75 protein-coding genes and 2 pseudogenes are annotated in these 88363 nt (G+C 71.0%); 52 read left to right on the top strand and 25 right to left on the bottom strand.

Features of this window, described 5'->3' with window-relative positions; genetic code table 11:
* The first annotated feature begins 49 nt into the window (after positions 1 to 49).
* Both B1729_RS05945 and B1729_RS05940 read left to right on the top strand, forming a co-directional pair.
* The gene (locus tag B1729_RS05945) at positions 50 to 1504 is read left to right on the top strand and encodes a DUF3100 domain-containing protein (protein ID WP_239526032.1); all 1455 of its coding nucleotides are present in this window, start codon (positions 50 to 52) and stop codon (positions 1502 to 1504) included.
* Positions 1504 to 2883, top strand: a complete 1380-nt coding sequence (locus B1729_RS05940; protein WP_163618732.1) for an L-serine ammonia-lyase — start codon at positions 1504 to 1506, stop codon at positions 2881 to 2883. Before B1729_RS05945 ends, B1729_RS05940 begins: the two co-directional genes overlap by 1 nt.
* Before the next feature lie 27 nt (positions 2884 to 2910).
* Here the strand turns inward: B1729_RS05940 and helR are convergent, their stop codons facing one another.
* Positions 2911 to 5049 carry an RNA polymerase recycling motor ATPase HelR gene (gene helR / locus B1729_RS05935; RefSeq protein ID WP_163631277.1) on the bottom strand — a complete coding sequence of 713 codons (2139 nt, stop codon included), beginning with the start codon at positions 5047 to 5049 and terminating at the stop codon, positions 2911 to 2913.
* Positions 5050 to 5293: 244 nt separating this feature from the next.
* A complete protein-coding gene (locus B1729_RS05930) occupies positions 5294 to 5911 on the bottom strand; it encodes a TetR/AcrR family transcriptional regulator (RefSeq protein WP_204260125.1) in 618 nt (205 codons plus the stop codon).
* Between the two features lie 123 nt (positions 5912 to 6034).
* Here B1729_RS05930 and B1729_RS05925 point away from each other — a divergent pair, with 123 nt between their 5' ends.
* The 4 genes from B1729_RS05925 (at position 6035) to panB (ending at position 10435) form a co-directional block, all read left to right on the top strand.
* Positions 6035 to 7492 carry a cytosine permease gene (locus tag B1729_RS05925; RefSeq protein ID WP_204318873.1) on the top strand — a complete coding sequence of 486 codons (1458 nt, stop codon included), beginning with the start codon at positions 6035 to 6037 and terminating at the stop codon, positions 7490 to 7492.
* 296 nt (positions 7493 to 7788) lie between these two features.
* Positions 7789 to 8727 carry a Rossmann-like and DUF2520 domain-containing protein gene (locus tag B1729_RS05920; RefSeq protein WP_163631275.1) on the top strand — a complete coding sequence of 313 codons (939 nt, stop codon included), beginning with the start codon at positions 7789 to 7791 and terminating at the stop codon, positions 8725 to 8727.
* On the top strand, positions 8724 to 9575 hold the full coding sequence (gene panC, locus B1729_RS05915) for a pantoate--beta-alanine ligase (protein ID WP_163631273.1): 852 nt from the start codon (positions 8724 to 8726) through the stop codon (positions 9573 to 9575). The genes B1729_RS05920 and panC overlap by 4 nt, the downstream gene beginning before the upstream one ends.
* On the top strand, positions 9575 to 10435 hold the full coding sequence (gene panB, locus B1729_RS05910) for a 3-methyl-2-oxobutanoate hydroxymethyltransferase (RefSeq protein ID WP_163631271.1): 861 nt from the start codon (positions 9575 to 9577) through the stop codon (positions 10433 to 10435). The genes panC and panB overlap by 1 nt, the downstream gene beginning before the upstream one ends.
* A 6-nt stretch (positions 10436 to 10441) precedes the next feature.
* Here panB and B1729_RS05905 read toward each other — a convergent pair whose 3' ends face one another.
* Positions 10442 to 11449 carry a LacI family DNA-binding transcriptional regulator gene (locus B1729_RS05905; protein WP_163618738.1) on the bottom strand — a complete coding sequence of 336 codons (1008 nt, stop codon included), beginning with the start codon at positions 11447 to 11449 and terminating at the stop codon, positions 10442 to 10444.
* 134 nt (positions 11450 to 11583) lie between these two features.
* On the opposite strand from B1729_RS05905, the gene B1729_RS05900 reads away from it, so the two are divergent.
* From B1729_RS05900 to B1729_RS05875, 6 genes are all read left to right on the top strand, one after another.
* Positions 11584 to 12897 (top strand): extracellular solute-binding protein, encoded by a 1314-nt coding sequence (locus B1729_RS05900; RefSeq protein ID WP_163618739.1) that lies wholly within the window; start codon positions 11584 to 11586, stop codon positions 12895 to 12897.
* A 190-nt stretch (positions 12898 to 13087) separates the two neighbouring features.
* Entirely contained in the window at positions 13088 to 14197 is a 1110-nt protein-coding gene (locus tag B1729_RS05895) for a Gfo/Idh/MocA family oxidoreductase (protein ID WP_163631269.1), read from the top strand.
* On the top strand, positions 14194 to 15108 hold the full coding sequence (locus tag B1729_RS05890) for a PmoA family protein (protein ID WP_163631267.1): 915 nt from the start codon (positions 14194 to 14196) through the stop codon (positions 15106 to 15108). Before B1729_RS05895 ends, B1729_RS05890 begins: the two co-directional genes overlap by 4 nt.
* An 18-nt stretch (positions 15109 to 15126) precedes the next feature.
* Positions 15127 to 15867 carry a cupin domain-containing protein gene (locus B1729_RS05885; protein ID WP_163631265.1) on the top strand — a complete coding sequence of 247 codons (741 nt, stop codon included), beginning with the start codon at positions 15127 to 15129 and terminating at the stop codon, positions 15865 to 15867.
* 533 nt (positions 15868 to 16400) lie between these two features.
* Positions 16401 to 17285: a cation-transporting ATPase gene (locus B1729_RS05880; protein WP_163631262.1), complete on the top strand. Its 885-nt coding sequence runs from the start codon at positions 16401 to 16403 to the stop codon at positions 17283 to 17285.
* A 109-nt stretch (positions 17286 to 17394) separates the two neighbouring features.
* Positions 17395 to 18939: a M20/M25/M40 family metallo-hydrolase gene (locus B1729_RS05875; RefSeq protein ID WP_239526034.1), complete on the top strand. Its 1545-nt coding sequence runs from the start codon at positions 17395 to 17397 to the stop codon at positions 18937 to 18939.
* Between the two features lie 73 nt (positions 18940 to 19012).
* Here B1729_RS05875 and B1729_RS05870 read toward each other — a convergent pair whose 3' ends face one another.
* Together B1729_RS05870 and B1729_RS05865 are read right to left on the bottom strand one after the other, a co-directional pair.
* Positions 19013 to 20023, bottom strand: a complete 1011-nt coding sequence (locus B1729_RS05870) for a hydroxyacid dehydrogenase (protein WP_239539444.1) — start codon at positions 20021 to 20023, stop codon at positions 19013 to 19015.
* A complete protein-coding gene (locus B1729_RS05865) occupies positions 20020 to 22035 on the bottom strand; it encodes a DUF2264 domain-containing protein (protein WP_163631291.1) in 2016 nt (671 codons plus the stop codon). Before B1729_RS05865 ends, B1729_RS05870 begins: the two co-directional genes overlap by 4 nt.
* A gap of 107 nt (positions 22036 to 22142) precedes the next feature.
* On the opposite strand from B1729_RS05865, the gene B1729_RS05860 reads away from it, so the two are divergent.
* The 10 genes from B1729_RS05860 (at position 22143) to B1729_RS05815 (ending at position 32956) form a co-directional block, all read left to right on the top strand.
* A complete protein-coding gene (locus B1729_RS05860) occupies positions 22143 to 23216 on the top strand; it encodes a substrate-binding domain-containing protein (protein ID WP_163618744.1) in 1074 nt (357 codons plus the stop codon).
* Positions 23217 to 23332: 116 nt separating this feature from the next.
* The gene (locus B1729_RS05855) at positions 23333 to 24664 is read left to right on the top strand and encodes an ABC transporter substrate-binding protein (RefSeq protein ID WP_163631260.1); all 1332 of its coding nucleotides are present in this window, start codon (positions 23333 to 23335) and stop codon (positions 24662 to 24664) included.
* A 61-nt stretch (positions 24665 to 24725) separates the two neighbouring features.
* On the top strand, positions 24726 to 25688 hold the full coding sequence (locus B1729_RS05850; RefSeq protein ID WP_163631257.1) for a sugar ABC transporter permease: 963 nt from the start codon (positions 24726 to 24728) through the stop codon (positions 25686 to 25688).
* Positions 25685 to 26581 carry a carbohydrate ABC transporter permease gene (locus tag B1729_RS05845; RefSeq protein WP_163618747.1) on the top strand — a complete coding sequence of 299 codons (897 nt, stop codon included), beginning with the start codon at positions 25685 to 25687 and terminating at the stop codon, positions 26579 to 26581. The genes B1729_RS05850 and B1729_RS05845 overlap by 4 nt, the downstream gene beginning before the upstream one ends.
* 4 nt (positions 26582 to 26585) lie before the next feature.
* Entirely contained in the window at positions 26586 to 27215 is a 630-nt protein-coding gene (locus tag B1729_RS20710; RefSeq protein ID WP_163631255.1) for a hypothetical protein, read from the top strand.
* A 28-nt stretch (positions 27216 to 27243) separates the two neighbouring features.
* The gene (locus B1729_RS05835) at positions 27244 to 27789 is read left to right on the top strand and encodes a LacI family DNA-binding transcriptional regulator (protein ID WP_163631253.1); all 546 of its coding nucleotides are present in this window, start codon (positions 27244 to 27246) and stop codon (positions 27787 to 27789) included.
* 101 nt (positions 27790 to 27890) lie between these two features.
* Positions 27891 to 30635 carry a Tat pathway signal sequence domain protein gene (locus tag B1729_RS05830; RefSeq protein ID WP_163631251.1) on the top strand — a complete coding sequence of 915 codons (2745 nt, stop codon included), beginning with the start codon at positions 27891 to 27893 and terminating at the stop codon, positions 30633 to 30635.
* A 13-nt stretch (positions 30636 to 30648) separates the two neighbouring features.
* On the top strand, positions 30649 to 30831 hold the full coding sequence (gene tatA / locus B1729_RS05825; protein WP_163631289.1) for a twin-arginine translocase TatA/TatE family subunit: 183 nt from the start codon (positions 30649 to 30651) through the stop codon (positions 30829 to 30831).
* A 176-nt stretch (positions 30832 to 31007) separates the two neighbouring features.
* On the top strand, positions 31008 to 31835 hold the full coding sequence (locus B1729_RS05820; protein ID WP_163618752.1) for a sugar phosphate isomerase/epimerase: 828 nt from the start codon (positions 31008 to 31010) through the stop codon (positions 31833 to 31835).
* The gene (locus B1729_RS05815) at positions 31832 to 32956 is read left to right on the top strand and encodes a Gfo/Idh/MocA family oxidoreductase (protein ID WP_163631249.1); all 1125 of its coding nucleotides are present in this window, start codon (positions 31832 to 31834) and stop codon (positions 32954 to 32956) included. The genes B1729_RS05820 and B1729_RS05815 overlap by 4 nt, the downstream gene beginning before the upstream one ends.
* An 84-nt stretch (positions 32957 to 33040) precedes the next feature.
* Here B1729_RS05815 and B1729_RS05810 read toward each other — a convergent pair whose 3' ends face one another.
* The 4 genes from B1729_RS05810 to B1729_RS05795 all read right to left on the bottom strand — a co-directional run bounded on the left by B1729_RS05810 (position 33041) and on the right by B1729_RS05795 (position 35397).
* Positions 33041 to 33658 carry a TetR/AcrR family transcriptional regulator gene (locus B1729_RS05810; RefSeq protein WP_163618754.1) on the bottom strand — a complete coding sequence of 206 codons (618 nt, stop codon included), beginning with the start codon at positions 33656 to 33658 and terminating at the stop codon, positions 33041 to 33043.
* Between the two features lie 141 nt (positions 33659 to 33799).
* Entirely contained in the window at positions 33800 to 34192 is a 393-nt protein-coding gene (locus B1729_RS05805; RefSeq protein ID WP_163631247.1) for a TIGR03618 family F420-dependent PPOX class oxidoreductase, read from the bottom strand.
* Between the two features lie 37 nt (positions 34193 to 34229).
* Complete coding sequence (gene yidC / locus B1729_RS05800) at positions 34230 to 34982, bottom strand: membrane protein insertase YidC (protein WP_163631287.1); 753 nt, start codon at positions 34980 to 34982, stop codon at positions 34230 to 34232.
* 85 nt (positions 34983 to 35067) lie between these two features.
* Entirely contained in the window at positions 35068 to 35397 is a 330-nt protein-coding gene (locus tag B1729_RS05795) for a DUF6412 domain-containing protein (protein WP_204318871.1), read from the bottom strand.
* 192 nt (positions 35398 to 35589) lie between these two features.
* On the opposite strand from B1729_RS05795, the gene B1729_RS05790 reads away from it, so the two are divergent.
* On the top strand, positions 35590 to 37722 hold the full coding sequence (locus tag B1729_RS05790) for a DEAD/DEAH box helicase (protein ID WP_163631243.1): 2133 nt from the start codon (positions 35590 to 35592) through the stop codon (positions 37720 to 37722).
* A gap of 21 nt (positions 37723 to 37743) precedes the next feature.
* On the opposite strand, the gene B1729_RS05785 is transcribed toward B1729_RS05790, so the two are convergent.
* Positions 37744 to 38334: a hypothetical protein gene (locus B1729_RS05785; RefSeq protein WP_163631241.1), complete on the bottom strand. Its 591-nt coding sequence runs from the start codon at positions 38332 to 38334 to the stop codon at positions 37744 to 37746.
* A gap of 216 nt (positions 38335 to 38550) precedes the next feature.
* Between B1729_RS05785 and B1729_RS05780 the strand changes: the two genes are divergently transcribed.
* The 6 genes and pseudogenes from B1729_RS05780 (at position 38551) to B1729_RS05755 (ending at position 46557) form a co-directional block, all read left to right on the top strand.
* On the top strand, positions 38551 to 39411 hold the full coding sequence (locus B1729_RS05780; protein WP_163618758.1) for a sulfurtransferase: 861 nt from the start codon (positions 38551 to 38553) through the stop codon (positions 39409 to 39411).
* Positions 39408 to 40025 carry an FMN reductase gene (gene msuE / locus B1729_RS05775; RefSeq protein ID WP_239526040.1) on the top strand — a complete coding sequence of 206 codons (618 nt, stop codon included), beginning with the start codon at positions 39408 to 39410 and terminating at the stop codon, positions 40023 to 40025. Before B1729_RS05780 ends, msuE begins: the two co-directional genes overlap by 4 nt.
* Positions 40026 to 40218: 193 nt before the next feature.
* Positions 40219 to 41166: pseudogene (locus tag B1729_RS05770) on the top strand (pyridoxal-phosphate dependent enzyme); the annotation flags it as partial.
* A gap of 263 nt (positions 41167 to 41429) precedes the next feature.
* A complete protein-coding gene (locus B1729_RS05765; RefSeq protein WP_163618759.1) occupies positions 41430 to 42590 on the top strand; it encodes a cystathionine gamma-synthase in 1161 nt (386 codons plus the stop codon).
* Positions 42591 to 42746: 156 nt separating this feature from the next.
* Complete coding sequence (locus tag B1729_RS05760; RefSeq protein WP_163631239.1) at positions 42747 to 44804, top strand: NADH:flavin oxidoreductase; 2058 nt, start codon at positions 42747 to 42749, stop codon at positions 44802 to 44804.
* Between the two features lie 193 nt (positions 44805 to 44997).
* Positions 44998 to 46557 (top strand): SLC13 family permease, encoded by a 1560-nt coding sequence (locus B1729_RS05755; protein WP_163631237.1) that lies wholly within the window; start codon positions 44998 to 45000, stop codon positions 46555 to 46557.
* 61 nt (positions 46558 to 46618) lie between these two features.
* On the opposite strand, the gene B1729_RS05750 is transcribed toward B1729_RS05755, so the two are convergent.
* On the bottom strand, positions 46619 to 47647 hold the full coding sequence (locus tag B1729_RS05750; protein ID WP_163631235.1) for an SDR family NAD(P)-dependent oxidoreductase: 1029 nt from the start codon (positions 47645 to 47647) through the stop codon (positions 46619 to 46621).
* A gap of 111 nt (positions 47648 to 47758) precedes the next feature.
* Between B1729_RS05750 and B1729_RS05745 the strand changes: the two genes are divergently transcribed.
* Together B1729_RS05745 and B1729_RS05740 are read left to right on the top strand one after the other, a co-directional pair.
* A complete protein-coding gene (locus B1729_RS05745; protein WP_163618763.1) occupies positions 47759 to 48334 on the top strand; it encodes a TetR/AcrR family transcriptional regulator in 576 nt (191 codons plus the stop codon).
* Between the two features lie 20 nt (positions 48335 to 48354).
* Positions 48355 to 48681, top strand: a complete 327-nt coding sequence (locus B1729_RS05740; protein WP_163631233.1) for an ATP-dependent DNA ligase — start codon at positions 48355 to 48357, stop codon at positions 48679 to 48681.
* 234 nt (positions 48682 to 48915) lie between these two features.
* Here B1729_RS05740 and B1729_RS05735 read toward each other — a convergent pair.
* The 3 genes and pseudogenes from B1729_RS05735 to B1729_RS05725 all read right to left on the bottom strand — a co-directional run.
* Positions 48916 to 49206: pseudogene (locus B1729_RS05735) on the bottom strand (hypothetical protein); the annotation flags it as partial.
* A gap of 37 nt (positions 49207 to 49243) precedes the next feature.
* On the bottom strand, positions 49244 to 50695 hold the full coding sequence (locus B1729_RS05730) for an aspartate aminotransferase family protein (RefSeq protein WP_163618765.1): 1452 nt from the start codon (positions 50693 to 50695) through the stop codon (positions 49244 to 49246).
* 273 nt (positions 50696 to 50968) lie between these two features.
* Positions 50969 to 51967: a substrate-binding domain-containing protein gene (locus B1729_RS05725; protein ID WP_239539440.1), complete on the bottom strand. Its 999-nt coding sequence runs from the start codon at positions 51965 to 51967 to the stop codon at positions 50969 to 50971.
* Positions 51968 to 52060: 93 nt separating this feature from the next.
* Here B1729_RS05725 and B1729_RS05720 point away from each other — a divergent pair, with 93 nt between their 5' ends.
* The 4 genes from B1729_RS05720 to B1729_RS05705 are packed head-to-tail and all read left to right on the top strand — an operon-like array spanning position 52061 to position 56587.
* Positions 52061 to 53290, top strand: a complete 1230-nt coding sequence (locus B1729_RS05720) for a Gfo/Idh/MocA family oxidoreductase (RefSeq protein ID WP_163631231.1) — start codon at positions 52061 to 52063, stop codon at positions 53288 to 53290.
* The gene (locus B1729_RS05715; RefSeq protein ID WP_163631229.1) at positions 53287 to 53979 is read left to right on the top strand and encodes a ThuA domain-containing protein; all 693 of its coding nucleotides are present in this window, start codon (positions 53287 to 53289) and stop codon (positions 53977 to 53979) included. Before B1729_RS05720 ends, B1729_RS05715 begins: the two co-directional genes overlap by 4 nt.
* Entirely contained in the window at positions 53964 to 55085 is a 1122-nt protein-coding gene (locus B1729_RS05710) for a Gfo/Idh/MocA family oxidoreductase (protein WP_163631227.1), read from the top strand. The genes B1729_RS05715 and B1729_RS05710 overlap by 16 nt, the downstream gene beginning before the upstream one ends.
* Complete coding sequence (locus B1729_RS05705) at positions 55082 to 56587, top strand: alpha-L-arabinofuranosidase C-terminal domain-containing protein (protein ID WP_163631225.1); 1506 nt, start codon at positions 55082 to 55084, stop codon at positions 56585 to 56587. The genes B1729_RS05710 and B1729_RS05705 overlap by 4 nt, the downstream gene beginning before the upstream one ends.
* A 374-nt stretch (positions 56588 to 56961) precedes the next feature.
* On the opposite strand, the gene B1729_RS05700 is transcribed toward B1729_RS05705, so the two are convergent.
* The 4 genes from B1729_RS05700 to B1729_RS05685 are packed head-to-tail and all read right to left on the bottom strand — an operon-like array spanning position 56962 to position 62460.
* On the bottom strand, positions 56962 to 59265 hold the full coding sequence (locus tag B1729_RS05700) for a glycoside hydrolase family 3 N-terminal domain-containing protein (protein ID WP_163631223.1): 2304 nt from the start codon (positions 59263 to 59265) through the stop codon (positions 56962 to 56964).
* Positions 59262 to 60140 carry a carbohydrate ABC transporter permease gene (locus tag B1729_RS05695; protein ID WP_163631282.1) on the bottom strand — a complete coding sequence of 293 codons (879 nt, stop codon included), beginning with the start codon at positions 60138 to 60140 and terminating at the stop codon, positions 59262 to 59264. The genes B1729_RS05700 and B1729_RS05695 overlap by 4 nt, the downstream gene beginning before the upstream one ends.
* Positions 60141 to 60154: 14 nt before the next feature.
* Entirely contained in the window at positions 60155 to 61153 is a 999-nt protein-coding gene (locus B1729_RS05690) for a sugar ABC transporter permease (RefSeq protein ID WP_163631221.1), read from the bottom strand.
* 17 nt (positions 61154 to 61170) lie between these two features.
* On the bottom strand, positions 61171 to 62460 hold the full coding sequence (locus tag B1729_RS05685; protein WP_163618772.1) for an ABC transporter substrate-binding protein: 1290 nt from the start codon (positions 62458 to 62460) through the stop codon (positions 61171 to 61173).
* Between the two features lie 175 nt (positions 62461 to 62635).
* Here B1729_RS05685 and B1729_RS05680 point away from each other — a divergent pair, with 175 nt between their 5' ends.
* Positions 62636 to 63631 carry a LacI family DNA-binding transcriptional regulator gene (locus tag B1729_RS05680; protein ID WP_163631219.1) on the top strand — a complete coding sequence of 332 codons (996 nt, stop codon included), beginning with the start codon at positions 62636 to 62638 and terminating at the stop codon, positions 63629 to 63631.
* Positions 63632 to 63692: 61 nt separating this feature from the next.
* Here the strand turns inward: B1729_RS05680 and B1729_RS05675 are convergent, their stop codons facing one another.
* Positions 63693 to 64856: an ROK family protein gene (locus B1729_RS05675; RefSeq protein ID WP_163631217.1), complete on the bottom strand. Its 1164-nt coding sequence runs from the start codon at positions 64854 to 64856 to the stop codon at positions 63693 to 63695.
* 158 nt (positions 64857 to 65014) lie between these two features.
* Here B1729_RS05675 and xylA point away from each other — a divergent pair, with 158 nt between their 5' ends.
* The 7 genes from xylA (at position 65015) to B1729_RS05640 (ending at position 73293) form a co-directional block, all read left to right on the top strand.
* Entirely contained in the window at positions 65015 to 66223 is a 1209-nt protein-coding gene (xylA, locus tag B1729_RS05670; protein WP_163631215.1) for a xylose isomerase, read from the top strand.
* A 160-nt stretch (positions 66224 to 66383) separates the two neighbouring features.
* Complete coding sequence (locus B1729_RS05665) at positions 66384 to 67730, top strand: FGGY family carbohydrate kinase (RefSeq protein WP_204318869.1); 1347 nt, start codon at positions 66384 to 66386, stop codon at positions 67728 to 67730.
* Positions 67731 to 68074: 344 nt separating this feature from the next.
* Positions 68075 to 68476, top strand: coding sequence for a hypothetical protein (locus B1729_RS20565; protein WP_204318868.1), 402 nt, complete (start codon positions 68075 to 68077; stop codon positions 68474 to 68476).
* Complete coding sequence (locus tag B1729_RS05655) at positions 68421 to 70046, top strand: LuxR C-terminal-related transcriptional regulator (RefSeq protein WP_163631213.1); 1626 nt, start codon at positions 68421 to 68423, stop codon at positions 70044 to 70046. Before B1729_RS20565 ends, B1729_RS05655 begins: the two co-directional genes overlap by 56 nt.
* A 176-nt stretch (positions 70047 to 70222) precedes the next feature.
* Positions 70223 to 71380, top strand: a complete 1158-nt coding sequence (locus tag B1729_RS05650) for a class I SAM-dependent methyltransferase (protein WP_163631211.1) — start codon at positions 70223 to 70225, stop codon at positions 71378 to 71380.
* Positions 71381 to 71504: 124 nt separating this feature from the next.
* Complete coding sequence (locus tag B1729_RS05645; RefSeq protein WP_163631209.1) at positions 71505 to 72350, top strand: transposase; 846 nt, start codon at positions 71505 to 71507, stop codon at positions 72348 to 72350.
* A 121-nt stretch (positions 72351 to 72471) separates the two neighbouring features.
* Complete coding sequence (locus tag B1729_RS05640) at positions 72472 to 73293, top strand: GTP pyrophosphokinase family protein (protein ID WP_163617658.1); 822 nt, start codon at positions 72472 to 72474, stop codon at positions 73291 to 73293.
* A gap of 176 nt (positions 73294 to 73469) precedes the next feature.
* Here the strand turns inward: B1729_RS05640 and B1729_RS05635 are convergent, their stop codons facing one another.
* Complete coding sequence (locus B1729_RS05635) at positions 73470 to 74060, bottom strand: TetR/AcrR family transcriptional regulator (protein ID WP_163631207.1); 591 nt, start codon at positions 74058 to 74060, stop codon at positions 73470 to 73472.
* Positions 74061 to 74140: 80 nt separating this feature from the next.
* On the opposite strand from B1729_RS05635, the gene B1729_RS05630 reads away from it, so the two are divergent.
* The 4 genes from B1729_RS05630 to B1729_RS05615 all read left to right on the top strand — a co-directional run bounded on the left by B1729_RS05630 (position 74141) and on the right by B1729_RS05615 (position 77996).
* Positions 74141 to 75307 (top strand): ABC transporter permease, encoded by a 1167-nt coding sequence (locus tag B1729_RS05630; RefSeq protein WP_163631205.1) that lies wholly within the window; start codon positions 74141 to 74143, stop codon positions 75305 to 75307.
* 118 nt (positions 75308 to 75425) lie between these two features.
* Positions 75426 to 76625: a cation:proton antiporter gene (locus tag B1729_RS05625; RefSeq protein WP_163631203.1), complete on the top strand. Its 1200-nt coding sequence runs from the start codon at positions 75426 to 75428 to the stop codon at positions 76623 to 76625.
* Positions 76622 to 77107, top strand: coding sequence for a glutaminase (locus B1729_RS05620; protein ID WP_163617662.1), 486 nt, complete (start codon positions 76622 to 76624; stop codon positions 77105 to 77107). Before B1729_RS05625 ends, B1729_RS05620 begins: the two co-directional genes overlap by 4 nt.
* Positions 77108 to 77195: 88 nt before the next feature.
* Complete coding sequence (locus B1729_RS05615; protein WP_163631201.1) at positions 77196 to 77996, top strand: TspO/MBR family protein; 801 nt, start codon at positions 77196 to 77198, stop codon at positions 77994 to 77996.
* A gap of 1 nt (position 77997) precedes the next feature.
* Here B1729_RS05615 and B1729_RS05610 read toward each other — a convergent pair whose 3' ends face one another.
* Positions 77998 to 78741, bottom strand: a complete 744-nt coding sequence (locus B1729_RS05610) for a GMP synthase (RefSeq protein ID WP_163631199.1) — start codon at positions 78739 to 78741, stop codon at positions 77998 to 78000.
* Positions 78742 to 78865: 124 nt separating this feature from the next.
* On the opposite strand from B1729_RS05610, the gene B1729_RS05605 reads away from it, so the two are divergent.
* From B1729_RS05605 to B1729_RS05590, 4 genes are all read left to right on the top strand, one after another.
* Entirely contained in the window at positions 78866 to 79483 is a 618-nt protein-coding gene (locus tag B1729_RS05605) for a sigma-70 family RNA polymerase sigma factor (RefSeq protein ID WP_163617665.1), read from the top strand.
* A complete protein-coding gene (locus B1729_RS05600) occupies positions 79473 to 79940 on the top strand; it encodes a hypothetical protein (protein ID WP_204318867.1) in 468 nt (155 codons plus the stop codon). The genes B1729_RS05605 and B1729_RS05600 overlap by 11 nt, the downstream gene beginning before the upstream one ends.
* 73 nt (positions 79941 to 80013) lie before the next feature.
* The gene (locus tag B1729_RS05595; RefSeq protein WP_163631195.1) at positions 80014 to 81672 is read left to right on the top strand and encodes a S8/S53 family peptidase; all 1659 of its coding nucleotides are present in this window, start codon (positions 80014 to 80016) and stop codon (positions 81670 to 81672) included.
* 56 nt (positions 81673 to 81728) lie between these two features.
* Entirely contained in the window at positions 81729 to 84212 is a 2484-nt protein-coding gene (locus B1729_RS05590) for a CHAT domain-containing protein (protein ID WP_163631192.1), read from the top strand.
* Positions 84213 to 84474: 262 nt separating this feature from the next.
* On the opposite strand, the gene B1729_RS05585 is transcribed toward B1729_RS05590, so the two are convergent.
* The gene (locus B1729_RS05585; RefSeq protein WP_163631190.1) at positions 84475 to 85233 is read right to left on the bottom strand and encodes a LysR family substrate-binding domain-containing protein; all 759 of its coding nucleotides are present in this window, start codon (positions 85231 to 85233) and stop codon (positions 84475 to 84477) included.
* A gap of 35 nt (positions 85234 to 85268) precedes the next feature.
* Here B1729_RS05585 and B1729_RS05580 point away from each other — a divergent pair, with 35 nt between their 5' ends.
* Complete coding sequence (locus tag B1729_RS05580) at positions 85269 to 85667, top strand: DUF1304 domain-containing protein (RefSeq protein WP_204318866.1); 399 nt, start codon at positions 85269 to 85271, stop codon at positions 85665 to 85667.
* 4 nt (positions 85668 to 85671) lie between these two features.
* Here B1729_RS05580 and B1729_RS05575 read toward each other — a convergent pair whose 3' ends face one another.
* From B1729_RS05575 to B1729_RS05565, 3 genes are all read right to left on the bottom strand, one after another.
* A complete protein-coding gene (locus tag B1729_RS05575) occupies positions 85672 to 86241 on the bottom strand; it encodes a thermonuclease family protein (RefSeq protein ID WP_163631188.1) in 570 nt (189 codons plus the stop codon).
* 44 nt (positions 86242 to 86285) lie between these two features.
* Positions 86286 to 86693, bottom strand: coding sequence for a transferase (locus B1729_RS05570; RefSeq protein WP_163617671.1), 408 nt, complete (start codon positions 86691 to 86693; stop codon positions 86286 to 86288).
* A gap of 144 nt (positions 86694 to 86837) precedes the next feature.
* Positions 86838 to 88247 carry an aspartate aminotransferase family protein gene (locus B1729_RS05565; RefSeq protein ID WP_163631186.1) on the bottom strand — a complete coding sequence of 470 codons (1410 nt, stop codon included), beginning with the start codon at positions 88245 to 88247 and terminating at the stop codon, positions 86838 to 86840.
* Positions 88248 to 88363 lie beyond the last annotated feature (116 nt).

Raw genomic sequence — 88363 nt, 5'->3', positions numbered from 1 at the left:
ACCGCACCGCCGAGCGCCCCGTCGGGGCGACCCGGAACACGCTCGAGGCATGACCGACCCCGCTTACGCGGACGGCACCGCCTCCCCACCTGGAGAACCCGACATGACCGCTCCCACCCACGAAGGCAACGTCGCCTCGACAGGACCGCAGTCTCCCAGCCCCCTTCAGAAGACGGCATCCGTCATCGCCCTCGGATTCCGCAGCCCGCGGCTGTGGATCCTCATCGCACTGGTCGTGGCCATCTCGGCCGGTGCGCAGGCGATCGGACCGATCGTCATCCCTCTCGGCATCGCGTCGGTGACGCTCCTGCCGATGATCTGGGGCATCACCGCAGGCGCCCTCGTCTCGGGCCAGCGTCTCAAGCCGCTGCCGATCGACCTGCAGCAGGCGGCCACCGTGATCATGGGCGTCGCCGTGCTCTTCCTCTGCGCGCGCCTGTCGTTCACGATCGGCCCGAACATCCCGCTGCTCCTGCAGGCCGGCCCCGCGCTGCTGCTGCAGGAGGTCGGTCACCTGTTCGGCACCATCGCACTGGCGCTCCCGCTCGCGGTGCTGCTGCGCATGGGGCCGGCGACCGTCGGCGCGACCTTCTCGATCGACCGCGAGGGCTCGTTCGCGATGGTGAGCGAGCGCTACGGCTCCGACTCGCCGCAGTACCGCGGAGTGCTGTCGATGTACGTCTTCGGCACCATCTTCGGCGCCGTCATCGTGAGCCTCATCGCCTCGATCGCCGCTTCGCTCGGCATCTTCGACCCGCTCGCCCTCGCCATGGGTGCGGGCGTCGGCTCGGGATCGATGATGGCGGCCGCGGCATCCGTCATCGTGTCGGCCCACCCCGACATGCAGGACCAGGTGCTCGCGCTCGCCGCCACCTCGAACCTGATCACGGGGGTGCTCGGCATCTACATCGGGGTCTGGGTGTCGCTGCCGCTCGCCGACCGCTTCTACAAGCTGCTCACCCGCAACAAGGACGCGGCGCTGCCGGGCCGCCGGTCGAAGGCCAAGGGCGCCATGCCGACCACGGCGGTCAGGACCGTGGCCGAGACGGTGCTCGAGAAGCCGAACGTGCGCGTGCCGCTCTGGGTGTCGCTGCTCATCATCGGGTTCGCCGGACTCGTTGTCGCTGCGATCGCGGCGAAGGGCTTCTCGTGGGACATGGTGATCGCGTACCTCGTGATGGGTGCACTGGTCGCGGGCGGAATCGGGCTTGCCAAGGTGACGCGCGGCAAGGTGCCGGCGATCATCGTCGTGATGACGGTGGGGGCGTTCCTCACATCGCCGATCTCACCCGTCGCCGGGTGGTTCACGACCGTCTCGGACACCATCGACTTCCTCTCGCTCATCACCGTGATGCTGACGATCGCGGGCTTGAGCCTCGGCAAGGACCTGCCGATGCTCAAGAGCATCGGCTGGAAGATCATCCCCGTCGGGACGGTCGCCATCACGGCGTCGTTCATCCTCTCGGCGATCGTCGCCGAGTTCGCGCTGGGACTGTGGGGCTGATGACCGGCACCGCCGTCCAGGTCGAGCGCGGGGTGTACACCTCCGCGCTCGACCTCTTCTCGATCGGCATCGGCCCCTCGAGCTCGCACACCGTCGGCCCGATGCGCGCGGCCGCCGACTTCCGCGACCGTCTCGCCGACGGCGGGATGCTGGCAGCCGTGGTCCGGTTCGGGTGCCGCCTCGACGGCTCCCTCGCCGCGACGGGAGTGGGACACGGCACCCCGGATGCCGTCATCGCGGGCCTCCGCGGACACCGCCCCGAGACCGTCGATCCGGCGGTCGTCCACGGCGCGTGGGCGCTTCTCGACGCCGGCCGTGCGCTCGACATCGGTGGCGTGCGGTTCACACGCGACGACCTGACGTTCGCGCCGCGCGAGCGTCCGCATGGGCACCCGAACTCCCTCACGCTGCGCGCCGAACTCGCCTCGGGCGACGTCGTCGAGGAGACGTACCTGTCGGTCGGCGGGGGCTTCATCCGGCGTCTCGGGGAGCCGGTCGTGGCCGATGCGGCGGGGCCGCGTCCGGTGACGCCGAACGCGCCCACCTTCCGCAGCATGCGGGAGCTGCTCGACCTCTCGCGTGGACGCAGCATCGCCGACGTCGCCTGGGAGGCCGAGGTCTCCGTGCACGGAGCGGTCGCGGCCCGGCGCGGGCTCGATGCGATCTGGACGGCGATGCGGGCGTGCATCGAGCGCGGCCTCCACTCCGACGGCGTACTGCCGGGTGGCCTGCGCGTGCCGCGCCGAGCGGCGGCCGCGTGGAACCGGCTCGCCGAACGCGGTGAGTCGACGGATGCCGCGGAGGCGGTGTCCATCTATGCGCTCGCGGTCAACGAGGAGAACGCGGCGGGGGGACGGGTGGTGACCGCGCCGACGAACGGCGCCGCCGGCGTACTCCCCGCAGTGCTCTACCAGTCGGTCGCGGCCACCGGGTTCGACCTGGAGCTCATCCGGCGGTTCCTGCTGACGTCGACGGCGATCGGATCGATCATCAAGGCAAACGCCTCCATCTCGGGCGCCGAGGCGGGATGCCAGGCGGAGGTGGGAAGCGCCTGCGCGATGGCGGCCGCCGGGCTCACGGCCGTGCGGGGCGGCACGCCCGCGCAGATCGAGAACGCCGCCGAGATCGCGATCGAGCACCATCTCGGCCTCACGTGCGACCCGGTGTCGGGGCTCGTGCAGATCCCGTGCATCGAGCGCAACGCGGTGGCCGCGTCGACGGCGATGACGGCGAGCCGCCTGGCGCTGCTCGGCGACGGCAGCCATATCGTCGACCTCGACACCGCGATCGAGACGATGCGCCAGACCGGCGCCGACATGTCATCCCGGTACAAGGAAACGAGCGCGGCGGGGCTCGCCGTCAACGTCGTCGAGTGCTGAGCGCGACGGCGAGCCTGCGCTCCGCCGCTACCCCTCCAGCACCGCCAGCTGCTGCGTCGCGCGCGTCATCGCGACGTAGCGGTCCACCGCACCCTCGATCGCTTCGCCGAAAGCCGCGGGCTCGACGAGCACGACGAAGTCGAACTCCAGGCCCTTCGCGAGCTCGGGCGTGAGCGACCGCACGCGCTCCTCCGGCACGAACGACGCGTCGCCGATCACGACGGCGGTGCCCTCCGGATGCCCGGCGAGCCAGTCGCCGAGGATCGCGTCGCGCTCCACCACCGCGGCGCGCAGCACGGCGACGCCGCTCGAGCGGATCGACGTGGGCACGTTGGCGTCGGGGATCGCGGCGCGGATCACGGGCTCGGCCTCGGCCATGACCTCGCTCGGCGTGCGGTAGTTGATCGTCAGGGAGGCGATCTCCACGTCCGTGAGGCCTGCCTGCTCGAGTCGTTCCTGCCACGACTCGCGGAACCCGTGCCGGGCCTGGGCCCGGTCGCCGACGACCGTGAAGCTGCGCGACGGGCAGCGGGCCAGCAGCATCCGCCATTCCGCGTCCGTCAGCTCCTGCGCCTCGTCGATGACGATGTGCGCGAACGGCCCCGCGAGCAGGTCGGGGTCGGCCGCGTCGAGCACGGATTCGTCGACGAGGCTGTTGCGCAGATCCTCCCCGTCGAGCCACTGCATCATCTCGTCGCCCGCCTCCTTCAGCCGTTCGACGACCTGCGACATGTACTCGCGTTCGCGCGCGAGCCGCGCGTCGCGCTGCCGCCGACGCAGCGATGCCGCGGGGTCGCCGAGCCGACGCCGGGCGGCATCGAGCAGCGGCAGGTCCGACGTGGTCCAGTCCGTGGCGACGGTGCGCTGCAGCGCGTCCACCTCGTCGGGCGTGAGCCATGGAGCGCATCGGCGCAGGTAGGCCGGGACGCTCCAGAGGTCGGAGACGAGAACGGATGCCTCCACCAGCGGCCAGGCGCGGGCGAAGACGCGTGTCAGCTCCTCGTTGCGGGCGAGCGCTCGGCGCAGCTGATGCAGCGGCACCTCGTCGCCGTCGGCCTGGTCGATGAGGATGTCGAGCACCGTCTCCCACACCTGGTCGCGAGCCTCGTTGTGCGGCGTGCCGGGTTCGGCCGACGCGAAGGCCTCCACCCAGTCCTGCCGGCTCAGCCAGAGCTCTCCCCACGGCGTCTCGATGAGGAGCGGCTCTGCCGGCGGCTCCTCGTACAGGCGGACGGCCGGCTCGATCGCATCGATCATGCGACCGTCTGCCTTGAGACGTGCGACAGCGGAGTCCGACTCGACCGCAGCGGTCGAGCCCTCCGCGACGAGGTCGCGCAGCGTGCAGGTCTGCACGCTGTCTTCTCCGAGGCTCGGGAGCACATCCTCGACGTACGAGAGGTACGCCGGACTCGGACCGACGAACAGCACGCCCCCGCGGCCCTCCCCGAGGTGCGGGTCAGAGTAGACCAGATAGGCGGCGCGGTGCAGCGCGACCACCGTCTTGCCGGTCCCGGGTCCGCCGTCGACGACGAGGGCGCCGCGCGAACCGGCGCGGATGATCGCGTCCTGGTCGGCCTGGATCGTCCCGAGCACGTCCCGCATGCGCGGTGAGCGGCTCGCGCCGAGGCTGGCGATGAACGCTGACTGATCGTCGAGGGCGGCGTTGTGGTCGAGCCCCTCGGCGGTGAACACCTCATCCCAGTAGTCCGTCACCCGGCGTCCGGTCCACCGGTAGCGGCGGCGGCTCACGAGCCCCATGGGCTGGGCATGGGTCGCGGCGAAGAACGGCTCGGCCGCCGGCGTGCGCCAGTCGACGAGCAGTCGCCGGCCCGCGGCATCCGTGATTCCGAAGCGGCCGATGTAGACGGGCTCCGAGCCGTCGGCGGGCACCATGCGGCCCAGGCACGCGTCGACGGTGAAACGGCGCAGCACCCGCAGGCGCGCGGAGAGCCGGTGGATCTCGAGGTCGCGCTCGAGGGCGCCCTGACCGTGTCCGCCGGGCTGTCGGCGCAGCGTATCGAGGCGGTCCTCGATCCCGGCGATGGACTGGGTGAGGCTCTCGGACAGGGCGGCGAAGTGCTGCTCGTCGTCGCCGATGAGGACGGGATCGGACTTGGCGGAGAGACGTTCGGGCAGGCGGAAAGGGCTGGTCTGGATGGGGTTCACGGCATCTGCTCCTGGCGGATTTCGCGACGTGGTGTTCTGTGGGGGAGGGTCGAGGAGGCGTCGCGATCGACAAGTATGCGCCCCCAGGGGGCCCTTGCCGCAAGGCCCCCTCCGGCCGTTATCCTGGTAAGGGCAGGGAGTTGCACGAGGCGGACGGGGAGGTCCGTGACAGCACCCCGTACGAGGCGGATTTCGCCGGCGTTCGTGATGCGCGCGTGCGGTCGTCGTGGGCCGGCGGCGCCCGCTATGCAAGCAACGTGCCCGGGCGGAGCCCCAGCGTCCATTCGGCGACGTCCGAGACGAAGTGCTCATAGGGCGCCTGTGAGGACTCGCCGCTGTTGTTGACCGACGCGCTCTGGCCGTCGACGGCCATCAGGATGCGCGTGCCCGCGACGTGCGGATCGACGTCGGCGAACTCGCGCGCGGCGAGGCCCTGCTCGATGATGTCGACGATGCCGGCCTGGTTGAGCGCCTCCTCCTCGACGAGCGCCTCGTTCAAGGCAGGGCTGAAGCGCGACAGGTGGCGCGCGTTCAGCCAGAGACGCGCGAGATCCCAGGATTCGTGGCTCTCGTACCCGGCGACGAGCCGCGCCAGCCGCTGCGTCGCGGTGCCGTCGAGGTGGAAGAGCTGTGCGCGCTCACCCGAGGCCGCGCGGGTGAATGCGGCGACCACCAGGTCTTCTGCGGCGGGGAAGTAGTGGGTGATCAGGCCGGGGCGCACGCCGAGCCGGTCGGCGACTGCACGCAGCGTGATGCGCTCGAGGCCCTCGGTGAGGGCGATGTCGGCGGCCGCCGCCAGGATCTCCTCCCGGCGCTCCTCGGGACGCTTGCGCACCCGCCGAGCATCGCCGCTTGACACCATGCGGCCCATGCTATTGGATGTGTGACCAATAACCTATTGTTCGAGCGACCAATAGGGGCACCATCCCGAGAGCAACGAAGCCGCGGCCCGACGACCTGGTCAGGTCCGCCCGAGAGGATCACCGTGTCACAGCAGCCGCAGACCGCGCAGGCATCGCCGCCGCAGACGGAGTTCGTGGATGCCGCGAACCAGCCGGAGACGCGGGGCATCGAGCTGATTGGGGCGGGCGAGCGCCACGGCCGCGCTCGCGATCTATTCTTCGTCTGGGCGGCGCCGAGCGTCAGCATCCTGAACTTCACCATCGGCGCGACGCTCGTGCTGCTCGGACTCGAGCTGTGGCAGGCGGTGCTCGTCGTGATCGCCGCCTCGGCGCTGTGGGTGCTGCCGGGCACGATCGCAATCAGCGGGCCGGCGGCCGGCACCTCGGGCTCCGTCATCACGCGCGCCATCTACGGCATCATCGGCAACAAGCCCGTCGTGGCCTTCACCGGGTGGCTCATCGGCGCGGTGTTCCTCGCCCTCAACTGGCTCGCGTCGTCGTTCCTCGGCGCGGGTCTGCTCGCCGGAATGGGGCTCACCGACCCGGTGGTCGTGCCGATCGTCGTGACCCTCGTCATCTCGGCGCTCACCGTGCTCGTCGCCGTGTACGGCCACGCGCTCATCCTGCGCGTGTACTCGTGGCTCGCCGTCGTGCTGGCCGTGATCTTCGTGACCGTCGCGGCGTTCCTCCTGCCGCAGGTCGATCTGGCGTTCCAGCAGCCCGAGCCGCTCTCGGGCGTGCCGCTGTGGTCGGCGATCACGATCGGCTTCACGATCATCGCGTCCGGCCCGATCTCGTACATCAACAGCCCCGACATCGCCCGCTACCTTCCGCGCTCGACCAAGGCGTCGCACATCATCGCCGCGACGGCCCTCGGCGGCGCGCTGCCGGGCATGGTCTTCACCGTGGTGGGCGCGCTTCTCGCGACCGCGGTGACGAGCGAGGCGATGGATGCCGGCATCGAGTCCGCGCTCCTGGGCCTGCTGCCCGGCTGGCTCGGGCCGGTGCTCGTCATCGGCGTGATCGCGAACACGATCGCCCTCAACGGCATGACGACCTACACCTCGAGCATGGCGCTGCAGGCGATCGGCCTGCCGATCCGCCGCATCCCGGCCGCGATCGTCGTCGGCCTGATCGGCACCGCGCTCACCGTCTACCTCGTGCTGTCGACGAGCCTCCTGGATGCCGTCAACCTCATGCTGCAGTTCCTCGTCATCGTCTCGGCACCCACGATGGCCGTGTTCGTCGCCGACGTCGTGCTGCGCCGTGGGCGCTACGACGGCGCCGACCTCTTCGACGAGGAGCGCGGCGGCCGCTTCTGGTACAGCGGCGGCTGGAGCATTCCCGGCGTGGCGGCCGTGCTCATCGGCGGCACGGCGACCGCGCTGTGCCTGTCGACCGAGGTCTGGACCGGACCCATCGCCGAGAGCCTCGGCTATGTCGATCTCTCGGTGCCCGTCGGGATGGCGGTGTCGGTGCTCGTCTACACGGTGCTGCTGCGCACGCCGCTGGGCAAGGCGGGGAGGCCCGCCGCGAGCTGAGGGCTGCCTCCCCCCTCACAGCGCCCTTCCGCCGATGGCGGGAGGGCGCTGCGCCGTTCGTCAGGACGCCGGGCGCTCGCCGGCGAGTGCCTTCCGCAGGAGAAGCACGCTTCCACAGGAGGTTGGAACGATCCAACCTCCTGTAGAAGGCCGGTTGACCTGTTGGAGGACAGGGGAAGCAGGGAGGGGAAAGCCGGGGAACGGATGCCGCCGGATCCGCCCGTGGACGGACCCGGCGAGCCCGCACGGTACTTTTGAACCCTGGTTCACCAGCCGCGGACACGGGAGGGGCGACGATGCCGGACCTCGATCCCTCGTCCGTGCGCGCCCACGGCACGGCGGCGAACGCCGGTCCCACGGCATCCGATGACCCCGTGGTCTCGCAGCGCCCCGCGGTAGCCCTCGGGCGGGTGGCGATCATCGGCGACGGCCGGGTCGGGCGGTCCATGGCGGCGGCGCTCCGGACCGCGGGGCTCGACGTCCAGGGCCCGCTCGGACGGGGCGCGACCGGCGACACGGCCGACATCGTGCTGCTGGCCGTTCCGGATGCCGAGATCGGCGCGGCCGCGCACCTCATCGCACCCGGCCGCCTGGTGGGGCACTTCTCGGGCGCGTCGACACTCGAGCCGCTCGCACTGCATGAGGCGCTCAGCATCCATCCCCTCATGACCGTGGCGGGCGACCGTGCCGCATTCGACGGCGTGCCTGCGGCCGTCGCGGGCTCCACGCCTCGCGCGCTCGCGGCTGCCGCGGCCATCGCGCGGACCCTGGGCATGACGCCGTTCGAGGTCGCCGACGCCGACCGGGCCGCGTATCACGCGGCGGCGTCGATCGCGTCGAACTTCCTCGTGACGCTCGAGGGCTTCGCGGAGGAGCTCGCCGAGACCGCCGGAGTGCCGCGCGATGCCCTCGCTCCGCTCGTGCGCGCGACGGTGGAGAACTGGCGGGTGCAGGGTGCGGCATCCGCCCTCACCGGCCCCATCGCGCGCGGCGATGATGACACGGTCGCCCGCCAGCGCACGGCGGTGGCCGAGCGGATGCCGCGGCGCCTCGCCCTCTTCGACGCCCTCGCCGACGCGACACGCGACCTCGCGGCGACGCGCACACCTGCCGACGCCCGCGACCTCGCGGTGACCCGCGACCCCGTCGTGCCGGACGACCTCGCGGCGACGCGCACACCCGCCGACGCCCGCGACCTCGCGGCCGACGCAGCCCCCGGGGAGGAGTCGTGGTGACCGTCGTCCGCACGATCGCCGACCTGCGCAGCGCGCTGCGCGATCGACGCAGCGGCCGCATCGGCCTGGTGCCGACGATGGGCGCCCTGCACGAGGGGCACCTCACGCTCGTGCGCGCCGCCCGCGCCGACAACGACACCGTCGTGATGTCGATCTTCGTGAACCCCGCGCAGTTCACCGAGCAGGCAGACCTCGCCGCCTACCCGCGCACCGAGGAGCGTGACGTCGTGCTCGCAGACGAAGCGGGTGTCGACGTGGTCTTCGCGCCGGACGCCGCCCAGATGTACCCCCTCGGCTTCTCGACCACCGTGAGCGTGACCGGTCCGGTCGCCGAGACCCTCGAAGGCGCCCAGCGCGGCCGCGCGCACTTCGACGGCGTCGCGACGGTCGTGACGAAGCTGCTGCTCGCCGCGCTGCCGGATGCCGCCTACTTCGGCGCGAAGGACGCGCAGCAGGTCGCCGTGCTCCGGCGCCTGACCGCCGATCTCAACGTGCCGGTCGAGCTCGTCGTGTGCCCGACCTCGCGCGACGACGACGGACTCGCGCGCTCGAGCCGCAATGCGCGGCTGTCGCCCGACGAGCGTGCACGGGCGCTCGCCATTCCGCGCGCGCTGCAGGCGGTGACGGATGCCGCAGGCTCCGGCATCCGTGATTCCCGCGCGCTGCGCGACCGGGCACTGGACGTGCTCGCCGAGGGGATGATCGCGCTCGAGTACGTCGCGTTCGTCGACCCCGAGACCTTCGAGCCGGTTCCCCTCGTGGATGGCCCGACCCTCGTGGCCATCGCCGCGCGCGTCGGCGCCACCCGGCTCATCGACAACACCGTGATCGACGCAGGAGGTTCGTGATGCGCCCGCAGGTGACGCTTCGGCGGCTGGAAGAGATGAAGGCCGGCCATGAGCCCATCGTGATGGTCACGGCCTACGACTACCCGACGGCGCGCGTCGCCGAGCGGGCCGAGGTCGACATGGTGCTCGTCGGCGACTCGGGAGCGCAGGTGGTGCTCGGCTACGAGTCGACGGTGGCGGTCTCGGTCGACGAGATGCTGGTGCTCGCCCGCGCCGTGCGCCGCGGCGTCACGTCGGCGTTCGTGGTGTGCGACCTGCCGTTCGGCTCGACCGAGGTGTCGGACGAGCAGGCCGTCGCGACGGCGGTACGGTTCGTCCGCGAAGCGGGCGCCGACGCCGTCAAACTCGAGGGCGGCGGCGAGGCGCGGCTGAGCCGCATCCGCGCGATCGCCGCGGCCGGCATCGCCGTCGTCGCGCACGTGGGGCTCACCCCGCAGACCGCGGTCGCGCTGGGTGGGATGCGCGCGCAGGGACGCACGGCCGATTCCGCCGCGCGATTCGCGCGCGAGGCGGTCGCCGTGCAGGAGGCCGGCGCGAGCATGCTCGTGGTCGAGGCGGTGCCGGCCGCGGTCGTCGACGTCGTGCTGCCCGCCCTCGACATCCCGGTGATCGGCATCGGCGCCGGCCGCGCCGACGGCCAGGTGCTCGTGATGCACGACCTCCTCGGCATCACCGAGGGCAAGACCGCAGCGTTCGTCAAACGGTTCGCAGCCGTCGGCGACGAGATGGCGGGCGGCGTCGCGGCGTACGCCGCCGAGGTGCGCGGCGGCGTCTTCCCGGGACCCGAGCACGGGTACAGCGCGAACGAGGCCGCGGTCGCCGCGGCGCGCGAGGCGCTTGCCGGGAACTCGACGGACTGACGCCCGTCAGCGGGGCGCAGGGCCCGTCGACTCGCGCCAGATCACGCGGTGAATCTGTTGGGGCTCGGACGGCACGGCCTCGCTGCGCAGCGCCGCGATGAGCCTTGTCATCGCGCGTGAGCCCAAACCCTCGAGGTCGACCTCCACGCTCGTCAGTGCGGGACTCATCAGGCGACCGAGCTGCTGGTCGTCCCATCCGGTGACGCTGAGGTCGTCGGGCACGCGCCACCCGCGATCCATCGCAGCGCGGATCGCACCGGCGGCCACCAGGTCGTTCGCCGCCATCACAGCGGTCGCCCGGTCACGGTCGGGCATGCTGCGCACAGCGGCCATTCCGGATTCCGCCGACCAGTCGCCCTCGATCACGCCGGTCGATTCCAGCCCGAGCGATCCAACCGTCTCGAGATAGGTGTCGCGCCGGGCGCGGGCCGAGGCGAACTGCAGGTCGCCGGTGATGTGGAGGAACCGGCGGTGGCCGCGTTCGGCAAGGCCCCGGATCAAGTCGACCAGGGCTGAGGCATCCGCCAGCTCCCCGATGCCGCGCATCTCATCGTCGAAGTCGGCCGATGCGACGATCGGGGTCCCGCTGGAGGCCTGCAGCTCGAGCGAGGCGAGCACGGGGGCGAACGAGACGATGCCGTCGACCTGACCGGAGTCGGCCAGCTCGGCCACGCGCTCCGTCCGCTCCTCCGCGCCCCCCTCGATGGCCAGCACCTCGACCGCGTAGCCGACCGCGTGGGCGGCCGCGCTCGCGCCGGCGAGCATGCGTGCCGGACTGTAGGCGAGGGTCGGCACGACCACGGCGAGCCGACCGGTCCGGCGCGTCCGCATCGAGCGGGCGACGAGGTTCGGACGATAGTTCAGCTGTTCGACGGCGGCCTGAACGCGCGCTTTGGTGGCGGGCTTGAGCCCATCGGGCGCGCGGAAGTAGCGCGAGACGGTCTGGTGCGAGACATCGGCGAGCCGGGCGACCTCCATGATCGTCGGCCGGCGGGGTGGTGCGGTGTCGGTCACGAGCGCCTCCTTCGACATCCATGTTGACACAGATTGTGAACCTTCACTATTCTTGCTCTCGCCCGAGTGATCGATCACTAAGTGAAGGTTCACTCGACAGTTTCCCTCGCGATCAGCGTTCCGAAAGGACAAAGATGTTCACACGCAGAAAGGCGAGCGCCGTCGGCGCCGTGGCGATCGTCGCCTTCGCCACCGCACTCGCCGGCTGTGCCGGCTCAGCCCCCGCCGGCGAAGCCGCAGCCACCTATGACCCGGACGAGGAGGTCACCCTGGACTTCGCATTCTGGGGAAACGACGTCCGTGCCGAGATGTACAACGAGGCGATCGCCGCGTTCAACGAGGAGTACCCGAACATCACCGTGAACTCGACCTTCCTGGCGTGGGACGAGTACTGGGAGAAGCGCCAGACCGAGGCCGCCGGCAAGAACCTCCCCGACGTGTTCCAGATGGACATGACCTATGTTCGCCAGTACTCCGAGAACGGGCTGCTGCTGGACCTCACGCCCTACGTCGGCGACATCGTCGCCACCGACGGCTACGACGAGAGCGTGCTCAACATCGCATCGATCAACGACACGATCGCCGGCATGCCCGTCTCGACGAACGCGATCGGAATGTTCGAGAACGTGGTCCTCACCGACCAGGTCGGCGTCGCGCCCTTCGCGGGTGGCGACTGGGAGGCGTACGACGAGTGGCTGCACGAGGCCCGGGATGCCGCCGAGGCCGCGGGACTCGAGGTCTGGGGCGGTGCCGACCCCACCAGCTTCATCCAGCCGTTCGAGCTCGTGCTCCGCTCCGAGGGCAAGTCGGTCTTCACCGAGGAGGGTGAGGTCGGCTTCACCGAGGAGGACCTCGCCGACTTCTGGAATCGTGGCGCCGGGTTGCGCGAAGACGGCGTCGTCACCCCGCAGCAGCGGATCCTGGAGGTCTCTCCCAAGGGCGCCTTCGACTCCGCGCAGGCGCTCACCGAGATCGTGTGGGACAACTTCGGCGCTCCCTACAAGGCGAACCTCGGCGAGGCGTATCCCGACCTGAACCTCGTCGCGCCTCCTGTCACGGAGGAAGGAGCCAAGGACCTGTACAAGAAAGCCGGCATGCTGATCTCCGCTGCGGCGAGCACGGAGCACCCCGAGGCCGCCGCCCTGTTCACCGACTTCCTAGTGAACAGCCCCGAGGTGGGCGCCATCTTCGGGACGAACCGAGGGATGCCGGCATCCCAGACTCAGCTCGAAGGCGTTGAGCTCGACGACACCGCCCAGCAGATCATCGACTACGAGGAGTCGATCGCCGACCGCATCGGCGACGCCCCGCCGGTGCCGATCGTCGGCTACGGCTCGGTCGAGGCCAAGTTCAAGGCGCTCGGACAGGAACTCGGGTTCGGCACGATCACGGTGGACGACGCGGTCGACCAGCTCTTCGCCGAGATCGACGTCATCGTCAACCAGTAGCAGACACGTCGGGTGCGTGGCCATCGTGCTCGGCCTCGCACCCGCCGGGAGCGCATCCAGGGCGCGGTGCCCACAAGCGGAGCACGCCCGGTGCCGGGGTGTGGGGGTTGTCTGTCCTCCACACCCCGGGGCACCGACAAGACCTGTCCGCGTGATCGCGGACGACTCGCACGAGTGAACAGGAAGAACAATGCCCTCACCCACCTTCCGTGTCGGGATCATCGGCACCGGCGGCATCGCCCACGCCCACGCCGAGGCGCTCCAGAGCCTGGCTCCGCGCGTCGAGATCGCCGGGGTGGTCGATCTCGACCGCGATCGTGCGCTGGAGTTCGCCGAGAGGTTCGGCGTCGACCGGGTCTACCCGGAGGCCGCCGCGCTCTTCGCGAGCGAGCGGCTCGACCTCGTGCACATCTGCACGCCGCCGCAGACGCACACGCCCCTCGCCGTCCAGGCGATGCGCGCGGGTGTGCCGTCGCTCGTCGAGAAGCCCACCGCGCTCAACCTCGGCGAGGTGGACGAGCTGGCGGTGGTGCAGGCCGAGACGGGCGTGCCGGTGCTGACGGTGTTCCAGCACCGCTTCGGCGCGGCGGCTCGTCACCTCAAGGCGCTCGCCCGGGCGGGCGAGCTGGGCCGTCCGCTCGTGGCCACGTGCGAGACGCTGTGGTACCGCCCCGACGAGTACTTCGACGTACCCTGGCGCGGGCGATGGGATGTCGAGGGGGGCGGTCCGACCATGGGCCACGGCATCCATCAATTCGATCTGCTGTTCGACATCTTCGGCCGTTGGTCTCGAGTGAGCGCGTTCGCGGCGCGGCAGCTGCGGCCGACCGACACCGAGGACGTGTCGATGGCGCTCGTGTGCTTCGAGAACGACGCGCTCGCGACGGTCGTCAACTCGCTCGTCTCGCCGCACGAGACGTCGCGGCTGCGGTTCGACTTCGAGTACGCGTCAGTGGAGGTGCAGCACCTCTACGGCTACACGAGCGAGGACTGGACGTTCACCCCGGCCCCGGGCCACGAGCACCTCGCGAGCCGTTGGGCGGAGGGACTCGACAGCGGATCGAAGAGCGGTCACCTCGACCAGCTGCGGGCGATCTTCGACGCGCTCGACGCCGGTCAAGCACCGGGTGTCGACCTCACGGAAGCCCGGCACACCCTCGAGTTCGCGGCGGCGACGTACGCGTCGGCGTTCCGTGGCACCACGATCGACGCCGGCGAGCTGGCGGGTGAAGACCCGTTCGTCCGCTCCATGAGCGGCGGGGCCGTGCCGTGGGCGCCTGTGAAGGAGGTCCTCGTATGAGCACGTTGCGCCTCACGCATGAGCTGGGCTCGTCGGTCACCGTCCGCGACGGCGACGTCGACCTCTTCACGTACGTCTACCAGCCGTCGACGGCGGCGCTGGAGTCGCCCAAGCCGTACCTGCACCCCCTCCGTACGCGTCGCGGCGACCTGGTCAGCCTGTTCCGCCCGCACGACCACGTGTGGCACAAGGGCATCGCCTGGTCACTGCCGGTCGTGAACGACGAGAACTTCTGGGGTGGACCGACGTACGTCCACGGGCAGTTCTACGTGCAGCTGCCCAACAACGGCGTGCAGCAGCACGAGGGCGCGATCGACCTGGAGACCGGCGACCGCGCGCGCATCTCGCACGAGCTGCGCTGGATCACCGAGGCGGGCGGCGTGCTCTTCGCCGAGCAGCGGGCGCTGACCGCCGAGGTCGTCTCGGACGAGGCGTGGGCGCTCACGTTCGACACGCGGCTGACGAACGTGTCGGGCGCGCCGATCGCCATCGGATCGCCCACGACGAGGGGACGCGAGAACGCCGGCTACGGCGGGCTGTTCTGGCGGGGGCCACGTTCGTTCACGAACGGCACGCTCGTCGGGCCTGGCGCATCGGGCGCGGGCGACGACGTGCGAGGGTCACGCCACGAGTGGATGGGGTTCGTCGGCCGGCACGACGACATCGACGCGACCTCGCTCGTGCTGATGCTCGACGACGCGTCGAACCCTCATCATCCGCCGCAGTGGTTCGCGCGCTCGGAAGAGTTCGCGGCCCTCAATCCCGCGCCCTTCTTCAGCGAAGAGGTCGTCGTCGCACCGGGCGAGACGGTGCGCTTCCGGTACGCGGTGGGCATCGCCGACGGGGGAGCGGAGGCCGCCGAGCCCCTCGCGGGCGTTCTTCGCGGCATCCTGGAACCGGTCGCCGTCTGACGGCCCGAAAGGAACGCCATGCCTCTCACCCCGCCGAGCTTCCCCGGCGCGACGTCCGTCAGCCTGCTCGATGTCTACGACGACGCCGCGCCCGACGGGCTGCACGGCGGCAGCCCCCACATGCACCTCGCCTCGACCGAGTGCTACGTCGTGGTCGGCGGCCGGGGCGAGCTCCACACGATCGACGCCGGAGGTGCGCGGGAGACCGAGCTCGGTGAGGGATCGGTGGTGTGGTTCACGCCGGGCACCATCCACCGCGCCCTCAACCACGGCGACCTCAAGGTGCTCGTGGTCATGGGCAACGCCGGGCTGCCGGAGGCGGGCGACGCCGTCATGACGTTCCCGGCCGACATCGTGGCGGATCCCGAGCGGTACGCCGCGGCGGCGACGCTGCCGGCAGCGCCGCTCCAGGCGAGGGCGGATGCCGCGGCCCGGCGCCGCGACCTCGCCGTCGAGGGCTATCTGCGGCTCCGTGCGGCCGTGGACGCGGGCGATCTCGCACCTCTCCGCGACTTCCACGCCGCCGCGGCGGCCCTCGTGAAGCAGCGCGCGGCCGCGTGGACCGGAATCGTCGAACGCGGCCCCGCCGCGCAGGCCGCCCACAGCCTCGACATCACCAGGGCCCTCGCCCGCGGCGACGCCGCGCACCTCGCCTCGGCGGCGGTGTCCGAGGCGCCGGCGCTGACCGGCGAGCGCGGCTTCGGCATGTGCGGACGCCTGCGCGCCTACGACGTGAGCGATCCCCGCGGGCCCCGCTGACCCGGGACGATTCCGGATGCCGCGGGCCGCATGACCCGCAACTCCCGGACCGCACCCGCGACGGCGAGCGGTTGGGGGCCGATGTCCGGACAACGCCGGATTCCGGGACCCCATAACCCGCAACTCTCGGACCGCACCCGCGACGGCGAGCGGTTGGGGGCCGATGTCCGGACAACGCCGGATTCCGGGGCCCCATAACCCGCAACTCCCGGACCCCACCCGCGACGGCGAGCGGTTGGGGGCCGATGTCCGGACAACGCCGGGTTCCGGGGCCCCATAACCCGCAACTCTCGGACCGCACCGCCGCGGCATCCGGAATCGATCAATCCGCTGAGAGAGCGCGATGAACCTGCCGAAGCCGCCAGGGCGGGGTGCGCCCGGGCTCTAGGCTGGGTGGCACAAGGGGAGTACTCCCGCCTGCGGCACGCTCGTCACTACGGATCCAGCGCCGGATCCCGGGCTGCCGGCCCTTCGGGGTGGAGGAGACCTTGGCGATCTTCGTCTCGCCACGTCTCCGACAGGAAGGAACCCCTATGGGCTCGCTCAACCGCATCTTCGACCTCGCCGCCAAGGCGCTCGACTCGTCCGGCTCGTCGTCCTCGACGCGCGGCGGAAGCCGCGACTGGCGGTCGATGGTCCGCGATGTCGCCGGCGCGGTCACCGGTGACGGCAAGCCGGCGGCCCCCTCTCACGCGCCGGCCGGGCAGACGCCGTACGCCGCGCAGCCGTCGGCTCACCACGCCGCGCCGGGCGTCGGGCTGACCCCTCCGCCGGCGGCCGGCTCGTGGGCGCCGCCCGGTGCCGCCGCCGCGCCTCCGGCAGCGCCGGCGGGCGCCGCACCCACCGCCGCGGACCGTGCGGCCATCGCCCGCTACGAGTATCTCCTGCAGACGTCGGACCCGCACCAGGTGGAGGCGATCCACCGTGAGGCCTTCGCCCGCCTCACCCCGCAGCAGCGGGCGCAGGTGCAGGCCGGCATGCGGTCCGAGCTCCGGCCCGCCGAGCAGCCGCGCACGGCGGACGCCCCCGACCTCGCGCGCGCCGCCGCCCGCACCGAAGCCGTGCGGCCCGGCACGATGGCGGGACTGCTCGCGCGCGTCGGGCGTGGCTCGCGTGCAGGGTCGGCCGGCGGAATGGGCCGCAGTGCCGCCCTGGTCGGCGCGGGCGGAATGCTGGGCGCCGTCGCCGGCGCCGCCGTCGTGAGCACCGTCGCGGCGCCGATCCTGGCGCAGGCCGTCACATCCGGCATCGACTTCGATGCGATCGCGAGCGGCGTCGATCTGGACGCCATCGCGGGCGGCGTCGACTTCGGAGCGGCCGGCGATCTCGTCTCGGGTGCCGGCGAGACCGTCTCGGGCCTCGGCGACCAGCTGTCGAACTTCGAGCTCCCCGGTCTCGGCGACTTCTTCGGGAACTGAGCGCGCCGCCGCTCCCTCTTCCCCAGGTGCCACAGGGCGTTGTAGGTTCCGGTCAGGCGCCAGACTCGGCGTCGATACCTCACCACTCCCGAACCCCTGAGGAGCACCAGTGAACCATCGCACCCGACGCCGTGGCACGATCGCGGCGTCCGCAGTCATCATCGGCGGCCTGACCGTCGCCGCGGTCGGCGCTCCGGCGCTGGCGGCACCCGCCACCGACACCACTGCGTTGACCGACGCCGTGACCGCGGCCGGGCTCCAGACCCATCTGGCGGCGCTCCAGGCCATCGCGGATGCCAACGGCGGCAACCGTGCGGCCGGTACCAGCGGCTACGAAGCATCGCTCGAGTACGTGAAGTCGACGCTGGAAGCCGCAGGCTACCTGACGACCGTTCAGCCGTTCTCGTACGAGCTCGTCGACTACGAGGGATCCACACTCACCCAGACCGCACCCGGCGAAGTGTCCTACGCCTTCGTAGACGACTTCTACCCGATGGACTACACCGGCAGCGGCGTCGTCGAGGCGGCCGTACAGGCGGTCGACGTGAATCTCGCGGGGGACCGCGCATCCACGAGCGGCTGCGAGACCACGGACTTCGCGAACTTCGTCGAGGGGTCGATCGCGCTCATCCAGCGCGGGTCGTGCGACTTCAGCGTCAAGGCGGCCAACGCCGTCGCCGAAGGAGCGGTCGGCGTCATCATCTTCAACCAGGGCAACGAGGTGGAAGGCGACGACCGGTTCGGCGTCTTCGGCGGCACGCTCGGCTCGTCGACCTGGACGGCAACGCCGGTCCCGGTGGTCAGCACCTCGTTCGAGGTCGGCGAAGAGCTCGTCGGCACGAGCGGTCTCGTGGTCGAGATGAACGTGGTGACCAACACCACGGCGATCGACACGTGGAACCTGCTCGCCGACACCCCGACCGGACGTACGGATCGCACGGTGATCGTCGGCGCTCACCTCGACTCCGTTCCCGAGGGCCCCGGCATCAACGACAACGGCTCGGGCACGGCGGCGCTGCTCGAGACGGCGCTGCAGATCGACGCGCTCGGGATCGAAACCGAGAACCGCATCCGGTTCGCGTTCTGGGGCGGCGAGGAGGACGGGCTGCAGGGCTCCAACTACTACGTGTCGCAGCTGAGCAAGGCCGAGATCAAGCAGCACGCCGTGAACCTGAACTTCGACATGCTCGGCTCGCCCAACGGCGGTCGATTCATCTACGACGGCGACGGGGACGGATTCGGCACGACCGGACCGAACGGGTCGGACATCGTGGAGAGCGTGTTCGAGGACTGGTTCGCCTCACGTGACCTGGCGACCGAGCCCACGGCGTTCGACGGACGCAGCGACTACTTCGCGTTCATCGGGGCGGGCATCCCGGCGGGCGGCCTGTTCTCGGGTGCGGAGGACATCAAGACGGCGGACCAGGTGGTCCTGTACGGCGGGACTGCCGGTGTCGCGTTCGATCCCTGCTACCACCAGCCGTGCGACACCATCGTCAACATCGACCCGGTGCTCTTCGAGCAGATGGCTGATGCCGCCGCGCACGCGACGCTCGTCTTCGCCGAGACCGAGTCCGCGGTGAACGGCACTGCCAAGGGCAAGGCGCTCGGGCAGTGGTCGCCCGCCTTCAAGGGAGACCGCGCGCTGCGCTGACGGTAGGAGGAACGGATGCCGCGGCCCGCGGCATCCGTTCCTCCCGTTGCGCGCTCGCGTCAGCCGGCGGCGCTCAGGCGATCCGGGCGAGATCGGGCGACGTGACCTCGTCCGCGAGCTCGCCGGTCCGCACGAACCGCGCAACCTCGGCCGCCACATGGTGTCCGATGCGGCGCAGCTCGTTGCCGATCGACCCCGCGATGTGGGGCGTGAGCGTCGCCCCCGGCAGGGAGAAGAGCGGATGCCCCGCAGGCAGGGGCTCGGGATCCGTCACATCGAGCACGGCTCGAAGCCGGTCGGCGCGGAGCTCGTCGACCAGCGCTTCGGTGTCGACGAGCGAGCCGCGCGCCGTGTTGATGAGGGTGGAGCCGTCGGTCATGAGGGCGAGCTCGTCCCGGCCGATCATGCGGTACGTCTCGGGCAGCGCCGGCGCGTGGATCGTGACCACCTGCGAGCGGGCGAGAAGCTCCGGCAGCGAGACGAGTTCTGCCCCGAGCTCGGCGGCGTCTACGGCGGACAGCGACGGATCGACGAGCAGGCACTCGATGTCGAAGGGCTGGAGCAGTTCCAGCACTCGTTTGCCGATCCTCGACGCCCCGACCACCCCCACGGTGATGCCGAACGCGCCCACGTCGCCGCGCGGACGGGCGGCGAGCATGTCCTGCGTGCGCCGGAAGTCATGGGCGGAGCGCAGCACGTCACTCGCGCTCAGCAGGATGGTCGCGAGCGTGTACTCCGCGACGGGGACGGCGTTCGCGCCGGCGGCGCTGGACACGCGGATGCCGCGTTCCCAGACCGCCGCGGTGACCAGTCGCTTCACCGACCCCGCGGCGTGCACCACGGCACGCAGCCGTGGCCAGTTCGCGAGCACCGCCTCGTCGAGTCGCGGGGCGCCCCAGCCGGTGATGAGGATCTCGGTCTGGGCGGTCGACGCCGGTACGGAGGGCAGGTCGGGAGTCAGCACCGACTCGTGCACGGCGACGACGCGGTCGAGGTCGCGGCGCGCGCGGGTGCCGAAGAGATCTGCCGCGAGCTGCGGCGACTCCATCGCGAGCAGCGCCTGCGGGCGCGACTCCGGGTTCACGCACGCACCCCGCCGGTCGGCACGACATCGACGTCACCGTCACTCCAGCGCACCGTGATGCGGTCCTCCGCGATCTCGATCAATGGCAGCGCGTTCAGTTCGAGGGTGCTCTCCGCGCCGAGCGCCACGAGTGCTGCGACGACGGCGCCTTCGGCGGCGGGCACGGTGCCACGGGCCCACGGCGTGACGGAGCCCTCGGCGAACGGGTCGCCGCCGGTCCGGTGGGCGATGCCGTGCCGGTCCAAGCCGCGTACTCCGATGACGGCCGACGTCACGCCGTCGTCGCGGGTCGCCGTGGAAGCCGCCGTCGCGCTCCATCGCTCGTCGTGCACGGGCAGCGCCCAGCCGCCGATGCGGAAGGACCAGGGTCCCTCGGCTTCGGGCCACGCCGCGTCGAGGTCGTCGATCGCCGACGGCTGCGGGGCGGGCGCCACAGCGTTCCACCATGCCAGCCTGAGCTCCCGGACTCCGTGCACGACCGACGCCACGGTGACGCGCGGCCCACGTCGAAGCGCGGCCCACCCCGCGACGTCGGCGGCGGCGCCTGCCGTGGCGGGGGTGTCCAGCCAGTGCACCCGCGAGCGGGAGACCGCGACGCGGTCGCCGAGGTGCACCCGCTCGATGCGGTCGCGGTGGGAGGGCGCTCCGGCGGCATCGAGCAGTGCGACGTGCGATTCGAGAGGCTCGGCGACGCCGCCCAGCGACAGATCGGGGGAGGTCGCCGTCGAGTACCCCAGCCGGTGGTAGAAGGGGTTGTCGGCGCGCACCCCGCCCGCGGGGCCGCGGAACCCGTCGGAGCCGTGATTGAGCACGCGCGAGATCCCGTCGGCCTGGGAGCGCACCACCAGCCAGCCCGGCGCCGAGAAGAAGCGCACGCTCACCGACTCGGTCGGTTCGGGGGCGTCCGGCGCACCAGACCGCTCCGGCGCACCAGACCGCTCCGGCGCACCAGACCACTCGGGGTGCTGTTCGGGCAGTAGGAGGCCCATCATCCCCTTGCTCGCCCAGTAGGTCGACGACGAACCCGTGTACGCCTGGCGCAGCGCGCGGAACTCCCGGTGCCAGCCGATCGAGAGCAGCCCGCGCTCGTCGATCGCTCCGCCCTCCACGAAGTGGTCGAGGACCGCATCGGCGAGCACTCGAGTGCCTCCCGTCGGCAGCGGCGTCTCGCCGGCGATCGCCCCCGCCCAGAACGGGGCGAGTGTGGCGAAGCGATAGGTGAGTGAGCGGCCCTGGAAGAGGGGAGCGCCGGTGCCCCCCACGAGATCCCGGGCCTGGTCGAGGAACGCGCGCAGGCGCTCGCGGTGGATCTGCGGGAGGTCCGCACCGAGGATGCGCGCCTGGAAGAGCGGGTACACGTGCCACGCCCAGCCCGCGTAGTGGTCGAAGTTCTGCTGCGAGCCGTCCGGTCCGGCGCCGTCCGAGTACCAGCCGTCGCCGCGATAGAGGCTCTCCTGGATCTCGGTGCTGCGATCCAGGTCGTCCTGGCGCCACGGGCCCCCGACCGACTGCAGGAAGGTCTCGATCACCGTCTGGAACCACGTCCAGTTGTTCGTGTAGCCGCTGGTCCCGACCACTCCGGCGAGCCAGTCCACCGTGCGCTCCTGCACCGCCGGGTCCAGCTGCTCCCAGAGCCACGGCCGGGTCTCCGACAGCAGGATCGCCACGGATGCCGCCTCGGGCACCGCCTGTCGCCGCTCCGCGATCGAGGGCCAGCGCTCCGCGTGCGAGGGGTCGGTTCCGGCCGCGAGGCCGCGTGCGTAGCGCTCGATCAGGTGCGCCGGGTCGTCGCCGTCCGCGCCGCGCGTGCGGAAAGCGGCGAGCAGGCCGGTGCGAGCGAACCCCTCGAGTCCGTCGCTCCATCGCCCGGAGGCGCTGGCCGGGCCCGGCAGCACGATGAGCGAGCCGCTCGGGGACGCGTACGGGGCGACGCTCTCGAGCAGTCGGTCCGCGAGAGCCTGCCAGCGGCCTCGTCCTGTCGTCGTCGCCACTTCGGGTTCCCCGTACGTCATCGTCACGCGTCGATCGTGCATTACGATCCTGTAGCCATCGGCTCTTTCGGACAATTCCGATCAGGATCGGCCAATCGAAACAGACTGCGACGAACGGACTTCGCACCATGACAGGACACAACTCGCTGCCGAGGACGCGCCACGAGCATCTGCTGCGGCAGGTGGCACTGCACGGCAGCGTGAGCGCCGCCGACGTCGCCGCAGAGCTCGGCGTCTCGCAGGTCACGGTGCGCCGCGACATCGTGGAGCTCGAGAAGTCGGGCAAGCTCGCCCGGGTCCACGGCGGTGCGATCGCCGTCGGCGCTCCCGCGATCCCGCAGGCCGCGCGCACGAACGTCGGCGTGGTGGTCCCGGGTTCCGTCAGCCACTATCCCCAGATCGTGCGGGGAATGGATGCCGCATCCCACGGCGTCCGGACGCGCGTGGTGCTCGCGACCTCGCAGTACCGGGAGGATCTCGAGCAGCGGCAGGTCGAACGCCTGATCGAGATCGGCGTGGCCGGAATCGTCTTCGCGCCGACGATGCGCAACCGCACCGAGGCAGAGCTGGCGGAGTGGGTGAGCACCATCCCCGTGCCGGTCGTGTTCCTGGAACGGCGGCTGGAATCCACCTCCCTCGCCGTCTACGACAGTGCTCGCACCGACCACGAGCGCGGCGCCGAGCTCGCGGTGGAGCATCTCGCGCGGCTGGGTCATGCGGCGGTGGGACTGGCACTCTTCGACCGCACCCCCACGGCCCCGCTGGTGCGCGACGGATATCTCGCCGCGGTGACGCGGCTGGGACTCGACGAGGCGCCGTCGGTGGCCCTGCCCAAGGGCGAAGGCGACGGCGATCCGCTCGACGCCGCACTCGTGGCGTTCCTCGAGGCCTGTCGCACGGCGGGGACGACGGCCGCGCTCGTGCACACCGACGTGCATGCCGCTCGGCTGGTGGAGCTGGCGATGGATCGCGGCATCCGGGTGCCCGACGACCTCGCGGTCGTGGCCTTCGACGACGACACCGCGGGACTCGCGATGGTTCCGCTGACCAGCGTCACGCCGCCCGGGCGCGATCTCGGCCACGAGGCGATGCGGATCCTGACCGAGCGGATCGCGGCACCCGACAGGAGCGCCAGCGCGGCCCGGCACATCACGATGCTGCCGCGCCTGACCGTCCGCGAGTCATGTGGAGCGAGTGCCTGATCGGTTTTGTCCGCTTGGTCACGACCGGTCGCCACGCCGACCTACATTGTCTCTGCACAGCCCCCGGTGCTCTTCCGCCGGGTGGGCGACGAGAGGCAACGAGCAAGGAGGCTCCGATGACAACCCGAGCAATCACCAGTGCCGCCAGGTCCACGGCACGGCGAGGCGCACTCACCGCGGGGGCTCTCCTCGCGGTCGGCAGCCTCGCTGTGCTCACCGGCTGTTCCGGCGGAGGCGCCGAGCCGGCGGCTACGGCAGACCCGGACGAGGAGGTCACCCTCAACTTCGCATGGTGGGGCGATGCCAGCCGCGCAGAGCGGTACGAGGCGGCGATCGACCTCTTCGAGGAGCAGAACCCCAACATCACCATCCAGACCAGCTTCGCCGGCTTCGGCGACTACTGGACGGCGCGCAACACCGAGGCTGCGAGCCGCACCCTTCCCGACGTGTTCCAGATGGACCTCGCCTACCTCGCCGAGTACGGCGGATTCGGCCATGTGCTGCCCCTCGACGAGTACCTCGGCGACACCATCGCGACCGACGGCATCGAGACGTCGCTCGTCGAGGCGGGCGCCGTCGACGACCAGATCTTCGGCCTCGCATCCTCGAGCAGCACGCTCGCGACGCTCTTCAACGGCCCGCTGCTCGAGGAGCTGGGCGTCGAGGTGCCCGAGGGCCAGCTGACGTGGGACGAGTACGACGACTTCCTGGCGGAGGTGTCGGCCGCCGGCGCCTCCGGCGATCCGGTGGTGTACGGGTCGCTGGACTACACCCAGTACTTCTGGCTGTTCCAGATCTGGCTCGGACAGCAGGGGCTGTCGTTCATCGACGACGGTGAGCTCGGCTTCGAGCAGGAGGATCTGGTCGATTGGTGGTCGCGCAGCGCCACGATCCACGAGTCGGGCGGTGCGATGCCGGCGGAGCGGCAGGCCCAGTTCGAGGGCGTCGACGCGCTCGGCGCGGCCGAGATCGCGAGCGACATCAGCTGGGCGAACTTCCTCCCCCGCTTCAGCGAGGGCCCGGCGGCGCCGGAGCTCTCGCTCGCGATGCCGCCGTACGACGACGAAGACAACACCGGCATGTTCCTCAAGCCCGGGCTCATGCTGTCGATCGGCACCAACAGCGAGCACCCGGCACAGGCGGCCGCGTTCATCGACTTCCTGGTGAACGATCCGGAGGTCGGCGCGATCTTCGGAATGTCGCGGGGCGTGCCGGCCTCCGCGACCGCGGCCGAGGGCATCGAGGCCAGCGGGCTGGACGAGCAGATCCTCGCGTACCAGGAGTCGGTGGCCGACAAGCTCGACGGTCAGGCACCGCCCGCCGTTCAGGGGCTGGGCACGCTCGAGCAGACGTTCGTGGCGATCAGCCAGGACGTCGCCTATGGGGCGGCCACGCCCGCCGAGGCCGCCGAGCGCTGGTTCGCCGAGGCTGAGAACGCACTGAAGTGACCGCGACGCGGGCGGCGTGCACGGATGCACGCCGCCCGCGCCATCCGGGAGAGGCAACGCCATGACCGTCGACACACTCGCTCCACCGGCACCGCCGGAACAGCTGACACCCCCTCCGGCGCCACGCCGGCACCGACGGCGGTGGGAGGACATCCGCGCTGGGTACGTCTTCCTGGCGCCCTGGCTCATCGGCTTCCTCGTCCTGACGGCAGGGCCGATGGTGGCATCGCTGTACCTCGCCTTCACCGACTACAACCTGTTCAGCCCGCCCCAGTGGGTCGGCTTCGACAACTTCGTGCGGCTGTGGAGCGACCCCGACTACCTGCAGGCCTGGAAGGTCACGGCTGTCTACGTGCTCGTCGGTACGCCCCTCAAGCTCGCGGCGGCGCTCGGTGTCGCGCTCATCCTGAACGCGGCGTTCCGCGGCAGCGGGTTCTATCGGTCGGCGTTCTACCTGCCCTCGCTGGTCGGGGCATCCGTGTCGATCGCCGTCGTCTGGAAGGCCATGTTCATCGATGATGGACCGGTCGACAGCATCCAGCAGTTCTTCGGCTTCCCGGCCGGCGGCTGGGTCGGCGATCCGGACAAGACCATGCCGATGCTCATCCTGCTCGCCGTGTGGCAGTTCGGCGCGCCCATGGTGATCTTCCTCGCCGGTCTCAAGCAGGTGCCCCACGAGCTGTATGAAGCGGCATCCGTCGACGGGGCCGGACCGATCCGGAAGTTCCGCGCGATCACGATCCCGATGCTGTCGCCGGTCATCTTCTTCAATCTGCTGCTCGAGACGATCAACGCCTTCCAGGTGTTCGCCTCCGCATTCATCATCTCGGGCGGGACAGGCGGGCCCGCACGCTCGACGCTCTTCTACACGCTGTATCTGTACTTCCGCGGGTTCCGCGACTTCCAGATGGGTTACGCATCGGCCATGGCCTGGATCCTGGTGCTCGTGATCGCCTTCATCACGGTGATCTTCTTCCGCAGCTCCAAACTCTGGGTCCACTACGCAGGAGATGAAGGACGATGAGTGCGACGCAGCTGCTCGTGACCACCGATCGCGGCCGACGCCGCTCCCGTGACCGGCGCCGCTGGACGCTCAAGGAGCTGGTCTTCCACGTCGTCGTGCTGGCGATCCTCGTCGTCATCCTGTACCCCGTGGCGTGGATGCTGCTGTCGACCTTCAAGCCGTCGTCGCAGATCGTCGGCAACGCCCAGCTTCTGCCGCGCGAGCTCACGACGGCGAACTACGAGACGGCTCTCAGCGGGATCGGCGGCGTCTCGTTCTGGACCTTCTTCCAGAACTCCACGATCCTCGCCGTGCTGTCGGTGGTCGGGGTCGTCCTGTCGTCCGCGCTCGCCGCGTACGCCTTCGCGCGGATCGACTTCCCGGGTCGCGCCGCGTACTTCGGCCTGATGATCGGGACGCTGCTCCTGCCGTTCCACGTCGTGATCATCCCGCAGTACATCATGTTCAACGCGTTCGGCATGGTGAACACGTTCACGCCGCTCCTGCTCGGAAAGTTCCTCGCGACGGAGGCGTTCTTCGTCTTCCTCATGGTGCAGTTCATGAGGGGCCTTCCGCGCGAGCTCGACGAGGCGGCCCGCATCGACGGTGCCGGCCACTACCGCACCTTCTGGTCGATCATGCTGCCGCTGCTGAAGCCCGCGCTGGTGACGAGCGCGATCTTCACGTTCATCTGGACGTGGAACGACTTCTTCGGTCCCCTGCTGTATCTGAAGGACCCGGATCTCTACACGCTTCCGATCGCGCTGCGGCTGTTCGTCGATCAGAGCTCGTCGGCCGACTACGGCGGGCAGATGGCGATGGCGGTGCTGGCCCTGATCCCGGTCTTCCTCTTCTTCCTCATCTTCCAGCGGTACCTCGTCGACGGTGTCGCCACACAGGGGCTGAAGGGCTGATCCCATGACCTCCACCAGGACCGTCCCGCCCGCCGCCGGCAGACGGACGGCGCCCACCGGGGTGCGGCGCATCGCCGGGGTGATGTCGAGCCGGGGCCTCGCCCTCTTCTCCGAGACGATCGTCGTCAGCCTCGCGGTCGCCGTGCTCGCGATTCCCGCCGTCACGGCGCTCCCCGCCCTGGCCGCCGGTGCGGCGCATTTCCGGCGCCACGTCGAGGGCGAGACGGACTCGCTGGCCGAGCTCGGACGCGACTTCCTCCGGGCGCTCCGGCGCGGCTGGCTGTGGGGTCTCATCGCGGCCGCCGGATTCGCGGCGATCTCGGTGACGCTCACCAGTCCGCTGATCTCCGCGATGCCGGGAGGCGAGGCGTTCCGCTGGGCGTCCGGCCTGCTCGGTGCAGCGGCTGCGGTCGTCCTCCTGCGGGCGACGGCGCGCTGGATGCCGTCTTCGTCCTGGAGCGCGCTCATCCGCGATGCTGCCGGCGAATCGGCGCGCGACCTCACGGGCTCGCTGCTGCTGCTGCTCGCTCTCGCCCTCACGGGGGTCGTCGTCTGGATGTTCGCGCCGCTCGTCGTCCTCGTGCCCGGAATGCTCGTCCTCGCTGCCCGTGCGGTCGTCGCCCGTTCCCACTGACGATCGGCCGTCGCCGGCGGCGGCCGAAGTGACGCTCGAGGACGTCGCGCGCGCAGCCGGTGTGTCGCAGTCGACCGCCTCGCGGGTGCTCAACGGCTCTGCGCGGCGCGTCCTGCCTGAGAACGAGTCGCGCGTGCGCGAAGCGGCTGCGAGACTCGGGTACGTCGTAGACCTCCGCGCACAGGCCACGGCGGGTCGCCCGTCCAACGCCGCGATGGTCGTGGTCGACTCGCTGCGGGATCCCGTCGCGATGCAGATCGCGGCGGGTGTCTACGCGCAGGCGGACGTCGAGGGCTACGCCGTCTCGGTGACCGCTTCCCGCCTCGACGCCGAGCGGGGTGCGGACCTGGTGAGGATGCTGCGTGGACAGCGGCCGCGCGTGATCTTCGTCGTGGCGCCCCCCGGCAGGGCCATCGCCCACTGCGTCCGGCAGGAGCTCACCCTCTACCGTGCCCACGGCGGGCTTCCGGTCGTGATCGGGGAGGAAGGCGTCATCGCCGCCCTCGGCGACGCGGATGCCGCCTTCGCCCGCGGGCGAGAAGTGGCCGCACGGACGCTCGCCGCGCTGGGATGACCGATTTTGTCCGATTGATCAGCGCGGCCGACGGGCGCGCCTAGTTTCGGTGTCGGTCGGGGCCAGCGACGGCTCCGCAGATTCATCGAGGAGTCATCGCCATGGACATCAGTCGTCGAACACTGCTGCAGTCGACGGTCGCCGCCGGGGTCGCGGCGGCGTTCACGTCGGCATCCCCCGCCGCCGCCCACGGAGCGCCCGTCGTGCGCGGCGCCTTCGGGCAGCCCGTCGCTCAGGCCCTGACCGGGCACGGCCCGATCCCGCTCCGCTGGCTGGAAGGCGGAACCCCCGCCCAGCTCGTGGCCGGCTCGACATGGGGCGTGCCGTGGCCGCGCGGCGCGCTCAGCCCGGATCAGGCCTTCGCGCTGGTCTCCGAGACCGGCGAGTCCGTGCCGGTCCAGAGCTGGCCGACGGGGTGGTGGCCCGACGGGTCCGTGAAGTGGACGGCTCACGCCGTCAGCGGTGCCTCCGGCCGGGCCGCCGGCTACACGCTGCAACCGGGCACGCCCGCGGTACCGGCATCCGCCATCACGATCGACGACAACCCGGGCCGGGTGATCGTCGACACCGGCGTCGTCCGCGTCGAGTTCCCGAAGCAGGGGCCGAACCTCATCGCGGCCATCCGGCGCGGCGACGCGGTCATCGCGCAGGACGGCCGCCTGGTGGCCTCGCGACAGGACGGCCCCGACACCGACGGCGCCGAGAAGGTCGCCCGCGAATGGTTCAAGAGCGAGGTGTCGGAGGTGAAGGTCGAGCAGGCGGGCCCGGTCCGTGCGGTGGTGAGGGTCACCGGCAGCCATCGGAAGGGAAACCGCAGCTGGCTGCCGTTCGACGTCCGCTTCTACCTGTACGCCGGGTCGGATGGCGTCCGCGTCGTGCACACCTTCGTCTTCGACGGCGACGAGAACGCCGACTTCATCACCGGCCTCGGCTTCCGCTTCTCGGTGCCGCTGTCGACACAGCTGCACGACCGGCACATCCGGTTCGCGGGCGAAGGCGCCGGCGTCCTCGGCGAAGCGGTCCGGGGCATCACCGGCCTCCGGCGCGATCCGGGCGCAGCGGCGCGCAACGCGCAGATCGCCGGCACGTGGACGCCGGATCCGGCGACGTGGGACCAGCGCGTGACGAGCCGGCTCCAGTGGATCCCCGCGTGGGGCGACTACAGCCTCAGTCAGCTGACGGCGCAGGGCTTCGAGATCCGCAAGCGCACCTCGTCGGGGCACTCCTGGATCCGCGTCGACTCCGGCAAGCGGGCACGCGGTCTCGCGTACGTGGGCAGTCCCGCCGGTGGCCTGGCGTTCGGCATGCGCAACTTCTGGCAGCTGCACCCCACCGAGCTCGAGATCTCGGGCGCGGGCACCGACGTCGCGACCGCAACGACGTGGATGTGGTCGCCGAAGGCCGACGCGATGGACCTGCGGTTCTACCACGACGGCCTGGGGCAGGACACCTTCCCCGAGCAGCTCGACGCCCTCGAGATCACCTACGAGGACTACGAGCCGGGCTTCGGGTCGCCGTACGGCACAGCCCGCACCACCGAGCTGAGCTTCTGGGCCCTGGGCGCCACCCCGACGGCTGCGGACTTCAGTGCGCTCGCCGACGCCAACTCGACGCCGCCGCTGCTGGTGAGCTCTCCCGAACACAACCACTCCGCGGGCGTGTTCGGTTCGTGGGCGCCGGTGGACCGGTCGAATCTCGCGAAGGTCGCCATCGAGGACAAGCTCGCCTTCATGCACCAGCACTACGTTCAGCAGGTCGACCAGCGCTCCTGGTACGGCTTCTGGGACTACGGCGACGTCATCCACGAATACGACCGCGACCGTCACGTCTGGCGCTACGACATCGGCGGCTACGCGTGGGACAACTCCGAGCTCAGCACCGACATGTGGCTCTGGTACCACTATCTGCGGACGGGGGATGCCACGGCCTTCCGCTTCGCCGAGGCGATGACGCGGCACACCGGCGAAGTCGACGTCTACCACCTGGGCAATTACCGCGACCTGGGCACCCGGCACGGAATCATGCACTGGGGCGACAGTGCGAAGCAGCAGCGCATCAGCAACGCCGGATATCGCCGCTTCTACTACTTCCTCACCGCCGACGAGCGCGTCGGCGACCTGATGCGCGACCTCGTCGACGCCGACAAGACCTTCATGGTGCTCGACCCGATCCGGAAGATCCGCACGGACGTGTACAACCCGCAGCCCGACGCCCTCGCGGTGGGCACCACTACCGACTGGGGTGCTCTCGCGCTGGCGTGGCTCGCGGAATGGGAGCGCAACGGCGACCCCGTCGCACAGACGAAGCTGATCAACGGGGCGAAGACGATCGCGGCCCTTCCGAACGGATGGGCACAGGGTGGCAGCATCCGGTACAACCTGGCGGACGGCACCTTCAGCGGACCGAGCGAGCAGAGCGTCTCGGTGGGCTCGCTCGGCTCGGTCTTCGGTCTGATCGAGCTCATGACCGAGCTGATCGAGCTCATCGACGACCCGGAGGTGACCGAGCAGTGGGTGACCTACTGCCGCCTCTACAACGGCACGTCCGCGGAACAGCGGGAGGCCACCGGTGTCTCGTGGGGGAGTCAGAACCTGCGCCAGGCGTACTCGCGGGCGACGGCGTACGCGGCGCACCAGCTCGGCGACGTCACCCTGGCCCAGCGCGCGTGGCGCGAGTTCCGCACCGGGCACGCCGGCTACCCCGAGAGCCTGGCGTTCACGGCGACGCGCGTCGACGGACCCGCAGTGCTCAATCCGGTGGATGAGGCACCGTTCAGCACGAATGCCAGCGCCCAGTACGGCCTGGCCGCGATCCAGAACCTCGCCCTCGTCGGCGACCACATCTGATGGGGGAGTGAGCATGCTCGCGAACATCAGCGGAATGCACCTGATCCTGCTGCTCGTCGTCATCCTGCTGATCTTCGGGGCTGCGCGGCTTCCGGCGCTCGCCAAGGGCGTCGGCCAGTCGGTGCGCATCCTGAAGACCGAGACGAAGGACCTCACGGACTCGCCGGGGAGCGACGCCTCACGCCGGGAGGGTTGACAGCCGGGGATCACGGTGAGTGGCGCTGACCGCGTGGAATCCGGATGCCGATGACCGCGGCATCCGGATTCGTCGTGTTCAGTCGTCGAAGCGCATAACTTCCAGGTGGAGGTTTCTGCTACTCTGACTGCGGGCGACATCGGATGCCCCGCTCTGCGTACGAAAGGAAGGTCGACGTGGCCCTGCCAGAAACCTCGGTTCAGCTCTACACACTCGCTGCGGAGTTCACCGCAGACATGAAGGGATCGCTCGACAAGCTCGCCGCGATCGGACTGCGCAACGTCGAGGCGTTCGACTTCGTGCGTCGCCCCGACGAGATCCGCGCCGCGCTGGACGCGTCGGGGCTCGTCTCGCCCACCGGCCACGCACCGCTGCTGTCGGATGAGCTCTGGACTCCCGACGGATCGATCCCCACGCCCGCCCCCGAGGTGGTCTTCGAGGCGGCCGCGAAGGTCGGTCTGAAGACCGTCATCGACCCGTTCGTCACGCCGGAGCGCTGGTTCACGCTGGAGGGCGTCACCGACATCGCCGACCGCCTGAACGTGCTCGTCGACAAGGCGGCCGAGTTCGGCCTCGAGGTCGGCTACCACAACCACGCGCAGGAGTTCGTGGCGGACTTCGACGGTCAGACCGCTTACGAACGCTTCGTCTCCCTCACCGACGAGCGCGTCGTGCTCGAGCTCGACCTGTACTGGGCGCTCGTCGGCGGTCAGGATGTCCCGGCCCTCGTGTCGCGGCTCGGGAACCGCCTCGTCGCGGTGCACGTGAAGGACGGCATCGCCCCAGCGAGCAACCCGTTCGCCCCGGGTGCCGGCGAGTTCGGCTCAGACGCCCTCGACCAGCGCCAGGCCGGCGGCGGAGACGTGCCCCTCGCGGACGCGCTGCGTGCGGCATCCGCCCTCAAGTACGCCGTCATCGAGTACGACAACAACCCCGGCGAAGACGTCTTCGCCGACATCGCGGCGAGCTACGCCTTCCTCATCGAGGGCGGGTTCGCCCGATGAGCGCGGTCGGCGTCGGCATCATCGGCGTGGGTGTCATCAGCGACACCTATCTCGCGAACCTGTCGTCCTTCCCGGACGTGGAGGTGCTCATCGTCGGCGACCTGCTGCTCGACCGCGCGCAGGCGCAGGCCGAGAAGTACGGCGTCCCCGCGTTCGGGTCGGCCGAAGACGTCCTCGCCCACCCGGGCGTCGATCTCGTCGTGAACCTCACGATCCCCGCAGTGCACGTCGAGGTCTCGCGCGCGGCCATCGCCGCCGGCAAGCACGTGTGGACCGAGAAGCCGCTGGGCCTCGACCGCGACGGCGCCGCCCTGCTGCTGCGCGAGGCGGAGGACGCCGGCCTGCGGGTCGGCTCCGCCCCAGACACGCTGCTCGGCCCCGGCTTCCAGGCCGCACGGCGGGCGATCGAGGACGGACTCATCGGCCGTCCGCTGTTCGCGTTGACGACCTTCCAGACGCAGGGACCGGACCTCTGGCACCCGAGTCCGGCCTTCCTGTTCGCCGACGGTGCGGGACCGCTTCTCGACATGGGGCCGTACTACTTCTCGGCGCTCGTGAGCCTGCTCGGCCCCGTCGACCGGGTCGCGGCCGTCGGTACGAAGGCACGCGAAGAGCGTCAGATCCACACCGGCCCGAACGCGGGGACCACGTTCGTCGTCGAGGTGCCGTCGACGATCCAGATCATCACCGCGTTCGAGCAGGGTGCGCAGGCGCAGAGCCTGCTGAGCTTCGATTCCGCGCTCGAGCGTCATGGCGTCGTCGAGATCCACGGCACCGAGGGCACCATCGTGATCCCCGACCCGAACCAGTTCACGGGTCGCATCGCGTACGTCAAGCCGTTGGGTGTGATCCGTGACGGCATGTCGTTCGAGCAGGAGTGGATCGAGATCGCGCACGAGGATGTCGTGGTCGGGCGTGGTCTCGGCGCGCTCGACATGGTGCGTGCGATCGCCGAGGGGCGACCGCACGTGGCCTCCGGCGAACTCGGTTTCCACGTGCTCGACATCCTGCTCTCCGCCCAGGAGTCCGCCGCGACCGGCGCGACCGTCGTCGTCGAGAGCACCGTCGCACCGGTGCCGCTGCTGCCCGAGGGCTTCGATCCCTTCGCCGCGACGCTCTGAGCATCGCTTCACCGAGACCGCGGGTCCGTCGGCCACCGTGCCGACGGCCCCGCGGTCTCGCGGTGTCGGCGGCCGCGGACTGCGTCAGCGGGGAGCGCCGCCGCGGAGCAGGCGGTCCAGCATCTCCAGCGCAGCCTCGTGGTCGACCGTCGCGTCGAGCAGCCACTGCGTCTGCAGGCCGTCGGAGGCGGCGATCACGAGAGCGGCGACGAGCGTCGGGTCGAGATCGGGACGGACATGACCGGATGCCTGCAGCCCGCGCACCTGCTCCGCCATGTCGTGCCGGAGCCGGGTGAAGCGATCGCTGGCGAACGCCTGCGCGGCGGGATGGTTGTCTTCGAGCGCCATGGCGACGAGCGTCGAGTAGAGCTGCACGAGGCCGGGGATCGAACGATTCTCCTCGGCCGACACCCGCATGGCCATAGCGGGGCTGGAGTCCGGCGGCGAAGCCGCCTTCGTGGTGCCGGCCTTGCGCTCGGACTCGCGATAGACCGCAACGAGCAGTTCTTCGAGCGAGCCGAAGTAGTGCGTGAGCGCGGCATGCGTCACCCCGACCTCCTCGGCGATCGCGCGCAGACTCGTCTTCTGCGAGCCGCGCCGTGCGAACACCTCGATCGCCTTGTCGAGGATCTCCTGGCGCCGCGCGATCCCCTTCGCATAGCGTCCCCTGCTGCGGGGGATCTCGTCGGGTGTCGCGGTCATATGCCGATGATACCGAGCGCAGGTCGAAAAACCTCCAAGCGGAAATTATTCACACGCCGCCGGAAGAGCCGACGTCGCACGCCGTGGCGAGCCTGCCGGCACCGCCGTCGTAGCAGGTGCGGGCGGCATCCTGCTCTGGGTCTATGCGAACAGGCCGGCCGAGCCCATCACGGTGACCGGGTCGAGGCGGATCACCACGCGCCGCGGATTCACTCGCGGCTGACGGTACCGCTCGGCATACAGCGCCACCGCGTACGCGACCGCACCGGGGTCGCGCTCGATGGTCGCATGGCCCGCGATGCTGAGCCAGCGGGGTCCGGCGACCTGTGCCACCGTGGCCCGCGGATCGCGCTCGACGTTGCGCACCTTCTGCGTTCCGTCCGACGTGATGATGCGCACGACGCCGTCCGAGATCGTGCAGCCGACCGCCACGACGTGGATCGCCCCGTCCCTGCCGATCGTCGACAGGGTCGCGAGGTGATAGTCCGAGACGAAGCTCGCGCCGTCGTCGGTCAGCGAGGCAAGGGAACGCATCCGTCCATCATCCCCCCGTGGCAGGGGAGGCCACCGCTCACGTCGCCGCCAAGGGGTAGACGCGGCGCAGCACCACGCGCTGCACCAGCGTCCACGAGACGGTGACCGCGAGGTACAGCGCCGCAGCCAGCGGCACGAACAGCGCGAACACCGCGGTCGTGAACTGCAGTGCGCCGGCCAGCCGCACCATGCCCGCGGCTGCGAGCGGCGAGGGGACGGGTGAGTCGTCGACCGGCGGGCGGAAGGCGCGTCGCGTGATCTCGGCGACCACCACGATGACCGCGACGACGCCCGCGAACACGCCGAAGACCGTCGCCGTGGTGGCGCCGGTGGCCACCGTGCCCAGAAGACTCGCGCCGAGCGGCACGCCGAAGAGCTCCTCGGCCAGCAGGGCGTTGGCGTGGCCGGCGATCGTGGGATGGAGGAACAGCGCGTACACGACCGCGACGACCGGCGCCTGCGCGAGCATCGGCAGGCAGCCCGCCAGCGGCGACGTGTTCTCGTCCGCGTAGAGCTTCATCGTCTCGCGTTGCAGCCGTTCCGGGTCGCGCTTGTGGCGCCGTTGCAGCTCTCGCAGTCGCGGGGCGAGACGGCTGCGGGTCTGCTCGGCCTTCGCCTGTGCGATGCCGGCAGGAACGAGCACCGCTCGCACGAGAAGCGTGAGCAGAATGACGGATGCCGCAGCCGCCGCCGACCCGGCGAGCGGTTCGAGCAGCGTGGCGAGCCACATCAGGAGGGCATAGGCCGCGTCGAGGATCGCGGCGATGGGCGGGAAGGCGTAGAGGTCCAAGGGTGTGAGTCCGATCGTCGAGTGCGGGTCGTGGCATGCGGCCACGACGGCATCGACGTCGGCCCTCGGGAGGGCGCGTCGGCGACTACGTGGCCGGTGCCACGGAACCCGGCGCTCGGGGGCGCGAGTGCCCGGGCGCGTCGGGGTGGGACTCGGTCAGACGGGTGGCGTCGGCGATCGCCCGGCGCGGATGCGGCGCAGCGGCGATGGCGAACGCCGGGGCGGCGAAGAGCGCCACCGCGACCGCGAGCAGCGCCAGCGCGGCGAGGGCGGCTGCGGCGGTGGTCGCGGCGGCCACCGTCAGTGCGCCGGCGTCGGGAGTCGTCACCGAAGCGACCAGCTCCGCGAGGGGGCGCAGCACGCTGCCGAAGACCTCCGCGAGCAGACGCAGCGCGAGGACGAGCGTTTCGAGCACCTGCCGCCTCCTCCCGTCGCGGCTCACGCTAACACGCGGCGCGGGCGCCCGCGGGCCCCTCCGAGGTGGGCGGGCACCTGTCGAAAGCCCGCTTCCCGCCGTGCCTCCCCCCCAGCCGGGCGACGACGTGTCGCATCCCCAGTTCGCGGCGGAGCCCCCGCACTGTCGGCGACATCGGGCAGGGTGGAGACCGTGACAGCCACCACCACGACCCGCACCGAGGCCCTCGAGGTGCTGCGCGCGCTCGTCGGGCGCGACGACGCCGACTTCCACGACGGGCAGTACGAGGCGATCGAGGCCCTCGTCGACGACCGCCGGCGGGCACTCGTGGTGCAGCGCACCGGGTGGGGCAAGTCGGCGGTCTACTTCGTCGCGACGCTGCTGCTGCGCCGCCGCGGCGCCGGGCCGACGGTGCTCGTCTCGCCGCTGCTCGCGCTCATGCGCGACCAGATCGCGGCGGCCGCCCGGGCAGGGGTGCGCGCGGTGAAGATCGACTCCACCAACGCCCACGAGTGGAGCGACGTGCTCGCCCAGCTCGATCGCGACGAGGTGGATGTGCTGCTCGTCTCGCCCGAGCGGCTCAACAACCCGGCGTTCCGCGACGAGCAGCTGCCGCAGCTCGTCGCGCGCATCGGACTGCTCGTGGTCGACGAGGCGCACTGCATCAGCGACTGGGGTCACGACTTCCGCCCCGACTACCGGCGCCTGCGCGACCTCATCGCGCGCATGCCCGCCGGCGTGCCGGTGCTCGCGACGACGGCGACGGCGAACAGCCGTGTCGTGTCGGACGTCGCCGAGCAGCTCGATGCCGGCAGCGCCGAAGGTCGGGGGACGGATGCCGCGGCATCCGAAGTCCTGACGATCCGCGGTCCGCTCGCGCGAGCCTCGCTGCGGCTCGGGGTGCTGCGTCTGCCCAATTCTCCGAGCAGGCTCGCCTGGCTCATCAGCCACCTCGGCGACCTGCCTGGCTCGGGCATCATCTACACGCTGACGGTCGCGGCGGCCAACGACACGGCGCGCCTGCTGCGCGACCGCGGCTACGACGTGCGGGCCTATACGGGGCAGACCGACACCGACGAGCGCGAAGAGTCCGAGGCGCTCCTGAAAGACAACCGCGTCAAGGCGCTCGTGGCGACCAGCGCGCTCGGCATGGGGTTCGACAAGCCCGATCTCGGCTTCGTGGTGCACCTGGGCGCGCCGTCGTCGCCGGTGTCGTACTACCAGCAGGTCGGTCGCGCAGGGCGCGCCACCGCGTCGGCCGACGTGCTGCTGCTCCCCGGAGTCGAGGACCGCGACATCTGGCAGTACTTCGCCACGGCGTCGATGCCCGACCGCGACCGCGCGGAGCGCGTGCTCTCGGCCCTCGCCGCGGCGGGCGGGCCGATGTCGACGCCCGCGCTGGAAGCGGTGGTCGACATCCGCCGCACGCCGCTCGAGCTGCTGCTGAAGGTGCTCGACGTCGACGGTGCGGTCGCCCGCGTGCGCGGCGGGTGGATCGCGACCGGCGAGCCGTGGACCTACGACGAGGAGCGTTATCGCCGCATCGCGGCCGAGCGGGTCGCCGAGCAGCAGCACATGATCGAGTACGAAGAGACGTCGGGCTGCCGCATGGAGTTCCTGCAGCGCTCGCTCGACGACGACACCGCGGTGCCCTGCGGGCGGTGCGACAACTGCGCGGGCGCATGGTTCCCGACGGAGATCGCCGCCGGAGCGACGGATGCCGCCGCCGCCGCCCTCGACCGCGTCGGCGTGCCGATCGAGCCGCGGCGGCAGTGGCCGACCGGCGCCGATCGGCTGGGTGTGCCCGTCAAGGGCCGCATTCCCGTGGACGAGCAGGCGGGCGAGGGCCGTGCGCTCGCGCGGCTCACCGATCTCGGCTGGGGCGGCGTCCTGCGCGAGCTGTTCGCGGCAGGTGCCGCCGACGCGCCCGTGCCGCCGAACGTGCTGGCCGCGTGCGTGCGGGTGCTCGCGGAATGGGGCTGGGAGAGTCGTCCGGTCGCCGTCGTCGCGATGCCGTCTCGTGCGAAGCCGCAGCTGGTCGACTCGCTGGCCCGGGGTATCGCCGAGATCGGCCGACTGCCGTTCCTCGGTTCCCTCGAGCTCGTCGACGGGGGCCCCACGGGCCAGCCGGGCGGCAACAGCGCGTTCCGGCTCGCCGGGGTGTGGGATCGCTTCTCGGCCGTGGGTCTCGACATCCCCGCGGGTCCGGTGCTCCTCGTGGACGACCGGGTCGACAGCGGCTGGACCCTCACGATCGCCGCGCGTGAGGTCCGGCGCGCCGGGGCCGCCGCCGTGCTGCCGTTCGCCTTGGCGCTCCGCGGCTGACGCCGCGGTTGACGGCGCCGCTCAGGCGCCGGTCGGGGGCTTCGGCCGGGGCCGGCGCACGATGAGGTAGATCACGGCTGCCGCGACGAGCAGGACCAGTACCAAAACCCACGGCACCCAGTTGATCGGCGACGCGGCGTTGTCGCCCGCGTCCGCGGTGGGCGACGGGGAAGCCGACGTCGGCGACGGTGACGGCGACGGCGACGCGGTGGCGCTCGGCGTCGGTGCGGGTGTCGCCGTCGACTCCTGCCCGGGCGCCGTCGTGGGCTCAGGCGCCCCTGGGGGCGCCGGCTCCGCCACGGTGGGCTCGGGCGTCGGCTCGGCGGTGGGCTCGGGCTCGGCGGTGGGCTCGGGCGGCGTGGTGGGCTCGGGCGCGGTGGTCGGCTCGGCGGTGGGCGCGGGCGACCGCGTCGGCAGGATCGGGGTGCGCGTGGGAAGCGCCGTGGGCAGGCTCGTGGGCCCGTCCGTCGGAAGCGTGGTCGGCAGAGCGGTCGGGAGCGGGATCCCGCCATTGCCACAGCCTGCCAACAGTGTGAGCGCGGCGGCGAGGGCGATCCCGGCGAGCACTCGGGCGGTGCGGGCGCCCCGCGGCGGCCTCGATTCGCGTGTCACGCGGGGATGCGGCATCCGATTCCTCCACTGGTGTCTTGGCCGCATGCTAGGCCCCCGCACCCGTACCGCCAGGCATTCGGGCCGAGACACACCGAACGCCCGATCCGAGGCGTCCCCGCCGGCCTGACTCCCCTCGTGTGACGTCGCGTGACGCCGTATCGCGGCGTGTGTCGTCACGGCGTTTCGCCGCTCGCGCCTGCCGACCAGCATGACCACATGCCTTCCCCACTCATCTCGCCGACCGAGCTGGCCGACCTCATCCGCGGCGGGACCCCGCCGCGGATCCTCGACGTGCGCTGGCGGCTCGACCGGCCCGAGGGCCGCCCGGAGTACCTCGACGGGCACCTGCCGGGCGCGGTGTACGTCGACCTCGACCACGAGCTGGCCCGCCGGGGCGACCCCCGTGAAGGGCGGCACCCGCTGCCGTCGCGCGCGCAGCTCGAAGCCGCGGCGCGGCGCTGGGGCATCCGCGACGGCGACACGGTCGTCGCGTACGACGACGTGCACTCCGTGGCCGCGGCGCGCGCATGGTGGGTGCTCACGCGGTCGGGGCTCGCCGACGTGCGTGTGCTCGACGGAGGGCTGCGCGGCTGGCTCGCCGAACGGCTGCCGCTCGAGACGGGCGATGTGCTGCCGAAGCCGCCGGGCGACATCGTGCTCGCTGAGATCACCGACGGCATCGCCGACATCGACGGCGTGGAGGAGTGGCCCGACCACGGCCTGCTCCTCGACGTGCGGGCACCGGAGCGGTATCGAGGAGACGCCGAGCCCCTCGACCCCGTAGGCGGTCACATCCCCGGCGCCGTCAACCTCCCGACGACCGTCCACCTGACGGCCGGCAGATTCCGCCCGCCCACCGAGATCCGCGCAGAGTTCGCTGCCGCCGGTGTCGCGGACGGTGTGGCGGTCGCGGCCTACTGCGGCTCCGGCATCGCCGCGACGCACACCGCACTGGCGGGCGCGCTGGCCGGCATCGACGTGGTCGTCTACCCGGGCTCGTGGAGCCAGTGGTCGCGCTCGCGCGGGCGTCTCGCCGCGGTCGGCCCGGCACCGTCGCTCGACGTGGTGCCGGTGTGACGGAGCCTGTCAAGGAATCCACGATCGGCTCGACGATCTGGGACCGCCCGATCCGCGTCGTGGGGGTGTCGGGGTCCCTCCAGGAGCCCAGCCGGACGACTGCTCTGGTCCGCAGCATCCTGGCGGGCGTCGCCCAGCGCATTCCCGCAGTGATCGAGCTCGTCGAGATCGCCGCCCTCGGGCCGGGATTCGCGGGGGCGCTGACGCGCGAGGATGTCGCACCCGAGGTCGAGGCCGCGCTGCAGGCGATCGAGTCCGCCGACCTGCTGATCGTGGCGAGCCCGGTCTACCGGGCGTCATTCACCGGGCTGTTCAAGCACCTGTTCGACTTCGTCGGCCAATACGACCTCGTCGGCACGCCGGTGCTGCTCGCGGCGACCGGCGGCGGCGAACGGCACGCGCTGATCATCGAGCACCAGCTGCGGCCGCTGTTCGGGTTCTTCCAGGCGCTCACGCTGCCGATCGGCGTGTACGCGTCGACAACAGACTTCGCGAACTACGAGCTGAGCTCACCCGAGGTCGCCCGCCGCATCGTGCAGGCCGTCGACCGCTCGCTGCCGCTCGTGGAGCAGGCCGCGCTGGTCCGCAGATCGGAGTATGTCGCGACCTGGTGACCGCCTCCGTCGTCGATGTCTTCGCGCCCGGCCGTCGGGTCATCCTCGACGCCGCCGCGGTGAGCGTCTAGACTGGCGCCCGTGTTGACCTGTCGGTGTTGTCGCCCCTGCTGCTGAAGCGTTCGCTTCGCGCAGGCCCCCGCGACCCCGCCAACCCTCCGCGCTCCCGCGCGGCAACACTCCAGGACTCATCGTGCGTTACGCCCAGAGCGTGGCCGACCTCGTCGGCAACACCCCCCTCGTCCGCCTGACCCGCGTCACCGAGGGCATCGCCGCCACCGTGCTCGCAAAGGTCGAGTACTTCAACCCCGGCGGCTCCACCAAGGACCGCATCGCGCGCCGCATCATCGACGCCGCCGAGCGCGACGGGCAGCTCAAGCCCGGCGGCACGATCGTCGAGCCCACGAGCGGCAACACCGGCGTGGGGCTCGCCCTCGTCGCCGTGCAGCGCGGGTACCGCATGATCTTCGTCGTGCCCGACAAGTTCGCGGGTGCGAAGGTCGACGTGCTGCGGGCCTACGGTGCCGAGGTCGTGGTGATCGACACGAGCGTGCCGCCCGAAGACCCCCGCTCGTACTACAGCGTCTCCGACCGGCTCGTCCGCGAGATCCCGGGGGCGTTCAAGCCGAACCAGTTCGCGAATCCGAACGGGCCGCTGAGCCACTACGAGACGACCGGCCCGGAGATCTGGCACGACACCGACGGCCGGGTGACCCATTTCGTCGCGGGCATCGGCACCGGCGGCACGATCACGGGCACGGGCCGCTACCTGCACGAGGTGTCGGACGGCGCGGTGCGCGTGGTCGGAGCCGATCCCGAGGGGTCGATCTACTCGGGCGGCCCGCTGCACGGCTACCTCGTCGAGGGCGTCGGCGAGGATTTCTGGCCGGACAGCTACGACCCCGCGGTGCCCGACGAGATCCACCGCATCGGTGACGCCGAGACCTTCGAGATGACCCGTCGCCTCGCCCGCGAAGAGGGGCTGCTGGTGGGGGGATCGAGCGGGATGGCGGTCGTCGCGGCGCTGCGGACGGCCCGCGATCTGCCCGCCGACGCCGTCGTCGTCGTGCTGCTGCCCGACCATGGGCGCGGCTACCTCAACCGGTTCTACGACGACGACTGGATGCGCGACCACGGCTTCGACGTCCCGGCGGAGGTCCCGGTCGCGCGAGCCGGGGCTCCCGCGGAGGTTCCGGTCGTTGAGCGAGCTGAGGTTCCCGCGGAGGTCCCGGTCGTTGAGCGAGCTGATGTTCCCGCGGAGGTTCCGGTCGTTGAGCGAGCTGAGGTTCCCGCGGAGGTTCCGGTCGTTGAGCGAGCGAGGAACGAGCGAGACGAAACGCCTGCACGCGGCGCACTCCCCGGCCCCGAGGCATCCGGAACCGTCCCCGAAGAAGGAGCACCCGCATGACCGAGCCCACGAAAGACCACGGCTTCGAGACCCGCGCGGTGCACGCCGGGCAGGCGTTCGACCCGACCACCGGGGCCGTGATCCCGCCGGTGCACTTCTCCACGACGTACGCACAGGACGGCATCGGCGGGCTCCGCGAGGGCTACGAGTACGGCCGGAGCGGCAACCCGACCCGCACGGCGCTCCAGACGCAGCTCGCCGCACTCGAAGGGGGTGCGCACGCGCTGTCGTTCGCGTCGGGACTCGCCGCCGAGGACGCGCTGCTGCGCGCCGCGCTCAAGCCCGGTGACGAGGTGCTGCTCGGCAACGACGTCTACGGCGGCACGTATCGCCTCATCGCCCGTGTGCTGGGCGCGTGGGGCATCGGCGTGCGCGTCGTCGACATGAGCGACCTCGACGCCGTGCGGGCGGCCCTCGAGGAGCGCCCGGCGCGCATCGTGTGGGTCGAGACGCCGAGCAACCCGCTGCTGCGCATCACCGACATCGCGGGACTGGCGCGCCTCGGGCATGACGCGGGCGCCCTCGTCGTGGTCGACAACACGTTCGCGTCGCCCGCCCTGCAGCAGCCGCTCGCCCTCGGCGCCGACGTGGTGGTGCACTCGACGACGAAGTATCTCGGTGGGCATTCCGACGTCGTCGGCGGCGCCCTGGTGCTGAACGACGAGGCCCTCTACGGCGAGGTGAAGTTCCTGCAGTTCGCGGTCGGCGCGGTCTCGGGTCCGCTCGATGCGTGGCTGACGACGCGGGGCATCAAGACGCTCGCCCTGCGCATGCAGCGGCACAGCGAGAATGCGCAGGCGGTGGCGGAGTTCCTGACCTCGCACGACCGCGTCGCCCGGGTGTACTACCCCGGCCTGCCGTCGCATCCCGGGCACGAGCTCGCCGCCGCCCAGATGAGCGGCTTCGGCGGGATCGTCTCGGTGGCGTTGGCGGATGCCGCTGCCGCTCGGCGTTTCGCCGAATCGACGCGTCTGTTCCAGCTCGCCGAGTCGCTCGGCGGCGTCGAGTCGCTCATGAACTACCCGGACGAGATGACGCACGCGTCGGTGCGGGGCACCGAGCTCGCCGTCCCGCCTGAGGTGGTGCGGCTGTCTGTCGGCATCGAGTCGGCCGCCGACCTCCTCGCCGACCTCGAGCAGGCCCTCGCCCGCCTCTGAATCACGCTCACGCGCGGCCCCCGCGGCCCCCGCGGCCCTTCGTTCAGTTGCGCTATATGTACGCGAAACGCCAGGCGCGGCGTACGTGTAGCGCAAGTGAACAGGAGGGGGAGCCGCGCGCGGGGCGGTGGCACGCGGGGACCTAGGCTCGGGGGCATGACCGCGAGCCCCGGCATCCATTCGTCCGTCCTCGCGCAGCCGCTGCGCATCGGCGCGGTCACCGTGCCGAACCGCATCATGCAGACGGCGCACTCGAAGCAGTACTCCGACCGCGTCGAGTCCGACCGCGAGACCGCGTACTACGTGCGCCGGGCGCGGGGCGGCTGCGGGCTGTTCGTGGCCGGCAACCACTTCGTGCACCCGACCGGGTCGATCCGCGGATTCGAAGACGCCTACCGTGCCGAGGGCGTCGCCGCGTCGCAGCGGATGACGGATGCCGTGCACGAGGCGGGCGCGAAGATCTTCGTACAGCTCAACCACCACGGCGCGCAGGCGCAACCCGACGGACCCGAGGGTCCCCGCGCGGTGTATGCCCCGTCGCGCATACTTTCGCCGTCGACCGCGCACGCCACCCGCGAGATGGACCGCGCCGATATCGCTGCGCTCGTCGAGGGCTGGGCGCTGTCGGCCGAGAACGCGCGAAACGGCGGGTTCGACGGCGTCGAGATCCACATGGCGCACGGCTACCTGCTGCACCAGTTCCTCTCGCCCCTCTACAACGCCCGTACGGATGAATATGGCGCCGGTGAGTACGGCGGCGACCTCGAGGGGCGCACGCGGTTCCCGCGCGAGGTGCTGCGGGCCGTGCGCGAGCGGGTGGGCGACGACTTCACCGTCGGCATCCGCATCGTCGCGAACGAGTTCCACCCTGACGGCATCGACGGCGCCGGCATGCGCGAGGTCATCGCGCGGCTGCGCGCCGACGCGCGCATCGACTTCCTCGACCTCGCCGCCGGCGGCTACCACAACGTCCACTACGTCTTCCCGTCCTCGCCCATGCCGTACGCGTGGCTCCGCGACGACGTCGCAGCGGTGAAGGCCGCGAACCCCGACGTGCCGGTGTTCGGCGTCGGTGCCGCGCGCTCCGTCGAGGAGGCGGAGGAGGTCGTCGCCTCGGGAATCGCCGACATGGTGGCGCTCACGCGAGCGCAGATCGCCGACCCCGACCTCGGCCGCAAGCTGATCGGGCTCGAGCCGGTCGACGGCGCCGAGCGCGGCATCCGTCATTGCATCCGTCTGAATCAGGGATGCCTCGGCCGCGGCAGTCGGGGACTCGCGATGTCGTGCACGGTGAACCCGCTCGCCGGGCGTGAGCTCGAACGGCGCGAGCGGCCGCGCACGGCGTCGCCGCAGCGGTGGATCGTGGTCGGGGGAGGGCCGGCCGGCATGCGCGCCGCCGTCGAGCTCGCCACCGACGGGCACTCCGTGACCCTGATCGAACGGGCGCACGAGCTCGGCGGCCAGCTGCGGCTCGCTCGCCGCGTGCCGGGGCGCGAGAGCGTCGGGCTGCTCGTCGACGACCTCGTGCGCGACCTCGCCGCGGCGGGCGTCGAGGTGCGTCTCGGCGTCGATGCCACCGCCGAGACGCTGGGCAATGAAGCCGCGGACGGCATCGTGGTCGCCGCAGGCGCCGTCGCGCCGGCCGGCACGTCGCTCGCCCTCGGCGGCGCGTACACGGGCGGCTTCCCCGCCGCGGGCACCGTCGACGCCTTCGCCGCGGTGTCGCCGGAGGCGGACCGGGCGCCGCTCGGCCGGCGGATCGCGGTCGTGGATGCCGATGGCACGGCGTACGCCGCCGGGATCGTGCTGACGCTCCTCGAGCGCGTCGACGAGCTCGAGCTCATCACGCCCTTCGAGACGGTGTTCCCGCACATCGGCGCCGGGTACGATCGGCCGCTGCTGCTCGAGCGTCTGGGCGCGCACGGCGGCTTCCAGCGACGCCCGGCACACCGGGTGGAGGGGATCGAGCCCGGGGCGGTGACAGTGCGCGACACGCTCACCGGTGCCGTCGAGATGATCCCGGGCGTCGACGCGGTTGTCGCCATCGAGCCGCGCGCGGCAGTCGGCATCCCGGGGTTGACCGCGGAGCCTCATGCCGCGCCGCGGGTCGTCGTGATCGGCGACGCCTTCGCCCCCCGCACCATCGACGCGGCGATCTTCGAGGCCGTCGAGCTCGCCTATGACGTCGCAGGACTGGCGGTCCTCCGCGGCTGATCGTTCGTGGCATCCATTCGTTCTCACGCCCCCGAACTCCGACCGGTTCACTTGCGCTGAACGTACACGGATCGCCGCGGGGAGCGTACGTTCAGCGCAAGTGAAGCGATTCACCGAGCGGCGATCGCGAGGCGGCTCCAGGAGGGCGGCTCCGCGAGGGCGGCTCCGCGAGCGCGGTGGCTACGCTGGGGCCGTGGATCCCGTCACCGCAACACTCGTCATCCTGGTGCTGGCGGTGATCGCGTTCGTGAGCAACCGCGTGCCGATCGGGATCGTCGCCATCGGCGTCGCGCTGGCGCTCTTCTTCACCGGCGTGCTGACGCTGCCCGAGGCGCTCGCGGGGTTCGGCGATCCGACCGTGGTGTTCATCGCCGCGCTGTTCGTGGTGAGCGAGTCGCTGGATGCGACCGGTGTCACGGCGTGGGCGGGGCAGAAGGTGATCGGCCGTGCCGGCACGAAGCGCACCACGCTCGTCCTCGTGACCGCCCTGCTGGTGGCGGGGCTGACGGCGCTCATCAGCATCAACGGCGCCGTCGCCGCGCTGCTCCCGCTCGTCGTCGTGGTCGCCGCCCGCGCCGGCATCGCCTCGTCGAAGCTGCTGATGCCGCTCGCCTTCGCGGCCTCCGCGGGCTCGCTCCTGCTGCTCACCGGCACGCCCGTCAACATCATCGTGTCGGAGTTCGCCGCCGGCGCCGGGGGACGGGAGTTCGGGTTCTTCGAATTCGCGCTCGTCGGCATCCCGGTGCTCGTCGGCACGCTCGTGATCCTGCTGCTCGGGGGTCGCCTGGTGCCGGAGCGGAAGGGTGCCATCATGCCCGTCGACCTGGTGCGGCACGCGCGCATGCTCCGCCAGCAGTATTCGCTGACGCTCGACACCGGCGTGCTCCTCGGCCCGAACACCGGAGTGACCGAGGTGGTCGTGGCGCCGCGCTCGCCGCTGATCGGCACGCGCGTGTGCGCGGGTATGACGACACCCGACGGCGACCTCGTCGTGCTCGCGGCGCGGCGGGGCGACGAGCACCTCAAGGGCACCGAGTTCATCGTCCAGTCCGGCGATGCCCTGCTGCTCCAGGGAGCGTGGGACGACCTGACGCGGCGGGCCCAGGACCCCGCGGTGCTCGCGGTCGACGACCCGGCGCAGCTGCGCCGGTCGGTGCCGCTCGGGCGCGGCGCCAAGCGGGCGATCGGCATCCTGCTCGCGATGATCGTGCTGCTCGCCACCGGTCTGGTGCCGCCGGCGGTCGCCGCGCTGCTCGCGGCGTGCGCGCTCGTCCTCACCCGCACGGTCACCGTCACGGCGGCGTACCACGCGATCTCATGGACGACTGTCGTGCTCATCGCGGGGATGATCCCGCTGTCGACGGCCTTCAGCAGCACCGGCACGGCAGACCTCGTGGCCGACGGCATGCTGTCGCTGCTCGGCGACGCCGGTCCTCACGTCGCATTGCTCGCCCTGTGCGCGATCACCGTCGTGCTCGGCCAGCTGATCAGCAACACCGCGACGGTGCTCATCGTCGCGCCGATCGCCATCTCGGTCGCGCAGGCTCTCGACCTGTCGGTGCAGCCGTTCATGATGGCGCTCACTGTCGCCGGTGCGGCGGCGTTCCTCACGCCGATCGCGACGCCTGCGAACCTCATGGTGATGGAGCCGGCGGGGTACCGGTTCGGCGACTACTGGAAGCTCGGGCTGCCGCTCGCGCTGTTCTTCCTCGCCGTCGCCGTCTTCTACGTTCCGCTCATCTGGCCGTTCTGACCGCTGCGCCGGGTGGTGCGCGACGCCCCGGTGGTTCGGGTCCACCGGGGCGTCGCGGGTCTCAGGCGGCCGACCAGCCGCCGTCGCTGGCCAGGTTCTGGCCGTTGACGTTGACGCCGTCATCGCTCAGCAGGAACGTGATCGACGCAGCCAGACGGTCCGGGGTCACCGGCGGCGCCATGACCGCCATGCCGGTGCGCACGCGGTCGGCGCCCAGCGGCGAGTTGAACTTCGCCTCGATGTTGGTGATCACGGCGCCGGGAGCGACGGCGTTGACACGGATGCCGCTCGGGCCGTACATGAACGCGCTCGACTTCGTGAGGCCGACGACGGCGTGCTTCGACGCGGTGTACGCGGCACCGGCGGCCGAGCCGCGGAGGGATGCCTCGGACGACGTGTTCACGATCGAGCCGCTGCCCTGCGCGAGCATCGCCGGGATGACGGCGCGCATGAGCTTCATCGTGCCGGTGACGTTCACGCGGAACACGCGATCCCAGACGGCGTCGGTGACATCGCCGACCGGGGTCATGTCGTCCATGATCCCGGCGATGTTGGCGAGGGCGTCGATCCTGTCGCCGGCCGCCTCGATGATGCGGGCGACGCCCTCATCGTCGGTGATGTCGGCGGTGAGCGCGACGACGTCCGCACCGCCGTGCGCGGCGACGAACTCGTCGAGGCGCTCCTGGCTGACGTCGACCGCGATCACCCGACCGCCTTCCCGTGCCACGCGCGAGGCGGTGGCACGGCCGATGCCGGAACCGGCGCCCGTGACGATGACGGTCTGACCCGTGAAGCGCCCAGCCGTGATCTTCTCGGCCCACTCGGCCTTCGGGGTCTCGGCGGCGGGCTCGGCGGCGACGGCGCCGGGGTTGACCTGTGCGATCAGCGCGTCGAGGGCTGCCTGCGGGAAGGCGCCGCCGCTCATGGCGACGAGGTTCGCGAGGGGAAGCGAGGCGATCGGCGCGAGCGCGTCGGCGCTCTGGCCGCCCTGGGCGAGGAGGCCGCGCAGTGCGGCGCCGCCGGCAGGGTCGTCGAGCCAGGTCTGGATGGTGGACGCTCCGGTGAGCGGAGCGGTGGTGGTGGTGCTCATGGCGTGTTCTTTCCCTTTCTTCATGCAGTGTGGGCGGGCTGCGGGTCCGGGGTGGAGGAACCTTCGGGGCGGCTCCTACCGGACGGCGTTGTCCGGTACTAGGCTACACCCGTGCCCAGCACCGCATCCCCCCGTGCGCATCCCCGCCAGAATCGTGGCCCCGCCGCCGCGGCCGACAATCGTCGTGCGCTCATCGCCGCCGCCCGCGAGGTCTATGCCGAAGGCGGCCTCGGCGCGCCGTTCAGCGCCGTCGCCAAGCGCGCCGGCGTCGGGCAGGGCAGCCTGTACCGCCATTTCCCCGATCGCACGGCCCTGGCCGTCGCCGTCTTCGAAGACAACGTGCGCGACCTCGAGGAGTACACCTCCGACCCCGAACGCACGATCGACGACCTGTTCGACCGCCTGGTCGAGCAGGCGGTCGTCTCGACCGCGTTCATCGAGCTCCTCACCGCCGATCTGACAGACCCTCGGGTGGCCGTCCTGGGCGCCCGCTTCCAGGCGCTGGTGGACCGTCTGGTGATCCGCGATCGCGAATCGGGTCGGGTCGGAACCCACATCGAGACCGATGACGTGACGCTCGCGGCAGGGATGCTGGCGACCGAGCTGGCCCGCGCGGATCCCGCACAGCGACCCGCCGTAGCGCGGCGTGCTCGCGCGCTTTTCGCTGCCGCATTCGCGCCGCGATGATCCGGCAGTAGGCTCCTGCCATGGGACGGTTCATCTACGACACGAACGCCAACTCGGTCGACATCGACGACCGCACACTGGCACATCTGCGCATCGTGATGATGAACAAGCTGCGCCGGTCCGAGCCGTTCATGTTCGACGTCGAGATCGGCGACGGCAGCGGCCGCCGGAGCTTCTGGATCCACCCCTCGGTGCCGATCCAGTTCCACTTCTTCGGCAGCCGTCAGCCGCGCATCAACCGCAAATGGGTCGAGGATCTGATGCTCGCGGCCAGCGGACCGAGCGGGCTCACGATCCTTCCCGAGCCGAGCGAGGACGACGAGCCGGTCGCGCCGGAGGTTGCGTAAGAGCCGGTGCGGCGTCGAGCGGAGCGCTCGCTTGCGGAGCGGTCCCGGCCGCTGCGGAAGGCCCAGCCGTCGCGACGCCTACGCGGTGACGTCGTCCGCCGTGACCTCGGTGCCGGCGACGGTCAGGCGGTCGACGTCGATGTGCTCGACGTCGACCTTGCCGAGCGATAGGTCTGCCCCGTCTCCGAGGCTCGCTGCGGCATCCGGCACCTCCACCGGCCCGGTGTCGAAGTGCTCGGCGACGAGCAGGATGCCGCCGGTCGAGCTGGCCGAGTTCGCGAGGTCCTCGATCCAGTCGCGGCTGAGCTGCGCGGGCTCGGGATCATCGAACACGAACCGGAGCGGGATCGACGGGTGCAGCCAGATCGTGCTGCGCCCGCGAGGCTGGTCGTCGGGGTGGGTCCAGGACACCGTGAAGCTCTCATCGCGTCGCAGCTTGGTCGCAATGACGACTTTGAGGTGCGCCAGTGCGCGGTCCTCGATGTGAATCGGCATCGCGCCGCCGCCGTAGTAGATCGTTCCCACGCGCCAACAATAACCCCGGGCGGCGAATGTTACCGCCTCAGAGGCGCGTCCACGCCTCCGTGAGCACGCTGCGGAGGATCTGCTCGATCTCGTCGAACTCCTTCGGCCCGATCGTGAGCGGCGGCGCGAGCTGGATCACAGGGTCGCCGCGGTCGTCGGCGCGACAGTACAGACCGGCGTCGAAGAGGCCCTTCGACAGGAACCCGCGCAGCAGTCGTTCGGACTCGTCGTCGTCGAACGTCTCCTTCGTCGCCTTGTCTTTGACGAGCTCGATCCCGAAGAAGTAGCCGTCGCCGCGCACGTCGCCGACGATCGGCAGATCCGTGAGCTTCTCGAGGGTGGACCGGAACAGCGGGGAGTATTCGCGCACCCGCTCGTTGAGGCCTTCCTCTTCGAAGATGTCGAGGTTCTCGAGTGCCACCGCGGCTGAGACGGGATGCCCGCCGAAGGTGTAGCCGTGGTAGAACGCGCGGTCGCCGTGGGCGAAGGGCTCGTAGATGCGGTCGCTGACGATGGTCGCGCCGATCGGGGAGTACCCGCTGGTCATGGCCTTCGCGCAGGTGATCATGTCGGGCACGTACCCGTAGGCGTCGCACGCGAACATGTGGCCGACGCGTCCGAACGCGCAGATGACCTCGTCCGACACGAGCAGCACGTCGTACTTGTCGCAGATCTGGCGGACGCGCTGGAAGTAGCCGGGAGGCGGCGGGAAGCAGCCGCCGGAGTTCTGCACGGGCTCGAGGAAGACGGCTGCGACGGTGTCGGGCCCCTCGAACTGGATCATCTCCTCGATGCGGTCGGCCGCCCACACGCCGAAGGCCTCGAGGTCGTCCGAGGGGGCGCCCATGTCGGCTGCCCGGTAGAAGTTCGTGTTCGGCACTCGGAAGCCGCCGGGGGTGACCGGCTCGAACATCTCCTTCATCGCCGGGATGCCGGTGATCGCGAGCGCGCCCTGCGGCGTGCCGTGGTACGCGACCGCCCGCGAGATCACCTTGTGCTTGGTGGGCTTGCCCTGGATCTTCCAGTAGTACTTGGCGAGCTTGAACGCGGTCTCGACGGCTTCGCCGCCGCCGGTCGAGAAGAACACCTTGTTGAGGTCGCCGGGCGCGTAGTCGGCGAGACGATCGGCGAGCTCGATGGCCGCCGGGTGGGCGTACGACCAGATGGGGAAGAACGCCAGCTGCTCGGCCTGCTTGGCCGCCACCTCCGCCAGTCGCCGGCGACCGTGCCCTGCCGCGACGACGAACAGGCCCGACAGGCCGTCGATGTACTGCTTGCCCCGCGAGTCCCAGATGTGATGCCCCTCGCCCTTGACGATGATCGGCACCCCGGGACCCTCGGTCATCACCGACTGGCGGGCGAAGTGCATCCACAGGTGGTCTTTCGCCATCTGCTGCAGCTCCGACTCACTCCTCGCGGGGCGGTTGCTCCTCGAGGGGCGATCGCCGGGAGCCCCGCTGGGGGTAACGGATTGCGCGGTGGTGGACATGGAGGGCCTTCCGTCGGACGTGCTCCCACGCTACTCGCGTGCCCCGCGCGCCCGGTCGCGACGTTTCGTCCGGTTCGGATGCCGCGGCCGCCGGTCCGTCCGGATCCCGCGGCTGCCGGCATCCGCTCTTCTCTGTGGCTCGGGGTCTTCACCCCGTCACTCAACAGGTCAACCGCGACTCCACAGCAGGTTGGAACGGTTCAACCTCCTGCGGAAGCGCGGTTGACCTGTCGGGATCGGGTCGGGCGCGGAATCCGGGGACCCCGGGAGCGCTCAGGTGGAGCCGCGGGCGATGAGCTGCGTCGGGAGGACGATCGGCGAGGGCGGCAGCGCAGCGCCGGCGGCGGCGTCGGTGAGCGCGGTGACGGCGGCCGCCGCCATCTCGCGGATCGGCTGGCGGACGGTCGTGAGGGGTGGGGTGAGCCAGCGTGCGCCGCGCAGGTCGTCGAATCCGACGACGAGCACGTCGTCGGGAACCCGTCGCCCTGTGGCCGCCGCGGCCGCGTACACGCCGGCGGCCATCTCGTCGGAGCAGGCGAAGACGCCGAGCCGTTCGCCGGGCCGGAGACCGCGCAGGACGGGCAGGGCGGCCTCACGGGCCGACGCTGCGCCCCAGTCGGCCTGCACCGCCGTCAGATCGGCGTCCGGACGGACGAGTCGCAGCGCCTCGCGGAAGCCGGTGTTGCGCGCGCGACCGTACCGATACGGCGGCGATCCGAGCACGACCGCGAACCGGGTGGCGCCGCGTTCGGCGAGGTGCCTCGCCGCGGCCGCTCCGCCCTCGCGGTCCGTCGTGCGCACGCTGGTGAGGCCGCGTGACGTCTCGGCCTGCGGATCCATCAGCACGACCGGGATCTCGGCATCGTTCAGCGCCGCCAGCTGCGACGCGGTCGGCGAGATGAGCCCGAGCACCACCCCCGCCGATCCGCGCCGGCGGATCCGCATCGGCCAGTCGTCGTCGGGGGTGTCGCGCTCCTCTGTCAGCACGAGGTCGTAGCCGGCGGCAGCGGCGGCGCTGCGTGCGCCGGCCGTCACCTCGTCGGAGTAGGCGTTGTGGAACCAGCCGAGCACGAGGTCGACCAGGCGCGCCGACCCCGGCGGGCGTCCGCCCACGGCGGGGTCTCGGGTGTAGCCCAGCGCGCGGGCGGCGGCCAGCACACGGCGCCGGGTCGCGGGCGCGAGGTCGCCTCGACCCGACAGGGCGCGGGACGCGGTCGCCACGCTGACGCCGGCCGCCGCCGCGACCGCGGTGAGGTTCACGCGCGCAGACACGGCACCACCTTCGCGCAGGCCGAGGTTTTGCGCAACAATCTCGCGGTGCCGCGCGCGCGGTGGCATCGTCTGTGGCTGGAAAGGGCACACCCGATGACGACGACGACATCGCCGCTGCGGATCGCGCTGATCGGCACCGGCTTCATGGGCCGCATGCACACCCACGCCTGGCGCACCGCGCCGCGCTTCTTCGACCTGCCGCTCTCGGCGCAGCCGGTGCTGCTCGTCGGCCACCGCGCCGACGCGACCGCCGAGGCCGCCGCGCGCTGGGAGTGGCCGGAGCACACCGTCGACTGGCGGGAGGCCGTCGAGCGCGACGACATCGACGCGATCGACATCTGCACTCCGGGCGACACCCACGCCGAGATCGCGCTCGCCGCGCTGGCCGCCGGCAAGCACGTGCTGTGCGAGAAGCCGCTCGCGAACACGGTCGCTGAGGCGCAGGAGATGACGGATGCCGCGGCCGCGGCATCCACTCGCTCCGGCGTCGTGGCCATGTGCGGCTTCAGCTACCGCCGCACGCCCGCGCTCGCCCTCGCCCGCCGGCTCATCGAGGAGGGACGCGTCGGCGAGATCCGGCACGTACGCGCCCAGTACCTGCAGGACTGGCTGAGCGACCCCGACTCGCCTCACACCTGGCGCCTGGATCGCGATCGGGCAGGCTCCGGCGCGCTGGGCGACATCGGGGCGCACAGCATCGACACCGCGCAGTGGCTCACGGGTCAGGACATCGCGGCGGTCTCGGCCACCGTCCGCACCTTCGTCACCTCGCGGCCGCGCCGCTCGGCGGTGGAGGGACTCGGGGGCGTCGCCGCCGACACCACCGACCGGCTGCCGGTCACCGTCGACGACGCCGCCGCCTTCACCGCCCGCTTCGACCGCGGCGCCCTCGGCGTCTTCGAGGCCACCCGCATGGCGACCGGCCGGCGCAACGCGAACCGCATCGAGATCAACGGCGACCGCGGCGCGATCGCGTTCGACTTCGAGCGCATGAACGAGCTCGAGGTCTACGACGCCGCCGACGACGACGCGCAGGGCTTCCGGCGCGTGCAGGTCACAGAGGCGCGGCATCCGTATGCCGGAGCCTGGTGGCCCGCTGGGCACGGACTCGGGTACGAGCACCTGTTCACGCACCAGGCCGTCGACTTCGTCCGCGCCGTCGCCGGCGAGATCCCGGTCTCGCCCACCTTCGCCGACGCGACGCAGGTGCAGCGCGTGCTGGCCGCGGTCGAGCAGAGCGCCGCCCACGACAGCATCCTCACGACGGTCGCGTCCGGCGCCGTCGACGCCCCCGAGCACCCCACGGAAGGGATCCCCTCATGACCCGCACCGCCCTCGTCGTCCGCGGCGGATGGGACGGCCATCATCCGGTCGAGGCGACCGAGCTGTTCCTGCCGTTCCTCCGCGAGAGCGGCTTCGACGTCTCGATCGAAGAGGACCCGCAGGTGTACGCCGACGCCGACCGCATGGCCGCGACCGACCTCGTGCTGCAGTCCGTCACGATGTCGCAGGCGTCGAACGAGGCTGTGCGCGGACTCCGCGACGCCGTGGCCGCCGGCACCGGGCTCGCCGGCTGGCACGGCGGCATCGCCGACTCGTTCCGCGCCAGCTCGGACTACCTGCAGCTCGTGGGCGGCCAGTTCGCCACCCACCCGTCGAAGCACCCCGACGAGGTCCACGGCGACCAGACCGACAACTACCTGGACTACACGGTCGAGCTCACCGACCTCGGTCGCAGGCACGAGATCACCGCCGGCATCGACGACTTCCGCCTCACCACCGAGCAGTACTGGGTGCTGCACGACGATCTCATCGACGTGCTCGCGACGACGACCCACCCGGTGCAGCCCTACCACCCGTGGCACCGGCCGATCGTCTCGCCCGCGGTGTGGACGCGCGAGTGGGGTCAGGGCCGCGTCTTCGTGTCGACGCCCGGGCACAGCCTCGACGTGCTGCAGGACCCGAACGTCCGCACGATCATCGAGCGCGGACTGCTATGGGCAGCACGGTGACGGGCGGCACGGTGCGCGACGTCGGGATCGTCGGGCTCGGGCACATCTCGGGTCAGTACCTCGAGACGCTCCAGGCAGCCACGGGTGTGCGGATCGTGGCCGTGGCCGACCTCGACGCCTCGCGTGCGCAGGCCGCGGCCGAGCGCATCCCGGGATCCCGGGCGCTCACCACCGACGAGCTGCTCGCCGACGCGGGCGTGGGCACGGTCCTCAACCTCACCATCCCCGCCGCGCACGCCGAGGTGGCTCTGGCCGCCATCGCGCACGGCAAGGACGTCTACGGCGAGAAGCCGCTGGCGGCGACCTTCGCCGACGCTGCGCGGGTGACGGATGCCGCGGCCGCCGCGGGCGTCCGCGTCGGGGGTGCGCCCGACACCGTGCTCGGCACCGGTGTGCAGACCGCGCGCGCGGCGATCGACGACGGGCGGATCGGCCGGCCGGTGTCGGCATCCGCGATGTGGATCTCGGCGGGGCACGAGTCGTGGCATCCGCATCCCGACTTCTACTACCGCGAGGGCGGCGGACCGCTCCTCGACATGGGCCCGTACTACGTCACCTCGCTCGTGCAGCTGCTCGGGCCCGTCGAGGCCGTGTCGGGCGCCGCGTCGCGCTCGCGCGACGTGCGCGTGATCGGCACCGGGCCGCGGGCGGGGGAGAGCATCGACGTCGACGTCGACACCCACCTCACCGGCATCCTGCATCACGCGTCCGGAGCGATCTCGACCGTGACCATGAGCTTCGACGGCGTCCGCTCGACCGCGGCGCCCATCGAGGTGCACGGCGTCAACGGGTCGCTGATCGTGCCCGATCCCAACATGTTCGAGGGCGACGTGCAGCTGCACGGCACCGGCAGGCCCGGCAGCGGCGGCTCGTGGCAGACCCTCGAGCCGTCGGCGGGTTATGCGGACTCCGGTCGCGGCATCGGCCTGCTCGACTTCGTCGCTGGGCCGGGCAGGGCGAGTGGCGCGATCGCGCTGCACGTGCTCGAGATCATGACGGCGCTGTCGGACTCGGCTGCGTCCGGCTCCCGCGTTCCGCTGCGCACCACGGCGGCGCGCCCGTCGCTCGTTCCCCTCACACCCGCATCCGACTGGAGAAATCTGTGACCACGGCCCGCGCCGTCATCGACCTCGACGTCCCCGGTGACGTCATCAGCCGCCACCTCTACGGCCACTTCGCCGAGCACCTCGGCCGCTGCATCTACGACGGCTTCTGGGTCGGCGAGGACTCCGCGATCCCCAACGTGCGGGGCATCCGCTCCGACGTCGTCGAGGCGCTCCGGGCGCTCGGCATCCCGAACCTCCGCTGGCCCGGGGGCTGCTTCGCCGACGAGTACCACTGGCGCGACGGCATCGGACCCCGCGAGAGCCGCCCGCAGATGATCAACTCGCACTGGGGCGACGTGGTGGAGAACAACCACTTCGGCACGCACGAGTTCATGGACCTGTGCGAGATGCTCGGCGCCGACGCGTACGTGAACGGCAACGTCGGCAGTGGCACCGTGCGCGAGATGAGCGAGTGGGTCGAGTACCTGACGCGCGACGGCGACAGCCCCATGGCGCGCCTGCGCCGTGAGAACGGGCGCGACGAACCTTGGAAGGTGCCGTTCTGGGGCATCGGCAACGAGGCGTGGGGCTGCGGCGGCAACATGACCGCCGAGCAGTACGCGCTCGAGGCGCGCCGCTACGGCACGTTCTGCCGCAACCACGGCGGCAACGAGCTCTACCGCATCGCCGCCGGCGCCTCCGACGACGACATCACCTGGACGCGCGCGCTCATGGAGTCGCTCGGATGCCTCACCTGCGGCTCGCAGCCGGCGCCGGTGTTCCAGGGCATCTCGTTCCACTACTACTCGCACGCCGGCGCGGGCATCAACACCGAGCCCGCCGTCGAGTTCTCGGCCGAGCAGTACTACGGCACGATGCGCAAGGCGATCGACATCGAGCGCGTCATCCGCCGGCACGAGGCCGTCATGGACTCGTACGACCCGGACCGGAAGGTGGGTCTCATCCTCGACGAGTGGGGCACCTGGTGGAACGTCGAGCCCGGCACCAACCCCGGCTTCCTGTTCCAGCAGAACACCGTGCGCGACGCCCTGGTCGCCGCCGTGCACTTCGACGCCTTCCACCGCCACGCCGGGCGCTTGAAGATGGCGAACATCGCGCAGACCCTCAACGTGCTGCAGGCGATGATCCTCACCGACGACGACGGCGCGATGGTGCTCACCCCGACCTACCACGTGTTCGAGATGAACCGCGGCCACCACGACGCGACCGCCCTGGCCGCGCACGTGCTCTCGTCGCCGGCCGCGGCGGACGGTGTGCCCGGCCTCTCGGTCTCGGCCTCGACCCGTGACGGGTCGGCGCTGCTGTCGCTGTCGAACCTGTCGCTCGAGGAGGCGCTGGACGTGCGGGTCGACCTGCGCGGCCGCTCGGCTTCGGTGCGTCGCGCCCGGGTGCTCACGGGGACGGATGCCGCAGCCCACAACACTCCCGGCACCCCCGACGCCGTCGCGCCCGCCTCGCTCGAGGCCTCGGTCGACGCGGGTGTGCTGACCGTGTCGCTGCCGCCGCACTCCTTCGCGACCGTGGAACTCGACCTGGCGTAGCCGCCGCCCCGAGGCGTTTCGTCTCGGTCGCTGGCGCTCGCTCGCTCAACGACCGGGATCGTTCCCCCGGTCGTTGAGCGCTCCCTCGCTCAACGATCGCGATTGTTCCCCTGGTCGTTGAGCGAGCAAGGAACGAGCGAGACGAAACGCCTGCAGCGCGGCGACATGGCCAGGTCCTGCCAAGGCCCGGCGGCGCCTGGTCGAGGTGCCGCGCCGGGTGGCGGCATCCGCTCGTCCCCTTTCCTTCGACAGGTCAACCGCGCTTCAACAGGAGGTTGGATCGGTTCAATCTCCTGCGGAGGGCCGGTTGACCTGTTGAACGGCACGAAGAGGGCCCCGCGGCGCGATGCCGCGGGGCCTTCTTCTCGGCCGGCTCAGCGCATGGGCAGAGCGTCGACGCCGGTGCGGACCGTAGCCGTCGCCACCCTCGGGTCGGCTGCCGTGACGACGTGGACATCGCCGGTCAGCTCGACCTGAGCCTCGTCGTCGCGCACGGCGCACGAGGGGCCTACCCAGAGGTCGATCGCACCGGGTTCGACGATGCGGCGACCGTCGCGTCCGGTGAACGCCAGGCGCGCGGCCGGTACGGCGAAGCTCACCGACACCGACTCGCCCGGCTCCAGCGACACCCGCTGGTACGCCAGCAGCTGCGCGACCGGCCGCGTGACCGACGCGACACGATCCCGCGCGTACAGCTGCACGACATCCGTTCCCGGCCGGTCCCCGGTGTTGGCGATGACGACCGTGACATCCAGGATGCCGTCGGTCGCGGCATCCGTCGCCGTCAGCGATCTGCGCTCGAACGTCGTGTACGTCAGACCGTGCCCGAACGGCAGGGCGGGGGTGTTGTCGGCGCTCGTGATCTCGGTGGGTCCGCCGAGCACCGGGTGCAGGTACGTGTACGGCTGCGCGCCCGCCGACCGGGGGAGCGACACCGGCAGACGTCCCGACGGCTCGGTGCGGCCGGACAGGATCCGCGCGATGGCCGGGCCGCCCTCCTCACCCGGGAAGAAGGCCTGCACGACCGCACCCGCGGCCCCCGGGCCCTCGAGCATCCAGCCGAGCGCGTACGGGCGACCCGAGACCACCACGACGGTCGTCGGCGTGCCTGAGGCGATGACCGCCTCGACGAGGCGGCGCTGGGCGCCGGGCAGCTCGAGGTCGTCGACGTCGTTGCCCTCGCCGACCGTGCCGCGGCCGAACAGCCCGGCACGGTCTCCGACCACGACGATCGCGACCTCGGCGGCCGCCGCCGCCTCGACCGCGGCGGCGATCCCGCTGGTGTCGGGATCCTCGACCTCGCAGCCGTGCTCCACCACGACGTCCGCGCCGGCGAACTCCGCCCGCAGCGCCTCGGCGATGGTCGGCATCTCGAAGCCGAGCGGCGTGCCCGGATGGTGCGCGAGCACGTGGTTCGCGAACGAGTAGCACCCCATGAGCGATTCCGCCGAGTCGGCGTTCGGACCGATCAGGGCGATCCGCGCGGGAGCCGCGAGCGGCAGCATGCCGTCGTTGGTCAGCAGGACGACCGACTCCTCAGCCGCGCGCCGGGCGAGCGCTCGCAGTGCGGGGTCATCCAGATCGACCTCGGTGGGCGGCGCCTCGAAGTCGGCGTCGAGCAGGCCGAGCCGCTCCTTCTGCGCGAGCACGCGCAGGACGGCGCGGTCGACGAGCTCCACCTCGTCCGGATGCGCGGCGAGCCGGTCGCGCAGCGGTCCGGCGAACGCATCGGCCGTCGGCAGTTCGACGTCGATCCCCGCGCGCAGCGCGAGCACGGCCGCTTCGCCCAGGTCGCCGGCGACGCCGTGCAGCGAGTGCAGGAACGCCACCGAGAAGTAGTCGGCGACGACGGTACCCTCGAACCCCCACTCATCCCGCAGCAGGTCGGTGAGCAGCGTCGGGTCGGAAGCCACGGGGACGCCGTCGATCTCGGCGTACGAGTTCATGACCGACTGCACCCCGCCGTCGCGGATCGCCATCTCGAACGGCGGCAGCACGACGTCCTGCAGCCGCCGCCGGCCCATCTGCACCGGGGCGTGGTTGCGGCCCGCCTGCGACGCCGAGTACCCCGCGAAGTGCTTGAGGGTCGCATCGACGCCGGCCGACTGCAGCCCGCGCACGTACGCGGTGCCGATCGTGCCGACGACGTACGGATCCTCGGCGATGCACTCGTCGACGCGGCCCCAGCGGGGGTCGGTCACGACGTCGAGCACGGGAGCGAGCCCTTGATGGATGCCGAGCTCGGCCATCGACCGGCCGATCGCCGCGCCGATCTCCTCGGTGAGGTCCGGGTCGAAGGCCGCACCCCAGGCCAGCGGCGTCGGGAACGTCGCGGCCTTCCACGCCGCCAGACCGGTCAGGCACTCCTCGTGCACGATCGCCGGAATGCCCAGCCGGGTCTCGGCGCGCAGGCGCCGCTGCTCCGCCCAGAGCCACTCGGCCCGCGCGATCGGCTCCACCGGGCGCGTGCCGTACACGCGGGTGAGGTGACCGAGACCGTGGGCGGTCGCTTCCTCGTAGGGTCCGGAGTTGCCGCGCTCGCCCGCCATCGGGGCGACGACCTCGCCGCCCTTGTCGACCCAGTAGCCGACGAGCTGCGCGATCTTCTCGTCCAGCGTCATCTGCGCGTGGAGGGACTCCACCCGCGGCGAGACCGCGGGCATCACGACGTTGCTCATCCCTTGACCGCCCCCGTCAGGCCGCCGACGATCCGCCGCTCGAACAGGCTGAAGAACACCAGTGCGGGCAGCATCGACAGGGACGTGAACGCGAGCACCTTCGCGGTGTCCACCGAGTACTGCGACGAGAACGCCTGGACACCCAGGGGGAGGGTGAACTGGGCCTCGTCGTTCAGGATGAACAGCGGCAGGAGGTAGCCGTTCCAGCTTCCGATGAAGGCGAGGATGCCGACGGTGATGACACCGGGCACCGCGAGCGGAAGCACCATCCGCCAGAAGAACGACAGGCGACCGCATCCGTCGATGTAGGCGGCCTCCTGGATCTCGTCCGGGATCGCCCGCAGGAACGGGACGAGGATGATGATCGTCGTCGGCAGCGCGAAGGCGATCTGCGGCAGGATGACGCCCGGCAGAGTGTTCATGAGCCCGAGGTTGCGCACCACGATGTACAGCGGCGTGATCGCCACCGTGATCGGGAACATCAGGCCCGCGGCGAACAGGGCGTACAGCGCCCCGCGGCCGGCGAAGCTGTAGCGGGCGATCACGTAGCTGGCCATGAGTCCGAGGGCCACCGCGCCGATGGTCGTCGTGAGCGCGACGATCGTCGAGTTCATCACCTCGGTCCAGAACAGCCCGCTGGTCAGCACGTCGATGTAGTTCTGCGGGTTCCAGCTCACCGGCAGCCCAGAAGGGTCGACGGTGATCTCGGAGTTCGTGCGGAAGCCGCCGATGATGATGTACAGCACGGGGCCGAGCATCAGCGCGATGATGATCAGCGCGATGAAGTACACCGCCGGGCTGCCCCACGGAAGCTTGTTGACGTCGCGGCGGCGCCCGGGCACAGTGTCGCGAAGCGTGATGGTCCGGGTGCTCATCGAGTCCGTGGAGCTCACTTGACGCCCCTCTCTGTGATGGCCCCCGCGGTGTCACGGCGCAGGATCGTGCGCTGGTAGATCAGGGCGACCACCAGCGAGATGACGAAGATGACGACGGCGACGGCACTGCCGTATCCGAAGTTGCCGGAGTTGCGTCCGGTCGCGACCATGTAGATGGCCATCGTGTTGGTGCCCGCGACGGACGACACGTACTGACCCCAGATGATGTACACGAGATCGAAGAGCTGCAGCGCGCCGATGATCGACAGGAATGCCCAGATGCGCAGCGTCGGACCCAGCAGCGGCAGCGTGATGGTCCGCTGGATCTGCCAGTACGACGCTCCGTCGATCGCGGCCGCCTCGTACAGCTCCTGAGGAATCCCCTGGAGCCCTGCGAGGAAGAGGATGACGGCGAACCCGATGTACTTCCATGTGAGGATCGCCATGAGGGTCCAGATCGCGATGCTGGGGTCGGCGAGCCAGTCCTGCGCGAGCCAATCGAGCCCGACCTTCTCGAGGAAGCCGTTCACCGCTCCGTTGGTGGCCAACATGAGGCTGAACCCGGTGCCGACGATGACCTCGGCGATCACGTAGGGGACGAAGATGAGAACACGGATCACGGACTGACCGCGCATCCTGCGGTTGAGCAGCAGTGCCAGCAGGATCGCGACCGGGCCCTGGAGTACGAGCGACGCGACGACGATGAAGGCGTTGTGCCCCAGCGCCTGCTGGAAGATCGGGTCGGTGAAGATCGTGACGTAGTTCTGCAGCCCGATGAAGTCGGTCGCCGGGCCGAAGCCGGACCAGCGGAAGAACCCGTAGTACGCGGCCATGATGACCGGGAAGATCACGAAGCCGACGAAGAAGATCAGGGCCGGCCCCACCAGGATCATGACCTCGAGGCGGCCGGCCCAGCCTAGGCCTCGGGGGCGCCGGCGGCCCTGCGGCACCGACGGGGGCGGCGTGATGCCGCCCCCGTCGTGCTCTGCAAGGCCGCGAGCGTCAGAAGACATCTCGCGGGTAGACACGATCAGCCCTGCTTGCCTGCCGCGTTGACCGCGTCGACGAGCTTCTGCGGGTCGCTGTTGCCGGCGAGCATGTCGACGACCGCGACGTTGAGCGCGTTGCCGACGTTCTGGCCGAGCACCGTGTCGAGCCACTGCGAGACGAACGGCGCGTTGTTGTACGCCTCGAGGATCTGCTGCAGGTACGGCTCGGTGACGGCTTCCTGCGCCACGGTGTTGACCGGCGGCGAGTTGAAGGCCTTGTAGTACGCGGTCTGCTGGTCGGCGCTGGCGACGAAGTTCAGGAAGTCCGCGCACTCCTTCGGAGCATCGACCGAGCAGGAGTAGCCGTCGACGCCGCCCATCATCGAGCCGGGCTCGCCGTCGCCGCCCGAGATCTCCGGGAAGGGGAACCAGGCGAGGTCGGGAAGCGGCTTCTCGTCAGGCGTCAGCGAGGCGATCACGCCCGGGTCCCACGCGCCCATGAGCTCCATCGCAGCCTGCCGGTTGGCGATCAGACCGGCCGAGCTGCCCGCGCCCTGCTGGGGCTCGGTGGTGAGGAACCCTTCGTTGAACGGGTCGATCGCGGCGAAGTCCTCCAGGTCCTCACCGGCACGCAGCCAGCACTCGTCGCTGAAGTCCTTCGTGTCGCCCGTCGCCTCGATGACCTCGGGGCTGCACTCGCGGATCGCGAAGAAGTAGTACCAGTGCGCGGCAGGCCAGGCGGCCTTCGCGCCGAGGGCGATCGGCTCGATGCCCGTCTCCTCCAGGCTCGCCACAGCGGCCTTGAGGTCGTCGATGGACTCGGGGGTCTCGGTGAGCCCGGCGTTGTCGAAGGCATCCTGGCTGTAGAAGAAGCCGCCCGGGAGCACCGAGAGCGGCATCGCCCACACCTTGTCCTGGTACGTCTCCGCGGCGAACGAGCCCTCGGGGATCTCGCTCTTGATGTCGTCCGAGATGAGGTCGGTCAGGTCCATCAGCTGGCCGGCGTTGACCATCGCGGTCATCTTGCCGCCGCCGCGCTGCAGGAAGATGTCCGGCGCGTCGCCCGCGTTCAGGGCGGTCTGCAGCTTTCCATCCATGTCCTCGTTCTGGACCGACTGCATCTTGATCGTGACGCCGGGGTTCTCGTCCTCGAATGCGGCGATCGCGTCCTTCCAGAACTGCTGGCCAGGACCGGTGGTCGAGTTCTGCCAGAGCGTCATCTCGACGTTGCCGTCGCTGTTCTCGCCCGAGCCGCCGGCACTGCAGCCGGCGAGCGCGAGCGCGCCGACGACGAGTGCTGCGGAACCCGCGAGGATTCTCTTGCCCATCATGTGATTCCCGTTTCTCTTCATCGAGGAGCACCTCTGCTCCGGGGTGCGGTGGTCGGCGCGATCGGGTCGCGCACCGCTCGGCGCTGCCACCGAGCAAGCAAAAGTGTGCGTGCGCAACAAATAGTTTGTCAAACGTTTTCGAAAACGGTTTCTATGCCGTTACGCTATCGAGATCATGAAGCGTCGTCCCACCATCACGGATGTCGCCGCGGCGGCCGGCGTCTCCGTCGCGACCGTGTCGAAGGCGGTCAACGGCCGCTACGGCGTGGCCACCGAGACGGCCGACCGCGTCCTCGCGGTCGTCGCCGAGCTGGGCTACGAGTCGAGCCTCATCGCGAGCAGCATGCGCTCGCGCACGACCGGGGTCATCGGCGTCCTCGTCGCCGACTTCGAGCCCTTCAGCGCCGAGATCCTCAAGGGGGTGGGGCAGGCGCTGCGCGATTCGCGCTACGACCTGCTCGCCTACTCGGGCTCGCACAGCACCGCCGAGGGCTGGGAGCGCCGCTCGCTCTCGCGCCTCAGCGGCACGCTCATCGACGGCGCCATCATGGTGACGCCCACGGTGGTCAACGTGGGCACTGAGGTGCCCGTCGTCGCCATCGACCCCCACACCGGCCCGGCCGACCTTCCGACCGTCGAGTCCGACAGCTACGGCGGTGCGCTCCAGGCGACGCGGCATCTGCTCGAACTCGGGCATGTCCGCATCGGCTTCATCGCCGGCCGGCCCGATCTGCGCTCGTCGATCGCGCGTGACGCCGGTTACCGGCGGGCGCTGACGGATGCCGGCATCACGGTGGATCCCGTCCTGGTGGGCTCGGGCAGCTACCGTCAGGACGCCGTCCGCGTCGCCGCGCTCGAGATGCTCCGTCGCGGCGACCGGCCGACCGCGATCTTCGCTGCGAACGACATCTCGGCCATGGAGATCGTGAAGGTCGCCGCGGAGCTCGGCCTGGGCATGCCGCGCGACCTCTCCGTCATCGGATTCGACGACATCCCGGAGGCCTCCAAGTCCGCCCCCGCCCTCTCGACCGTCCGTCAGCCCATGCAGACGCTGGGCGCCGAGGCGGCTCGCCTGCTGCTCACTCTCATGGACGGCGACGTGCCGGCGGCGACGCACGTGACGCTGCCCACGCGGCTCATTCCGCGAGGCACGACCGCTCCGCCGCTCTGAAGGCGGTGGCCGCAGTTCAGTTCAGCGCGGCTCAGTTCAGCGCGACTCGGTTCAGCGCGGCTCAGTTCAGCGCGACACCGGCCGGGTCGCGCAGCAGCTCCGCGAACGCGGCCTCGGCGGCGCCGATGAGCAGGCGATCCTCGGCGAGGGCCGCCGGCCGGATCTCGAGGTCTTCGCCGTTCGCCGGCATGGTCTGGGCGACGACGGCTTCCGTGAACGCGTCGAGGTCGTCGCTGGCGAGCATCGCCAGGAACCCGCCGAGCACGACGACGGCCGGATTGAGCACGTTGACCGCATTGGCCAGTGCGGTCGACAGGATGCGGCGCTGCCGCGTGATCTCGTCACGGACCTCGGGTGCACGCGATACGCGCAGCATCTCGGCCAGCGCGGGCTCGTCGGCGTTGGCCTGGCCGAGTACGGCGAGGAGCCGAGCACGGCTCACCTCGTCCTCGAGCACGCCGTTGTCGGCCCGCCGGTCGGCGCTGGATGCGATGCCGGGGCGATTCTGGCCGAACTCACCGGAGTAGCCCGAGGCGCCGGCCACCGGCATCCCCTGCACGATCAAGCCACCGCCGATCCCGCTCGCGCCGCCGTTGAGGTAGACCACGTCGTCGATGCCGCGCGCGGCGCCGAAGAGGTGCTCGGCGAGGACGCCCAGTGTCGCGTCGTTGCCGACCACGGCGGGCAGGCCGGTCGCGGCTTCGATGAGCTCGCGCAGCGCGGTGTCGGTCCATCGCAGGTGCGGGGCGTCGCGCACCAGCCCGTCCGAGGCCCGCACGAGTCCCGGCACGGCGACGCCGACCCCGGCGATCGCCGCTTCGGCGAGGTCGTCGCTGCGCCACGCTGCGACGCGCTCCCCGATTAGCCGTGCGGTGCCCTCGGGCCCGAGCAGGCCGGTCATCTCGAGGCGCTCCCGCCGCCGCACGGCGCGATCCAGCCCGACGGCGGCGATCGTGAGGGCGTCGACCTCGGGGTTCACCGCGATGGCCACGACACGGGGGTGCGCCGCCACCAGCGGAGACGGCCGCCCGACGCGGCGGCTGGGGTCGGGTGCCCGCTCCTCCGCGACGCCGAGGGCGACGAGGTCGCCCACGAGGTCGGCGATCGTCGAGCGGTTGAGTCCCGTCGCACCGGTCAGCGTCGCACGCGAGACCGGGCCCTCGAGGTGGGCCAGGCGCAGCAGCCGCGACAGGTTCGCCTGGCGACTGCCGACCGGCTCGTTCATACCCTCACTGTAGAGGCGACCCGAGACCCGGTCGGGCAGCGGTGGGTCCACGCCGCGCGGCAACCGGCACTGCGTGACGCATCCGCGACCCGGGGAGTAGCCGAAGGGCGTATTCTGGTATATGTTCTCGACAGCAACATTTATCGCAAAGGAGCGTCATGCCCACGCAGTCCACCGGACCGACCCCGACTCGCGCCGATAAGTTCTCGTTCGGTCTGTGGACCGTCGGCTACAACGGCACCGACCCCTTCGGCGGCCCGACCCGTCCGCCGCTCGACGTCGTGCACGCGGTCGAGAAGCTCGCCGAGCTCGGCGCCTACGGTCTCACCTTCCACGACGATGACCTGTTCGCGTTCGGCTCGACCGACGCCGAGCGGCAGAAGCAGATAGACCGCCTCAAGGGCGCCCTCGCCGACACCGGCCTCATCGTGCCGATGGTGACGACCAATCTCTTCTCGGCCCCCGTCTTCAAGGACGGCGGCTTCACCGCCAACGACCGCGACGTGCGCCGGTACGCGCTGCGCAAGGTCTTCCGCCAGCTCGACCTCGGCGCCGAGCTCGGTGCCAAGACCTTCGTCATGTGGGGCGGTCGCGAGGGCGCCGAGTACGACGCCGCCAAGGACATCCGCCAGGCGCTGGAGCGCTACCGCGAGGCCGTGAACCTGCTCGGCGACTACGTCACCGACAAGGGCTACGACATCCGCTTCGCGATCGAGCCGAAGCCGAACGAGCCCCGCGGCGACATCCTGCTGCCGACGCTGGGGCACGCGATCGCCTTCATCGACTCGCTGGAGCGTCCCGAGCTCGTCGGCCTCAACCCCGAGGTCGGCCACGAGCAGATGGCGGGCCTGAACTTCGCCGCCGGCATCGCCCAGGCGCTGTTCCACGGCAAGCTCTTCCACATCGACCTCAACGGCCAGCGGGGCATCAAGTACGACCAGGACCTCGTCTTCGGTCACGGCGACCTGCACAACGCGTTCGCGCTCGTCGACCTGCTCGAGAACGGCGGCCCCGGCGGCGTGCCCGCGTACGAGGGCCCGCGCCACTTCGACTACAAGCCCTCGCGCACCGAGGACGAGACCGGCGTGTGGGACTCGGCGGCCGCGAACATGCGCACGTACCTGCTGCTCAAGGAGCGTGCCGCGGCCTTCCGCGCCGACCCCGAAGTGCAGGAGGCCCTCGAGGCGGCGAAGGTGTTCGAGCTGTCGACCCCGACGCTCAACCCCGGCGAGTCCTACGACGACTTCCTCGCGGACCGCTCCGCCTACGAGGACTTCGACACCGACGCCTACCTCGGCGGCAAGGGCGGCGGCTTCGTCCGCCTGCAGCAGCTCGCGACCGAGCACCTGCTCGGCGCCCGCGGCTGACCCGCGAACGGATGCTGTGGCCGACCGCGCGTCGGCCGCAGCATCCGTCTTCCCGCCCGCCGGTTGAGCATGTCCCACTTTCTGTCGGATACAGCGCCCTTACCGGCACAATTCGGGACATGAAGGACGGAAACCGGGACATGAAGGAAGGGCGGGCGCGATGACGCTGGTCATGGGCGTCGACTCGTCGACGCAGTCGTGCAAGGTGCTGGTGACGGATGCCGCAACCCGCGCGGTCGTGCGGCAGGGGCGTGCGTCGCATCCGGACGGCACGTCGGTCGACCCCGAGGCGTGGTGGACGGCGCTGCAGGCGGCGATCGCCGATGCCGGCGGCGTGGAGCAAGGTGACGCGGGCATGGAGCCGAGCGCCGCAGGCATGGACTCGGTCGAGGCGTGGGCGATCGGCGGGCAGCAGCACGGCATGGTCGCGCTGGATGCCGAGGGGCGGGTGATCCGCGACGCGCTGCTGTGGAACGACACCCGCTCGGCGCAGGCGGCCGCCGACCTCACGGCCGAGTTCGGTGCCGACGACCTCGCGCGGCGGACGGGACTCGTGCCCGTGGCATCCTTCACGATCACGAAGCTCCGCTGGCTGCGCGATCACGAGCCCGAGAACGCCGCTCGCGTGGCCGCCGTCGCTCTGCCGCACGACTGGCTGACGTGGCGGCTGCGCGGCTTCGGCCCCGACGGCGAATCACCGCGCGGACCGGTGCTCGACGAGCTCGTCACCGACCGCTCGGACGCCTCCGGCACCGGGTACTGGAATCCCGCGACCGGCGGCTACGACCGTGAGCTGCTCGTCGCGGCGCTCGGTCACGACGCGGTGCTCCCGCGTGTGCTCGGACCCGAGGAGTGGGTGACGGATGCCGCAGGCCGCCGTGTCGGCGGCGGTGCCGGCGACAATGCGGGGGCGGCGCTGGGGCTCGGTGCCGGGCCTGGAGACGTCGTGGTGTCGATCGGCACGAGCGGGACCGTCTTCGCGGTGAGCGAGGAGCGCACCATCGATCCCTCCGGCACGGTCGCCGGGTTCGCGGACTGCACGGGACGGTTCCTGCCGCTGGTCGCGACGCTCAACGCCGCGCGCGTCCTCGACGCGATCGCCCGCGTGCTCGGCGTCGACCACGCCGAGCTCTCGCGGCTCGCTCTCGCGGCCCAGCCGGGGTCGTCGGGCCTGCAGCTGGTGCCGTACTTCGACGGGGAGCGCACGCCGAACCTGCCCGACGCCACCGCTTCGCTCACCGGCATGACCCTCGCCTCGACCACGCGCGAGAACCTCGCGCGCGCGGCGGTCGAGGGCATGCTGTCCGGGCTCGCCGCGGGTCTCGCCGCGCTGCGCGGCCTCGGCGTTCCGCTGGAGCGCGCCCTGCTCATCGGCGGCGCCGCGCAGTCCGAGGCGGTGCGCGAGATCGCACCGCTGGTGCTGGGACTGCCGGTCGAGGTGCCCGAGCCCGGAGAGTACGTGGCGCTCGGCGCCGCGCGGCAGGCGGCATCCGTCCTCTCCGCCTGATCGCCTCGTCGAGGATTCAGGAGAACCCGCGCGGCGGTGGCGTCGCCGGCCCCGCTGGCCGGCGTTTCTCCTGAATTCTTCGCGGTCGCCCGTCGGACGGTCTGGCCCACCGCGTCCGCGTCCGCGTTCGCCGACCCGGCCGCCGGTCGCGGATTGGGCCAGCTGAGCGGGGATGCGGGCCCGCGGACGGCGTGTCTCCTGAATCCTCGACCGGGCCGGCCGTGCGGGCGCAGGCGCGGGCCACCGGCCGGAAGGGGCGACGGGCGGAATCATGCAGACGCGCACGCACGGATGCATCGAACGGCCGATGTATCGCGGTGGCGGACGTCGCCATCATCATGGGTATGGACGCAGCGATCCTCGCAGGCACGGTCTCGACCGTGCTGTTCGCCGCGGCCAACCTGCCGATGGTGGTCAAGGCCGTCCGCTCGGGCGATCTGCGGTCGTACAGCGCGAGCGCGCTGGTCCTCGGCAACGCGGGCAATCTCGTGCACACCGTCTATGTCGTGAGCCTGCCGTTCGGCCCGATCTGGGTGCTGCACGCGTTCTATCTGGCGACGATGGCGGTCATGCTCGCGCTCTACGGGATGTCGATCCGCCGACGGCGGGCGGTGCTCCGGCTCGCGGACCCTGTACCCGGGCCCGCGTCCTCACCCGGCGTCGACGGCGACGCGGCGGTACCATTCCCGCATGGCGGACACGATCGCCGGGCTCGAGCGGGCTCGGGCGGCATATCGGTCCGGTGACTGGGAGACGGCACGGGACGGCTTCGCAGCGGCCCGCGATGGGGCTGCGGCCACCGGCGACGATCTGCGCGCGCTCGCGTCGTGCGAGTGGTGGCTCGGTCACCAGGAGGCGGGCCTGGAGCACCTCGAATCCGCCTTCCGCGTGCTCTCCCGCGAAGGCGCCGAGATGGCCGCCGCCGAAGCAGCCCTCGTCATCGCACTGGTGCGGCTCACGCGCGCCGAGCTGACCGTCGGCACCGCCTGGGCTCGGCGGGCTCACAAGATCCTGGCCGACCTTCCGGCCGGGCGGGGCCACGCGTACGACGTCTACCTGACCGCGAGCATGGATCTGGACGGCACGGGAGCCCTCTGGCCCGCCGAGAGCGTCTCGCGCATGCAGGAGCTGGCTGACGAGCTGCGGCTTCCGGCGGTGTCGGCGCTGAGTGCCGTCGTGTCGGGGATGCACGCGATCCGCGCCGGACGCACCGCCGCCGGCTTCGCCCTGCTCGACGAGGCGATGCTGTGCGTCGTCTCGGACGAGCTCGAGCCCGAGTGGGCGGGCGACGTGCTCTGCACGACGATCCACGTGTGCCACGAGCTGGCTGACTTCCGCCGCATGGCCGACTGGACGCGCGCCGCCGAGGCATGGTGTGCGGCGCGCGGGGCGCACGTCGTGTACGCCGGCGTGTGCCGCGTGCACCGGCTCGAGTTGCAGTCGGCAAGCGGGGAGTGGGATGCCGCGGAGGCGGCGTTGCAGCGTGCCTGCGACGATCTCGGATCCGACCATCCGTGGGTCGCGGGCGAGGGCTGGCACCAGCTGGGTGAGATCCGCCGGCTGCGCGGCGACGCGGCGGGAGCACGCGCGGCATACGGCCGAGCGCGATCGGCCGGCGTCGATCCGGTCCCCGGTGAGGCGCTGCTGGTGCTCGCAGAAGGCGAGCCGGAGCGCGCCGCGGCGATGATCACGACGTCGCTCGAGGAGAGGGACCGCATGGGTCGGGCGCGGCTGCTGCGTCCGGGAGTCGAGATCGCGCTTGCCACCGGGCGGACCGAGTGGGCCCAGCAGCTCCTCGACGAGCTCGAGGCCGACGCCCGCGCCTTCGGCAGCGATGGATTCCAGGCGTGGGCCGCCCACGCCGGCGGGATGACGATGCTCCACGACGGCGACGCCGAAGGCGCGATCGGCCGCCTGCATGTCGCCCTCGACCTCTTCCGGCGGCTGCGGCAGCCCTGGGAGCAGGCGAACGTGCTGTACTGGCTGGCCTCCGCACACGAGCGGCGTGGCGACGCCGCGCTCGCGGGGCAGCTGCGCGAGCAGGCGGGCGTGATCTTCGAGCGTCTCGGAGCACCGCCCGTGGTCGTCCGGTCTGTTTCTGCGACGGCCGACGGCGGTCCGCTGACGGCCCGGGAGCGCGAGATCGTCGAGCTCGTCGCACAGGGCAGGGCGAATCGGCAGATCGCCGAAGAGCTCTACATCAGCGAGAAGACCGTGAGCAGGCACCTCGCGAACGTCTACGTCAAGCTCGACGTCGGCTCGCGGACGGCGGCCGCCGCGTGGTGGCACGAGCAGGCCGGCCGGCGCGGACGCTGATCCGTCGTCGCGGCCGCTGACCGCTCGATGCACCGCGGCGCATCGAGCACAGGCGTGTGCACCGAATGATGCAGGCCATGCCCGGGAAGTTGCGTGGTTCACCCGACGCGCCGGCGACCGGCTGCTCCGTACCGTCGGAACCAGACATTCGAAGGACGTTCACGAAGGAGACGACGATGTCCACCACGACCATCACCGAAACAGGAACCGAAACAGGAACCGACGCGACGGCGGAGTTCGCAGACCGGCTCATGGGCGCGACGCTCGGCTGGTTCGACATCATGGCCATCCACCTGGGCTCGCAGCTCGGGTGGTACGCCGAGTTGTCGCGGAGCGACGGCGTCGCCGCGAGTGAGCTCGCGGCGCGCACGGGCTGCGACCCCCGCTACGCCCGCGAGTGGCTCGAGCAGCAGGCCGCGAGCGGCGTCCTGCTGGTCGACGAGGTGACGGCCCCCGCGCCGTCGTCCACCGGCGAAGGCGCGTCGCGCGAGCACTCCGGCGCGGCTCGTGCCGACGCGCGGCGCTTCCGGCTCGCGCCCGGCGTGGCTGAGGTGCTGCTGGACCGGGGAAGCCTGTCGTACCTCGAGCCCCTCGCACGCATGGCCGCGGCCGTCTCGGGCCAGCTCGACGCACTGCTGGAGGCCTACCGGACGGGCGGCGGCGTGAGCTGGGAGCAGCTCGGCAGGCACGCCCGAGAGGCCCAGGCCGACATGAACCGCCCGTGGTTCGACCAGCTGCCCTCGGTCGTCGCAGGAAACGGCCGCCTCGACGACGTGCTGCGGCGGCCGCAGGCGCGCATCGCCGACCTCGGCTCCGGCGGAGGCTGGTCGTCGATCGCCCTCGCGAAGGCCTATCCGCAGCTGCGGGTGGTCGGCTTCGACATCGACGAGGCGTCGGTCGAGACGGCGAGGCTGAATGCCGTCGAGGCCGGCGTCGCCGACCGCGTCGAGTTCCTGCTGTCCGACGCCGCACTCGTCGCCGCACAGGGCCCCTTCGATGCCGTCTTCGCTTTCGAGTGCCTGCATGACATGCCCCACCCCGTGGCGGTCCTCGCCGCGGCACGGGAGGCGGTGCGAGAGGACGGCGTCGTGGTGATCATGGACGAGGCGACCGAGGAGCGCTTCACCCCCGACTCGAGCGAGCTCGAACGCCTGCTGTACGGCTTCAGCCTGTTCGTGTGCCTGCCCGACGGCATGTCCCATCGCCCGAGCGCTGCCACCGGCACCGTGATGCGCCCGGACACCCTCCGCGGGTACGCACGGGCGGCGGGCTGGAGCGACGTCCGCGTCCTCATCCCCGAGTTCGGTCTCTGGCGCTTCTACGAGATCGTCTGAGCTCTGGCTCTGGCTCTGGCGCGGGACGCGGCATCCCGCTCTCAGAATCGCGAAAGGGTAGATCTCCGCACGCGCCCGTGCGGAGATCTACCCTTTCGCGATTCACGGGGGCCAGAATGGGCGGATGCCGCAGCCCGACGCAGACGAAGAGCTCGACGCGATCGCGGCCGAGCTGTACATCCTGCCGCCGTCGGAGTTCACCGCGGCGCGCAACGCGCGCGCCGGCATGGCGGCCGGACCGCTCGCGAAGCAGATCAAGGCGCTGCGCAAGCCGACCGTGGCCGCGTGGGCTGTCAACCTGCTGGCGCAGGACGGGCAGCTCGCCGACGCGGTCGAGCTGTCGGCGGCGCTGCGTGAGGCCCAGGACGACCTCGACGCCGCCGAGCTGGGACGCCTCGGCAAGCAGCGGCGCCAGCTCGTCGCGGCCCTCGCGAAGCAGGCCGTCGGCCTGGCTGAGGACGCCGGCGGCGGCTTGAGCGCCGCCGCGCAGGACGACGTCGTGACGACGATCAACGCCGCGGTGATGGATGCCGCAGCCGCCGCCGCGGTGCTCACGGGCCGGCTCGTCACGGCGCTGGAGGCGGGGGACATCGAGCCCGGTGCGCTCGCCGAGGCGGTCGGCGGATCCGTGCCGGGGGTGGTCGCACCGCCTCCCCGTGACGACCTGGCCGAGCGCCGGGCGCGCAAGGCGGCTGAGAAGGCCGCCCGCGAAGCGGAGCGGCTCGCCAACGAGGCCGAGCGGGAACTCGCCCGCGTCGACGCGCGCCGTGCCAAGGCGCAGGAGCGCGTCGACCACGTGCGCGAGCGGATCGACGACCTCCGCCGCGACCTCGCCGCGCTCGAGAACGACGAGGCGGGCGCCGTCGACAAGCTCGAGACGATTGATCGCGAGCGCGCGGATGCCGCGGCGAAGGCCCGCGACGCGGCGAAGGAGTCCGAACGCGCCCAGGCCGCGCTCGACGACGCGTGACCGCAGCGCCTGACCACCCCGCCTGACCACCGCGCCCGACCACCGCGCGTGACCGCAGCGCAGGGAAGAGGCATCCGTCTTTCACAGGACTCTCGTAGACCCGACCCCTACCGTCGATCGCATGGCGACTCCCGCACCGCTGGTGCCCGCGACGGCGTCCGATGAGGGCGAGATCACGGTCTCGCCCAGCGAGCTGAGGGAGCTGCGGGACGAGCTGCAGCGCTTCATGATGGAGTACCGCTTCGGCCTGCAGGAGGTCGAGACGAAGATCGGCATCCTGCGCGAAGAGTTCCTGCTGACCCACGACTACAACCCGATCGAGCACGTCTCGAGTCGGGTGAAGTCGCCCGACAGTCTCGTCGAGAAGGTGCAGCGCAAGGGCATCGACGGCGACTTCGCCTCGATCAGGAGCAGCATCACCGACATCGCGGGCATCCGCATCACCTGCAGCTTCACCGCCGACGTGTACCGCCTCTTCGACCTGCTCACCGCACAGGACGATGTGCGGGTGCTGCACGTCAAGGACTACATCGCCCAGCCCAAGCCCAACGGCTACAAGAGCCTGCACGCGATCCTCGAGGTGCCGGTGTTCCTCTCGACCGGGCGCATCGAGGTGCCCGTCGAGGTGCAGTTCCGCACCATCGCCATGGACTTCTGGGCGAGCCTCGAGCACAAGATCTACTACAAGTACGCCACGCAGGTGCCGGACGAGCTGCTCGAGAGCCTCAAGGACGCCGCCGACACCGCTGCCGAGCTGGACGCCCGCATGGAGCGCCTCCACAGGGAGATTCGTGCTGGCAGCGCCTGGCAGATCAAGGGCTCCAGCGCCGGGCAGGCGGCGCCCGTCGCCGTGCGCGAGATCACGGGCGCTGCCGCTCCGGCGACGGGAGACTCGGATGCCGCAACCCGGCGCCGCGACGACGGCGGACTGCAGGCAGTCTGACGCCTCGGCTCAAGCGCACCGGAGCGTTCGGCGCGTTTCGTCTCGCTCGTTCCTCGCTCGCTCAACGACCGGGGAGAGGTATCGGTCGTTGAGCGAGCGAGCGAGCGCCAGCGACCGAGACGAAGCGCCTCGGGCTCACGGGCGGCGTTTCGTCTCGCCGGATCGGTCGAGTGGGCTCAGCTCGCGAGGACGGCGCCCGTGCCGGCGAGGTACTCGTCGACGTCACGAGGGCCGAAGACGGCGGTGTTCGCGACATAGCCCTGCGCGAGGGCCACGATCGAGCGGGCGGTGTCGGCGGCGAGAGCCTCGGCCTTGGCTCCATCCACTGACTGTGCGCGCGCCCACGGCCCGATCGCGTGAGTGAGGGCCGCCCTCAGGCGTCCTGCCGTGCGGAGCATCTCGTCGCGCAGCCGCGGCTCGACCATCGCCTCACCCCAGAACTGCAGGACGAGCGAGGTCGACAATCCGGCTTCGCTGAAGATCGACAGCATGCGGCGGAGCACCTGCCGAGGCGTCAGGACCTCGCCGCGGGCGCCCGCGGCCTCCAGAGCGTCGAGACGCGGAATGAGGAAGCGCCCGACCACATAACGGGCGAGTTCCGACTTGGTGGAGAAATGCGAGTAGATCGCCCCGGTCGAGAGGCCCGACTCCTCGACGATGTCGGCGATGGAGGTGTCTCGCACGCCTTTGCGCTCGAGCACCCGCAGCGCGGCGCGACCGATCTCGTCGCGGCGGGCTTCGCGGTACTCCTCCGACACTTTCGGCATGGAAACAGAATACCGATTCTGTTATTCTCACAAACAGAACCACCATTCTCTTTTAATTCCACTCATAGAAGGAGGTCGCGATGTCTCTTCACCGCGCACACACCGACGCTCCGGTGCGCCCCACCCGCTGGCCCGTCGCCGCAGCGTTCGGGCTCCTCGGCTCCGTCATCGTCGCCGTCATCGTGATGGCGTTCGTCTGGCCGGCCGCCACGTCGCAGCCCCAGAACCTGCCGGTCGGCATCTCCGGACCGACGGATGCCGTCACCGCCGTCGAAGACGAGCTCGGCGAGCAGGACCCTGCGCCCTTCGACCTCCACGAGGTCGACTCGCGGGAAGACGCGGTCGCGCAGATCGAATCCCGCGCGCTCTACGGCGCAATCCTCCTCGGCGATGAGCCCGAGGTGCTGGTCGCGACCGCCGCGAGCCCCGTCGCGGCGCAGGCGCTGCGCGGGGTGGCGACCCAGCTGCAGTCGCAGATCGACACCGCCGCCAAGACGGCGCTCACCGATCAGCTGACGGCGATCGTCGGCGCACTGCAGTCCGGCCAGAGGCCGCAGCTGCCGGAGGGTGCCGCGGGCGCCCCGCCGGAGATCCCGACCGTGACCGTCACCGACGTCGTGCCGCTCGCCGAGGGTGACAGCACGGGCGCCGGGCTCGCGGCATCCGTCTTCCCGCTCGTGCTGGGCGGCATGCTGGGCGGCATCCTGCTCACGCTCCTCGTGCAGGGCGTCGTGCGACGACTCATCGGACTCGTCGTCTTCGGCATCGCCGCGGGTGCGCTGATCACGCTGGTGATGCAGACGTGGTTCGGGATGCTGACGGGCGACTGGCTGCTGAACGCCACGGTCATCGGCCTCGGCGTCAGTGCGACCTCTGCACTCATCATCGGCCTCGCGGCGCTGATGGGCCCTCCCGGCATCGGCGTGGGCGCGGTCATCACGATGTTCATCGCCAATCCCATCGCCGGTGCCGCGATGCCGCCGCAGTTCCTGCCCGAGCCGTGGGGCGCGATCGGCCAGTTCTTCGTGCCGGGCGCGTCGGCGACGCTGCTGCGGTCGGTGATGTACTTCCCGGATGCCTCGACCGCACCGCAGTGGATCATCCTGGGCGCATGGCTGGTCGGCGGCGTCGTGCTGGCGCTCATCGGGCATCGGCGCACCCGCGCCGAGCTGACGCCCCCCGCGCGTCAGCTCGAGCCTGCGGAGCCGGTGGCGTCGCTCGAACCGGCAGAGCCGCTCGCGCGCTGACCGGCCGCACGGATGCGCGTTCCGGCGCCGCCCCCACGGGCGCCGGATTCGGCGCTCCCGCGGGACCTGCTCGCCGAGAGCGCGCGTCCGCGTGACGTGTCCTGGCTAGTCTGTTCGCGTGGACGACCTCGAACCGACGCTGCTGGTGATCCCGCTCCTGGCGGTGCTGGCGCCGCTGCTGGCGCGAGGGGTCGGCCGGTGGATGCGCGTCCCCGTGGTGGTGTTCGAGCTCGTGCTCGGCATCCTGGTCGGTCCCGCCGTGCTCGGCTGGGCGGTGCCGAGCGAGTTCGTCGACACGCTGTCGGAGTTCGGGCTCGCGATGCTGTTCTTCGTCGCGGGCACCGAGATCGAGTTCGGCTCGTTCCGTGGCCGCCTCGGCCGCCGGGCGTCCCTCGGGTGGCTCATCAGCCTCGCCGCGGGGATCGCGGCGGGCTTCGTGCTCGCATCGGGGGAGGCGGCGATCGTGATCGGCGTCGCGCTGTGCTCGACGGCGCTCGGAACCCTCCTCCCCATCCTCCGCGACGCCGGCGAACTGCCCACGCCGTTCGGCAAGGCCGTCGCCGCCATCGGCGCCGTCGGCGAGTTCGGCCCGCTCATCGCGATCTCGATCTTCCTCGGCGGCCGCGAACCGGGCCTGTCGACCGTGGTGCTCGCCCTCTTCGCCGGTTTCGCGGCGCTCGCCATCTGGCTGGCGTTCAAGGTCCCGCGCGGCGCGATGCACGCGTTCGTGAGCTCCACCCTCCACACCTCGGGGCAGTTCGCGATCCGGGTGGTCTTCGTCATCCTCGCGGCGCTCGTCGCACTCAGCATCGTGCTCGACCTCGACCTGCTGCTCGGGGCCTTCACCGCCGGCATCATCTGGCGCCTCCTCATGCGCGACGCCTCCGAGCCCGATCGCGAGGCGGTGGAGAGCAAGATCGAAGGGGTCGCGTTCGGGTTCCTGGTGCCGATCTTCTTCATCTACACAGGGGTCACCTTCGACCTCGAGGCGCTCCTCGAGGAGCCGGCCACGTTCCTGCTGGTACCGGTCGTGCTCGTGGCGCTGCTGGTGGTGCGTGGGCTGCCATCCACCCTCGCCGCACCCGAGGGATCGTCGCGGCGCGATCGGCTGTCCATCGCGCTGCTCGGGGCAACCGGGCTGCCCATCATCGTCGCGGTCACGCAGATCGGCGTGGACGAGGACATCCTGACGACGTCGCACCAGACCGTGCTCGTCGCCGGCGGCATGCTGTCGGTCCTGCTGTTCCCCCTCATCGGCATGGCTCTCCGCGGCGAGCGGGTGAAGGCCACGCCGGCGCGCGAGGACGACATGGCGTGAGCACCCTCGAGCTCTTCGACGCCGCCCGCGCGCGGCTCGCCGACGCCCCGCGCGAAGCGCTGGGCGAGCTCGTCGTTCCTCGGCGCATCCTCGGGGTCGCGCGCGCCCCGCGCGTCGAGCGGCGCGGTGCCGCGTGGCATCTGGGCGCGCTGCTGCTCACCGACGACGCCGCGCTCGCGACGGCAGACATCGTCCGCGCGCGCCAGGAGGCCCGGCGCGGCTACGCCGCCGAGTCCCAGCGGCAGCGCGCCGAGCTCGCCGCAGCTGCACGCCGCGGTGGCTTCGCAGAGGGCGAGACGGTCCACCTCGGATGGCGGGTGCTGCGACCCGACGTCGTCGACGCCGGCGGAGAGTCCGGCCCCCTCGTCTCGCTCGACGGCGTCGCGAGCGTGCGGTGGAGCGCGGCCGGGGGACTCATGCCGCTCGAGGCGTACCTCGCCGAGCGGGTCGCTCTGCTGCTCGATCCTCCAGGCGGTGCCTAGACCGGGCGGTGCGAACCCGGCGCTACTGGGCGGAGCGCGACGTGTCAATACGGTCAGCGGCGCCAGGAGGGCCCCGTACGGTGTGGGCATGGCCGCTCGGGACCTCACGCGTCAGATCGTCGTCATCAGCGCGTTCTGCTTCATGATCATCGCCGCGATGGTCGGCACCGGACTGTTCGGCGGCACGCCGGTGCAGGATCTGCAGGACGGCGCGCTCGATGAGGACGGTTCGTATCTCGCCCCCGCGAGCCCGGCGTTCTCGATCTGGTCGGTGATCTACATCGGCCTCTTCGCCTACACGGTCTGGCAGGCTCTGCCGCGGCAGCGGGGAAGCGAGCGACAGCGCGCACTGGGCTGGCTCATCGCGGGCACGATGGCGCTGAACGGCCTGTGGCTGGTGATCGCGCAGTTCGGCTCGCTCGCGATGACCGTGCTCTCGATCATCGTGCTGCTGGCGGTGCTGGGTGTCACCTTCCACCGCACGGTCATCGAGCCGGCAGACGGGTGGGCCGACAGGCTGCTCGTCGACGGCGTCACAGGCCTTCACCTCGGCTGGGTGACGCTCGCGACCGTCGCGAACATCACGGCGTGGCTGACTTCGATCGCCCCGCCCGAGTGGGCGGATGCCGCCGACCTGTGGGGCGTCATCGTGCTCATCGTCGTCGGGGTGGTGGGGCTCGGCATCGAGGCGGCGAGCCGCTGGCGGCTGGCGCCCGCGCTCGCCCTGGCTTGGGGGCTGAGCTGGCTCGCGGTGGCCAGGCTCACCGGCGACCCGTCCAGCGCTGCGATCGGCGTGACGGCGCTCATCGTCGCCGGCCTGATCCTCGCGGCCGGGGTGCTCGGCACCGTGCTGCGCGTGGCGACGGGTGTGCGCAACGCCGAGGCGTGAGTCAGGCCGACGAGAATCGATCAGCGAAAGCGCGGAGCAGTCGCGCAGGCTCCGTGACGGATGCCGCGAGCACACGTCCGGCGATGGTGTCGTAGTCCGCCGAGTCGAAGTAGCCGTCGTCGCGGTACACGGCCATGCGCTCGGTGAACGCCTTCGTGGTCGGCTCAGGGTGGAACTGGGTGGCGTAGAGGCGATCGCCGACGCGGTACGCCTGGACGGGGCATCCGTCGTTCGATGCCAGCAGAACCGCTCCATGGGGCAGTTCCTCGCAGCCCTCCTTGTGGGCGGTGAGCGCCGTGAAGCGGCTGGCGAGGCCGCCGAACACCGGGTCGGCGCGGGCAGCATCGCCGAGCTCGACGGTGACGGGGCCGGTGTCTTCGGGGAAGGCCCGGCTCACGATGCCGCCGAGCGTGCGCGTCGCGACGCCGATGCCGTAGCAGGTGAAGAGCGCGGCCGGCCCCATGCCCGACGCGGTGTGTTCGGCGATGCGCGCGAGGTCTGCCTCGAGGCGGCGCTGGGCGTCGGTCTTCGTCGATTCCGGGTCGGTGACGTTGAAAGGGCTGCCGCCGATGAGAAAGCCCGCGTAGCGCTCGAAAGCGTCTGCCGGCAGCGGTTCGCGCACGAGGTCGTGAGGTGCGAGCCGGCTCTCGTCGAGGTGCATGGCCGCCCGGAACGACTCGTACTCGGCGGCCGCCGCGCCCAGCTGCGGCCGCACGCAGACATAGAGCAGCGGCGCGGTTGTCATGCACGAATTCTAGGTCGCGGGTCGCCGCGCGTGCGAAGGGGGCGACATCCGCGGTCTTCGACGGGTATGCGTGTATCAAACCGGCACTATCGCGCTCGGGCATGGTGTGGACAGAATGGGCGCTATGACACAGGCTGGCGCCGAGCCATCCGTCGACTCCGCGGAGCCGGCGCGATGGGAGCGGGCCGCCGCACTCTTCGTGCGGTGGCGTGAGGGTGACAGCCGTGCGATGGACGAACTCGTCCGCCTGATGACGCCGCCGTTGTGGCACGTCGTGCGGGCGTACGGCGTCGACCCTGCGTTGGCACAGGACGTCGTGCAGACGACCTGGCTGACGCTCGTACGCCGTCACGAGACCATCAACGACCCGCTCGCGGTGTCGGGGTGGCTCACGATGTGTGCGCGCCGCGAGGCGTGGCGCGTCGGCAAGCAGCATCGGCGTGCCGATGCCACCGAGGCCGAGTCGCTCGAACCGCACCTTCCTGTCCACGAATCCGCCGAGCAGACCGCGGCGCAGGACGACGAGACCCGTCGCCTCTGGACAGCGGTCGCCACGCTCAACGATCGATGCCAGCGCCTGCTGCGGATCGTCGCGTTCGAGGACCGCCCCGACTATGCCCGTATCGCAGAAGACCTCGCGATGCCCATCGGATCGATCGGACCGACCCGCCAGCGCTGCCTCGCAAAGCTCCGCGCCGTGCTCGAGGGCGACGGATGGAGAGGTGACGACGATGGAAACTGAGGACTTCGCGGCCGACGCCGCGCTCTTCGCACGCATGCGCCGCATGTGGGAGGACGTCGATCCGGTGCCGGCCGAGCTGGTCGACCGGATGGTCGCCGCCGTCGCCGTCGAGGACCTGTCGCGCGAGTACGCCCTGCTGACGCTCGTCGAGGGCACCCTCGCGGCCGTCCGCGGCGAGACCGACACCGCGACGCTGCAGTTCAGCGACGGCACGACCAGCGTGCTGCTGCACGTGACCGCCACCGAGGACGGCGGCAGACGCGTGGACGGATGGGTGGATGCCACGGCGCTGGCCATCCGGCTGGTGCAGGGCGACCGCGAGTGGTCGGCCGAACCGGGCGAGCACGGACGCTTCGCCTTCGACGAGGTCACGCCTGGGGTGGCGCGACTTCGCCTGGTCGTGAAGGACGCCGACGGCGCACTGCGCGACTTCCAGACCCCGCAGTTCGAAGTCTGATTATCGGAATCGGATGCCTCTGCTGAGGCATCCGATTCGCCATGCGCAGTGCAGTCACACATGAAGGGGAATCATGCCTGATCCGCAGAAGCCGACCCACACTCCACGATTGACCTGGCGGCAGCGAGAGGCGCGCCGCGTACGTGCCGCGCTTCTCGACCCCGACATCCTGCCGGTGGGGACCGGATTCGCTCCGACGGTCTACGAGCCTGACGTGCTCCTGCTCGCACCGACCGGCAAGACCGTGCCGCGGAGTCTCGACAAGTCGCCCCTTGCCGCGATCGCGGAGAGGCTGGGCTGGACCGTCGAGATCGAGGACCTCGAGAATCCAGAGCCGCAAGACGGCGTCGCGACCCGGTCGGTCGGGTCTTCGAAGAGCACGGTCGCCGCCGGCTCCCGCCGACGCCAGGGCGTGGCGCGCACCAAGCGCGTACGCATCGGCGTCGCTCCCGACCCGAAGACGCAGCAGCCGCTCACCCGTCCCGACGCGGCGCGCCTGCTCGTTGAAGCTCGTCGCGCGGGAGTCACCGGCATCGGGCTCAACCACGTCCTCTCGACCGACTCGCTCGACGTGAATCCGTTCAAGGGGAATCCGTTCAAGGGGAATCCGTTCAAGGGCAACCCGTTCAAGGGCAACCCGTTCAAGGGCAACCCCTCGGGGATCGAGGGGTACGCCTATCCGGGCCTCGGGGGACGGCAGCCGGTGACATTCATCGGTGGAGACCTCCCCGAGCCGAAGCTTCCTCTCGAGGACCGGCCGGTGGTGGCGATCCTGGACACGGGACATGGCAGCCACCCGTGGCTCGACGAAGCCGTGATCGATGCGGTCGCAGAGTACGGCGGCGAGATCGGCATCGTCGACGGCCAAACGGACCCCGACCGCTACCCGTCGATCGGCAGCCCCTTGGACGGCGTGGTCGACAGTGCTGCCGGGCACGGCACCTTCATCGCGGGCATCGTGCTGCAGGCGTGCCCGGAAGCCCGCATCCTCCCGGTTCGCATCGCTGATGGTGACGGGCTCATTCTCGAGAACGATCTGATCGCGGCGCTCGGCAGGCTCGTCGACATCGTGGAGAACACCGACGGCGGTGGCCGCATCGATGTCGTGAACCTCTCGTTCAGCTTCTACCACGAGACGCCCGAGCGGCAGTCCGTCGAGAGCGAGCTCTACGACCTGCTCGCGCGTCTGCGACGGGCCGGCACGGTGGTGGTGTGCTCAGCCGGAAATGACGCGACCGACCGCCCCGCTGCTCCTGCCTCCATGCACCACTGGGATGGTGCCGACTGCGGGATCGAGAAGGAAAAGGAAGCCGACCTGGTCCCCCTCGTGACGGTCGGTGCACTCAACCCCTCCCGTCACACGGTCGCCCTCTTCTCCAACATCGGCGAATGGGTGCAGACCTATGTGCGGGGCGTGTCGGTGCTCTCGATCATCCCGGTCGACTTCGAGGGCGGAATCCAATCAGACCTGCGCAGCGATGAGTACGGTCATCGGCGCGAGACGCTCGACCTCGACGACTTCCGGTCGGGGTTCGCCGTGTGGAGCGGCACGTCCTTCGCGGCGCCCCTGGTGGCCGGCCGCATCGCGCAGCGGCTGGCAGAAGCGCGCGGGGGGTCGGCATCGGCGAAGTCCCGGCCGCTCGTGCAGCACGTGAGCGGGGTCGTCAAGGAAGTGCTCGACGAACAGGTGACGGAGAAGGAGGATCTGTCGGCGATCAAGCCGTCCGACTAGCCACCGCACGCCAGACCTTCGTCGCATGCGCGGCGAATTCGCGCCATGCTGTGAGGATGACCTTGACGGCTGGGGAGCTGTATCGGCGTGGTCGTGCTCACCTCAATGGGGGTCGCAACGCGGCGGCACGCCGCGAGCTCGCGCGCGCCGCGGCGCGGACGGACGATCCCGATCTTCGGGCGCGCATCGCCGGTTCGATGGCAGCCGTCGTGATCCGACAAGGCGATCCCGAAGCAGCTGAGCGCCTCTGCAAGGAAGCCCTCGCATATCCGCGGCTGTCCCGCCAGACATCGGCGATGCTCCACGGGCAGCTGGGGCTCCTGGCATTGGAGCGAGGTGCACTCGACGAGGCGGTGAGCTGGCTCGACAAAGCGATCGACGGCATCGGGGACGAGTCAGAGCATCGAGCCCCGATGCTGCTCAACCGCAGCCTCGCGCACAGTCAGGCTGGGCGGTTCCGTGCGGCCAGGGCGGACCTCGAACGTGCCGCACCCGACTACGCGGCGACCGGCAACGATGTCGAGCGTGCCATGGCGGTCCACAACGCCGGGTACGTCGCCCTCCTGGAAGGCGATCTGATCGCGGCGCTGTCGACGATGGCGGCGGCGCGGGACGCGCTCGCTGCAGCCTCCGACGTCAACGCCGCGATCTGCGACCTCGACAGAGCCGAGGTCCTGCGCGACGCGGGCCTGGTCGTCGAAGCCGAGACCAGTCTGGTCCGCGTCGCTCAGACCTTCGGTGCGAACCGAATGCCACAGGCCCGAGCCGAGGCCGAATTCCATCTGGCCCGCGCCTTGCTCACACACGCTCCCGCCCGCGCGGAGCAGGTCGCGCGTCGCGCGGCGCAGCGGTTCCGCAGGGTGCACTCCGAGTGGTGGGCGCTCCGGGCCGACGGCGTTCGGCTGAGGGCCGCGCTCCTGTCGTCGATTCCGGATGGCAGCGGCGGCCGCACCGCCGGCAGCGGCTCCGCGCGGCGCATCGATCTCAGGGCGGTCGGCGAATTGTCCGACGCGCTCCGGAATCACCGGCTCGAGGCAGAGGCTGAGGCGCTGCAGCTCACCGCCGACCTGTGGCGCGCGCGGGTCGGCATCGACGACCGAGATCACGGCGGGGTGCGCGTCCGCCCGACCGCCCCGATCCAGCTCACCCTGCTCACCCGCCAGGTGCAGGCTGCCCGCGCCCTTGCGCAGGGGCGTGAAGATCTGGTGCGCGCTCGTGCGGCCGCCGGACTCGACGCGCTCAGCGAGTGGCAGGCGTCGTTCGGCAGCCTCGATCTTGCGACCTCGCTCGTGATGTACGGAGAGGGGCTGATCTTTGCGGGACTGCAGTCGGCTGTTCGTTCGATGCGCCCGGACGTGGTGTTCGAGTGGGCCGAGCGCGCCCGGTTCCTGAATCAGGAGGTCGTGCCGCTTCGCCCGCCACCTGATCCCGAGTTGGCGGCCGACCTGGCCGAGCTTCGCGCGCTGCGCGTCGAGGGCGGCCCCGATTGGCTCTCGTCAGGCAGGGCCCGGGAACTGGGCGAACAGCTGCGTCAGCGGCAGTGGGCCACCTCGGGTGCGGCGGGTCGACGTCCGCGCGCATCGCTCGACGAGCTGCAGGAGGGACTCGACGACGAGACGGCATCGGTGTCATATGTCTTCGATCGCTCGGGGATGGTGGCCGTCGCGGCGCGGCGGGATGGTGCCCGCGTCGTCCGGATCGACGCGTGGCCGGAGGTCGGGCGGAGCGTGGCTGCGTTGCGAGCGGATGCCGATGTGAGCGCCGCCGTGCGCGCGGGACCCATGGCCGCAGTGGTGCAACGCTCGTTGGACGAACGCGTCGCGGCGCTGTCGGCAGCGCTGCTCGCTCCGGTGGCGGAGGTCGTCGGCGACCGGAAGCTGGTGCTCAGCGTCCCCGGCATCCTGGGCGGCATCCCGTGGGCGCTGCTGCCGGCACTTCGCGGGAGGGTCTTCACCGTGGCCACTTCCGCGTCGCAGTGGCTGTCGACGAGGGAGCGCTCCGACGCTCGGCGGGTCGCCTTCGCGGCGGGGCCACGAGTCGAACGCGCCGCCGAAGAAGTCGCGCGGGCCGCGGAGGCATGGCCCGATCCGATCGTTCTGCGGGACGAGGACGCGTCGGTCATGGCGCTCACCGGTGCCGCGTCCCGCGTCGACGTGCTGCATGTCGCCGCGCATGGCCGCCATTCCGCGGAGCACCCGCTGTTCTCGGGTCTGCAGCTCCACGACGGAACCCTGTTCGGCTACGACGTCGATCTCATTGAGAAGGTGCCGCATACGGTCGTGCTGTCGGCGTGCGAGGTCGGCCGGTCGTCGATCCGCTGGCATGAGGAGGCCGTCGGAATGACCCGCGTCTGGCTCCACGCCGGATCGCGCAGCGTCATCGCGGCGCCTGTCGTGGTCGCCGACGACGCGGCGTGCGAGCTTCTGGGAGCGATGCACCAGGGTCTGGCGGCGGGCGTCGCACCGTCGATCGCACTGGCCGAGGCGTCTCGGCGGACAGGGATCGTGGCTCCGTTCCAGGTCCATGGCGCCGGATTCTGATCAACGCGGCTTCGCCGGCATCATCAGCCCTCACGGCAAGACGAACTCAGCCATCTGAGATCTCGCTTCGGCATGTATCAGAGCCGATGACGCCTGCTCCAGGTCATCGGAACGGCTCGTGCACGCCGGCGGGGGGTCGGGTGCAGAGCAGAAGGCCACTCTGGGGAACGCAGGTCGGGCTGCGGGTCTTCGCGCCGATCCATGAGGGGCGCCGCACTGGGGACTGGGGGCGGCGCCCCTCCTCCTGCGTCCTGACGGCGGTTCAGCCGCGGGAGGAGTTCGCGGTGCGTCCTCGCACGATGCCCACGAACGCGTCGACGGCGGGCGTTGTGCGATCCGCGGCCCACGCCAGCGCGACCGTGGAGGTGGGGCCGTCCAGGAGCGGCCTGTACTCGACGTCCTTGCGCTGGTGAAGCCGCGCGAGCGACATCGGCACGATGACGATCCCCACCCCTGCGGCGACGGTCGCGATCGCCTCGGCCGTGTCGGCCGGGGGAGCGAAGCGCGGCTTCTCGGTGCCGGGCACACTGATGCGCAGCACGTCGTCCTCCGGAACGATCAGCACCTCGCCGACGAGGTCGGCGGTGTCGAGCTCTCCGGCGGCCGTCAGGTGCGACTCCTTCGCACACACGACGACCGGCACCTCGTCGTAGAGCGGGATGACGTGGAGCCCGTCCTTGTCGATCGGCAGCCGCACGAGGGCGGCGTCGACCTCGCCGTCGACGACGGGCCGTCGCTGGTCGGCGAAGGCCAGGGGCACGAGCTCGAGGCTCGTGCGCGGCATCCGTTCCTTCCAGGTGTCGATCCACTTGCCCGGCGTCGCACCGGGGATCGCGCCGAGGAGGAACGTCGCCGGCATCGGCGGCTCGGCGGGGGGTACCGGCGACGGCTGCGGCCGGCGCGGCTGAACGGGCTGCGGCTTCGCGGGCTTCGCCTTCGCTGCGGAGCCGGATGCTGCGCCACGGCGCTTGCCCGCGGCATCCCGTGCCCGTCCGCCTGCGCGCGACCCACCCTTCGCCATACCGTTCAGCGTAGCCCGGGCGCTATCGTTCGCTCATGGTGGCTATCCTCGCAACGGTCTTCGCAGCGCTGGCGGCGCTGCTGCACGTGTACATCTTCGTGATGGAGAGCGTGCAGTGGACGCAGCCGAAGATCTGGAAACGCTTCGGCGTCGCCGACCAGGCGGCCGCCGACACGACGAAGCCGATGGCCTACAACCAGGGGTTCTACAACCTCTTCCTCGCGATCGGCGTGGTGATCGGCCTCGTGCTGATCTTCGCGGGCTCGGATACCGCACCCGTCCGCGCGGCCGGCCTCGCGCTCGTGCTGTTCAGCCTCGGATCGATGGTCGCGGCGGCGCTCGTGCTGCTGAGCACGGGCATGCGCTACCTGCGCGCTGCGCTCATCCAGGGGACGCTGCCGCTCATCGGCTTCGTGCTGTTCCTGTTCGCCTGACGACTCAGCCGCACGCGCTCCACCGGCCGGCTCCGGTGGCGACCGCCGTCGACTCGAGGGAGCGGAGCAGCGCCTCCTGGCTGCGGTTGGGCGAGTAGATCTCGACGCGCGCATCGCCCTGCGCCACGAGCTCCCCGTTGACGAACCGGCCGTCGGGCGTCCAGACATAGAGCAGCGTCCGGCCGTACTGGTCGTGCACCTCGGCATCGGGCGCCACCCAGATCGTCGACCCGGCGGGGACGAGAGCAGTCAGCTTCGCCGTCGCCTCCGAGCCCCAGCAGTCGAGTTCGGGGGAGATCTCGGGGGTGTCGATTCCGAGCAAGCGGACACGCGTCGACTCGATGTCCTCGACGACGGCGTTCGGCGTCGCCGCCCGAGCGCGCAGCGTATCGCCGTCGTGCACGCTCTCGACCGTCATCTCGAACGCATCGGACGGAATCGCGGGCATCGTCGGCGCTGCGCCGGGCGTCGCGACGCCGACCTCTGCCGAGTCGCCGTCGCGCCCGGCCCACCACCAGACGGCCGCGCCCGCGACGGCGAGCAGGAGGATTCCGATGAGGACGCGTCTGAACACGTCGCGAGCCTATGCCGTGCGCGCGACGCTCCGCGATCGCGGGATCAGGCGGCCAGGCGCAGTCCCCGCTGGTCGGTGGCGACGCGCTCGCCGTCGGCGATCGTCTGGTCATCGCCGATGAGTGAGCCTCCGGCGACGCGGGCGTCGTGTCCGACGTGGGTGCGGACGCCGATCTTCGCCTTCGGGCCGATCGCGGCGCGCGGACCGATGTGGGCGTGCGGCTCGATCACGGCGTCGGGGCCGATCACGGCATCCGACTCGACCCACACACCGCGGCCGACGTGCGCGCCCGCGGCGATCTGCACGCCCGGTTCGACATACGACCCCGCTTCGACGACGGCGCTCGGGTGCACCTTCGCTCCATGCGCGATCAGACCACGGCCGTTGACATGCTTGCGGTAGCGCAGCGTCTCGCCCTGGTCGTTCTCGATGTCGATGTAGTTCTTGCCCACGGTCCCCTCCTGGAGCCAGCACAGAGTGCTGAGTACAGAAATAACGGAGGACGCAGGGCATATATTCCCGCGCATCAGAACGATTCGGTCACCCCGAGAGAATGGCTCCGCATTCCCGAGAATGCGGAGCCGGCAGCCATTCGCTCAGTGCGCCACGAACTCGTCGGCGGCCGACAGCGCGCGGTCGATCACGTCCAGGCCGCGCACCAGCTCGTCCTCGGTGATCACGAGGGGCGGGGCGACGTGCACGCGGTTGAAGTGGGTGAAGGGCCACACGCCCTCGCGCTTGCACGCCGCGGCGACGGCGACGATGGGTGCGGCATCCGCCCCGCTCGCGTTGAACGGCACGAGCTGCTCGCGGGTCTCGCGGTCTTTGACGAGCTCGATCGCCCAGAAGAGGCCCATGCCCCGCACATCGCCGACGGACGGATGCCGCTCCGCGATGTCGCGCAGGCGAGGCTCGACCACGCGCGAGCCCAGGTCGCGGACGCGTTCGAGGATGCCGTCGCGCTCGAAGACCTCGAACGTCGCCACGCCCGCGGCGCAAGCCAGCGGGTGCCCCGAGTACGTGAGCCCGCCGGGGAACGAGACGGTGTCGAAGTGCGCCGCGATACGGTCCGAGATGACGACGCCGCCGAGCGGCACGTAGCCCGAGTTCACGCCCTTGGCGAAGGTGATGAGGTCGGGCTGCACGTCGAACGCCTGGAACGCGAACCACTCACCGACCCGGCCGAAGCCGACCATCACCTCGTCGGCGATGTAGACGATGCCGAAGCGGGTGCACAGCTCTCGGACGCCCGCGAGATAGCCGGGCGGCGGCACCAGCACGCCGTTCGTGCCGACGATCGTCTCGATGACGATGGCGGCGATCGTCGACGCGCCCTCGAGCACGATGGTCTGCTCGAGGTGCTCGAGCGCGCGCTGCGTCTCTTCCTCGGGGCTCGACGAGTGGAACGCCGAGCGGTAGGGGTAAGGCCCGAAGAACTTCGCCGTCGAGCCGTCGCCCGGCTCGTTCGGCCAGCGCCGCGGGTCGCCCGTCAGCGAGATGGCGGTGGTCGTGTTGCCGTGGTAGCTGCGGTACATCGACAGCACCTTGCGGCGGCCGGTCACGAGACGCGCCATGCGGACGGCGTTCTCGTTCGCGTCGGCGCCGCCGTTCGTGAAGAACACCTTCTCGAAGCCATCGCCGGCGACGTCGGCGATGCGCCGGGCGAGCTCGCCGCGCACATCGTTCGCCATAGACGGCTGGATGGTCGCCAGGCGGCCGGCCTGCCGCTGGATGGCCTCGACGAGATCCGGATGCTGATGCCCGAGGTTGAGGTTCACCAGCTGCGAGCTGAAATCGAGGTAGGCGTTGCCGCTGTAGTCCCAGAACGTCGCACCCGCGCCCGCCGCGACAGGCAGCGGGTCGATGAGCGCCTGCGCGCTCCAGGAGTGGAACACGTGACCGCGGTCGTCCGCGCGCACGCGCGCCTCGGCGTCGGGGTCGGGGAGCGGGCGGCGGTCACCGGACGGGTCGGTGTACGCGGCGGTGGCGGCGAGCGTGTCGGTCATGGGGAGTCCTTGCGTGTCGTCGTGTCCGGTCGTTGAGCGAGCGAAGCGAGACGAAACGGCGCTTGCTCGTGGGTTCAGGCGTTTCGTCTCGCTCGTTCCTCGCTCGCTCAACGGCC

Origin of the sequence: Microbacterium sp. B35-04 (assembly GCF_010634885.1) — a bacterium.
Lineage (GTDB): Bacteria > Actinomycetota > Actinomycetes > Actinomycetales > Microbacteriaceae > Microbacterium.
Note: the sequence above shows the minus strand (reverse complement) of the source record. Positions and strands in the feature narration are given on the sequence as shown.

Coding starts and splice junctions, on each gene's coding strand:
- B1729_RS05945 (WP_239526032.1), top strand. CDS start 50: ATGACCGACCCCGCTTACGCGGACGGCACCGCCTCCCCACCTGGAGAA.
- B1729_RS05940 (WP_163618732.1), top strand. CDS start 1,504: ATGACCGGCACCGCCGTCCAGGTCGAGCGCGGGGTGTACACCTCCGCG.
- B1729_RS05930 (WP_204260125.1), bottom strand. CDS start 5,911: ATGGTGTCAAGCGGCGATGCTCGGCGGGTGCGCAAGCGTCCCGAGGAG.
- B1729_RS05920 (WP_163631275.1), top strand. CDS start 7,789: ATGCCGGACCTCGATCCCTCGTCCGTGCGCGCCCACGGCACGGCGGCG.
- panB (WP_163631271.1), top strand. CDS start 9,575: ATGCGCCCGCAGGTGACGCTTCGGCGGCTGGAAGAGATGAAGGCCGGC.
- B1729_RS05900 (WP_163618739.1), top strand. CDS start 11,584: ATGTTCACACGCAGAAAGGCGAGCGCCGTCGGCGCCGTGGCGATCGTC.
- B1729_RS05895 (WP_163631269.1), top strand. CDS start 13,088: ATGCCCTCACCCACCTTCCGTGTCGGGATCATCGGCACCGGCGGCATC.
- B1729_RS05890 (WP_163631267.1), top strand. CDS start 14,194: ATGAGCACGTTGCGCCTCACGCATGAGCTGGGCTCGTCGGTCACCGTC.
- B1729_RS05885 (WP_163631265.1), top strand. CDS start 15,127: ATGCCTCTCACCCCGCCGAGCTTCCCCGGCGCGACGTCCGTCAGCCTG.
- B1729_RS05880 (WP_163631262.1), top strand. CDS start 16,401: ATGGGCTCGCTCAACCGCATCTTCGACCTCGCCGCCAAGGCGCTCGAC.
- B1729_RS05865 (WP_163631291.1), bottom strand. CDS start 22,035: ATGACGTACGGGGAACCCGAAGTGGCGACGACGACAGGACGAGGCCGC.
- B1729_RS05860 (WP_163618744.1), top strand. CDS start 22,143: ATGACAGGACACAACTCGCTGCCGAGGACGCGCCACGAGCATCTGCTG.
- B1729_RS05855 (WP_163631260.1), top strand. CDS start 23,333: ATGACAACCCGAGCAATCACCAGTGCCGCCAGGTCCACGGCACGGCGA.
- B1729_RS05850 (WP_163631257.1), top strand. CDS start 24,726: ATGACCGTCGACACACTCGCTCCACCGGCACCGCCGGAACAGCTGACA.
- B1729_RS05845 (WP_163618747.1), top strand. CDS start 25,685: ATGAGTGCGACGCAGCTGCTCGTGACCACCGATCGCGGCCGACGCCGC.
- B1729_RS20710 (WP_163631255.1), top strand. CDS start 26,586: ATGACCTCCACCAGGACCGTCCCGCCCGCCGCCGGCAGACGGACGGCG.
- B1729_RS05830 (WP_163631251.1), top strand. CDS start 27,891: ATGGACATCAGTCGTCGAACACTGCTGCAGTCGACGGTCGCCGCCGGG.
- tatA (WP_163631289.1), top strand. CDS start 30,649: ATGCTCGCGAACATCAGCGGAATGCACCTGATCCTGCTGCTCGTCGTC.
- B1729_RS05815 (WP_163631249.1), top strand. CDS start 31,832: ATGAGCGCGGTCGGCGTCGGCATCATCGGCGTGGGTGTCATCAGCGAC.
- B1729_RS05810 (WP_163618754.1), bottom strand. CDS start 33,658: ATGACCGCGACACCCGACGAGATCCCCCGCAGCAGGGGACGCTATGCG.
- B1729_RS05805 (WP_163631247.1), bottom strand. CDS start 34,192: ATGCGTTCCCTTGCCTCGCTGACCGACGACGGCGCGAGCTTCGTCTCG.
- B1729_RS05780 (WP_163618758.1), top strand. CDS start 38,551: ATGCCTTCCCCACTCATCTCGCCGACCGAGCTGGCCGACCTCATCCGC.
- B1729_RS05765 (WP_163618759.1), top strand. CDS start 41,430: ATGACCGAGCCCACGAAAGACCACGGCTTCGAGACCCGCGCGGTGCAC.
- B1729_RS05760 (WP_163631239.1), top strand. CDS start 42,747: ATGACCGCGAGCCCCGGCATCCATTCGTCCGTCCTCGCGCAGCCGCTG.
- B1729_RS05750 (WP_163631235.1), bottom strand. CDS start 47,647: ATGAGCACCACCACCACCGCTCCGCTCACCGGAGCGTCCACCATCCAG.
- B1729_RS05740 (WP_163631233.1), top strand. CDS start 48,355: ATGGGACGGTTCATCTACGACACGAACGCCAACTCGGTCGACATCGAC.
- B1729_RS05730 (WP_163618765.1), bottom strand. CDS start 50,695: ATGTCCACCACCGCGCAATCCGTTACCCCCAGCGGGGCTCCCGGCGAT.
- B1729_RS05720 (WP_163631231.1), top strand. CDS start 52,061: ATGACGACGACGACATCGCCGCTGCGGATCGCGCTGATCGGCACCGGC.
- B1729_RS05715 (WP_163631229.1), top strand. CDS start 53,287: ATGACCCGCACCGCCCTCGTCGTCCGCGGCGGATGGGACGGCCATCAT.
- B1729_RS05710 (WP_163631227.1), top strand. CDS start 53,964: ATGGGCAGCACGGTGACGGGCGGCACGGTGCGCGACGTCGGGATCGTC.
- B1729_RS05700 (WP_163631223.1), bottom strand. CDS start 59,265: ATGAGCAACGTCGTGATGCCCGCGGTCTCGCCGCGGGTGGAGTCCCTC.
- B1729_RS05695 (WP_163631282.1), bottom strand. CDS start 60,140: ATGAGCACCCGGACCATCACGCTTCGCGACACTGTGCCCGGGCGCCGC.
- B1729_RS05690 (WP_163631221.1), bottom strand. CDS start 61,153: ATGTCTTCTGACGCTCGCGGCCTTGCAGAGCACGACGGGGGCGGCATC.
- B1729_RS05685 (WP_163618772.1), bottom strand. CDS start 62,460: ATGATGGGCAAGAGAATCCTCGCGGGTTCCGCAGCACTCGTCGTCGGC.
- B1729_RS05680 (WP_163631219.1), top strand. CDS start 62,636: ATGAAGCGTCGTCCCACCATCACGGATGTCGCCGCGGCGGCCGGCGTC.
- B1729_RS05675 (WP_163631217.1), bottom strand. CDS start 64,856: ATGAACGAGCCGGTCGGCAGTCGCCAGGCGAACCTGTCGCGGCTGCTG.
- xylA (WP_163631215.1), top strand. CDS start 65,015: ATGCCCACGCAGTCCACCGGACCGACCCCGACTCGCGCCGATAAGTTC.
- B1729_RS05665 (WP_204318869.1), top strand. CDS start 66,384: ATGACGCTGGTCATGGGCGTCGACTCGTCGACGCAGTCGTGCAAGGTG.
- B1729_RS20565 (WP_204318868.1), top strand. CDS start 68,075: ATGGACGCAGCGATCCTCGCAGGCACGGTCTCGACCGTGCTGTTCGCC.
- B1729_RS05655 (WP_163631213.1), top strand. CDS start 68,421: ATGGCGGACACGATCGCCGGGCTCGAGCGGGCTCGGGCGGCATATCGG.
- B1729_RS05650 (WP_163631211.1), top strand. CDS start 70,223: ATGTCCACCACGACCATCACCGAAACAGGAACCGAAACAGGAACCGAC.
- B1729_RS05645 (WP_163631209.1), top strand. CDS start 71,505: ATGCCGCAGCCCGACGCAGACGAAGAGCTCGACGCGATCGCGGCCGAG.
- B1729_RS05640 (WP_163617658.1), top strand. CDS start 72,472: ATGGCGACTCCCGCACCGCTGGTGCCCGCGACGGCGTCCGATGAGGGC.
- B1729_RS05635 (WP_163631207.1), bottom strand. CDS start 74,060: ATGCCGAAAGTGTCGGAGGAGTACCGCGAAGCCCGCCGCGACGAGATC.
- B1729_RS05630 (WP_163631205.1), top strand. CDS start 74,141: ATGTCTCTTCACCGCGCACACACCGACGCTCCGGTGCGCCCCACCCGC.
- B1729_RS05615 (WP_163631201.1), top strand. CDS start 77,196: ATGGCCGCTCGGGACCTCACGCGTCAGATCGTCGTCATCAGCGCGTTC.
- B1729_RS05610 (WP_163631199.1), bottom strand. CDS start 78,741: ATGACAACCGCGCCGCTGCTCTATGTCTGCGTGCGGCCGCAGCTGGGC.
- B1729_RS05605 (WP_163617665.1), top strand. CDS start 78,866: ATGACACAGGCTGGCGCCGAGCCATCCGTCGACTCCGCGGAGCCGGCG.
- B1729_RS05600 (WP_204318867.1), top strand. CDS start 79,473: ATGGAAACTGAGGACTTCGCGGCCGACGCCGCGCTCTTCGCACGCATG.
- B1729_RS05595 (WP_163631195.1), top strand. CDS start 80,014: ATGCCTGATCCGCAGAAGCCGACCCACACTCCACGATTGACCTGGCGG.
- B1729_RS05590 (WP_163631192.1), top strand. CDS start 81,729: ATGACCTTGACGGCTGGGGAGCTGTATCGGCGTGGTCGTGCTCACCTC.
- B1729_RS05585 (WP_163631190.1), bottom strand. CDS start 85,233: ATGGCGAAGGGTGGGTCGCGCGCAGGCGGACGGGCACGGGATGCCGCG.
- B1729_RS05580 (WP_204318866.1), top strand. CDS start 85,269: ATGGTGGCTATCCTCGCAACGGTCTTCGCAGCGCTGGCGGCGCTGCTG.
- B1729_RS05565 (WP_163631186.1), bottom strand. CDS start 88,247: ATGACCGACACGCTCGCCGCCACCGCCGCGTACACCGACCCGTCCGGT.